This is a genomic window from Aeromonas sp. 25-248 (assembly GCF_053005425.1).
Genome location: NZ_JBRKTB010000004.1, coordinates 166,058 through 262,495, shown reverse-complemented (window position 1 = coordinate 262,495; position 96,438 = coordinate 166,058). Strand labels below are relative to the sequence as shown.

Here is a 96,438-nt window from a genome sequence, read left to right as displayed (position 1 = left end):
CCCGAGCGGCCAAAGGGATCAGACTGTAAATCTGACGGCTCTGCCTTCGAAGGTTCGAATCCTTCTCCCTCCACCATCTTTCAGAGAACCCGGCCTTGTGCCGGGTTTTCGCTTTTCTGCCTTCCACAAATCCCCTTCTTCTCTACAAAAAAACGGGAGGCCAGGCCTCCCGTCAATATATGCACGCTCTCACCCCGAACCTGCTGGCGACAGCTGTCATCGGCAGGTCGGGCAGAGGGGGATAAGCGTCCCCCCAGGTATCTGTCTTGTCATCCGCGCCCCTTACAGGGTGAAGCGATAGAAGATATCCACCGCCTGGGCCACCCCGCTCATGGCCTGCAGATAGAGCCTTGGCATCAGCTCGTAGCGCAGCTTGAATTCGGCGATGGGGCTGAACACCCCGACCCCGTACTGGAACTGCAAGCCGGGCAGCAAGTAGGCCGACAGGGTCACCTGGGTGTCATCACCACTGCCTGCGGTATCGAGGGCCACGTCGCTCATGCCGAGGGACTCCCCGATGCTGGAGACCACGCCGCTCGCCTGGCTCACGGCCCCCGCCACCAGCAGGCCGTTGAAGCCGCCATCCTCGCCGCTGGTCTGCAATCCCTTGCCCCGCAACAGATAGGAGAGCTGTTCGGACTGCGCCATCTGCGGCTCGGAATAGACGGTGATCTTCGGCTTGGTGGCCAGCCCCGTCACCCGCACCCCGACGGTCACGTTGTCCTCGATGGTATCCGGATCCCGATAGGTCTCGATGTTGAGATAGGGCTGATCGATGGGGCCGGAGAAGAGGATCCGCCCCTCCTTGATGATGAGGTTCTGGCCATAGGCCTTGAAGCGCCCGTCCCTGAGCTCCAGTTGCCCGTTGCCCGAGAGCGGCTTGGAGGGATCCTGGCGAATGTTGAGGGCCCCTCCCACCTTGGTCTTGAGTCCCATGGCTTCGAGGCGGACGTCGTCCCCGAGCCGGATGGCGAGCCTGATCTCCATGGGCAGCGGTGCCGCCTTGGGGACCGGCGGCAGATCGTCGTAGATGACGGTGACGTCATCGGAGACCGCTACCGCGCTGTCTGGCAGGCTCTTGACCAGGATGCGCGACCAGGGGATGTCCACCTGCCCGGTCACCCTGGTCTCCTCCCCGAGAGAGATGGCGATGTCAGGGGTCACCCTGACCCGGCCCATGCCCGGGTACTGGGCCTCCAGCTCCTTGCCCTGAATGGTGAGGCTGCCGGTCACCGGCTGCTGGGCCCAGCTCAGCCAGCCCCCCAGCACCAGGGGGCCTTTGCCCACCATCATGGAGCCGTCGAGTTCGGCCCGGTTGCCTTCTATCTTGAGGCGGGTCACCAGCTTGGAGAGGGTCACCATGTCGGAGTGGGTCTGAACCTCCCCCTCCTTCAGGTTCAGCTCGCCATACAGCAGGGGGGCAGCCAGGGTGCCGTCGAAGCGGGCATCCGCCGAGATGACCCCTTGCAGGGAGCGCACTTCGGGAATGAGGGGCGCAAAGGTCGCCAGCTTCAGATCGTCAAACCTGAGTTGACCGCCGAGGTTGCCGCGGCCGGCGGGATCCCGGATCAGCAGATCGGTGTCGATGTTGCCTATCTGCTCGGAGGCGAAATCGACCCGGATGGCGGCCTGCTGGCGCTCGAAGTCGATCCCGAGCTCGAGGCGCTGGTAGTCGGTCTTGAGTTCGTCGGCGACGAAGGTCCCAGGCGTGGTACGCACGGTGGCGTGCAGGGTCGGCTGGTTGCCGCGCCAGCTGGCGCGCCCGTCGGCCGACAGCACCGCCTGCCAGCGGAAATTGTCCGGCAACCAGGGGCGCAGCCGCTTGAGATCAAATTCGTTCAGGGCAAATTCCAGATTGCCCTGGGACTGGGCTATCCGGCTCCCCTTGACGCAGAGACTGGCCTTCTGGGACGCGAGGCAGAGATCCCCCATGGTCAACTGCTGTTTCGGCAGATCCAGGTCCAGAGACCAGGGGGCGGTCAGCGCCCAGCGCTTGAGGGGGGTCTTGAGCTTCAGCTCGGCAAGGGCGCCACGCCAGTGGTCACCGCGCAGGCTGCCATTCAGGCTGAGGTCTGCCGCCAGGGGATCCCCCTTCATGGTCAAGGTGAGCCCGTGGCGCTCGAGATCGCCGCTCAGGTTCAGGGCGATTTGCGAGAGCTTGGTCTCCCCCTGCGCCAGGCTCGCCACCGTCACCGCCACCTCACCGGCGGGCTTCTCCCCGACCAGGGCGTTGGCCTTGATGACGGTCTCTTTGAGGACGGTGCCCGCGTAGGCGAGTCGGCCCGACACCAGATCGGCATTCACGCGCGGCGCCTGCTGGTTGCCGGTGACGCGCACCTGGCCCTTGATGTCCCCTCCCAGACCCGGATAGATGCCCCCAAGCTTGGGCGCATCCAGATCCGCATCCAGCTTCCAGGCCTGGGTCGTGAGCGAGCCTTTGGCCTGCAGCCGGTTGGGGCCGCTTTGCAGCGCCAGGGCCGGGATGGTCCACTCCATCTTGTCGTTGCCGCTGAGCCTGCCCTGCAAGGCCAGGGGATACTGGTTGAGCTTGCCATCCACCTTGAGCTCGGGCAGGGCCAGCTGCCAGTGGCCCGCCTCATCCAGATCGAAGCGGCTGGTGATCTTGCCCGCCAGTGCCCCCTTGATCTCGGGCACCAGCTCCGCCGGGTTGATCCCCTTGAATTCGGTCGTCCCCTGCCACTGGACCCCCTTGCTCCAGGCCAGCTTGCCGTCGAGCTTGAGCTCCCCCTTGAGGGCCCCCAGCAGCAGCTCGATACGGCTCAGCTGGTTGAGATCCCCCTTGCCCGAGAGCGCCACCTTGAAGGGGGGCACATCGGTCCCCTTGCCGGCGGTGTTGAGCGCAAACTGGTAACCGGAGAGCTTGCCCTTGGCGCTCAGGGTGCCCTTGTCCAGCCGATAGCTGGGCTCATCCTTGGCGGGCTTGTGCAGGGGCCAGGAGAGGCTCTTCCAGTCCAGCGCCAGATCGAAGGGCAGATCCGGGTCGAGGGCCGCAAGGGATCCTTTGAGATTGGCGCCCACCGGCCCCTTGGCCTTGAGTGCCAGCCCAAGCTTGCCCACAGAACCGTCCAGGACGAGATTGACCTGCTCCCCCTTGAGCTCCCCGTCCAGCAGCCCTTGACGCGCTTTGGCATCCAGAGTCAGGGCGAGGGGGTAATCCTCGTGCAGGCGCACCTGACCACGCAAGGCCAGATCCGCCATGGCATGGCGCAAGGAGAGCTCCCGGATGTCGATGCGCTCCTCCTCGGCGGTGGCCGACAGCAACAGGTTGTCTAGCCCCTCCACCAGCTCACCTTGCTGATAACGGAACGCCGTGGCTTTCAGCCCCTCCAGCTGGATGGGGAAAGGCAGTCGCACCGCCGGCAGCACCATGGGCTCGGGCTTGCTTGCGGCCTGCGTCTTGTCACCGGGGGCAGCCTTGCCCTCGCCGGCCGCCAGGGTGGCGCTTTTCTTATCCACCGGTTTGGCGCCCTTGTCACTGGCCGCCTCCACCGGGGACGGTGCCACCACCACGTTCAGGCCATCGAGCACGGGGCCGCGCACGATGAGCCCGGCGCGATCCAGGGCGGCGCCAATGTCCAGATCCTTGAGGGTGATCGTCACGCCGGGCACCGCCACATCGAGATCGGCAACCTTGAGGCTGTCGACCTGGATTTTGAGCGGCAACGGATGCCAGACGAAGGGCTCCGACGGCTCTTCCGGCACCGGCTCGGACTCCGCCACCCGGACAACGGGGCGAGTCACCGCCAGAGACTTGATCCAGAGCTTGCCCTGCAGGAGCTTGCCCAGATCCCAGTCCAGCACGGCCCGCTCCACGGTGACATCCACCAGCTCGTCCCGCCAGCCAACCCCTTCGAAGGTCCAGCCATACCCGAGTTGCCCCGCCACCAGCTCCCCCTTGAGGGAGGGCAGCGCGGCTCTGGCCTGTTGCCACAACCACTTGTTGCCCTGATGGGTGAAGCCCAGCAGGCTGACGCCGATGAGCAGCAGGAAGAAGAGGCCCATGAGCCACAAGAAAATGCGTTTTACCCAGATCACGATGCAGACCCCTGCAAGGAAAGCAGCCGCAGCGGCCAGAAAAGAGAAAGAAGAGGATGTGCGCCTGGTTGCCGGGTCATAGTTCCGGCCCCAGCGCGAAGTGCAGCCGCAGCGGCTTGTCCTCCTCGGAGATGCCCACCGCCAGATCGAGCCTGACCTGACCGATGGGGGTGACCCAGCGCCCCCCGACCCCGGTGCCTATCTTCCAGGCCTCGCTGTAGTCGACGGTGGCGGTCCCGGCGTCCACGAACAGGGCGCCGAGCCACTTCTCGCTGAAGCGGTAGTTGTACTCCAGGCTGCCGACGCTGGCGTAGCGTCCGCCGGTCAGCTTGCCATCGTCCCCCCGTGGCGAAATGGTCTCGTAACCGTAGCCCCGGACCGTCTGATCGCCGCCGGTGAAGAAGCGCAGGGAGGGGGGGACCAGGGAGAAATCATCCCCGACGATGGCCCCCTGTTCGGCCCGCATCAGGAAACGGTGATCTTCGCCCAGGGTGCGCAGCCACTTGCTACGCCCCCACACCCGCATGAAGCTGATGTCGGACCCCCAATAGGGACTCGAGAACTCCATCGTCAGTTGCTGGCGATCCCCCCAATCCGGCACCAGACCGCCGCGCACCCGCAGCCGTGACCAGGAGACACCGGGGATCAGCAGCAGACTGTTCCCCTCGTCCTGACCCTGGACGTAGCGCTCGTTCTCCAGGCGCACAAAGACGTCTCTGTCCCAGCTCTCCGGTCGGCGTGTCCAACGGTGCACCCCGAAGGTGGCCAGATCGGAGCGGGTGTCGTTGTTGTCGGTGTATTGATAGCCCGCCTGCAGGGAGTAGTAATCCCGCAGCGGGTTGCCCACCGGGATCTGGTAGTCGAAGCTGAGCTCCGCTTCCGGCGCCGAGATCTTGGCGGTGCTGGAGAGGCGGTGACCATAGCGGTTCACCCAGGGTTTTTCCCAGGTGGCACTCAGGCGCGGCCCCACGTCCGTGGCATAACCGATACCGGTCTCAATCTCGTGATCGACCCGGTTGGAGAGGGTCACCTGCACCGGCACCCGGTTGCCCTCGGCCTGGCTGATCAGGGGTTTGATGTCCACCTGCTTGAACAGCTTGGTGGAGGAGACATCCTGGGACATCTCCGCCAGACGGATCGCCAGATAGGGGTCGCCGCTCTTGATGTTGATGAGCGGGCGGATCAGGTGCAGTGCCTCCGGCGTCGCGTCATAGCGGATCTCGCCGAAATGGTAACGCGGGCCAGAGCGAAACAGGATGTAGATCTCCGCCTTGCCCTGTTCCGGGAAAACCTTGACCTGGCTCTTGCTGATCTTGGCGTCAAAATAGCCGCGGGCCAGCCCCAGACTGCCGAGATCCGCCTTGATGGATTCATATTTGCCGTGGTTGAGGGGATCTCCCTCCTTGAGGGGCAGCTTGTCCAGCAGCTCGCTGTACACCTCGTCGCTCCCCGCATCCCCTTCCAGCAGGATGTCGAGGCGCGAGATGATCACGAGTTCCCCCCGCTCAATCTCGATCACCACCTTGGCGGGCGCCTTCTTGTCGCGGTTCAGGGTGATCTTGGGCTGGTAGTAGCCATAGACCTGCAGCGCCTTCTGTACGCTCTCGGTGATCTTGGCGCGGGCGGGGCGGTACTGGCGTTCCTGGTAGACGGGCAGGGCGTTGAGGTAGGCCTCGACGTTGTCTTTCTGCTCTCCCCTGACCCCCTTGATCTGGTAGGTCAACTTGGCCGCCATGGCGGGCATCGCCATCAGCCAGAGAGCGAGGGCGAGCAGCAAGAGACCGGGCCCGGGGCGACGGGATCGCCCGGATGAAGTGCTCCCGGTGAGAAAAGTAGGATAGCATCCTGTCAAACGTCAGTTTCCCCGAATAACATGATTTAAAGATTGTGTTATTTAGTACGATACCGAGACTCATCCCGGGCGAGTGCCGCTCATCCTAGCATAATCGCGACGGCGAAATCCCACGCTCGGGGCCCCTTTGCGTGCCGCTCTGCCACCCCCGGTGCGGGGATCGCTTCGGCCCTGCAAGGAGCCAGCCGGGTGTGAGGAGCCAAACTGCGCACAATCCGGGCAAGGGGCGAACAAAACGCCACCACCGACCCCGCCACGCCGGATCTCCCCTGGCGGCCTTGGGCTGGCAGCAGGGTCCGGCTCGTCGCGACAACCCTTGTCGGACACCCCGCATCCGGCGGGTTTCGTCAACCCGTCCCCCTCGACTTGCTCCGCGCCCTCTTCCCCATCCTGCCTGCTATTGAACAGGAAAATAAGTTTAAATCAATCACTTGAATAGATGGCACTAAAGCTTCGTTCAATTCAATCGATTTATCCCGCTGCCCCTGCGCTCCTGCCTGTCCCACACTGATCCCAATCATCGCAGGAGAGACCCCATGCACCTACGTAGCGAACAACTGGCTGACTACATCGCCGACCGACTCGAGTTCATCACCTTCCTGGCCTGCTGCAGCGCCCTGCTGGCCCTGCTGACCGGCATGAACGGCCAGCAGGCCCTCGCCTTCACCGCGCTCAATCTGCCCTTTGGCCTGGCCCTGCTGCTGGGCATGGCCCTGCTCGCTCCCCTGTCTGCCCACTGGCGCCTGCCCGGCATAGTTCTGCTGCTGGTGAGCGCAGCCCTGGCCACTCTGCAGATGGGGGGCAACTGGCTCAACCCCCTGGCCATCTGGAGCCTCTATGCCCTGCTGGGGCTGGAGATCCTCTGGCAATCCCGGGCCAGGGTCCCCCTGGCCGCCGGCCCCCGGAGCCGGGTCTCGCGCCCGAGGGGCTGACGCGGAGGCGCAATTGCAGTAATCTTGCGCCCCCTTTCCCCTCGCCGAGGAGCATTCCGATGAAAAAAGCCTGTGCCCAGCACATCCTGGTCAAGACCGAGAAACAGTGTCTGGAGATCAAGGAGAAGCTCGCCAAGGGCGCCGACTTCAGCCAGATGGCCAAGCGTTTCTCAACCTGCCCTTCCGGCAAGCGTGGCGGCGATCTGGGGGAGTTCTCCAAGGGGGACATGGTCAAGTCCTTCGACGATGCCGTGTTCAAGGGGGAGCTGCTGACCGTGCTGGGGCCGGTGCGCACCAAGTTCGGCTTCCACCTCATCAAGGTGCTCTATCGCAACTGATCCAGGGCGACGAGGTCATCGGCTCTCGGAGCCGCACGCCTGGGATTGATGATCATTTACTAACGTTATCAGGCAATTAAGTTTATCCTTCTGGGCATAGTTCCATCCTGACCCGTGGATCCCTCATATGCACAGCTCTTTGTGGTGGCCGCTGCTGACCTGGCTATTGCCCCTTTGCGGGGCCCTTGGCAGCCGCGCCCATCTCTGGCCCTGGTGGCTCGGCTTCATCCTCTGTCTCGCCAGCGCCCTCCTCAGCCTCGTGCTGCTGCTGCGCCTGCCCTGGCGTTATCGCCGCACCACCAACCTCTGGCCGGATATCTGGGGCATTGCTCCCCTGCTGCTGCCCCTGCTGTTTCTCGTCCAGGCGCTGCGCTCCCCCCTCACCAACGACGTCAGCACGGATCCCTACCATCCGCCACGGCTCCAGTGGGCCGAGCAGCTCAGAAGCCCGGAGGATCTCCCGATCTCCCCCCCGCCCCTGCAAGTATTTCCAGGCAACCCCGGTCCTCTCTATACCCGGGCATCCCCGGTCGAAGTGCTCGCGGAAGCCGAGGAACTGATGACGGAGCTGGGCTGGCAGGTTCATCCGGGCAGCGAGGGTATCGATGCCGTCGTCACCACCGGCTGGTTCGGGTTTCAGGATGACGTGGCCCTGCGGGTCTTTGCCGGGCCCAAAGAGACCCGTATCGACATGCGCTCCGCCTCACGCCAGGGGCGCAGCGATCTGGGGGTCAACCGGGCTCGGATCATCGATTTCCTGAATCGGTTGAACGAGCGTCTGGGCGGGGCCTACAAGCCCAAGATGGAGAAGCTCAAAGAGGAACAAGATGCGCATTGAGGTCAAACCGGACCGGGCCTACGCCTGGTTCATCCGCCCCTTCTTCTGGCTGCAAAAACGCAACTACGGTCAGGTGCTGATCCCGGGCAAGTGCTGGGGGCGCTCCCCCAGGCTGTTCGCCGCGGTCGCCACCCTCTACGGCGTCATCAACCGCAAGCGCTCCCCCATCGACCCCGTGCTGCGCTCCCTGGTGACGGTGCGGGTCTCCCAGCTCAACTGGTGTCGTTTCTGTGTCGACATCAACGCCATGACCCTCGTCAAGCGGGCAGGCTCCAGCGACAAGGTAGAGGCGCTGGCCCGGTGGCGCGACAGCCCCTTGTTCGACGAGCGGGAGCGGGCCGTGCTGGACTATGCCGAGGCCATGACCGGGCTGGATGGCGTGAGCGACGAGCAGGCCGCCCGCCTCAAGCCCTGGTTCGATGACGACGCCCTGGTGGAGCTCACCGGCCTCATCGCCTTCCAGAACATGTCCGCCAAGTTCAATGCTGCTCTCGACATCGCTCCCCAAGGGTTCTGCCAGTTGCCGGTGCAACCCGAGCGCCCCCTCGACAAGGGGCAGGGATGAACCGGGCACGCCTGCTGCTGTTGCTGGCGATGGGGGCCCTGGTCGGCACCTTCTTTGCCCTCGACCTTGACCACTATCTGAGCCTCACCCAGTTGCAGGCTCATCAGGAGCGCCTGGCCCTTTGGGTCGACCGCCATGTTGTCGCAGCCAGCCTGCTGTTTCTGGTGATCTATGTGCTCACCACCGCCCTCTCCCTGCCGGGGGCGGCCCTGCTCACCCTGGCGGGCAGCACCGTCTTCGGCATCCTGTGGGGGCTCTTGCTGGTCTCCTTTGCCAGCTCCCTTGGCGCCACCCTGGCCTTTCTCAGCGCCCGCTTCCTGCTGCGGGACTGGGTCGAGACGCGCTTTGGCGACAAGCTGGCGAGCGTTCAGGCCGGCATGCAAAAGGAGGGGGCCTTCTATTTGCTGAGCCTGCGCCTCATCCCCCTCTTCCCCTTCTTTCTGGTCAACCTGGTGATGGGGCTCACCCCCATCAGAGTCAGCACCTACTACTGGGTCAGCCAGCTCGGCATGCTGCCGGGCACCCTCGTCTACGTGCTGGCGGGAAGCGAGCTGGCTACCCTCACCAGCACAGGCAACCTCTTTTCCCCCGGCCTGCTGGCCGCCCTGACCCTGCTCGGCCTGATGCCCTGGCTGATGCGTGCCTTGCAGCGCCGTTTCGCCCTCTACCGGTTGCACGCCCCCTACCGCAAGCCGGCGCGCTTTGACTACAACCTGCTGGTGATAGGCGCCGGTGCCGGAGGCCTGGTCACCAGCTACATCGCCGCCGCGGTGAAAGCCAGAGTGGCCCTCATCGAGCAGCACAGGATGGGGGGGGATTGCCTCCATACCGGCTGCGTCCCCTCCAAGGCGCTGATCCGAAGCGCCCGCTTCGCTATTGAACAGCGCAAGGCCACAGAGCTTGGTTTTACCCCGAGCCAGAGCCGCGCCGACTTTGCCGCCGTGATGGCGCGGGTCGCCCGGGTCATCGAGGAGGTCGAACCCCACGACTCGGTGGCGCGCTATGAAGGACTCGGGGTGGAGTGCATCAAGGGGCGGGCGCGAGTCACCTCCCCCTGGGAGGTGGAGGTCAACGGCAAGCGCCTGACCAGCCGTCATATCGTGATCGCCACCGGCGCCCGACCCCGGGTGCCCGCACTGCCGGGGCTGGACGGGGTTCCCTACCTCACCTCCGACACCCTCTGGCAGCGACTGCGTGAGCCCCCCCGCCATCTGCTGGTGCTGGGAGGGGGCCCCATCGGCTGCGAGCTGGCCCAGAGCCTGGCCCTGCTCGGTATCCCCGTCACCCTGGTGGAGCAAGGCCCTCAGCTGCTGCCCCGGGAAGATAGGGACGTCGCCGGGGCCCTGGCCGCGCAGCTGGAGCACGACGGCGTCACCCTGCACCTCGGCTGGCAGGCTACCTCGGCCGGGTATATGGACGGTAAAGACACCAACCTGCCCATCCGGCTGCACCTGCGCCGAGGAGACGAGACGCTGGTGATTGAGGGGGACCAACTGCTGCTGGCCCTTGGCCGGGAGGCCAACGTGAGCGGTTTCGGGCTGGAGGCGCTGGGGGTTGAACTGGCCCCCGGCGGCACCCTGGCCATCGACGGCTTCCTCGCCACCAACTACCCCAGCATCCTGGCGGTAGGGGACGTTGCCGGCCCCTACCAGTTCACCCATTTTGCCGCCCATCAGGCCTGGTATGCCGCCATCAACGCCCTCTTTGGCCAGTTCAGGCGCTTTCGGGCAGACTACAGGGTCATGCCGGCGGCCACCTATACCAGTCCGGAGATAGCCAGGGTCGGCCTCAACCAGAAAGAGGCTCTGGCCCGAGGCATCCCCTTCGAGTCGACCCGCTTCGAGATGGCCGAGCTGGACAGAGCCATCGCCGACGGCGAGTCAGGGGGCTTTGTCGAGGTGCTGACGGTGCCGGGCCGTGACAGGATACTCGGGGCCACCATAGTGGGTGCTCACGCCGGCGAGCGGATCGCCGAGTTTGCACTCGCCATGCGCCACCGCCTGGGACTTGGCAAGATCCTCGCCACCGTTCACCCCTACCCCACCCTGATGGAGGGGAACAAGTACGTGGCTGGCGCCTGGCGCCGTGCCCGCCAGCCCGGGCGCCTGCTGGCGCTGCTGGCCCGTTATCACCGCTGGCGCCGCGGCGCCTGACTCTGACGAGGCAACCATCATGTTCACGACCCGACTTCGCGCCCTGCTCCGTCCCCTGATGGCCGCTGTCCCCCTGTTGCTGGCCTCCCCGCTCCACGCCAATGACGCATCGTGGCAGCAGACCCTGCTGGCCGCCAGGGGACAAACCGTCTACTTCAACGCCTGGGGGGGCAGCCCCGAGATCAACGCCTACCTGGTGTGGGCCAGGCAGGAGATCGCTCGCCAGTACCAGGTCGAGCTGGTGCAGGTGAAGGTGGATGACATCGCCCAGAGCGTGAGCCAGTTGCTGGCCGGCAAGCAGGCTGGCAAGACGTCGAACGGCCCCATCGACCTGCTCTGGGTCAACGGCGAGAACTTCAAGGCGCTCAAGGAACAGGGGCTGCTGGGGGCCCCCTTTACCGACGAGCTGCCCAACATGGCCCTGGTGGACACCGCCCTGCCGGTGAGTGAAGACTTCACCGTGCCGGTCGAGGGGCTCGAGGCCCCCTGGGGCATAGGCCAGCTCAATCTGATGGTGGATGGCGACCAGGTAGACGCACCTCCCACCTCGGCGGCCGCCCTGCTTGCCTGGACCAAGGCTCACCCCGGCCGCTTCACCTACCCCAAGCCTCCCCAGTTTCACGGCTCTAGCTTTCTCAAGCAGATCCTGCTGGAGCTGACACCAGATCCGGCGCCCCTCTATCGGGAGGCGACCGATGCCGACTTCCTCCGCGTCACCGCCCCTCTCTGGGCCTGGCTCGACCAGCTTCACCCCGCGCTCTGGCGAAAGGGCAGGCTCTTCCCCACCGGCGCCGCCGAGACCAGGCAGTTGCTCGATGACGGCGAGCTGGCCATGGCCATCAGCTTCAACCCGGGGGAAGCCCAGAGTTCGGTGCAAAACGGCACCCTGCCCCCCACCGTCCAGGCCATCGCCATGGAAAAAGGGGCGCTCACCAACAGCCATTTCCTCGCCATCCCCTTCAATGCCTCCGCCCGGGCCGGGGCCAAGGTGGTGATCAACTTCCTGCTGAGCCCCGCTGCCCAGGCGCGCAAGAGCGACCCTGCCTTCTGGGGGGATCCCAGCGTGCTGCGCCAGGAGGCGCTGCCAGGCCAGACCCGTCCGGCATTGCGCTTCAAGGGAGTGGCAGAGCCCCACCCCAGCTGGCAGACGCGGCTGGAAGCAGCCTGGGCCGAGCGCTACGGCCACTGATCCATCATGCAGGCGCGCGCCCCTCTTCTCCTCCTGCTGCCCTTTTTGATGCTGGGAGCCTTGCTGCTGGGGATCCCGCTCGCCGGGGGCCTGCTGTTGCTGGTCATCGAGGGGCTCACCCCCGCCAACCTCGCCCTCTTGCTCCCCCAGCCCGGACTCTGGCACTCCGCAGGATTGAGCCTCTGGGTAGCGGGCACCTCCACCCTGGGGGCCCTGGCCGTCACCGCCTTGCTGCTCGCCCAGGGGGACGGGCGTCCCTGGATGCGCTGGCTGCGCCGCCTGCTCTCCCCCCTGCTGGCGCTTCCCCACGTCGCCTTTGCCATCGGCATCGCCTTTTTGATCGTTCCTTCCGGCTGGCTGCTGCGCCTCGTCGCTCCCCTGCTTGACCTCACCCATCAGCCCCCGGACTGGCAAACCCTCAAAGATCCCTGGGGGCTTGGCCTCATCGTGGTGCTCATCCTCAAGGAGACTCCCTTCCTGCTGCTGATGGCGCTGGCGGCACTGGATCCCGCCAAGGTGGCGCGCCAGCAGTGGCTGGGGGCCAGCCTCGGCTTCAGTGCCCCCCGGATCTGGTGGCGCCTGCTGCTGCCCGCCCTCTGGCCCGCCCTGCGACTGCCCCTCTACGCGGTGGCCGCCTATGGTCTGGCGGTGGTGGATCTCGCCCTGCTGCTGGGGCCGGATGCCCCGCCGCCCCTGGCGGTGCGACTCTGGCTCTGGTATCAGGATGCCGACCCCGCCTGGCGCGGCGCCAGTGCCAGCGGCGCCCTCTTGCTGCTCGCCCTCAACCTGCTGCTGCTTGGCGCCCTCAGGCTGCTGGAGCGGACCCACCTCACCCTCGGCAAGGCACGCTGGCTGAATGGGCGACGCGCCCCCGCCTCGCCCTGGCCCGCACTCATTGCCCGCATCGGCGTGTGGGGGCTGCTCCTGACCAATCTGCTGGTGCTCGCCGCCCTGCTGCTCTGGTCCCTGACCCGGCGCTGGTCCTTTCCCGCCCTCTGGCCGAGTGAATGGAGCAGCCACCACTGGCTGGCTCTGCTGCCGAGCCTGGGCCCGCTGCTGTGGCAGAGTCTGTGGCTGGCCCTGCTCTGCGCCGCGCTCTCCCTGCTGCTGGCGGTGCTCTGCCTCGAGGCGTTGCCTGCGCGCCGCGCCACACGCACCCTCTGGCTTGTCTGCCTCCCTTTGCTGCTGCCCCAGGCCAGCCTGCTGTTTGGATTGCGCCTTCAGACCGACGGGCTGGGATTCACTGGCATAGGCCCAGGCTGGGTACTCTGGAGCCAGTTGATCTTCGTCTTTCCATACGTCTATCTCTGCCTGCACGGCCCCTATCGCCAGTTCGACGAGCGCCTCACCCGGGTGGCCCTCACGCTCGGGGCCAGCCCCTGGGGGGCCTGGTGGCGAGTCAAGGGTCCCCTGCTCGCCCGTCCCCTGCTGTTCGCCTTCGGTGTCGGGGCGGCGGTGAGCCTGGCTCAATACCTGCCGACCCTGCTGTTCGGGGGCGGGCGGGTCGTCACCATCACCACGGAGGCGGTGGCCATCGGCAGCGGCCTCAACCGGCGGCTGGCGGGGCTCTACGGCCTGCTGCAACTGCTGCTGCCCCTGTTCATCTATGCCCTGGCGCTCTGGCTGCCGCGGCGCATCAACCCCGCCCTGAGGCCCTGACCCGATGCTGCACACCTCCACACTCACCCTCTTCCTCGACGGTGCCCCCCTGCTGACGCTCCCCCCCCTCAGGGTGGCCCCGGGCGAGGTGCTCACCCTGATGGGACCGAGCGGCTGTGGCAAGAGCTCCCTGCTGGCGGCCCTGGCGGGAGTGCTGCCACCCGGGGGCCCCATCCGGCTGACCGGGGACATCCTGCTCGGCACACATCGCCTCACCCCGCTGCCCCCCCAGGAGAGGGGCGTCGGCATCCTGTTTCAGGATGACCTGCTGTTTGCCCACCTGACGGTGGCAGAAAATCTGATGTTCGGCATGCCGGCGCATCTCAAGGGGATGGCGGCAAGGCAGACCCGGGCCCACGAGGCGCTGGCCGAGGTCGGGCTGGAGGCTCAGGCGGACAAGCTGCCAGGGGCGCTCTCCGGCGGCCAGAAAGCCCGCGTCAGCCTGCTGCGAGCCCTGCTGGCCGAGCCCAGGGCATTGCTGCTGGACGAGCCCTTCTCCCGCCTCGACAAGCCGCTGCGGGCGGCATTCAGAACCCTGGTGTTCGAGCGCCTGCGCACGCAGGCCATCCCCGCCCTGCTGGTGACCCACGACGAAGAGGATGCGCCGGGCACCATCTTGCAACTGATCCCCCCAGCCATCCCAGAAGAGGAGCACCACCTTGTTTGATCGCCACCTGATCCCGGTTATCCGCCGCCCCCTCGCCGCGCTCGCCCGCCCCCTGTGCCGGGCCGGGGTGAGCGCCAACCAGGTGAGCCTCGCCGGCTTTCTCATCGGCATGCTGGCGCTGCCGCTGCTGGCCTTTGGCTGCTATCAGTGGGCGTTGGCGGCGATTCTGCTCAACCGGCTGCTGGACGGGCTGGATGGCGCCGTGGCGCGGGAAACGGGCATCACCGACTGCGGCGGGTTTCTCGACATCACGCTGGATTTCATCTTCTACGCCGCCGTGGTGCTGGGCTTTGCCCTCGCCGACCCGGCCAACTCCCTGGCCGCCGCCACCCTGCTGTTCGCCTTCATGGGCACGGGATCGAGCTTTCTGGCCTTTGCCATCATGGCCGGCAAACGGGGCATCGAGAGCCCCGTCTACCACCACAAATCCCTCTACTATCTGGGCGGGCTTACCGAGGGGAGCGAAACCATCGCCCTCTTCGTGCTCATGTGCCTCTGGCCCGCCGCCTTCGTGCCACTGGCCTACGGTTTCGCCCTGCTCTGTGCCATCACGACCCTGACCCGGATCTGGAGCGGCTACCACACCCTGCGCTGACGGGATCCCGGAGGGCGCGCCGGCACGGAGCACTTGCGCCTGCACGCCAATGTTTTACCATGACGGCACTCTTTTTCAGGCTCACGAGAACCCTATGCGTCGCCTTGTCTGTGTCCTCTCCCTGTTTCCCCTGATCTACGGCTGCAGCAGCACGCCGGCGCCCAAGCCCGTGGTCAAACCCCAACCCAACAGCGCCTTCATCAACCAGACGCCGCCGAGCAAACCCTTCTACGGGCAGGTGAGCCAGCCCGGGGTCAGCAAGGGGGACTTCGCCAATCGTTCCAACGTGGACAACTTCGTGCAGCGGATGGTGCAAAAGCACGGCTTCGACGGCGCCGAGCTGCACCGGGTACTGGCCCAGGCCGAGCGTTATGACTGGATCATCAAGCTGATGGACGCCCAGGCCCCCACCACCAGACCGCCCACCGGCCCGACCGGCGCCTGGAACCGCTACCGCGCCAAGTTCATCACCCCGGACAACGTACAGAACGGCGTCAACTTCTGGCGTGAATACGAGAGTGAACTCAACCGGGCGCAGCAGATCTACGGGGTGCCACCCGAGATCATCGTCGGCATCATCGGGGTGGAGACCCGCTGGGGTCGGGTGATGGGCAAGACCCGCATTCTCGACGCCCTGGCGACCCTGGCATTTGACTACCCGCGCCGCGCCGACTTCTTCACCGGCGAGCTGGAAGCCTTCCTGGTGATGACCCGGGATGAGGGGATGGACCCCACCGAACCCAAGGGCTCCTATGCCGGGGCCATGGGCTACGGCCAGTTCATGCCGTCGAGTTTTCGCAACTACGCGGTGGACTTCAACGGCAACGGCCACACCAACCTGTGGGATCCGGTGGATGCCATCGGCAGCGTGGCCAACTACTTCAAGGCCCACGGCTGGGAGAAAGGGCAGCCGGTGGCAGTACGCGGCCAGGGACAGCTGCCGGGCTATGAGCACGGCTTCCAGACCCGCTACCCGGTGGCCACCCTGCGCGGTGCCGGGCTGGCTCCCACCGGCTCCCTTGGCAATCACAAAGAGGCGAGCCTGCTGCGTCTGGATGTCGGCACCGGTTACCAGTACTGGTACGGCTTGCCGAACTTCTACGCCATCACCCGCTACAACCACAGCACCCACTACGCCATGGCGGTATGGCAGCTTGGCCTTGCCGTCAGGGATGCCAGAGGCGGCTACTGAGCCAGCCTCAATGCCAACGAAAACGGGCCCGATGGGCCCGTTTTGCTATTCGTTTTCCAGCAACCAGCGCTTGAGCAGGGCCGCCAGCTGCTCCTGTTCGGCCAGGCTCAATGGGGCCAGCAGGCGACGCTCGTTTGCCACGTGCTGCTCCACCGCATGGTCAACCAGCTCCCGCCCCGGCTCCGTCAGGCAGACCAGCAGGCTGCGCCTGTCATCGGGGGAGGCTTCACGTCTTATCAGGCCACGCTGCTCCAGCTTGTCGAGCCGGGCCGTCATGGCCCCTGAACTCAGCATGGCGGACTGGTAGAGCGCGGTCGGGGTCAGCGGCTCGCCGGCCCGACGCAGGGTCGCCAGGATATCGAAATCAGACCCCAGCAGACCGCACTCCTTGAGGGTCTCGCTCACTTCGCGCCCGGCGATCGCCGCCATGCGCGCCACCCGCCCCAGCACCCCCATGGGGGTGCAGTCGAGGTCCGGGCGCTGCCGGGCCCACTGGGCCAGCAGCTGATCTACATGATCACTCTCCATTGGGGCTCCATTATCTTTACATGAAGATACTTGATAATAAACCAACTCGCGACTAATGTATCTTTACTTGAAGATACTTTGTTGCGAGATAACCATGCCACTGCTGATCGCCCTGCTCGCCCCCCTGCTCTGGGGCAGCACCTATGCCGTCGTCAGTCTCTACCTGACCGACTACTCCCCCTACTGGGTGGCCGTGTGGCGCGCCCTCCCCGCCGGGGTGCTGCTGCTGTTGTTCCATCCCCGCAGGCCGCCTCTCGTCTGGAGCAGGCAGTTCCTGCTGGCGTTTTGCAACATCACCGCCTTCTTCGCCCTGCTGTTCGTGGCGGCGTTTCGCCTGCCCGGCGCCGTGGCGGGTACGTTGGGAGCGACGCTGCCCCTCATCCTGATGGGGCTGGCCTGGCTGCAAGACGGTGTCAGACCGACGATCAAGTGGCTGTTGCTGGGGGTGATGGGGCTCGTCGGGGTGCTCTTGCTGCTCAATCCCTCTGCCAATCTGGATCCCGTCGGCGTGGCGTGCGCCCTGCTCGCCACCCTGCTCATCGGCCAGTCGAGCCGCTGGATGCAACGCTGGCCGGTGGACGATCTGCTGGCCCTGACCGCCTGGCAGCTGCTGCTGGGCGGCCTGATGCTGATCCCGCTGGCCTGGTGGCTGGCCGGCCCCATGCCCCTGCCCCGGGCTGACGCCACTCCCGGGCTTATCTGGCTGGTGATCCTCAATACGGCTCTGGCCTACTGGGCCTGGCTCTGGGGACTCAAACGCCATGGCCCGGAGGTGATGGGGATGCTGGCCCTCACCAACCCCATGGTGGCGGTCTCCTGCGGTGTGCTGATGGTGGGAGAAACCCTGGATGGCCGTCAGTGGCTCGGCATCGGCATCATCCTGCTCTCTCTCTTCCTGATGAAGCTGCCGGCCCGCTCCTTCCTCAAGCGCTGGCAGAACCGCAAGGCCGCCACCGGCAGCGTCGACAACGGCTGATCCGCAGTCAACCCGACACAAAAAGAAGAGGAGCCACCAGGGCTCCTCTTTCACATGGGTTGTTGCCGTAAGGGTCAGACGCCGGCCTTGGCCAGGGCGGCGGAGACAATCTGCTGGGCTTCCTGCTGGATGAGGTCCAGGTGCGCCTCCCCCTTGAAACTCTCCATGTAGATCTTGTAGATGGACTCGGTACCGGAGGGGCGCGCCGCGAACCAGCCATTCTCGGTCACCACTTTCAGGCCGCCGATGGCGGCATCGTTGCCCGGTGCCTTGGTCAGCTTGGCGAGGATGGACTCGCCAGCCAGGGTGGAGGCTTCCACCAGGGCCGGATCCAGCTTGGAGAGCACCGCCTTCTGGGCGCTGTTGGCCGGGGCATCGATGCGGCGGTAGCTGGAGCGGCCGAATCTGGCTTCGAGCGCATCGTAGTGGGCCTGGGGATCCTTGCCGGTCACCGCCAGGATCTCGGCCGCCAACAGCGCCAGGATGAAGCCATCCTTGTCGGTGGTCCAGACAGTACCGTCCTTGCGCAGGAAGGAGGCACCAGCGCTCTCCTCGCCGCCAAAGCCGAACTCGCCGCTGTAGAGACCGTCCACGAACCACTTGAAGCCGACCGGCACCTCTTTGAGGGTGCGACCGATCTCGCCGGCTACCCGGTCGATCATGGAAGAGGAGACCAGCGTCTTGCCGACGGCCGCCCCCTTGGGCCAGCCGGTTCTGTGGGTGAACAGATACTGGATCGCCACCGCCAGATAGTGGTTCGGATTCATCAGGCCCGCCTTGGTGACGATGCCGTGACGGTCGTAGTCAGGGTCATTGCCAAGGGCGATGTCGAACTTGTCTTTCAGGGCAATCAGGCTCGCCATGGCGAACGGGCTGGAACAGTCCATCCGGATCTTGCCGTCTTTGTCCAGGGTCATGAAGGAGAAGGTCGGGTCGACCTTGTAGTTCACCACCTCGATGTCCAGACCGTAGCGCCTGGCGATGACGTCCCAGTAGGCGACGCCGGAGCCACCCAACGGATCCACGCCTATCTTGATGCCAGCCTGCTTGATGGCGGCCAGATCCAGCACGTTCTCGAGATCATCCACATAAGGGGTGACATAGTCGTGTTCCACCACGAACGGGCTCTTGAGAGCCTCGGCAAACGGCATCCGCTTCACACCGGCCAGGCCCGCTTCCAGGATCGCGTTGGCGCGGTCTTCCACCCACTTGGTGATCTCGCCTTCGGCAGGACCGCCGTGGGGCGGATTGTATTTGAAGCCACCATCTTCCGGCGGGTTGTGGGACGGGGTGATCACCACGCCGTCCGCCTGGGCCACGGGTTTGCCTGCGTTGTGGCGCAGGATGGCATGGGAGATGACCGGGGTCGGCGTGAAGCCGAGGCCGGCCTGAATGAGGGTCTCGACACCGTTGGCCGCCAGCACTTCCACCGCGCTGGCAAAGGCGGATTCAGACAGGGCATGGGTATCCATGCCGACGAACAGCGGCCCCGTGATACCGGCCTGCTGGCGGTACTCCACCAGCGCCTGGGTCACCGCCAGAATGTGGGATTCGGTGAAGGCGCTGTGCAGGGCGCTGCCGCGGTGACCGGAGGTGCCGAAGGCGACCCGCTGCTCAGGGCGGCTCATGTCCGGCTTGTTGAGGTAGTAGGCGCTGACCAGACGGGGAATGTTGGTCAGATCGCAAAGACGAGCCGGCTGACCGGCGTGGGAATGCTGTGCCATGGCGTTTTCCTTGAGCTGAGCCTTGCCCGGCAAGGCCTGAAGTCATTGATGGGTTAAACGGCGCCGCACACCCGAGCCGTCAGATCCTCGTCATAACCCATGCTGTTCATGAGCTGGGCCACCATGTTCTGCTTGCGGCTGGTATTGGTATTGGTGATCACCCAGAACGGGGTCTCCGGTACCGGCTTGGGCTTGGTGGTGCTGCCACTGGCACGCAGCGCTTCCGGGTCACGGGAGAAGTAGACGCGCTTGCGCCCTTTTATCTCGGTCGCCTGGGTGAAGCCTTCCGGGTTGTCCCGATAGAGGGTGCTCAATACCAGCATGAAGCGGTTGATGGACTTCTCTTCTTTCTGCAGCTCGCCGGAATCCAGCAACGCCTCCAGCCCCAGGGCATCAGCCACGGGCTGCGGTTGCGTCGCAGGCGTGGCCGCCACGGTTGCCGTGCCGGCCTGGGCGGGTTGCTCCAGCAGGCGACGCAGGATATCGGACGCACTCTCGCCGATGTGCCGGGTCTGGCTCGCGATAAAGAAGTAGAGATCGTCATCAAGCTCGATGGTTTTCATAGGGATGCGCTGGACTCGTCGAAATTCGGATGCGGCGATTATACATAGGCAGACCCGGCAGCCCAAGCAAGGGGCGGACAGATGTGCATGAATCTCCTTGAGAATACGGCATAATGACGGGCCAAGTGTGTGATCCCCCGCACTGATAGCCGATCCCGGGGAGATATTTTTGAAAAAAAACCACAAAAAAATCCCCCATCAGGAATGAAATCCTTTTCTTTCAGTGTGTTAAAAATTATGGCGATAGAGCCCACGACCGATAAGGTGTCATTTTGCAACAATACCCACGATTGAACTTCAAGGATCAGGGCGAAGGCCCGACTGTCGTGCTGATCCATGGCCTCTTTGGCAGCCTGGACAACCTCGGCCTGCTGGCGCGCCCCCTCAGCGAACAATACCGGGTCATCAGCGTCGATCTGCGCAATCACGGCGCCTCCTTTCACTCGGACGAGATGAGCTACCCGGCCCAGGCGGCGGACATCCTGGCCCTGCTGGACCATCTTGGACTTGAACAGGTGGCCCTGGTGGGTCACTCCATGGGGGGCAAGATCGCCATGCAGGTCGCCAAGCAGGCCCCTCAAATGGTCAGCAAGCTGGTAGTGGCGGACATCGCCCCGGTTGCCTATCCCCACGCCCGCCACAAGAACGTGTTTGCCGGGCTCAATGCCACGCTGGCCACGCCCCCCCAGAGCCGCAGCGAGGCGGAAGCCATGCTGGCCGAGCACATCGAGATCGCCGGGGTGCGCCAGTTCCTGCTCAAATCCTTCGCCAAAGGGGAGTCTGGATGGGGGTGGCGTTTCAACGTGCCGGCCCTTGAGCGCAACTACGCCAACATCATGGGCTGGCCTGACGATGAACGCCGCTTCGAAGGCGCGACACTCTTCATCAAGGGGGGCGACTCCGACTATATACTGCCCGAATACACCGGGGCCGCGATGGCCCAGTTCCCGGCCGCCAAGGCCCGCGTCATCGCCGGCACGGGTCACTGGCTGCACGCGGAAAAGCCGGTTTTGTTCAACAAACTGGTTGTGGATTTCCTGTCGACAGGCGGTTAACAGTTTCAAATCCTTTGTGATATAGTGCGCCCGTCTTAAGGAGTGCGCGCAATCCATGCTGAGTGAACACATCGATCTCATCGAGAGTCTGGGCCTGAAACTGTTCTTCGTGGCCATCTTCCTGCTGATTGGTCTGGCCATTCAGGACGTGCTCAAACGGGGCAATGTGCCCCGCTTCGGCCGCTTCATCGTCTGGCTGGTGCTGTTTCTGGGTTGCGCGGGTTTTGTCGCCAAGGGGCTGATCGAAATGGGCTGGGAAGGCTCAGGGATCGGCTAACTACTTTTCATCTGTGATGTATGGCCAAACAGCAAACTGATCGAACAACACTGGATCTGTTCGCAACTGAGAAGCGCCCCGGCAGGCCAAAGACCAATCCACTCCCCCGCGAGACCCAGCTCAAGATCAACAAGCGCAACCAGCTCAAGCGCGATCGTGAGAACGGGCTGAAACGGGTCGAGTTAAAGGTGGAAGCCGAGTTGCTGGAGCGCCTGAACCAACTTGCGCTGCAACAGAACGTCAGCCGAGCCGAGCTGATCCAATCTATCCTGAAGCAACAGATCGAGTCTGCTCATGCAGCAGGCATCGCAATCTGAACCGTCAAGCATCAACACCAGATACGGGTAACGAAACACTATGGCTAGTGTAGGTCTGTTTTTCGGCAGCGATACCGGTAATACCGAAGCTGTCGCCAAGATGATCCAGAAAGAACTGGGCAAACAACTGATTGAAGTCCGTGACATTGCCAAGAGCAGCAAGGCCGATATCGACAGCTTCGATCTGCTGATGTTCGGCATCCCGACTTGGTACTACGGCGAAGCCCAGGCCGATTGGGACGACTTCTTCCCCGAACTCGAAGAGATCGACTTCAACAACAAGCTGGTGGCCATCTTCGGATGCGGCGATCAGGAAGACTATGCCGAGTACTTCCTCGACGCCATGGGCACCCTGCGTGACATCGTCGAAGCCAAGGGCGCCATCATCATCGGCCACTGGCCGACCGCGAGCTACGAGTTCGAAGCCTCCAAGGCACTGGTGGATGACAAGCACTTCGTGGGCCTGGGCATCGACGAAGATCGCCAGCCGGAGCTGACCGCCGAGCGCGTCAAGGGCTGGTGCAAACAGCTGCACGAAGAGATGTGCCTGGGCGAGCTGGAGTGATCTGATCTCCCTCCCTCTTCATGCAACAAGGGCCCCGACGGGGCCCTTGTTGCATCTGCAGCAGGCATTCAGCCCCCCCTGTGCTGGGGCTTGGATCTGACATAGAGGGTGCGCTTCACCTGGGCCACCAGCTCGCCCTGGCCATCCTGCACCTGCACCTCGAACTCGGGAAAGTGCTTCTCTCCCCCCTCGGTCGCCGCCACGATCGATGCCAGCTTGGCGTCGCTCAGGGTGAACTCCGCCACCAGTTTGCCCTTGCCCGGCTTGATGAAATTGATGCTGCCCGCCTTGTCCCACACGTAGTAGCGGTTCTTGAAATAGCCCATCAGCATCAACGGGTAGATGGGATCCGTCATGGCGAACATGCTGCCGCCGAACTGGGTCCGGTTGGCATTCTTGTTCCACCAGCGGGACTTGAGAGTGACCCGGCAGAAGCGGAAATCGGGGCTCAGGGTTTCTATCTTGATGCCTGCGCCCCAGAAGGGGGGCCAGGCGTTGAGGGCGCAGCGCACCCAGGCGGCATTGCCGAAAAGCCAATCCATGGATCTCATCCGACCAGACTATAAAGAAGTCACATAGTATCAACATTCTCTGGTCGAGCAAGCGGACCTGAATATTCCCATGATGGGCTTGATGAGCTAAAGCCCTTGAATTGCTGGGTTTATTTTTAACTTGGCTACGACCTATAATGACAGGCCAAGCGAGTTCGTGGTTGCCATTACAGCGGCAGTCAATCAGAATAACCACACCTTCGAGAATGCGAATAAATAGAAATGGCAGACAACAACCAAGCGTTAAAAAAGGCCGGGCTCAAGATCACCTTGCCCCGTGTCAAGATCCTGGAAATCCTGCAACAGCCGGACTGCCAGCACACCAGTGCGGAAGATCTGTACAAACGGCTGATCGATCAGGGCGAGGAGATTGGTCTCGCTACCGTTTATCGCGTTCTCAACCAGTTTGATGATGCCGGTATCGTCACCCGTCACCATTTCGAAGGGGGCAAGTCGGTGTTCGAGCTCGCCACCCAGGAGCACCACGACCACCTGGTCTGCCTCGACTGCGGCAAGGTGATCGAGTTCTCCGACGAGGTGATCGAACAGCGCCAGCGCGACATCGCCAAGGCGCACAACATCCGCCTGACCAACCACAGCCTTTACCTGTATGGCCACTGCGCCAACGGTGACTGCAAGCACGACGATTGATTCGGCCGGGTCGGCGCAATAAAAAAGCCAGCATGATGCTGGCTTTTTTGTGTCCGCAATCCGGACCAGAAGCGGCAGGGTCTCCCCTGCCCTCTTCTATCAGGCCTCGGCCTTGCCCCAGACGTCACGCAGGGCCACGGTGCGGTTGAACACCAGGTGCTCGGCGCTGGAGAGCTTGTTGTCGGCGCAGAAGTAACCTTCACGCTCGAACTGGTAGGCAAACTCCGGCTTGGCATCCTTCAGGGAAGCCTCCACCCGGGCCCCTTCGATGATCACCAGGGATTCCGGATTCAGGGCCGCTTCGAAGTCATCCTCGGCGCCCGGGTTCGGCACCTTGAATAGACGGTCATAGAGACGCACTTCGGCTGGCAGGGAGTGAGTGGCGCTGACCCAGTGGATCACCCCTTTCACCTTGCGGCCGTCCGCCGGATCCTTGCCCAGGGTCTCGGGGTCGTAAGAGCAGTAGATGCAGGTGACCTTGCCGTCGGCATCCTTCTCGACCCGTTCGGCCTTGATGACGTAGGCGTTGCGCAGGCGCACTTCCTTGCCCAGCACCAGACGCTTGAACTGCTTGTTGGCTTCCTCTTTGAAGTCCGCCTCGTCGATGAAGATTTCGCGGGAGAAATGCAGCTCACGGGTCCCCATCTCCGGCTTGTTCGGGTGCGCAGGCGCCGTCAGCACCTCGTCCGCCGCCAGGTTCTCGATCACCACCTTCACCGGGTGCAGCACGGCCATGGCGCGCGGGGCGTTCTCGTTGAGATCGTCGCGGATGCAGGCTTCCAGCATGCTCATCTCGACGATGTTGTCCTGCTTGGTCACACCGATGCGCTTGCAGAACTCGCGGATGGAGGCCGGGGTGTAACCACGGCGGCGCAGACCGGAGACGGTCAGCATGCGCGGATCGTCCCAGCCGTTCACGTGCCCCTCGGTCACCAGCAGGTTCAGCTTGCGCTTGGACATGACGGTGTATTCGAGGTTCAGACGGGAGAACTCGTACTGACGGGGGTGACAGTCGATGCTGATGTTGTCCAGCACCCAGTCATACAGGCGACGGTTGTCCTGGAACTCCAGGGTACACAGGGAGTGGGTGATCCCCTCCAGGGCGTCCGAGATGCAATGGGTGAAGTCATACATCGGGTAGATGCACCACTCGTCACCGGTCTGGTGGTGGTGGGCAAACTTGATGCGATAGATGACGGGATCGCGCATCACCATGAAGGGGGATGCCATGTCGATCTTGGCGCGCAGGCAGGCGGAGCCTTCGGCCATCTCACCGTTTTTCATCTTGGCGAACAGGGCCAGGTTCTCTTCCACGCTGCGATCGCGGAACGGGCTGTTCTTGCCAGGGGCAGTCAGGGTGCCGCGGTATTCGCGCATCTGCTCCGGGGAGAGCTCGTCCACATAGGCCAGTCCCTTCTCGATGAGCTCGATGGCGTAGCCGTGCAGCTTGTGGAAATAGTCGGAGGAGTAGCAGATCTCGCCGCTCCACTGGAAGCCCAGCCACTGGACGTCCTGCTTGATGGACTCCACGAACTCGATGTCTTCCTTCGCCGGGTTGGTGTCATCGAAACGCAGGTTGCACTGACCCTGATAGTCGCGGGCGATGCCGAAGTTCAGGCAGATGGATTTGGCGTGGCCGATATGGAGATAACCGTTCGGCTCCGGCGGGAAACGGGTATGCACGCTGCTGTGCTTACCGCTGGCCAGATCTTCATCAATGATCTGACGAATAAAGTTAGTTGGGCTGTTCGCCTGACTCATGGCTCACCTCAAAAATGCGTCACTGGCGGACGTTGTGCCGGCTGGCACCCTCATACCCCCGCCGTCAAGCCGGGTATGATCCCTCATTACGCGCCCTGCCTCAACCTGAATTTGGCCAATTCGGGTCATTGGCGCACCAAAAACGGCGAAACGGGAGAAATTGCAGAGATCCTGGTCAAAAAAAGCCCCGCACGGGGCGGGGTCTCAAGTGATGAAAAACAGACAAAACACACACAACAAAGGTTCACACGCAGAGTCAACCTTTCCCAAACCCGATGGCCATCGACCTTGGGAAAGGCGGGTCTTGCGACCCACCTTGCGTTATGGATTGAAGGCTAGCTATCAGTTCAGCTCGGTGACGCGGCTGGTGCGCTTGCCATCGAAGCTGGTGGTACGCAGGTAGACCTTGCCATCCACGGTCGGCTTGGCGGCAGCGTCGTAGGCGCTCCAGCTCTTGCCATCCAGGCTGTACTGGATGGGCAGACCCGGCAGATCCACGTTCGCTTCCAGCACACCGTTCACCACCTTGGCACCCGGTACGGAGAGGCGATATTCCACCCCGGCCTGGTCCAGTTTGGGCAGCACTCGCTGACCCAGCACGTTGGCAAACTGGTTCCACTCCTTGTTCAGGGTGGCCTTGTTGACATGCTTGGTGGTGCCGGAGAACTCGCGACCCTTCACGTAATCGAGCTCGAAGCCGCCCTTGTGCCAGGCGCGCTCGGCCACGGAGAAGATGCGCGGATAGACCATGTATTCGTACTGGGCATCGGTGCGCACGGTTTCACTCCATTGCTGACCGGAGATCCCCTTGAACTTGACCGGATCCTGGTCACCCTTGGCCACGAAGGCGTTGCCATCGCGGTCAACCGAGGTCTCGGCGTTCTGCGGCAGGTTTTCCGGGGCGAAGGCGAACACCTTGCGGGTGTCGTTGAAGCGGGTTGCCCAGTAGTAGCCGCGCTCAGCCGGGTGTACCTCGTTCGGGAAGTCGAAGTAGAGGTAATCCGGGTTGGAGAGCACCACGTCATAGCCCTTGTGCGCCCACTTCATCGCCTCGTTGAAACCACCCCAGTAGAGGGTTTCCCAGAAGTTGACCCGTGTCTTGTCGGTGGCGAATACGCTGGCATCCGTGGCGTACTTCAGGCCATCTTCCCACGCCTGCAGGGTGGAGAAGCCGTGGCCCTTGACCATCTCGCTCACTTCCTTGGCAAAGTAGACCGGCAGCTCGGCCACGTCCTTGATCTTGCCATCGTCGATCATCTTCTGGCACATGGGGGACTTGCCGAACGGCTTGTCCTGCTTGCTGGAGTCGACGTTGCCCTTCCAGGCCACCAGGTCTTCTTTCTTGGTGACGGCCGGATCCTGGTAACCACCGCCCTGCATGATGTTCTTCGCCTCGTCACCACCGTAGTGCCAGGCGGTCAGCGGCTGGCCGGCGGCCTGGTGCATCTGGGCCACTTCGTCCATCACCTTGGCAACGAAGGTGGCGGCACCCGGCTGGCAGGGGTTGATGAAGGACATCTTGTCGTAGAACTGTACCGAGGTGACGTTGGAGGTATCGGCCGGGTCAGTCAGACGGAACTGGTTGGCCTCGGCTTCTTTGCCCTCGCTCATCAGACGCTTGTAGCGTGCCTCCATGGAGACCACGGCGGCACGGGCGTGGGCCGGCATGTTGATCTCGGGGATCACGGTCACACCGCGGGCCTTGGCATAGCGTACCAGGTCGATGTAGTCCGCCTTGCTGTAGAAACCGGAGCCCTGGTTGTCGCTGGTGGGGCCGGAGCCAAGCTGCGGCATCAGGCACTTGGTTTCGGACTCGTCATGGCAACGCTGGCTGCCGACGTCGGTCAGCTCCGGCAGGCCCGGGATCTCCAGACGCCAGCCTTCATCGTTGGTCAGCCCCAGGTGCAGCACGTTGAGCTTCATGGCGGACATCTGGTCAACCAGCTTCTTCATGGTCTCCGGGCTTCGGAAGTGACGGGCCACGTCGGTCTGCATGCCCCGGTATTCAAAGCGCGGCGCATCCTCGACGCTCATCTGGCTCACCAGCTTGTCGTCAACCCCCAGCAGAGAGATCAGAGACTGGGCGCCCCAGAAGGCGCCGTCAACGTCGTGCCCCTGAATGACGGTGCCCTTCTTGCCGATGGTCATGTCGTAGCCTTCGGCCTGCTTGAGCTTGCTGCCGAGCTTGATGGTGACCGGGTAGCCGGTGTCGGAGAGGGTAACACCCAGCTTGGTCAGTTGCGCCTTCAGGGCCTCGGCGCGATCGCTTGGCAGGTCAAGGGCATTGAGCTTGATGGTGGAGAAGTCGACTTGCGGGCCGGCCTTGACCACCTGCTTCATCGGGCTTGGCAGGATGCGGTCGTCAATCTTGCCGGCAGGCAGCAGGGTGCTGGTCTGGTTGGCGGCGAAACGGGTCTCGCTGTTCATCAGGATGTTGTTGTCATCCTTGGTGCGCTTCCAGCCATCTGCCGGCATCGGCTTCTCGTAGGTGCTGGCATCGTCGATGTTGCTCATGCTGGCCAGCACTTTCGGCTCGGCCCCTTCACTGGCGACATACCAGTTCGGCATGATGTCAGATTCGAACAATACCCAGTATTCCACCACCAGGGGCACCTCGACCGTGGCGTCCTTGGCAAAGCCCTGGAACTTCTCGGTCGGCGTCAAACGATAGAGGTCGCCGGTCAGGTGGGTGATGGTGAACTGGTCGTTGTCCACCCGCTGGATGCGGCGGATGGAGGAGACATAGATGCTCCAGTCCTTGGAGGTGACGTCGGCACCGGTGTTGGTCAGGTGCAGCTTGGCAACGCCGCAGCTCGCCCACTCGGAGCCCAGCGCCTGGCAGTCAAGACCGGCGCCGGCACCGTCATTGGTGACGACTTCGTACTTGACGACGAGGTTGCTGGCGAGGGCGTCGACCACCGCTTGCCTGGCAGCATCGGCTGCAAGTGCGGGACCGGCGAAAACGGTAGACATGGCAATGGCTAACAGAGAATGTTTCAAGTTCATAACTGCTGCTCTCATTTGAAGTAAAGGTTGGATTTTCTTGGCTTTTTTTATATGGGGCCCCGAGGCGGGGCCCTTAGTTATGTCAACAATGGACTTAGACTTGAGGTGAGCGAGTCGCTCGATTAACGCAGGGCTTTCATCTCACCGGCGATGATCTCGGCCAATGGGCCCAGAATCACCTGCAGGTTCTGCTCACCGAGCTTGACCACACCGGCCGCGCCCAGAGCTTTGAGCTTGCGCTCATCAACGATGCTGCGGTCTTTCAGGGTCAGACGCAGACGGGTGATGCAGGCATCGATGGTCACCAGGTTCTCCTGACCACCCAGCACTTCCAGATACTGCTTGGCCAGCTCGGTGCGGTCGGTGGTTTGAGCCTGTACCGGCACGGCTTCGTCATCTTCACGACCCGGGGTTTTCAGGTTGAACTTGGCGATCACGGCGCGGAAGACCACGTAGTAGAGGCCGAAGAAGACCAGACCCTGTACCAGCAGCATGTACCACTGGGTCGCCAGCGGGTTGCGGCTGGAGAGCACCATATCCACCAGACCGGCGCTGAAGCCGAAACCGGCGATCCAGTGCATGGAGGCTGCGATGAACACGGAGATACCGGTCAGCAGGGCGTGGATGACGTACAGTACCGGCGCCACGAACATGAAGGAGAACTCGAGCGGCTCGGTCACCCCGGTGAAGAAGGCGGCAAAGGCGGCAGCGATCATGATGGACGCAACCTTCTCTTTGTTCTCTTTCTTCGCGCTGTGGTAGATGGCCAGTGCGGCACCCGGCAGACCGAACATCATGATGGGGAAGAAGCCGGCCTGGTACATGCCTGTCACGCCCACGACAGCCTTGCCGGCGTCGATGGAGGACTGGCCACCCAGGAAGTTCGGGATGTCGTTGATGCCGGCCACGTCGAACCAGAACACGGAGTTCAGGGCGTGGTGCAGACCGACCGGGATCAGCAGACGGTTGAAGAAGGCATAGATGCCGGCACCGGTGGAGCCCATGCTGACGATGGATTCACCGAAGCTCACCAGGCCACCATAGATGACCGGCCAGACGGCCATCAGGATGAAAGAGACGACGATCATCACCACGGAGGTCACGATCGGCACCAGACGACGACCGGAGAAGAAGGCCAGCGCCTTGTGCAGCTCCACGCTGCTGAAGCGGTTGTAGAGCTCGGCGGCGATGACACCACACAGGATGCCGACGAACTGGTTGCTGATCTTGGCAAAGGCTGCCGGCACCTGGTCGGCCGGGATACCCTTGATCTGGGCCACGGCGCCCGGGCTCAGCAGAGTGGTGACCACCAGGAAGCCGACCAGACCGGCCAGCGCGGCGGAACCGTCTTTATCCTTGGACATGCCGTAAGCGACGCCGACGGCGAACAGAATGGGCATACTGTCGATGATGGCGGCGCCCGCCTTGATCAGAAACGCAGCCAGAGGGCTTCCGCCACCCCAACCGTTCGGGTCAATCCAGTAGCCAATCCCCATCAGGATCGCGGCGGCAGGCAATACCGCTACCGGCACCATCAGGGCACGGCCGATCTTTTGCAAATAACCGAGAATGTTCACGGTTCCTCTCCTTAGTTGGTGTTTTTCTAGAAATTAAGTGCTTATCACGTTCGACGCATAAGCCATCAAGGCTTGATTGGCAGTCTATGTGTTTTATTTCGCTGCGCAAATTAATAAACCAGCTTTCGTGATCATTATCACTCAACAGAGATAAAGGTAGCCGATAGATGTGGCTTAGTTCGCAATCTTTATTTACGCTATAAAACAACTTGAATCCGTGTCTGGTCCCTTGCCGTCACTCCCTGTGCGGCAACCGTACTGAGGTATATAGAATGCGCCTGATCCCGTTGAAGTCTGCCAGCCAGGTGGGTCTCTGGTCTGCCCGTTACATCGTTGACCGCATCAATGCGTTCAAACCCACTGCCGAGCGCCCCTTCGTGCTGGGTCTGCCCACTGGCGGCACCCCGCTCAACACCTACAAGCGCCTGATTGAGCTGCATAAAGCCGGCGAGGTGAGCTTCCAGAACGTGGTCACCTTCAACATGGACGAGTACGTGGGGCTGCCCAAGGAACACCCGGAGAGCTACCACAGCTTCATGCACAACAACTTCTTCAATCACGTGGACATTCGCCCGGAAAACATCAACATCCTCAATGGCAACGCCGAGGATCTGGTGGCCGAGTGCCAGCGTTACGAAGACAAGATCAAGTCCTACGGCAAGATCCACCTGTTCATGGGCGGCGTCGGCAATGACGGCCACATCGCCTTCAACGAACCGGCCTCTTCCCTGGCTTCCCGTACCCGGGTCAAGACCCTGACCGAAGACACCCGCATCGCCAACTCCCGCTTCTTTGGCGGCGACATGGAGCAGGTGCCCAAGCTGGCCCTGACCGTGGGTGTCGGCACCCTGATGGACGCCGAAGAGATCCTGATCCTGGTGGTCGGTCACGCCAAGGCCCAGGCCCTGCAGGCCACCGTGGAGGGCAGCGTCAACCACATGTGGACCATCTCCACCCTGCAACTGCATCCGAAAGGGATTGTGGTGTGCGACGAACCTTCCACCATGGAGTTGAAGGTCAAGACGGTGCGCTACTTCCAGCAACTGGAAGCCGACAACATCAAGCACCTCTGAGGAGCTCCCATGTACGCTCTGACTAATTGCACTCTCTACACCGGCAGCTGCGTGCTGACCGGTTATGGCGTGGTCATCGATGGCGACAAGATTGTCGCCATCTCCCGCCAGGCAGAACTGCCCGCTGGCATCGAGCAGATTGACCTCCAGGGCGCCAACCTCAGCGCCGGCTTCATCGACGTCCAGCTCAACGGCTGCGGTGGCGTCATGTTCAACGGTCACATCACCACGGACACCCTGGCCACCATGCAGGCGGCCAACCTGAAATCCGGGACAACCAGCTTCCTGCCGACCCTGATCACCAGCCCGGATGCGGACATGAAGCAGGCCGTCGCCGTCACCCGCGACTACATGGCCGCCCACCCCAACGAGGTGCTTGGCGTCCATCTGGAAGGGCCCTACACCAACCTCAAGCGCAAGGGGATCCACCCGGCCGAACAGATCCGCCAGCCCGCCGACGAGATGATCGACTTCTTCTGCGACAACGCGGACGCCATCGCCAAGATCACCCTGGCGCCGGAGCGCAACAAGCCCGAGCACATCCGCCGTCTGGTGGAGGCCGGCATCCTGGTCTCCGCCGGCCACACCGCCGCCAACTACGACCAGGCCATGGCGGGCTTTGACAACGGCATGCGCTTTGCCACCCACCTCTACAACGCTATGACCCCGACCCTGAATGGTCGCGAGCCCGGCGTGGTCGGTGCCATCTACGATCGCAAGGATGTCTATGCGGGCATCATCGTCGACGGCCACCACGTACACTGGGCCAACGTGCGCCTGGCGCACAGGATGCTGGGGGAGCGGCTGGTGCTGGTCACCGATGCCACCGCGGCGGCAGGCGCACCGGAAGGCTTTGAGAAATTTGATTTTTGCGGCGCAACCGTCTATTTCCGCGATGGTCAGTGCGTCGATGAGAATGGTACACTCGGCGGCTCCGCCCTCACCATGATCGAAGGGGTGGAAAATCTGGTCAAACAGGTCGGATTGCCGCTCGACGAAGCACTGAGAATGGCCACCCTTTACCCCGCTCGCGCCATTGGATGGGACTCGCGTCTCGGTAGTATCCAGGTCGGAAAAATTGCCAACCTCACCGTCTTTGATCAGGCCTTCGCGGTCTGCGGGACCGTGGTTAACGGACACTACACAACACAGTGACACTATGACTGGCGGACAAATAGCAAACGTAGATCTTATCAAGCAGGTAAACAGTGCGGTCGTCTATCGCCTCATTGACCTGCAGGGGCCCATCTCGCGGGTCAAAATTGCCGAGTTGAGTCAGCTGGCCCCGGCCAGCGTGACCAAGATAACCCGGCAACTGATCGAGCACGGCCTCATCAGGGAAACCTCGCCGCAAGCCTCCACTGGCGGGCGCCGCGCCATCTCCCTGACCACCATCAAGCATCGCTTCCAGTTTGTGTCCGCCAAGCTGGGTCGCGGCTACCTGCAGCTCTCCCTGTATGACCTCGACGGCAAGGAGCTCGATCAGCACATCACCCAGGTGACCGAGATCGAGCAGCAACCCGTGGTGGACATGCTGCTGCGGGAGATTGGCGCCTTCATCGACGCCAATCAGGATCGCAGCCGCAACCTCATCAGCATCGCGCTGACCATGCCGGGTCTGGTCAACCCGGAATCCGGCATGGTCATCTACACCCCCACCTACCAGATCCGCAACCTGGGGCTCGCCAAGCTCCTGGAGCACCACTTCAACCTCCCCTGCTACGTGGGCAACGACACCCGTTCGCTGGCGCTGGCCGAGCACTTCTTCGGCGAGTCCCGCGATTGCATGGACTCCATCCTGGTGAGTGTCCACCAGGGGACGGGCTCGGGCATCATCACCAAGGGCAAGGTGTTTCTTGGCCAGAACCGCAACGTCGGCGAAATAGGCCACATCCAGGTCGAACCCCTTGGCAAGCGCTGCCACTGCGGCAACTTCGGCTGCCTCGAGACCATCGCCTCCAACGAGGCCATCGTCGACAAGGTGAAGGAGCTCATCAGCCGCGGTCACCTGAGTTCGCTGCAAGAGAAGCACATCACCATTCAGGAGGTGTGCAAGGCGGCGGTGGCCGGTGACGAGCTGGCCCGCAGCGTGATCGAGAACGTGGGGGAGCACCTGGGGCGCGCCATCGCCATCACGGTCAACCTGTTCAACCCCCAGAAGGTGCTCATCGCCGGTGAAATCACCGCCGCCGAAGAGATCCTGATCCCGGCCATCCGCCGCTGTGTCGAGCACCAGTCTCTGCCAAGTTTCCATCGCGGCCTGCCCATCGTTAAGGCGCGTTTCCAGAACCAGCCCACCATCGGCGGCTTCGCCCTGGTCAAGCGCTCCCTGCTGGAAGGGGATCTGCTGCAGATCATCATGGAGCAAAAGTAAGGCCCACCCCTTCGGGCACGAAAACGGCAGCCAGTGGCTGCCGTTTTTTATGGTCTGTTTTCGCCGGTTCACCCCGCCCGGCACGGTTTGAACAGATCCAGCTTGCCGTCATAGACCTGGGTCTGCACGTCCATGATGCCAAGCATGGAGTGGAACAGGTTGTCGTGGGAGAAGCGCTTGCTGGCTGCCTCCTGTTGCAGGCAATCCAGATTGAGCTGACGGTCCGCCTGCAACTGGGGAGAAAACCAGGTCAGGAGCGGCACCCGGGTCTGATCGTCCGGTGCGAACTTGTAGGGGGTGCCGTGCAGATAGAGCCCCATGGCGCCGAGGGATTCGCCGTGATCCGACAGATAGACCAGCCCCACGTTGTACTGGCTCTCCAGGCTCTTGAGCTTGTCGATGAGCTGGGCAAGCACCTTGTCGGTGTAGCGGATGGTGTTGTCATAGGTGTTCACCAGCTCTTCGTTGCTGCAGTTCTCGATGTCGCTGCGCGGGCAGTCCGGCAGGAAGACGCGATCGGCGGCCGGGTAGCGGCGATAGTAGGTCGGACCGTGGCTGCCCATCAGGTGGAAGGCCACCAGCTTGCTGCCCTGCTTGCCCTGCATGTCGGCGATCTGCTGATCCAGCCCCTGCAACAGCACCTCGTCATGACAGGCATTGCCGGAGCAGTATGCGGGGAATGCCTTGGGCTCAATCTCGATGGTGGGGACGTTTTTGCACACCCCCTTGCAGCCGCCGTCGTTCTCCTTCCAGAGCACCGAGATCCCGGCATGTTGCAGCACGTCCAGCAAGCCATCCTGGGACTGGGCCCTCGCCTCGTCATAGCCGCGCCGGGTCATGTTCGAGAACATGCAGGGCACGGAGAGCGCCGTGGCGGTGCCGCAGGAGCGCACGTTCCTGAACGAGACCACATTGGCCTCCTTCTCGGTGAAGCCGTTGGTCTCCTTCTTGTAGCCGTTGAGGGAGTAGTTCTGGCTGCGGGCCGTCTCCCCCACCACCAGGAACATCAGGGTCGGCTTCTCATGCTGGCCGATCACCCTGGCATCGGTGCCGATCTGCTGGTAGGGAATGGGAGTGGCGAAGACCACATCCCGGGCGTACTTGTAGAGCCCGTGCACATAGTTGGCGGGCACTATCTCCTTGCCGAGGGACTTGTTGTTGCGCCCGACCGAGGCGTAATCCTGGTAATAAAGGGCGGCAGCCCCCACCAGAAACAGCAAGGAGAGGGCGATGGAGCCGAGGCGCAGACCCAGTCCCTTGTACCAGGGACGGGGATACTCAATCTTCACCCACAGCAGGACCAGCACCGGCAACAGGCCGGTCAGCAGGAACCAGAGCACCACGGAACCGTTGAGGTAGGAGCCCGCCTCCCCGCTGTTGGTCTCGATGATGTTCTGCATCATGCCCATGTCGAAGATCACCCCGTACTTGAGCATGGCGTAGCTGACGAGGGAGCCGGTCATGATGAGCAAGGCGAAGAAGGGCTTGAGCAGATAACGGAAGGTAAAGGGCAGGAACACCGCGTTGAGGGCCGCCACCAGCACCAGGGGTATGGAGAGGACAAACCCCGCCTTGACGTGTTCAAGGGCGGTGAGGATGCGATAAAAGTGCAGGAAAATGGGCCAGTTGAAGACCAGTGCAAACAGCAGCACCAGCAACAGATTGACCTTCATCACTCCCAGAGTGAGACGCATAGAGAGACTCCGACAAACCAGTGGAACTAACAACCTGCCAGCAGGCTTCGTGGTGACCACCCCGACACTCGGCCCTGAAAAACAGGACAAGAGCCAGGGAGGTCCAGATACGGGGTCATCCTAGGACGGCAAACTTAAGCGAACATTAAGAGAGGAAATCGAACCACAAGGGGAGGTGCGCGGTCTGGCACATAAAAAAACGGCAGCCCGGGCTGCCGTTTTTGCGAAGGTGAACAAGGTGTCGCACCTGTATGTTCGCGAACCTGAACAGGGTCGCGAGCGGCCGGCGATCTCGCCGGAGCCGGGGAAGAGGACCGTTGTGGTCGCCCTCCCCTTTGCCCTGAGGGATCACAGGGTCGCGGCGATCTCGTCGGAGATGGAGCCGTTGTGGTACACCTCCTGCACGTCGTCCAGATCTTCCAGCATGTCGATGAGGCGCATCAGCTTGGGCGCGGTCTCGGCATCCAGTTCCGCCTCGGTGGAGGGGATCATGGTCACTTCGGCGCTCTCGGGCTTGAAGCCGGCGGCTTCCAGACCGTCCAGCACGGTGCCGAAGTCGTTCGGGGTGGTGTAGACCTCGATGGTGCCATCTTCTTCGGTCACCACGTCGTCGGCACCGGCTTCCAGGGCGGCGTCCATCAGGGCGTCTTCATCGGCGCCCACGAAGGTCAGCACCCCCTTCTTGGTGAACAGATAGGCCACGGAGCCGTCGGTCCCCAGGTTGCCGCCGCACTTGCTGAAGGCGTGACGCACTTCGGCCACGGTACGGTTGCGGTTGTCGGTCAGGCACTCCACCATGACGGCGGAACCGGCCGGGCCGTACCCTTCGTAGACTATGGTCTCGAGCTGCTCGCCGTCACCGCCGCCGGCCCCACGGGCGATGGCGCGGTTGATGGTGTCGCGGGTCATGTTGCTGGTCAGGGCTGCCGCCACCGCCGCACGCAGGCGGGGGTTGTTGGCAGGATCGGCATCACCCAGACGCGCAGAGGTGGTGATTTCGCGGATCAGCTTGGTGAAGATCTTGCCGCGCTTGGCGTCTTGCGCCGCCTTGCGGTGTTTGATGTTGGCCCATTTACTGTGACCTGCCATAGGGACTCTCCGTTATAGTTGGAAATTTCAGTAACACTGGTTGCGCCCAGGGGGAAACGGGAAAGGCCGCATCGCTGCGGCCTTTGTTGCCGATAACGGCTTATTCGTCACCCTTGACGGTGGTCGCAATCGCCAGCTCGCCCAGTTGGGCCGGGTTGGCAAAGCTCGGGGCGTCTGTCATCAGACAGGCGGCCGCCGTGGTTTTCGGGAAGGCGATGACATCCCGGATGTTGTCGGTGCCAGTCAGCAGCATGCTGAGGCGGTCCAGACCGAAGGCCAGGCCGGCGTGGGGCGGGGTGCCGTATTTCAGGGCATCCAGCAGGAAGCCGAACTTCAGGCGCTGCTCGTCCGGGGTGATCCCCAGGATGTCGAACACGGTGGCCTGCATCTCGCTGTTGTGGATACGCACAGAGCCGCCACCCACTTCGTAGCCGTTGATCACCATGTCGTAGGCGTTCGCGTAAGCGCCCACCGGGTTCGCTTTCAGCTCGGCCGGGCCCAGGTTGCTCGGGGCGGTGAAGGGGTGGTGCATGGCCGCCAGGCCGCCTTCGCCATCTTCCTCGAACATGGGGAAGTCGATGACCCAGAGCGGCTTCCAGACGTTCTCCACCAGGCCCAGATCGCGGCCCACCTTCAGGCGCAGGGCGCCCATGGCGTCGCACACTACCTTCTTGCTGTCGGCGCCGAAGAAGATGATGTCGCCATCCATCGCGCCGGTGCGGGCCAGGATCTCGCGCACGATGGCGTCGGAGAGGAACTTGGCCACCGGGGACTGCACCCCTTCGAGGCCGCTCCCGGCGTCGTTGACCTTCATCCAGGCCAGGCCCTTGGCACCGTAGATGCCGACGAACTTGGTGTACTCGTCGATCTGCTTGCGAGACAGCTCCGCGCCGCCCGGTACCTTCAGGGCCGCCACACGGCCTTTCGGATCCTTGGCGGGGCCGGCGAACACGGCGAACTCCACCTCGGTCAAGAGATCTGCCACATCGACCAGCTCCATGGGCAGACGCAGGTCCGGCTTGTCGGAGCCGAAGCGGCGCATGGCTTCGTCGAAGGTCATGATGGGGAAGTCACCCAGGTCCACGTTCAGGATGTGCAGCCAGAGCTTGCGGATCATCTCTTCCATGATTTCACGCACCTGGGGCGCGGTCATGAAGGAGGTCTCCACGTCGATCTGGGTGAATTCCGGCTGGCGGTCGGCACGCAGGTCTTCGTCGCGGAAGCACTTGACGATCTGGTAGTAGCGATCGAAGCCGGACATCATCAGCAGCTGCTTGAACAGCTGGGGGGACTGCGGCAGGGCGTAGAACTTGCCCTTGTGCACGCGGCTCGGCACCAGGTAGTCACGGGCCCCTTCCGGGGTCGCCTTGGTCAGCATCGGGGTCTCGATGTCGAGGAAGCCGTGCTCGTCCATGAAGCGGCGCACGAAGGCACTGGCCTTGGCACGGGTCTTCAGGTACTTGGCCATCTCGGGACGACGCAGATCCAGGTAGCGGTACTTGAGGCTCACCTCTTCGCTGTTGACCTGGTTGAAGTCAAGGGGCAGCGGCTCGGCACGGTTGATGATGGTGAGCTCGTGGGCGAACACCTCGATGGCACCGGTGGCCATGTCGCTGTTGCGCTGGGAGTCGGGGCGGGTACGCACCACGCCAGTCACCTGGATGCAGAACTCGCCGCGCAGCTCGGAGGCCAGGGCAAAGGCGTCCGGCTTGTCCGGATCGAAGAACACCTGCACGATGCCCTCGCGGTCGCGCATGTCGATAAAGATGAGGCCGCCGAGATCACGACGACGATGGACCCAACCGCACAATGTAATGGTCTGCCCGGCATGGGCCTCATTGACCTGTCCGCAATAGATAGAGCGCATGGACTTCTTCCTTCGAAATGGTAGAGAGACGGTTCATCCTGGGTCGCCGGGCACGACTGGCAAGCACCGTCTGTCTCACAGCTGGCCAGATCCTGCTTCTTGCCCGGTTTGAAATCTGTCTCGGGTCATCCGGCTCCCCGAGCCGGATTCTTGCCGCCGCCCCAGGCATGCCCCCGCTCCCGACCGGGATGACGAGTGGGCGCCGGGGTATCGGCTGGCGTCGTTGTCTGGCCACTGCCGGGCCGCGATCATCGTCACCCGGGGGCTCGGTCGCGCGCATTACGACAATGTGGCAAACAAAAGGGTTGGCATTATAGAGGAAAACCTCCATTTGGGTAAAATGGCCCGCAGCCCCCTTTACCCTGTTTTTTGTTGTTCTGGCGCAAAAAGGAGGGCAAAAGTGCGCCAACCTGCCGACAGGAACCATCATGAGCCTCTATTTGGGCCTGCCCCAGTGGTCACACCCGGCCTGGCCCGGCCAGTTGCTGGGGATGAATGCCAGGCCCGCCGAGCACCTCGCCGACTATGCCCGGGTGTTCAACTCCGTGGAGGGCAACACCACCTTCTACGCCTCGCCGACCCCGGAGACGGTGCAGCGCTGGGCTGATGCGGTCCCCGACCACTTTCGCTTCAGCTTCAAGTTTCCCAAGGAGATCAGCCACCAGAGCGATCTGGTGAGCGCGGACAAACAGGTGACGGCCTTCATCCGCCTGCTGGCCCCCCTGCATGACAAGCTGGGGCTGCTCAAGCTGCAACTGCCCGCCCGCTTCGGGCCAGAGGGGCTGGCCCGTCTGGATGCCTTCTTCGCGCGGCTGCCCCAGGATTTCACCTATGCCCTCGAGGTGCGCCACCCCGATTTCTTCGCCAAGGGGGAGGCGGAACGGGCCCTCAACCGGATGCTGATGGCGCGGGGCATCAATCGCATCATGCTCGACAGCCGCCCGCTCTTCTCGGTGCCCGCCACCACGGCCGCCATGATCGATGCCCAGGGCAAGAAACCCAGGTTGCCGGTCCATCTGCTGGCCACGGGGGGTGCCCCGGTGGTGCGCCTGATTGGTTTGCCTCAAATCGAGGACAATCACCCTTTTTTGCCACCATGGTTGCCACATTGGAAACAATGGCTCCAGGAGGGCAAGGATCTCTACCTCTTTGTCCACACCGCAGACAATGCCCTGGCCCCCGAACTCGCACGGCAGATCAGCCGCCTGCTCGGCCAGGAGATGACCCCCTGGCCGGGAGAAAACGATCGCGCCCGCCAGGGGGTGCTGCCCTTTTGAGCGGCCCCCTCCCCGCCCCTTCTCCGTCCCCAAAAAAAGCCGCTTTTTTTGTGGTCCCACCGGGGTTGGCGTCAAGACAAACGCCCGCCTTTCCTCTACACTAGCGCCCCAAGTAAGGTCCCGGGCCTGGGTGCATGGCAATGCGTTGCCCACCCCAGCCCGGCACCCTGAGGGCCCGGACCATGGCCCGTTGCGAACAGGGGCAGCCCGAAAGATCCCGGAGCAAGCCACCCCGTTCGTCAACCGGTGACGACGCCATTTCGATGCCCGTCCACCCAAGATTCAATTGAATAAAACAGCCGCCCACCACACCGGCTGTCAGGTTGCGTCAGCATGCACGATCAGATTTTTGCCGCCCCCATCGCCCGTCTGGGAGACTTCTGCTTTGACGAGCAGGTCGTCGATGTCTTCCCCGACATGATCCAGCGCTCGGTGCCCGGTTACAGCAACATCATCTCCGCCATCGGCATGATGGCCGCCCGCTACGCCCAGCCCCAGAGCCGCCTCTACGATCTCGGCTGCTCCCTCGGCGCCGCGACCCAGGCCATGCGCCGCCACGTCACCCAGCCCGGCTGCCAGATCACGGCGGTGGATCTCTCCCACCCCATGATCGAGCGGGCCCGCGCCCACCTCTCGGGCTTCAAGTCCGAGGTACCGGTGGATCTGGTGGAGGCGGACATCTGCGACATCCCCATCGAGAACGCCTCCGTGGTGGTGCTCAACTTCACCCTGCAGTTCGTCGCCCCCGAGAAGCGGGCCGCCCTCATCGCGCGCATCTTTGACGGCCTGCGCCCCGGCGGCATCCTCATCCTGAGCGAGAAGTTCCGCTTCGATGACGAGCAGGTCAACGAGCTGCTCATCGACTTGCACCTCGACTTCAAGCGGGCCAACGGCTACAGCGAGCTGGAAATCAGCCAGAAGCGCACCGCCCTTGAGAACGTGATGCGCACCGACACCCTGGCGGTCCATCAGGCGCGCCTGCGGGACGCCGGCTTCACCCACCTGGACCTCTGGTTCCAGTGCTTCAACTTCGGCTCCATGATTGCCATCAAAGCCAGCGACACCAACTAAGCCATGATCGATTTCGCCCATTTTTATCAACTGATCGCCAAGAACCGGTTGAGCCACTGGCTGCACACCCTGCCCGCCCAGCTGCACGCCTGGCAGCACGACAACCTGCACGGGGATCTGCCGCGCTGGAACCGCGCCCTCGCCAAGCTGCCCGTCGTGGCCCCCGGCCGGATCGAGCTCAAAGAGCGGGTCGCTATCGGCGGCCCCGATAGCCTGGGAGAGGGTGAGCGCAAGAAGACCGAGAGCCTGCTGCGCCAGCTCATGCCCTGGCGCAAGGGCCCCTTCCATGTGCACGGCATCCACATCGACACCGAGTGGCGCTCCGACTGGAAGTGGGATCGGGTGCTGCCCCACATCAGCCCGCTCCAGGGCCGCTACGTGCTGGACGTGGGCTGCGGCAGCGGCTACCACCTCTGGCGCATGGTGGGGGAAGGGGCGAAACTGGCGGTCGGCATCGACCCGAGCCCGCTGTTCCTCTGCCAGTTCGAAGCCATTCGCCACTTCGCAGGCAACGACCAGCGCGCCCACCTGCTGCCCCTCGGTATCCAGGAGCTGCCGGCGCTGCGCGCCTTTGACACCGTCTTCTCCATGGGGGTGCTCTATCATCGCAAGTCCCCCATCGAGCACATCGAGCAGTTGCGCAACCAGCTCAAAGACGATGGGGAGCTGGTGCTCGAGACCCTGGTGGTGGACGGCGACGAAAACCAGGTGCTGATGCCCTCCGATCGCTACGGCAAGATGCGCAACGTCTGGTTCCTCCCCTCGAGCGCGGCCCTCACACGCTGGGTCGAGCGCTGCGGGTTCACCGAGGTGCGCATCGTCGACGAGAATATGACCAGCACCGACGAACAGCGTCGTACCGACTGGATGATTAACGAGTCCCTGAGTGACTATCTGGATCCACACAATCCTGCACTCACGGTCGAAGGATACCCGGCACCCAAACGTGCCGTACTGATCGCCAGAAAGGCCAAAGACTAGCCGATGGCGGCTGTGGAAGTTACACTGACCCAATTCCAGGAAGCACAGTTAAATGAATGACATGAAAAGCAAATTAAAAGGAATGACCCTGCTCTCCCTGCTCAGTCTCGGCGGGTGTGTCAGTATGGAAAAAGCCCCCCCGGCCCCGACCCTGACGCTGGCCGAGCTGCGCAACGAGATCTCGTTGAGCGAGCAACGTCTGCAAACATCCATGGAACAGCAACAGAAGCAGTATGTGCAGCAACAGCACCTGCTGGTTCAGCTCAACACCGATGTCACCAACATGAAAGAGTCCGTGAAGAAAGTCGACAGCAAGCTGGCTACCCTGCCTCCCGAGCCGCCCAAGGCCATGCCCATTCCCACCGAGAAGTGCCCGGCGCCGAGTCAGGGCCACACCGTCGATGGCAAGCTGCTGGTGGGTGAAGCGGAGTGGATCTGGGTTGACGCCGCCAACGACGCCTTCCAGGCCCGGGTCGACACCGGCGCCACCACCTCCTCCATCAGCGCCCAGGAGATCACCATCTTCGAGCGCAACGGCAAGAACTGGGTGCGCTTCTTCCTGAGCCACCAGGAGATGGACGACAAGATCCAGATTGAAGCGCCCCTGGTGCGTCACGTGCGGGTCCGTCAGGCTTCCGCCGACGATCTCGACCGTCGCCCCGTGGTCCGCCTTGCCGTGCGCATCGGCGACATGACCGAGAAGGCCGAATTTACCCTGAAGGACCGCAGCGACATGACCTTCCCCGTGCTGCTGGGCCGTGAATTCCTCAAAGACATCGCCGTGGTCGACGTGGCCCGCGAATATATCCAACCCAAACCCAAGCTCAAGGATGTGAAATAATCCATGGTTTCCCGTAAGCCGTTCTATCTGCTGGTCGCCCTGCTCTACATCGTCGGCCTGGGGATGACCTTCTATCATCACATCGCGCTGGACGTCCCGCTCACGCCGGGTGAAAAGCGCCAGATCTGGTCCATCGAAGCCAAGCTCGAATTCGAGGCCACCGGCGAGCCGGTGATCGCCTCCCTGGCCATTCCGGGCACCCAGCCCGGCTTCACCCTGATGAACGAGAACGCCGCGAGCCCGGGCTATGGCCTGTCGTTCGTGGAAAAAGACGGGGATGCCCGCGCCGAGTGGTCCATCCGCACCGCCTCCGGCCGTCAGGAGCTCTACTACCGGGTCGACATGATGGCCGATGCCCATGCCAAGCCCGCCGCCAACCCGCAGCCGCCCGCCATCGAGAAGCAGATCGAGAGCGAGCCCTACGCCACGGCCATGAAGCAGATCCTGGAGCGCGCCCAGGAGCGCTCCGCCGACGGCTACACCCTGACCCGCGAGATCATCAAGGAGATCGAGAAGCAGGAACAGAACGCCGAGCTGCTCAAGTCCCACAAGAGCCGCGCCAATCTGATTGCCGAGCTGCTCAACAACGCGGACGTCCCGGCCCGGGTGGTTCACGCCCTCAGCCTGGAAGACGGCCGTCGCCGTCAGGAGCTGGTGGATTACCTGCAGGTCTTCAACAGCCCGACCGACTACAAGCTGTTCAACCCGCAAAGCGGTGAACAGGGTCAACCGGCCAACCTGCTGCTGTGGGAGTACAACTCCGGCGCCCTCCTGGACGTCACCGGCGGTCACAACTCCCGCGTCACCTTCTCGATGATCGAGCAGGAGCAACCGGTCAACGTGGCCCTGGCCCAGAAGTTCGAAAAATCCGAGATGATGAACTTCTCCATCCACAGCCTGCCCCTGGAAGAACAAGCCCTGTTCAAGGGTCTGCTGCTCATCCCCATCGGCGTGCTGATGGTGGTGTTCCTGCGGGTCATCGTGGGGATCAAGACCTCCGGCACCTTCATGCCGGTGCTGATCGCGGTCGCCTTCATCCAGACCTCGCTGGTCACCGGCCTCATCGGCTTCCTGCTGATCGTCGGCACCGGCCTGGTGATCCGCTCCTACCTCTCGAGGCTGAACCTGCTGCTGGTCGCCCGAATATCGGCGATCATCATCATGGTGATCTCGATGATCGGCATCTTCTCGGCGTTCGCCTTCAAGCTGGGGCTGACCGATGGCATGAAGATCACCTTCTTCCCGATGATCATCCTCTCCTGGACCATCGAACGCATGTCCATCCTGTGGGAAGAAGAGGGTCCCAAAGAGGTGTTCCGCCAAGGCGGCGGCTCCCTGCTGGTGGCGGTCATCGCCTACCTGGCCATGGACAACGAGCTCATTCGTCACCTCACCTTCAACTTCCTCGGCCTGCAGCTGGTGCTGATGGCGACCGTGCTGTTGATGGGTAACTACACCGGCTACAAGCTGAGCGAGCTCAAGCGCTTCAAGCCGCTGGTGGACGAGATGAAGTCTGGTGCCACCCCGGGTAAGGACAAGTAACAGATGTGGTTCTGGCAGAAATACACCAGTCCGTGGAGCCTGTCCCAGGCAGGCATCCTCGGCATGAACAAGCGCAACCACTCCTACATCAGCCGCTACAACCCGCGCCGCCTCTATCCGCTGGTGGATGACAAGCTCAAGACCAAGCGCATCGCGCTGGATGCGGGGGTGACGGTGCCTGAACTCATCGGCACCATCCGCGAGCAGCACGACGTGACTCGCATCACCGAGCTGGTGAAGGACTGGCCGGGCTTCTGCATCAAGCCGGCCCGCGGCTCCGGCGGCAAGGGGATCCTGGTGATCCTGCGCCAGGAGGACGGCCTCTTCTACAAGCCCAACGGCAGCGCCGCCAACGGCCAGGATCTGGAGCGCCATGTCTCCAACATCCTGGCGGGGCTCTATTCCCTCGGCGGCAAACCCGACGTGGCGCTGGTCGAAGGCCTCATCAACTTCGACGACGTGTTCGACGGCTACTCCTTCGAAGGGGTCCCCGATGCCCGGGTGATCATCTTCAAGGGGTTCCCGGTGATGGCCATGATGCGCCTCTCGACCTCGGCTTCCGATGGCAAGGCGAACCTGCACCAGGGCGCCGTGGGGGTGGGCCTGTGCCTGCGCACCGGCCGCGCCCTGCGGGCGGTGCAGTTTGGCAACCCGCTGCGCCACCACCCGGACACCGGCCTGGATCTCTATGATCTGAAGGTGCCCCACTGGGACACCCTGCTCAACCTGGCGGCCTCCTGCTACGAGATGTCCGGTCTTGGCTACATCGGGACCGACATGGTGCTGGACAAGTTCCGCGGCCCCATGCTGCTGGAGCTCAACGCCCGTCCGGGCCTTGCCATCCAGATCGCCAACGGTCGCGGCCTGGTGCCCAACCTCAAGACCATCGAGAAGCTGGGTCAGGTCAAGATGAACGTGGAGCAGCGGGTCAACTTCGCCAAGGATCACTTCGGTATCTTCGACGAATAGTCCGCTCCCCTTCTGCAAAAACGCGCCCACCGGCGCGTTTTTTTATGGCCGCTCCTGCGCGCAGGGCGCCCCGCCCGAAGGCCGATCCCCGTCACATCCCATGGCGGCGCCCCTTCAATGGCGCGGCACAAGGGGATAAGCTCCCGACCAATGAGGGGTCGCCAGCCCATCGGCGCAGGCCACCCCATGTGCGTGAGGCAGTGCGCCTGCCAGGGGGCACCGATTTGTCGGCGACAACGGGGCTTCTCGATGGTAGATTAATCAAATCAAATAGATAGCATCGATCGGGTTTCTCCTATGCAACGTTGGCCCAGCCTGAAGCAGCTCCAGTATCTGGTCGCTCTGGACGAGCACAAGAATTTCAACCGCGCCGCCAAGGCCTGCCATGTCAGCCAGTCGACCCTGAGTACCGGGATCCAGACCCTGGAGGACATGATGAACCTGCAACTGGTGGAGCGGGATCACAAGAGCTTCATCATGACGCCGGTCGGCATGGAGATCGTGGCGCGGGCGCGCAACCTGCTCTCCGACGCCCGGGATCTGATGGAGCTGGGGCAGCAGCAGGGGGGCGTCATGCACGGCACGGTGCGCCTGGGCTGCATCCCCACCATCGCCCCCTTCCTGCTGAGCAAGCTGCTGCAGGTGTGCGGCAAGGCCTATCCGGATCTGGAGCTGCTGCTGCGGGAAGACACCACCACCAATCTGCTCAAGCAGCTGGAGCAGGGGCAGCTCGATCTGCTGATCCTGGCGCTGCCGGTGGAGATCGGCGGCTTCCACAGCAAGACCGTCGGCCAGGATCCCTTCCACATGGTGATGCCCTCCCACATGGCTGCGGGCCTGCACATGCCGTTCGACTACAAGGAGCTGCCCAACCAGAGCATCTTCCTGCTGGAGCGGGAGCACTGCCTGACGGAGCACGCGGTGAGCGCCTGCCGGCTGCGGGACAAGAGCAAGATCAACCCGTTCGCCGCCACCAGTCTGCACACCCTGGTGCAGATGGTGGGGGCCGGTCTTGGCACCACCTTCCTGCCCCAGATGGCCATAGATGCGGGCATCCTCGACAACACGGACCTGGTGGCCATTCCCCTGCCCGGGGAGAAACCCTATCGGGAGATAGGCCTGGTGTGGCGCCCCAGCACCACCCGGGTGCAGACCTTCTACAAGATTGCCGAGCTGCTGACGCCGCTCATTACCCCCAAACCGGCGGGGTGATCCAGTGGCTGCCCCCACAGGCGGCCACTCGTCAATGCCGTTGTCATTCAGGTTCCAGGCAGGATCATCGTCTATGATGAACCCCGTGCCCTATCAAGGAGTTGAGATGTTTCGCACCTTGCTGCTGCCCCTGCTGGCCCTGCTTCTCGCCGCCTGCTCCAGCACGCCGGAGCCTCCCCCTCCCGTGCGCCAGAGCGGCGCATTCGACAACTTCTATCAGCAGTGGCGCGGCGTGCCCTATCGCATGGGCGGTACCAGCCGCGCCGGTCTCGACTGCTCCGCCTTCACCCAGCTCGCCTACAGCCAGGTGCTGGGCTTCACCCTGCCCCGCACCACGGAATCCCAGGCGAGCCTCGGCCGCCCGGTGGACAGATACCGTCTCCAGCATGGGGACCTGGTCTTCTTCAAGACCGGCTGGCAGCAGTACCACGTCGGGGTCTACACCGGGGCTGGTGAGTTCATCCACGCCTCCACCAGCAAGGGCGTGATCCGCTCGCGCCTCGACAACGTCTACTGGAACAGCCGCTACTGGCAGGCCCGCAGGCTGGTCCAGTAGGTGCGACCCCAAACATGAAAAGGCCCCGAGGGGCCTTTTCATGTTGTTGTCGGGTCAGTGCTTGCGGTGCCAGCGGGGCGAGGTGGCACGCTCCCCCCAGGGGGTCATGCAGGGCAGCAGGGCCCCTTCGATGACGTCCTCATGGCTCGCCAGCGCCAGGGCAATCTTCTCGTGGAGCAGGCGCAGCAGGTTCTTCTCCTGGCCCGCCAGGGAGTGGCCCGCGGCGAAATACTCCTGCTGATGTTGCAGCGCCAGCTTCTGGGCAAACTCATAGGTGTTGAAACTGTCCGGCATGCGCGCGATCACGTCATCCAGCCGGGCCAGCAAGCTATGCAATTCCCTGGTCATGTGCGGTTCTCCCTCCGAGTTGGCAACTCACAATTACCCCTTATTGGATAGAAGACCAATCCGAATGCCTCAAAAATGGGAGCCCGGACACAGTTCCGGGCAACGCTGCCCACTGGCAGCCACCCTCTGCCCTCGCCCGGTTTACAAGTCGGCAACGAATCGCTAGATTTGGACCGACTAATCAGTCGGTCACTTTTCGTGCGGAGCATGCCATGGACACCACCGTCACCCCCGCCTCACCGGACAAGTTTTCCCTCCCCGAGCAGCTGCATCGGCTCAGGCAGGCCAGCCAGGCCACCCCCATGCCGGATCTGGCGTCCCGCCTCGCCAGACTTGACGCCCTCAAGCAGGGGCTGCTGCGCCACAAGCAGGCACTGTGTCAGGCCCTGGCCCGGGACTACGGCCAGCGCAGCGATTACGACAGCCTGATCGCCGATGTGCTCCCCTGCGTCATGCAGATCAACTACACCCTGAAACGGCTCAAGGGGTGGATGAAACCGGAGCGCCGTCATTCCGGCCTGCTGCTGGCCCCCGCCAGGGTCGAGGTGCACTATCAGCCCCTCGGCGTGGTCGGCATCATGGTGCCCTGGAATTTCCCGGTGATGCTGAGCCTCGGGCCCCTCATCGGCGCCCTCGCCGCCGGCAACCGCGCCATGATCAAGCTCTCCGAGTTCACCCCTCACACCAACGCCGTGCTGCGCTCCCTGCTCGATGAGGCCCTCGGCGGTGACGAGGTGGTGGTCATCGAGGGGGATGCGGGGATCGCGGCCGCCTTCAGCGCCCTCCCCTTCGACCATCTCATCTTCACCGGCTCCACAGCGGTGGGTCGGCTGGTGATGGCCGCGGCCGCCCCCCAGCTCACCCCCCTCACCCTGGAGCTCGGCGGCAAGAGCCCCTGTCTCATCGCCCCCGACATGCCCCTGGCCCTGGCGGTGGAGCGGATGATCTTCGGCAAGAGCCTCAACGCCGGCCAGATCTGCGTGGCCCCCGACTACGTGCTGCTGCCGAGGGGGCAGGAGCAGGCCTTCATCGAGGCCTATCAGGCCCATTTTCGCCGCCTCTACCCTCAGGGGCTCGAGAGCCCGGATTATGGCGCCATCATCAACGCTCCCCAGTACGAGCGGCTCACCGCCTGGCTGGAAGAGGCGAGGCAGGCCGGCGCCCAGACCCACCCCTGCGTCACGCCCGCCCGGGATGACGCCACCCGCAAGCTGGTGCCCCACCTGCTGACCGAGGTGCCCGGCCACTGCCAGGTGATGCAGCAGGAGATCTTCGGCCCCCTGCTGCCCCTGGTGCCCTATGACGACATCGAGGAGGCCCTGGCCTATGTGGCGGCCCGGCCCCGCCCCCTGGCGCTCTATCTGATGAGCCTGGACGAGACGCTGCAACGCCGCCTCATCCGGGAGACCCACGCCGGGGGCATGGCCATCAACGAGAGCCTGTTCCAGGTGGCGGCGGACGATGCCCCCTTCGGCGGCATCGGTCCCTCCGGCATGGGCCACTATCACGGCCGCGAGGGGTTTCTCACCTTCTCCAAGGCGAAAACCGTGCTGCGCCGCGGACGCTTCAGCACAGGCTCCCTCATTCACCCCCCCTATCGGCGCTGGTACCAGCGGCTGATGATGGCCCTGTTCCTGCGCTAGGAGGCGAGATGCGAGAAACCATGACCGACAAACGCCGCCAGATCCTGGATGCCGCCCTGGCCCTGTGCGCGGAGGATGGCCTGCAGGGCGCCGCCACCGCCCGCATCGCCAAGGCGGCCGGGGTGGCCAATGGCACCCTGTTTCATCACTTTCCCAGCAAGGAGGTGCTGATCCAGAGCCTCTACCAGGACATCAAGCTGCGCCTTGGCGCCGCCATCACCGAGGCCGATGCCGCCCTGCCGCTCCAGGAGCAGGCCCGCCACTACTGGCACCAGGCCATGGGCTGGATGCAGGCTCACCCCCGTGAGCTCAGGTTCGTGCTGGGCTTTTTCCACTCCCCCCTGCTGGCCCGCCCCCTGCGCAGCCAGATCCTGGCGGAGACCCTGCATTTTCTGCCGAGCCTGCTCGCCCGGGGCCAGACCAGCGGCGAGCTGATGTCGGCCCCGCCTGCCTTGATGCTGGAGGTGTGCCAGGGCCAGTTTCTGGCCTGCGCCTCCCTCTTTGTCGATCAGCCTGAACTGGGAGAAGACCCCCACTGGCAGGAGAGCGCCTTCACCCTCTTCTGGTCCGCCATCAGCGGAGGTTCTCATGCGCCCTGACGCCCTGCTTGCCACCGGCAGGCGCCTCTGGATTGGCAGCCTGCTCTGGATCATCGGCCGCACCCTGTGCCGCGCCGCCCGGGTCGACGAGGCGGTGCGCCGCGAGCTTGCCCCCCTGCCGGACGGCCTCACCATCAGGCTCGAGGTAAACGGCATGACCCGGGGGCTGAGTCTCTACAAGTTCGCGGGGCGCTGGCACTGCGGTGAGGAGGCTGGCAGGGCGCATTCGACCTGTGCCCATGACGGCCCCCACCCCCTGCGGGTGCGCTTCAAGCACCCCGCCGTCGCCTTTCGCGCCCTCAGTTTTCGCCTCGGCATCAACCAGGCCTTTTGCGAAAACCGGCTGCTGGTGGAGGGGGATCTCGACGCGGCCATGCACCTGGTGCGAGCGCTTGAGCAGTTGCAGAGCCTCATCCTGCCCGCCTTCATCGCGCGGCCCCTGCTTCGCCACTACCCGGACCCGCATCGCAAGCTCGCGCGGGCCTGCCACATCTATCTGGGTCTGCTGACCGGTTGAACACGAGGAGAACGGGATGAGCCGTTATTACGATTTTTTCTGCCCGGTCAAGCTGATGGCGGGGGAGCAGGCACTGGAACAGTTGCCGGATGCCTTGAGGGGATTGGGAGCTGGCCGCCCGCTGCTGCTCACCGACAAGGGGGTCAGCGGCAGCGGGCTCGCCACCCTGCTGGCCCATGTGATGGCCGAAGGGGCCTTGCCGGTCGCCGCCATCTGGGACGAGATCCCGGCGGACTCCTCCACCGCCGTGGTGGAGCGGATCGCACGCCACTACCGGGAGCTGGGCTGTGACAGCCTGCTGGCCCTTGGCGGCGGCTCCGTCATCGACACCGCCAAGGCGGTGAACATACTGGCGACCCTGGGGGGCGAGCGGCTGCTCGATTATGCAGGAGCGGATTGCCTGACCCGTCCCCTCAACCCCCTGGCGGTGGTCCCCACCACGGCGGGGACCGGCTCCGAAGTGACCCTGGTGGCGGTGATCAAGGATGAAGGGAGCGGGCGCAAGGTGCCCTTCACCTCCCCCTTCCTGCTGCCCCGGCTGGCGGTGCTGGATCCCCGCTTCACCCTGGGGCTGCCGCTGCCCATCACCGCCGCCACCGCCATGGATGCCATGACCCACGCCATCGAGGCCTTCATCGGCAACGGCAAGAACCCGGTCAGTGACGCCCTGGCCCTGATGGCGGTGGAGAAGATTGCCACCGCCCTGCCCAGGGTGCTGGCCCACCCGACGGACAAGGGCCTGCGGCTGCAACTGGCGGAGGGCTCCACCCTGGCGGGCATGGCGTTTTCCAACTCCATGGTGGGGCTGGTGCACGCCCTCGGCCACAGTCTGGGGGCGCGCTGCCACCTGCCCCATGGCCTCTGTATGAACCTCTTCCTGCCCACCGTGCTCGACTACAACCGGCCCGGCATCGACCCCGAGCTGGCCCGCCTGCTGCTGCCGCTGGTGGGGGCCGAGCGCTTTGCCGCAACCCCGGCCGCCGCGCGGGCCCAGGCCGCCATTGAGGCGCTGCAGGCGCTGCGCGATACCTTGTGGCAGGCGGTCAAGCTGCCCCGCACCCTGCGGGAGGCGGGCCTCACCGACAAGGCGCTGCTGCCCGGGATCCGGGATCTCGCCATCAACGACGGCGCCCTGCTCTACAACCGCAAGGATGCGGACAGGGAACAGTTGCTGGCCCTGCTGGAGCGGGCCTGGGAGTAGCAGGCCCCTTGCCCGTCAGACATCGGGGGTGAAGACCCCGGTGGAGAGATAGCGATCCCCCCGATCGCAGATGATCGCCACCACCACCCCCTGCCCGATCTCCGCCGCCACCCGCAAGGCCCCGGCCACGGCGCCACCCGAGCTGACACCACAGCAGATCCCCTCCTCCCGTGCCAGGCGGCGCATCATGACGAGGGACTCGTCGAGCGTCACATCCAGCACCCCATCGACCCGCGCAGGCTCGAAGATGGCGGGCCGGTAGGCCTCGGGCCAGCGGCGAATGCCGGGGATCTGGCTCCCCTCGGCCGGTTGCAGGCCGATCACAGCCACCGCCGGGTTCTGCTCCTTGAGGTAGCGGGAGACCCCCATGATGGTGCCCGTGGTGCCCATGGCCGAGACGAAGTGAGTGACCGCCCCGCCGCTCTGGCGCCAGATCTCGGGGCCGGTGGAGCGGTAGTGGGCATCCGGGTTGGCGGGGTTGTTGAACTGATCGAGCACCAGCCCCTCCCCCCGCGCCTGCATGGCCAGGGCGAGGTCTCGCGCCGCTTCCATGCCCTCTTCCACCAGCACCAGCTCGGCGCCGTAGGCCTGCATGGCGTCGCGCCGCTCCTGGCTCATGTTGCTCGGCATGATGAGTCGCATCCGGTAACCCCGGGACGCCGCCACCATGGCCAGCGCGATGCCGGTATTGCCGGAGGTGGCCTCGATGAGCCGGGCTCCTGGCGCTAAGTGACCACTCGCCTCTGCCTGCCTGATGAGGTTCAGCGCCGCCCTGTCCTTGACGGAGCCGGCGGGGTTGTTGCCCTCCAGCTTCGCCAGCAGGGTGACGCCGGGGTGCGGATTGATGCGGCGCAGCGCCAGCAGCGGGGTGTTGCCTATCAGATCGTCCAGGGTGGCGAAGGCCATGACGGATCCATCCTCTCTCAATGTTCTATACCTTGCCTTGCGACCATTCGCAGGCCGGCCAGTGTAAGCGAGCCCGCCATGGGCGCAAAGAATGGCGTTGGCAAACCCTGTCCGCCATGTTCTGATCTTCCCATTCACCCAGAGAGGACTCCCGATGAGCGACATCCTTCACCAGGCCGATCAGCAGCAGTTTGTCTGCACCGTGGACGGCAAGATCTCCCGCCTTGCCTATCGCCGGCTGGACGCCACCACGGTGGACGCCTACAGCACCCAGGTTCCCCCCGAGCTGCGCGGACAGGGAATCGCCGACAAGCTGGCCCGCCGCTTCTACGACTGGACCCTCTCTGAGGGGCTCACCATAGTGCCGAGCTGCAGCTACATCGACGTCTGGTTGCGCCGCAATGCCGGTTGAAGCCGGGCCGCTGCGGGAGGCGCACCTGCGGGCCTGCACCGAGGCCCTGCTGCGGGCTGATCACCCGCGCATGGATTGCCTCCGGGCTGCGCGGGAGCTGGCTCTGCCCGACTGGGCCCTGGGGGCGGGGTTTGTGCGCAACCTCATCTGGGATCACCTCCATCACAAGGCCGAGCCCACCCCGCTCAACGACATCGATCTTATCTATCTGGACAGCGCTGATCCGACTGGATTGAAGGAGGCCGATCACGAAGCCTGGCTCGCCGCCAGGATGCCGGGCCAGCAGTGGGAGGTGCGCAACCAGGCACGCATGCATCTGCGCCAGCAGGTGCCTCCTTTTGCCAGCTCGCTGTCGGCCCTCAGCCACTGGGTGGAGATACCCACCTGCATCGGGGTCCGCCTGTTGGCAGATGACGGGTTCGAGTGGCTGGCCCCCTACGGCTTTGCCCCCAACTGGTCCCTGGTGGTGAGCCCCAATCCGCGCTGCCGCCAGGAGAGCCGTATCTTTAGCGAACGGGTCAGGGCCAAGGAGTGGCAACGCATCTGGCCTGACCTTGTGGTGAACTGGCCATGAGCGGATTGCAAAGGGCCGACGACCTTGGGCACACTAAGAAAAAGATGTTTGTAACTCAATGGGTTAAATAATGCGCGACTTCTTCTCTCTCGAGCGCTGGCTGCCGGGGCTCGCCGCCTTGCTGCAATACCAGCGGGCCTGGCTGATGCCGGATCTTCGCGCTGGCCTCTCGGTCGCGGCCGTGGCCCTGCCCGTGGCCATCGCCTATTCGGAGCTCGCCGGGGTGGGCGCCATCGTCGGCCTCTACTCCTGCATCCTGCCCATGGTGGTGTATGCCCTCTTTGGCACCTCCCGTCAGCTCATCGTCGGTCCGGATGCCGCCACCTGCGCGGTGATCGCCGCCGTGGTAACGCCGCTCGCCGCCGGGGATCCCACCCGTCACTGGCAACTGGTGATGACCATGACCGCCATGACCGGCTTCTGGTGCCTCATCGCCAGCCGCTTCAAGCTGGGGGTGCTGGCAGACTTTCTCTCCCGCCCCATCCTGATGGGGCTGCTCAACGGGGTGGCCATCACCATCATGGTGGGCCAGCTCTCCAAGATCTTCGGCTTCACCTTCAGCGAGCGCTACCTGATAGAGCGGATCCTGAACGGCACCAGCTACATTACCCAGACCCATCTGCCCACCCTGGCCATGAGCCTGACGGCCCTGCTCACCCTGCTGCTGGCCAAGCGCTACAGACCGGCCTGGCCCTCCTCCATGGTGGCCATGGTGGTGACGGCGGCCCTGGTGTGGCTGTTCAATCTCGGCCGCGTCGACATCGCCACCCTGGGGACCATCGGCTCGGGGCTGCCCGCCTTCCAGATGCCGGACTTTCCCCCCGGGCTTATCCGTGAGCTGGTGCTGCCCGCCCTCAACCTCGCCATGGTGAGCTTCGTCTCCATGATGCTCACCGCCCGCAGCTTCGCCGCCAAGAATGGCTACGAGATTGATGCGGACAAGGAGTTTAGGGCGCTGGGCATGGCGAACCTGGCCGCCGCCGCCTCCCAGGGGTTTGCCATCAGCGGGGCGGATTCGCGCACCGCGGTGAACGACGCCAACGGCGGCAAGAGCCAGCTGGTCTCCATCATCGCCGCCGCCGTCATCGCCCTGGTCACCTTCTACCTGACGGCGCCGCTGCAATACATTCCCACCGCCGCCCTCGGCGTGGTGCTGGTGATGGCCTCCCTGTCGCTCACGGATTTTCGCGGCCTCTGGGCCCTGCGCGACTCGGATCGCGCCGCCTTCTGGCTCGCCCTGGTGACCTTTGTCAGCGTGCTCACCATGGGGGTCATTCCGGGCATCACCCTCGCTGTCCTGCTGGGGCTGTTCCAGTTCCTGCGCAACGTGATGCGCCCCACCGACCAGCTGCTCGGCATGGACGACGAGGGCGTGGTGCGCACCCTGGGGGACAACGAGCAGGCCAAGGCGATTCCCGGCATCCTGGTCTACCGCTTCAACTCCCCGCTCACCTACTTCAACGCCCCCTACTTCAAGCGGCGGGTACTGGCACTGCTGGTGCAGGATCCCCACAATCCCAGGTGTCTGGTGGTGGATGCGGTGGCCTGTTTCACCCATCAGGACATCAGCGTGATGAGCATGGTGGGAGAGCTGCACAAGGAGCTCAAGCGGCGCGGCATCCACATGGTGATGGCCGGTCGTCACGGCCAGATGAGCCAGTGGTTCAAGCAGGCGGGGATCCGGGTCGGCGAGGATGGCATCATCCTCTGCCCCGACATGTACCAGGCCCTGCGCATGACCCGCTGCTACCGGGAGCCGGTGTTCCGGGACGACGAGGGGGTGGAGAGCACCACGGATGCCCTGCTCACCCGCTGGCCGCACGATGACGACCTGCCCGACTCGGCGCGCCTCACCCGCCCCAGCGAGCAGGAGGCCGGCGCCACGCCGGTCTGAGACACATCCCCTGGTCACAGGCCCCCTCCTCCTGCGACCAGGATTGCACCCCGCCCCCGCTTGGTGTTAAATGCCCCTCCAGTTGGCCCTGACGAGGGCCATCGCCAGCACCTGGATATCCCATGCAGACTCAATCCCACGCGGGCCCGGGCTCCCTCTTCGCCCTGACCTGGCCACTGTTCATCGATCTGGCCCTTCACTTTCTGACCGGGGCCCTCAACACCTTCATGGTGGGCCACGTCTCCTATCAGGGGGTGGCGGCCCTCGCGGTGGGCAACCAGGTCTTCGATCTCGCCATCACCCTGTTCAGCTTCGTCAGCATCGGCACCAGCGTGGTGATCACCCAGTATCTGGGGGCGGGAGACAAGGAAAAAGCCCGCGTCGTCATCCACACCGCCATCGGCTTCAACCTGCTGGTGGGACTGGTGGCCGCGGTCGGCGTCATGGCGGGGGCCAGCACCATGCTGGCGCTGATGAACCTGCCTGCCCACCTGATGAGCGATGGCAGCCTCTACCTGCAGATCATCGGGCTTTGCCTGCTGCCGGAGGCGGCGGCCCTCTGTCTGGCCGCCACCCTGCGTGCCCACGGCCACACCCGCCAGGCCATGTACGTGACCCTCATCGTCAACCTCATCACCTTCGTCGGCAACCTGCTGCTGCTCTATGGCTGGTTCGGCCTGCCCCAGCTCGGGGTCGCCGGGGTCGCCATCAGCACGGTGGCCGGGCGCATCGTCGGGGTGGTGCTGCTGGTATGGCTGGTGGCGCGCAAGACCGGCATCCGGCTGCGTCTGCCCGAGATCGTCCGCCCAAGCCGCGCCATACTGGACAAGGTGCTGCACATCGGGCTGCCAGCGGCGGGGGAGAACCTCTCCTGGATGCTGCAGTTCATGGTGGTGACCGCCTTCGTCGGCCTGCTCGGCGACAAGGCGCTGGCGACCCAGTCCTACTTCTTCCAGATCTGCCTGTTCATCCTGCTGTTCGGCCTCTCCATCGGCCTTGGCAACGAGATCATCATCGGCCACCTGGCGGGGGCCCGACGCTTCGATCAAGCCTATCGCCAACTGATGAAGAGCCTGAAACTCGGCCTCATCGTCACCGCCGCCATCGCCATCGCCGCCGCCCTCAACGGCCGCGCCATCATCAGCCTGTTCACCGACGACGCCGACATCATCACCCAGGTGGCGCAGCTCTTCCTCATCAGCCTCATCCTCGAACCCGGTCGCACCTTCAATCTGGTGGTGATCAACGCCCTGCGCGCCACCGGGGATGCCCGTTTCCCGCTCTACATGGCGCTCGTCTCCATGTGGGGCATTGCCGTTCCCCTGGCCTATTTCCTTGGTATCATGCAGGGCTATGGCCTGGTAGGCATCTGGCTGGCCCTCGCCTGCGACGAGTGGGTGCGCGGTCTGGCCATGTTCTGGCGCTGGCGCAGTCGTCGCTGGCAAAACAAAATTCTTGTCGAAACATAAGCGGAATCACCATGAAGAAAATCGGACTCTTGTTGACGGCCATCCTGCTCAGCCCGCTCGCCATGGCGCAAACCGCCCCGGCGACCCCCAAGGCGCAGGCTCCCCAGACCTGGTATGTGGCCCCCATCGTCATCGACGAGACCAGCGAAGCCCAGAAGGCCCTGACCAAGGAGTTCACGGCCCAGATGATCAAGACCATCAAGATCAACGAGTACCAGACCGGCAAGGCGGTGGGCAAGACCAAATCGCCCAAGTGGCTGATCCGCACCAAGCTGATGCCCGCAAGCCAAGAGCCCCTGGTCGGCAAGAAGCACCCGCAGGGCCTCACCTACGGCAAGGGCATCCCCACCCAGGAGATCGTCGGCGAGCTCATCATGAACGGCACCCTGGTGGCCCACATCGGTCAGGGCTGGCGCGAACCCATCGTGCCGGGCACACCGGTGGCGGAGAAGATCTCCATCGCCAACTACCAGTACGCCATCGGCAACGAGGCCAAGGCGCCGGATCTGGAAGAGCTGGCGGCGCAGATCGGTTTCGAGGCAGGCAAGGTGATTGCCAGAGACGGCAAGCCCCTGCCCGAGAAGAAAAAGAAAAAAGAGTAAACGGCTCACCCGTTTCCAGTCAGGGGCCTCGCGCCCCTTTCTGTTGCCCGCCCCGTTGCAGACCCCCTCTCCCGAATGTGAAGCGGATCCCGCTTCTTTCCTCTGCTGCCCCAGGGTCAGCAGGCAATCATCTTGTAATTCAAACAGTTAAAAATCGCCCTTCCCATGCAGCAAATCCGTGGCCCCGAATTGGATCGGGATCACGTTTCTCCCCGGCAGTAAGGGGTACTTTGGTCTTGCAGGCACAATCAAACGACAACAAGGAGGCTTCATTACATGTTTCCGGAGTACAGAGATCTCATCTCGAAACTGAAGAGCAGTGATGTCCATTTCCAGAAGAAGTTTGACTTGCACAACGACCTGGATGCGGAGATCAGAAAGCTGGAGAAACACCACGCCAGCGACTACAGCTCCGAGGTGAAGGATCTGAAAAAACAGAAACTTAAACTGAAAGAGGAGATATACGACATCCTCAAACAACATCCACACTAGACGCCTCGACGAATACCTGGATAAGCAACTTATCCTGCCAGCCCGGCCCGACGCCGGGCTTTTTGTTGGCTGCTCACGAGGCGCGGCAACGGCCACTTCCCTTGGCACCGGAAAACGAAGCGGGCCAATGGCCCGCTTTGTCTTACCTGTTTCATCCCATGATCACACCGGCGGATGGAACTGGCTGGCTTCGCGGGTGGCCATCTCCTCGTAGGTGGCCCACTTCTGCCACGCCACTTGTTGCGCTACCTGCATCAGCCGCTGTGCCTCTTCCGGGTGGCTCTGGGCCAGCACCCGATAACGGGTCTCCTCCTGCCGATATTCGGCAAGGGGGATGGAGGGGCGCAGGCTGTCGAGGCTGAAGGGGTTCTGCCCGGCGCTGCGCAGTACCGGGTTGTAGCGCATCAGCGGCCAGTGGCCCGAATCGACCGCACGCTTCTGTTGGGCCAATCCCTGCTCCATGTCGATGCCGTGGGCGATGCAGTGGCTGTAGGCGATGATAAGGGACGGGCCCGGATAGGCTTCGGCCTCACGCAACGCTTGTAGCGCCTGCTGCGGGTTGGCACCAAAGGCGATGCGGGCCACATAGACGTTGCCGTAGGAGATGGCCTGCAGCGCCACATCCTTCTTGGCCAGCGTCTTGCCCCCCGCCGCGAACTTGGCGACGGCGCCGAGCGGCGTCGATTTCGACATCTGACCGCCGGTGTTGGAGTAGACCTCGGTATCCATCACCAGCACGTTCACGTCGCGCCCGGAGGCGAGCACATGGTCGAGCCCCGCCGAGCCGATGTCATAGGCCCAGCCATCGCCGCCCACTATCCAGACCGAGCGGCGCACCAGCTGATCAATCAAGGAGAGCAGCTCGCGGGCCTTGCCGGATTTCACCTCTTCCAGCCGCTCCCGCACTTGCGCGACCCGGGTACGCTGGGCGCGGATCTCCGATTCCAGCCGCTGGGGGGCGCTGATCAGCGACTCGACTAGCTCTGGGCCCAGCTCCCCCTTCATCGCCTGCAAAGCCGCCACCGCCTGACCGTGATGCTGATCGGCAGTGAGACGAAAACCAAAGCCAAACTCGGCGTTGTCCTCAAACAGGGAGTTCGACCAGGCCGGCCCCTTCCCTTCGCCGTTTTTGGCCCAGGGGGTGGTCGGCAGGTTGCCGCCGTAGATGGAGGAGCAGCCGGTGGCGTTGGCCACCAGCATGCGATCGCCAAACAACTGGGTCAGCAGCTTGAGGTAGGGGGTCTCGCCACAACCGGCGCAGGCGCCGGAGAACTCGAACAGGGGTTCGAGGAACTGGGTACCGCGCACGGTGGAAAAATCCACCCGCTCGCGAGCAGGCCAGGGCAGACTCTCGAACCAGCGCAGCGCCTGTTTCTGACCAGCCAGATGGGGGGCCTTGTCCATCATGGCGATGGCGCGCTCGCCCTCGTGTTCCTCATCAGCCCCGGCCCGCACCGGACAAGCCTGCACGCACTGGCCACAACCGGTGCAATCCTCCGGATAGAGTTGCAATGTGTAGCGGCTGTCGGGGAAACCCCTGGCGGTGACGGGCACCGACTGCGCTGCCTCGGGGGCCGTTGCCAGCCAGTCCTGATGGTAGAACTTGGCCCGCAGCGCCCCATGGGGGCAAACAAAGACGCAGTTGCCACACTGGATGCAGATATCGGAGTGCCAGATGGGGATCTCGCGGGCGATATCCCGCTTCTCGAAGCGGCTGGTGGCGGTGGGGTAAGTGCCATCCACCGGCAGCATGGAGACCGGGATGCGATCGCCGCGCCCCGCCAGCATCGGGCCTGTGACCCGCTGGACAAATTCGCTGCCACCCGGTGCCAGTGGCAGCGGATAGTCGCTGATCTGCTCCTCACCGGCCGGGATGGCCACCTGATGGAGATGAGCCAGAGTGTCGTCCACCGCCGCGAAGTTGCGCTCGACCACCTCGGGCCCCTTGCGGGCATAGCTCTTCTCAATGCTCTCCTTGATCAGCGCAATCGCCTCATCCCGCGGCAAGATGCCAGCCAGGGCGAAGAAGCAGGTCTGCATGATGGTGTTGATACGATTGCCCATGCCGTTGCGCTCGGCCACCCGATCGCCGTCGATGCAATAGAGCCGGATATCGAGGGCGCGGATGCGGGCGCGCAGCCGCTCGGGCAGCTCGCCCCAGACCCGCTCAGGCTCATAGGGAGCATTGAGCAGCAGGGTCGCCCCTTCGGCGGCATGCTCCAGCAGATCCACTGACTCGACAAAGTCCCACTGGTGGCAGCCGATAAAGCTCGCCTGCTCGACAAGCCAGGGGGCATCGATGGGCTCGGGGCCAAAGCGCAGGTGGGAGACGGTGCGCGAGCCCGACTTCTTGGAGTCGTAGACGAAGTAGCCCTGAGCGTGGAAGCCCTCCAGCTCGCCGATGATCTTGATGCTGTTCTTGTTGGCGCCCACAGTGCCATCGGCACCGAGGCCGAAGAAGAGCGCCCGCACCCGGCTAGGGGGTTCGAGATCGCCGATGGGGTGCCAGGCCAGACTGAGGCCCGACACATCATCCACAATCCCCACCGTAAAGCGGGGGCGCGGCGCATCGGAGGCCAGCTCCTCAAACACGGCCGCGCACATGGCGGGGGTGAACTCCTTGGAAGAGAGGCCGTAGCGACCGCCGCTCAGCCAGGGCAGCCGCTTGATAAGGCCGCGCTGCAAACCGTCGATGAGGGCGCTCTGCACATCCAGCAGCAGCGGCTCGCCGCCCGCCCCCGGCTCCTTGGTGCGATCCAGCACCGCCATGCGCCGCACGCTCGCGGGCAGCGCATCGAGCAGCGCCTGTACCGGGAAGGGGCGATAGAGGCGAATGACCAGCACCCCGGTTTTGCGATCCTGCTGGTTGAGCCAATCTACAGTGGTACGGGCAGTGGCCGCCCCCGAGCCCATCAGCACAATGACGTCGGTGGCATCGAGCGCGCCGTGGTACTCCACCAGCCGGTAGTGACGGCCGGTCAGCTCGCCGAGGCTGTCCATGCACTGCTGCACCCGCGCCGGCACCGCTTCGTAGAAGGGGTTGACGCTTTCGCGGGACTGGAAATAGGTATCCGGGTTCTGGGCGGTGCCGCGCATCACCGGATGATCCGGGTTGAGCGCCCGGGCACGGTGGGCCCGTACCCAGTCGTTGTTGATAAGGGCGCGAATTTCATCTCGATGCAGCGCGACTATCTTGTTCACCTCGTGGGAGGTACGGAATCCGTCGAAGAAGTGGATAAAGGGCACCCGGCATTGCAAGGTGACGCTGTGGGCGACCAAGGCCAGGTCCTGCGCCTCCTGCACCGAGCCGGAGGCGAGCATGGCAAAGCCGGTGCTGCGGGCCGCCATCACATCCTGATGGTCGCCAAAGATCGACAGCCCCTGCGCCGCCAAGGATCGGGCCGCCACATGGAATACCGCCGAGGTCAATTCGCCTGCGATCTTGTACATGTTGGGCAGCATCAGCATCAGCCCCTGACTGGCGGTGAAGGTGGTGGCCAGCGCCCCTGCCTGCAGGGCGCCGTGTACCGTGCCAGCCGCCCCCCCTTCGCTCTGCATCTCTACCACGGTGGGGATGTTACCCCACAGGTTGGTCTGCCCTTCTGCCGCCCAGGCATCGGCCAGTTCGGCCATGGTCGAGCTCGGGGTGATGGGGTAGATGGCACACACTTCGCTCAGCTGATACGCCACCCGGGCCGCGGCTTCGTTGCCGTCGACCATGATCAATTCATGTTTCATTGGGACTCCTCCGGTTGGCGAAGCTCGATGGCGTGACAAGGGCACTGGTCGTGGCAGGCACCGCAGCCGGTGCAGCGCTCGGCATCCACCTGATACCCCAGACCCGGCCCCAGCTTGGCGATGGCCTGCTCGGGGCAGCTGCCGTAGCAGCCGTCACACTCGAAGCAGTTGCCGCAGGAGTAGCAGCGCGCCGCCTCGTAGCGGGCTGCCGTCTCCTCCAGCCCGCCGATGATCTCGCCAAAGTCGTCCCGCGCCGAGGGCGGTTTGACCGGCTGGCTGCTGGCCGGCGCATGGGTCTGGAACCAGAGCTGCAACTGCTCGGGCCCCACCAATGAATAGGAGAGCGGTTTGTGGTAGAGGCGACCGCGCAGCCAGGCATCCATATGGCGCGCCGCCTTCTTGCCGTGGCCGGTGGCGATGGTGACGGTGCGCTCGGAGGGCACCATGTCGCCACCGGCAAAGAGGCCCGGCACATCCGTCATCAGGTTCTCGCCAACCTGTACTACTCCCTCCTTGTTGACCCGCACGCCGGGGATGCTCTCCAGCACAGAGAGGTCGACCTCCTGACCCAGCGCCAGAATGAGGGAGTCCGCTTCGAGGGTTTCAAACTTGCCGGTGGGCACCGGCTTGCCCTCAGCATCCAGCGCCATCACCTCCACCTCGATGTTGGTACTGTCGAGCTGGCGGATAGTGCGCAGCCAGTTGATCTTGATCCCCTCCTCCTCGGCCTCATCGGCTTCAAAAGCGTGGGCTGGCATATGGTCCCGGTCGCGGCGGTAGATGATCATCGCCTCCTCGACCCCGAGGCGACGAGCGGTACGGGCCGCATCCATGGCGGTGTTGCCGCCGCCGTAGATGGCCACCCGCCGTCCCAGTTTTGGCGGTGGCAGTCCTTTCTCTTCGGCCAGACTCGCCTGTTCTAGGAAGCTCACCGCATCGAGGATCTTGCCCGCCTCCCGGGCCGGAATATCGACCCGCTTTGCCAGATGGGCACCGATGGCCATGAAGACGGCGTCAAAGCCCCCCTCGTCACGCGCCTTGAGCACATCCTCCACCTTGTGGTTGAGGGTAAGGGTGACACCGGCCGCGACGATGCGGGCCACCTCCCGATCCAGCACATCGCGAGGCAGGCGGTAGGCGGGAATGCCGAAACGCAGCATGCCGCCCGCCAGCGGCCCTGCCTCGCGGATCTCCACCTGATGGCCGAGCCGATTGAGGTGCCAGGCGCAGGAGAGGCCGGAGGGACCGGCGCCAATGACCAGCACCTTCTTGCCGCTGGCGGGCGCGGGGGGCGCAGGCTGCCAGCCACGGGCCAGCGCCTCGTCGCCAAGGAAGCGCTCGATGGCGTGGATGGAGACGGCATCATCCACCTGGGCACGGTTGCAGGCCGTTTCGCAGGGGTGATAGCAGACCCGCCCGTGGACCGCAGGCAGGGGATTTTCTTCGATGAGAGTCTGCCAGGCCGCCTCAAAGCGGCCTGCTTCGGCCAGGGCGAGCCAGGCCTGGATGTTCTCGCCAGCCGGGCAGGCGTGGTTGCAAGGTGGCAGGGCCGGCCGCCAGACGGGCAGCCGGGTGCGGACCGGGCCTGTTCCCGTTTTCTGGGAGAGATCCGGCTGTGGGGTCATATCCAGTTGTTTGCTCATACATTGCTTTCTTCTTTTTGTGTGACAGGCCCCATCCGAATGCGCTTGATACCGTTTTGCCTGGGCAGACGGTGGCCGGAGAGGGAAGAAGCGAAAGCGTCAGAAACTGGAAGCTGGCCCGATGATGGGCCGTTTTTTGTACGACATGGTGGATCAGGATCAATAAATGTTGCGCTTTATGGGTCGCCCCCTTCACAACCGGATCCCCGTCACACCCCGCAGCCATTCGGGCCTGTCGCCCGAGCCCCCTCGCCGCCCTCGACATGGGCAGCAGGAGAAGATTGCCGCCCGGGGCAGGAATCGTTATCTTCCCCTCTTCACAGGAATCGCCACAGCACAAGGACCAGGACATGCCGACCCTCGCCAGCATACATCTCTACCCCATCAAATCGACGGCAGGCATGCCGCTGGAGCGCGCCCAGGTGACCCAGGAGGGACTTGCCGGGGATCGCCGCTACATGGTGGTCAAACCGGATGGCACCTTTATCACCGCCCGCACCCATCCCCAGTTGCAGCAGGTGGTGGCCACCCCCGTCCAGGGGGGGCTGCAACTGCGCTATCCGGGTCTGCCCCCCCTTGCCCTCATGGAGGCGGCATTCAGTCGCGCCCCTCAGCACACCGGTGTCTGGGGGGATCGCTTTACCGCCCTGCACACCGGGCCCGACGCCGATGAGTGGCTGAGCCGGGTGGCGAGGGAGCCGGTGCGCCTGCTCTGGCTCGGGGAGGCATCCGATCGTTTTCGGGAGAAGACCGGCACCCGGGTGAGCTTTGCGGACGGCTACCCCTTGCTGCTCATCAGCCAGGCTTCCCTTGAGGATCTCAACCTGAGATCCGATGCCTTGCACCAGATGAGCCAGTTTCGTACCAACCTGGTGGCGAGCGGCACCCGCCCCTTCGAAGAGGATGGCTGGAAGCGGATCCGCATCGGCGAGGTGGAGTTTCGGGTGGACAAGCCGTGCAGCCGCTGCATCATGACCACGGTGGAGGCAGGCACGGAGCGCTTCAATGCCCTGAAAGAGCCGCTGGCCACCCTCACCCGCTACCGCCGTGGCGAAGATGGTGAGGTCTATTTCGGCCAGAATCTGGTGGCCCTGAACGAGGGGTGGATTGAGGCGGGCAGCGAGATCGAGGTGCTGGAGCGGGCCCGGGCGCCGGTCTACCCCAACGCGGCCCCGAAAAAGCGGGAGCTGGTGTGCGTCGCCCGGGAACCCCTGGCCCGGGATCTGGAAACCTTCTGGTTCGAGGCCGCCGACGGCGAGCCCCTGCCCGACTACCTGCCTGGCCAGCACCTGCCCATCAGCCTCGATATCAAAAACACACGGGTTCAACGCCGCTACACCCTGAGCTCCACGCCGGAGCGGCCCGAGCGTTACAGCATCAGCGTCAAGAAGCTGGCCGATGGCCGCCTCTCCCCCTGGCTGCACCATGAGCTGCGCGTGGGCGATCACCTGCTGGCCGCCCCCCCGGCCGGCGAGTTTCACTTAGGGTCCGAGCGCAGGCTGCTGCTGCTCTCGGCGGGATCCGGTGTCACCCCCATGCTCTCCATTGCCCGCACTCTGGCACTACGGGGGGAGCTCGGTGACGTCCACTTCATGCACCTGTGTCGCAGCGAGGCGGATATTCCTGCCGCCAGCGAGCTGCACGCCATGGCGCAGCAGGGAATGACCCTCACCCTGATCCTGAGCCAGCCTGACAAACACTGGCAGGGACTCAGCGGCCGTCTGAATGACGATCATCTGGGCCGGATCCGGGATTTGCAGAAGCGGGAGGTGTTCATCTGCGGCCCCCACGGCTTCATGGCCGATGCAGCCAACCGGCTGACCGCCCTCGGCGTACCGGCCGGGCGCATCCGCCAGGAGAGCTTTGGCGGGGCCCTGCTCTCGGTGGCCCGCCCCCATCAGGCGGTGCAACTGCGTATCGGCGAGCGGGAGTTTGCGGGCAACAACCAGGGCACCGTGCTGGATCAGGCCAACAAGCAGGGGGTAGAGCTGCCCTGGAGCTGCCGTGCCGGCATCTGCGGCAGTTGCAAGCAGACCCTGGTCTCGGGCGAGGTGGATCACCCCGATGCCCCCGCCATCAGCGCCGCCGAGCGTGCCGAGGGCAAGATCCTCACCTGCTGCGCCGTGCCCCTGACGGATCTGGTGATCAAATAGGGTGATCGGGGGGCAAAACCCCGTCCCCGGAATGCAAAACGGCTGCCCGAGGGCAGCCGTTTTCTTTAGATGACTGGCTATCAGCCACGCAGGGCGGCGATGCGCTGCTCGATGGGCGGGTGGCTCATGAACAGCTCGCTCATGGAGCGCTTGCCGTTGATGCCGAACGCCATCATGGAACCCTCCATCTGCGGCTCGGCACCGCGGGCGAGACGCTGGAGCGCGGCAATCATCTTGTCGCGGCCGGCCAGCTTGGCAGCACCGGCGTCGGCACGGAACTCGCGCTGACGGCTGAACCACATGACGATGATGGAGGCGAGCACGCCGAACACCATCTCCAGCACGAACACGGTGATCATGTAGGCGAAACCGCCGGTGCTGCTGCTCTCTTCCTCGTTGTTGGAGCTGAAGAAGTTGCTGATAACGCCGGCCACGATGCGAGCGAAGAACATCACGAAGGTGTTCACCACCCCCTGGATCAGGGTCAGGGTCACCATGTCGCCGTTGGCCACGTGGCTCACCTCGTGGGCCAGCACGGCTTCCGCCTCGTCGCGGCTCATGCTGTAGAGCAGACCGGAGGAGACGGCGACGAGGGAGTCGTCACGGCGGGCACCGGTGGCAAAGGCGTTCATCTCGGGGGAGTCGTAGATCCCCACTTCCGGCATCTTGATGCCAGCCTCACGGGCCTGACGGGCAACAGTGCTCACCAGCCAGTGCTCGGTCTCGTTGCGGGGCTGCTCGATGACCTGGACGCCATAGCTGCGCTTGGCCATCCACTTGGACATCAGCAAGGAGATAAAGGAACCCCCAAAACCGAACACGGCACAGAACACCAACAGACCGGAAATGCTGGACTTGTTGATCCCCAGAACCGAGAACAGGATATTGAGTACCACCCCCAGCACCAGCATGACGGCCAGGTTGGTCACCAGGAATAGCATAATTCGCTTCATATTGACTCCTTGTGAGATATGGATGCATGGTTCGGGGCGCCCCAGGGGCGACCGATGCCACACTTGCCCCAGATAATAGACAGACTCGATGAATGTTTGCTGAATGTCTGGCCTCAGAGCAAGGGCGACACATCGAGACAGTGGTGCAAATCCACCTCATTCACCGCGTCCACGAAGGGGAGCTCCCCCAGAAATGGGGCCGGCAACATGGCTTTCAAGGTGTCCAGGTTCTCCTCGTAGCGGCTCATGTGCGGATCCACCCGGTTGATGACCCAGCCCGCCAGGGTCAACCCCTGCTGGCGAATGGCGCTGACGGTGAGCAGGGCATGGTTGAGGCAGCCCAGCCTGGCCCCCACCACCAGGATCACCGGCAGCCGCTCCTGGGCGACCCACTCCGAGAGCAGACGCTGATGATCCAGCGGCAGGAACCAGCCCCCCGCCCCCTCGACAATGACGAGATCGGCCCCAGCTCCCTCAATCTCCCGCAAGCCGGCGGAGAGATCCTCGAAGGGGATGCTCACCCCCCGCTCACGGGCGGCGATATGGGGGGCGATGGGCGGCTCGAAGGCATAGGGATTGACCTGCTCGTAGGGCAGCGCAACCGTGGCCGCCTGCTGCAACAGCAAGGCATCCAGATTGCGCAGCCCCTCCGGGGTGCGGGTGCAGCCCGCCGACACCGGTTTGTACCCGGCGCAGCGAATGCCTCTGGCGGCAAGCGCCAGCAACAGGGTGCGGGCCACCAGGGTCTTGCCCACGTCGGTGTCCGTGCCCGTGATGAAATAGGATGTCCCCATGATGATTCCTCGATGCAGTGCAGGGGCGCAGAGGCGCCCCGATATCCATGGTGAAAGGCAGGCGCGCGTCCTGCCGCTGAAGGGGTGGGTGCGCCGGGTCTTTTTGTGTCAGCGCCGCACCAGGCGCCCGAGGCAGACCTCGTAGCTGGCGGCCAGCAGGCCGTCCGGTTGACGGTGGCGCTCGTAGGCCTCCCCCAGTCGCACCAGGCGCTGGCGATGACCCAGGCCCGCAGACCGCTCGTCGTTGACCTGGCTCGCGCCTATCCCCTTGAGGTCGCGCAGCAGTCCGCTGAGCGCCGGGTAGGCGAGGGACCAGGTCAGCGGGCAGAGTGCCGGGGCCTCGAAGCCCCCGTCACGGGCCGCCTGCTGCAACTGAGGCAACGTCAGGAAGCGATTGACATGGTCACGACCATCCACGGCCCGCCAGGCCTCCCGCAATTGCCACAGTGACCCCGAAAGAAGGGTCGAGAAGAAGACCTGGCCACCGGGTTTGAGCACCCGGTTGAGCTCGGCAAAGGCCTGGGCCGGCCGCTCGCACCACTGCAGGGCCAGGCTGGAGAAGACCCAGTCCAGACTCTGGTCGGCAAAGGGCAGCCCCTCCGCATCGCCGCACACCAGGCGGGCTCCGCTGCCGCGAAGGGCCGCCTGGGCCAGCATGCCGGGAGCGAGATCCAGCCCGGTCAGCGTCTCGCAGCGAGGCGCCAGGGCAGGCAGGAAGAAACCGGTACCGCAGCCCAGATCCAGCCCGGCCCCTGAGCGCACCTCTTTCACGCCCCCCTCGTCCATGCGCGCCAGCAGCGACTGCCCCACCTCCTGCTGGAAGCGGGCGTGGGCGTCGTAGTGGCGGGCCGCCGCCCCGAAGCGGCGGGCGAGCTGTGCCTTGTCCACCGACTGGAAACGCTCATGCACCATGGGCGCCCCCTCTCTCGTCGGTGGATGGGCGGGGTCCCAGAGCCTCGAGCAGGCGATCCACGTCATCTTCGCCATGGGCGGCGCACAGGGTGATGCGAAGGCGCGCCGTGCCGAGCGGCACCGTGGGTGGGCGGATGGCGCCGGCCCAGACACCGCACTCCCGCAGGCGCTCGGCCAGTTGCAGGGCAGCGACGCTCTCCCCCACCAGCAGCGGCTGGATGGGGGTATCGCTTGCCCCAAGCCGCCAGCCGAGCGCCTGCGCCCCCTGCCGGAACCGGGCGACAAGGCGAGCCAGATGGGCACGGGCCTCGTCGGCTACGCGTACCAGCTCGATGCTCTGGCGCACGGCGCACGCCTGGGCGGGGGGCATATGGGTGCTGTAGACATAGTGGCGGGCAAAATTGACCAGGTACTCCACCAGCTCGCGACTGCCCCCCACAAAGGCGCCGGCCACCCCGAGCGCCTTGCCGAAGGTCCCCATCTGGATGTGCACGCTGGCAGGAGCAACCCCCTGGGCCGCCAGGGTGCCGCGCCCCTCGGCACCCAGCACGCCGAGGCCGTGGGCATCGTCAATCATCAGCCAGTTGCCGCTTCGGGATGCGAGTGTGGCCAGCTCAGCCCAGGGGGCCTGATCCCCGTCCATGCTGAAGACCCCTTCCGAGACGATCAGGCCCCGGTTTGGCTCAAGCAGCCGCTCAAGGGCCGCCATGTCGTTGTGGCAAAAGCGCTTCATCTTGCAGGGGAGCTGGCTCCCCATCTCCTGCAAGGAGGCGTGGTTGAGCTTGTCCTGCCACAGCAGGTGATCCTTGCCGAGCAGGGCCTTGAGCACCGCCTGATTGGCGGAGAAGCCGCAGTTGAACAGCAGTACCGCCTCCACCCCGAGCCAGTCGGCAAGCGTCTCTTCCAGCTGCTGGTGAGCGCGGCTGTAACCAGTCACCAGGGGCGAGGCACCTGCCCCTGCGCCATATTGCGCCACCCCCGCCGTGAAGGCGGCCTTGATGGCGGGGTGACCCGCAAGGCCCAGGTAGTCGTTGCCAGAGACGTTGAGGTAATCACGCCCCCCGACCCGGATCCGCCCGCCGCTCGCCACATCCACCGGGGTGCGTCGGCGCAGCAGGGTGGCCTGTTCACGCTCGGCCAGCGCCTCCCCCAGGGCAAAGGGGCCGGTAACAACGGGCGTCATCATGGACGGAGGACATCTGCGCGGGAACGGGTGGCATCGTAGAAGAGTTCGCTCGGCTCGCTCTGGCGGTTCACCTCGGCCAGCAGCTCCTCCTCTTGAACCTGATCCGGCTTCTGGGCCCGCTGGGCGGGGCGAATGCCAAGGCGCTTGAAGAGCTGCATGTCGCTGTTCTCGTCCGGATTGGGGGTGGTCAGCAGCTTGCAGCCGTAGAAGATGGAGTTGGCCCCGGCCATAAAACACATGGCCTGCATCTGCTCGTTCATCTTCTCCCGCCCGGCGGAGAGGCGCACGTGGGAGGCCGGCATCATGATGCGCGCCACGGCGATGGTGCGGATAAATTCGAACGGGTCCAGGTTCTCCTGGTTCTCCAGGGGCGTCCCCTTCACCTTGACCAGCATGTTGATGGGCACGCTCTCCGGGTGGCGCGGCAGATTGGCGAGCGCCATCAGGAGGCCCGCACGGTCTTTCGCCTGCTCCCCCATGCCGACGATGCCGCCGGAGCAGACCTTCATGCCGGCACCGCGCACATGCTCCAGGGTGTCGAGCCTGTCCTGATAGGTGCGGGTGGTGATGATGTCGCCGTAGAACTCCGGCGAGGTGTCGAGGTTGTGGTTGTAGTAATCGAGCCCCGCAGCCCCGAGACGCGCCGCCTGATCGGCGGTCAGCATCCCGAGCGTCATGCAGGTCTCCATGCCGAGCCCGCGCACCTCTTCAATCATGCGCAGGATGTAGGGCATGTCCTTCTCTTTCGGGTTGCGCCAGGCCGCCCCCATACAGAAGCGGGACGAGCCGTTGGCCTTGGCCTCCCGGGCCCGCTCCAGCACTTTTTCCACCTCCATCAGCCGCTCGGTCTCGAGCCCGGTGTGGTAGCGAGCGCTCTGGGGACAATATTTGCAATCTTCCGGGCAGGCCCCGGTCTTGATGGAGAGCAGGGTGCTTACCTGCACCTCGTTCGGGTCGAAATGGGCGCGGTGCACCGTCTGGGCCTGGAACAGCAGATCGTTGAATGGCAGGGCAAAGAGATCCTGAACCTCGGACAGGGTCCAGTCGTGACGAAGGGCGTGGGCACCCGTGGTGAGAGCATTCATACATGGCTTCCGGTTGTTATTGGTGGGATCCTGCGCCGCGCTCAAGAGAGCGTTCGCCGCAAGACCCGCCAGCTGGACAGCGCGACGCCAGGGCGTGTGCGAAGCCAAGTGGCTGAAATTGTTGGCTAGTGTAGAGAGCACGCGTAGACTGTCAACACCGACCAGATCAAATCAATTGACAACAGAACATAAAATGACCAATCAAGAATTCGACCTGCACCACGTCTGGCACCCCTATACCTCCCTCACCCATCCCCTGCCCTGCTATGAAGTGGCCAGCGCCAAAGGGGTGACCCTCACCCTGACGGACGGGCGCGAGCTGGTGGATGGCATGAGCTCCTGGTGGGCCTGCGTTCACGGCTATCAGGTGCCGGAACTGGACGCGGCCGCCACCGCCCAGCTCGGCAAGATGTCCCACGTGATGTTTGGCGGCCTGACCCATGCCCCGGCGGTCGAGCTCTGCCGCAAACTGGTGGAAATCACCCCGAAGGGGCTGGATCGGGTCTTTCTGGCGGATTCCGGCTCGGTGGCGGTGGAGGTGGCCCTCAAGATGGCCCAGCAGTACTGGCATGCCAAAGGGACGCCCCGCGCCAAATTCGTTGCCCTTCGGGGCGGCTATCACGGCGACACCTTCGGCGCCATGAGCGTGTGCGACCCGGATGGCGGCATGCACGAGCTCTACCAGGGCTTCCTGCCCGAACACCATTTCGTCGAAGCGCCAAGCTGCCGCTTCCACGCCCAGTGGGACGAGCAGAGCGTGGTGGAGCTGGCCACCCTGGTGGCGGATCATCACGAGGAAATTGCCGCCATCGTGCTCGAACCCATCGTCCAGGGGGCGGGCGGCATGCGCTTCTACCACCCCCGCTACCTGCAGTGGGTGCGCGCCCTGTGCGACGAGTTCGGCGTGCTGCTCATAGCAGATGAAATCGCCACCGGCTTTGGCCGCACAGGCCAGCTCTTTGCCTGCGACTGGGCGGGGATCAGCCCCGACATCATGTGTCTGGGCAAGGCGCTCACCGGTGGCTATCTGACGCTGTCGGCCACGCTCACGACCGAGCATGTGGCTCGTACTGTGTGTGACGGCAAGGCGGGCGTCTTCATGCACGGCCCTACCTTCATGGGCAACCCGCTCGCCTGCGCGGTGGCCAACGCCTCCATCGAGTTGCTGCTCGCCTCCCCGTGGCAGGCGCGGGTGCAAGCCATCGAACACCAACTCAAAACCGAACTGGTGGAGCTGACCCTGCACCCGGCGGTGGCGGATGTGCGGGTGCTCGGCGCCATCGGGGTGGTGGAGATGAAGGAGCGGGTGGACGTGGCGCGCATCCAGCGCAAGTTCGTGGAGCTGGGCGCCTGGATCCGTCCCTTTGGCAAGCTCATCTACCTGATGCCTCCCTTCGTCATCACCCCTGAAGAGCTGCGGGTATTGACCGGCGCCATCCACGAGGCCATCACCATCGGCGAATATTGAGTCCGGATGAACGGGCCCTGCATGAGAACGCAGGGCCTTTTGGCGCTTTTTCATCAGAATGTGAGCAAGACACCAAAACCCGTCCGGCGAGGAGAGTAGACTGCGCGGGTTTTACCCAACAGATGTACCAGTCCCATGCGCCTCTCCATTGCTGCCAAGATCAACTTCTTCCTGCTCTTCATCTTCTCCATGGTGTTGGTGTTTTCCGCGGCCTATCAGGCGGTGCGCGAGCGTGACCTCATCCTGACCCTCATCAAGGAACAGAGCCGCGAGCAGACCGAGGCCTACTTCGACGGCCTCAACATGCTGATGCTGACTGGCAAGATGGACGCCCGCGACACCCTGCGCGCCAAGTTTCTCGATCACGCCCACGTGGAAGATGCCCGCATCGTGCGCGGGGCGGCGGTCAACAAGCAGTACGGGCCGGGCCGTGACGACGAGGCCCCGAAGGACAGGTTTGATGCCCTGGCGCTGGCGGGCAAGGGGAGCCTGGAGGTAGAGCATGAGGGCATGCACAGCCGGCTGGTGGTGACCCGCCCGCTGCTGGCCAGAAAGGATTTTCGCGGTACCGACTGCACCAGCTGCCACCAGGTGCCGGAAAACACCGTGCTGGGGGCGGTGCGTTTTGACTACTCCCTCGACACCCTGTTTACCCGGGTGGAGCAGAACATCCTCACCTCGGCCCTGAGTCTCACCCTCATCTTCGGGCTGGGACTCCTGCTCACCCTCTGGGTCATCCGCACCTGGATAGTCCGCCCCCTCAACCAGCTGACCCGCTCCATGGAGGAGGCCACCGATCGCAACGACTTCGGCCACAGGCTGGAGGGGGATGAAGGGGACGAGATTGGCCGGGTGGCGCTCGCCTACAACCAGATGCTCGACAGCGTGGAGCGCCAGATAGGCAAACGCCCCGCCTCTCAGGGGAAGGATGACGGCGACGGCCCTCAGCCCCGGTAGTAAAGCAGCAGGCAGGCCACCAGGATCAGCAGCAGGATGAAGAGATTGACGTGGCGGGCATCTTCCTGCCGACGGCTGCGGCCACGGGCCAGCACCAGCACCACCAGGGTCAGCAGGCAGCAACCCCAGAGCCCGCGCTCCAGCCAGGGGGTGAGCAGGGGGTCCCAGCTCTGGCGCACCTTGACGCCCCCATAGACCAGAAAGCCGTAAGCCACCTCTGGCCGGGCGAAGTGATAGAGGGAGAGCAGGGCGACAAAGCCGCCCCAGCAGAGGATCACCAGCCCCTGCAACACCCGTATCCAGCCATCCGGCCCCCGCCTGCGCTCCTTCACCCTCACCCCCGTCCAGCCGCCATGATCCATGCACGATGCATGGGGAAATCCCCGCAAGGGTCCGACATTTTTGCTTGTTTATCAAACCTGCGCGGGTAAGATGAACGGCTTAGTCTGCCATGGTGGGCCAACTGCGCCCGGGCCAGACCCCTAGTGTTGCAAATAGCGCTGCAAGAACAAGCTGGAGACAATATTTCGATGACGCACGCATCCGTAGTTGATGTGCTGGCCGGTAAGTATTCGGTCGGCACCACCCTGACTGTGAAAGGGTGGATCCGGACCCGCCGCGATTCCAAGGCGGGGATCTCATTTTTGGCCGTTTCCGATGGCTCCTGCTTCCATCCGGTGCAGGCCGTCGCCCCCAATACCCTGGCCAATTACGAGAATGAAGTGCAACGTCTGACCACAGCTTGCTCCGTCGAAGTGACCGGCACCGTGGTCGAGTCCCAGGGCAGCGGCCAGGCGTTCGAACTGCAGGCCACCGAGGTCAAGGTGGTGGGCTGGGTCGAAGATCCGGACACCTACCCCATGTCTGCCAAGCGCCACAGCATCGAGTACCTGCGCGAGCAGGGCCACCTGCGTGCCCGCACCAACATCGTCGGTGCCGTGACCCGGGTGCGCAACTGCCTCTCCCAGGCCATTCACCGCTTCTTCCACGAACAGGGCTACCTCTGGATCGCGGCGCCCCTCATCACCGCCTCCGACACCGAAGGGGCCGGCGAGATGTTCCGCGTCTCCACCCTGGACATGGAAAACCTGCCGCGCACCCCCGAAGGCAAGGTGGACTACGACAAAGACTTCTTCGGCAAGGAGACCTTCCTGACCGTGTCCGGCCAGCTGAACGTCGAAACCTACGCCTGCGCCCTGTCCAAGGTCTACACCTTCGGCCCGACCTTCCGCGCCGAAAACTCCAACACCAGCCGCCACCTGGCCGAGTTCTGGATGGTGGAGCCGGAAGTGGCCTTCGCCGATCTGGAAGACAACGCCGCCCTGGCCGAAGCCATGCTGAAGTACGTCTTCAACGCCGTGCTGACCGAGCGCCGCGACGATCTGGAGTTCTTCGCCCAGCACGTGGACAAGGACGCCATCGGCCGTCTGGAGCGCTTCGTCGCCTCCGACTTCGCCCAGATTGACTACACCGACGCCATCGACGTGCTGCAAAACTGCGGCAAGAGCTTCGAGTTCCCGGTCTCCTGGGGCATCGATCTCTCCTCCGAGCACGAGCGCTACCTGGCCGAGGAGCATTTCAAGTCCCCGGTGGTGGTGAAGAACTACCCGAAGGACATCAAGGCCTTCTACATGCGCCTCAACGACGACGGCAAGACCGTTGCCGCCATGGACGTACTGGCCCCGGGGATCGGCGAGATCATCGGCGGCTCCCAGCGTGAAGAGCGTCTCGAGGTGCTGGATGCCCGTCTGGCCGAGATGGGTCTGAACAAGGAAGACTACTGGTGGTACCGCGATCTGCGTCGCTACGGCACCGTGCCCCACTCCGGCTTCGGTCTGGGCTTCGAGCGCCTGGTGGTCTACGTGACCGGCATGGGCAACGTGCGCGACGTGATCCCCTTCCCCCGTACTCCCCGCACTGCCGAGTTCTAAGGCGACCCGCCCACTCGCACCGTGCAAAAGCCGACCCCCGGGGTCGGCTTTTTTTATGCCTGCCTCGCTCTTCCCGCCCCCGTTATTCCCGCCTTTTGCATTCCCAACCCTGTGCGCTCCCCCACCTTTCCCGTCATTTATCTGGTGTGGGCCAGGACGCGGCCCCCTGTTCAAGGGCTGAGCCGTAGTTTTTATGCACTTAAATCGGAAAAAAGCCGGTTGTTGAAGCAACGCAATTTTTTACCCCTTTAGGGGTGACAAAATATCCATTAACCCTTCAGGGGTAATTGATGACAGCGGATCCCGGGCAGCTGGCCGATGGGGACATGGATAAAACACACGAGGTAATGGAATGATCTTGATGGAATTTTTGGTGGTACTCGGCTGCTTGCTGCTGGGTACCCGCTTCGGGGGCATGGGGCTGGGTCTTATCAGCGGTATCGGTCTGTTCCTGCTGACCTTCGTCTTCGGCCTGGTGCCGGGCGAGCCGCCGGTGCAAGTGATGCTGACCATACTGGCGGTCATTGGCTGCGCCGCCACCCTGCAGACCGCCGGCGGTCTCAACCTGATGATGCAGGTGGCCGAGCGTCTGCTGCGCCGCCACCCCCAGTACATCACCCTGCTGGCGCCGCTCACTACCTGGACCCTCACCTTCCTGTGCGGCACCGGCCACGTGGTCTACACCATGTTCCCCATCATCGCCGACATCGCGCTGCAGAAGAACATCCGCCCGGAGCGCCCCATGGCAGTGGCGTCCGTTGCCTCCCAGATGGCCATCTGCGCCTCGCCGGTCTCGGTGGCCGTGGTCTCCATGGTCTCCATCCTGGCGGCGGCTCACGGCGTGGGTCAGGCCTACGGTCTGCTCGACATCCTGATGGTCGCCATCCCCTCCTCTCTCATGGGTGTCATGATGGCGGCCCTGTGGAGCCTGCGCCGCGGCAAGGATCTGGACAAGGACGAGGAGTTCCAGGCCAAGATCAAGGACCCTGCCCAGCGGGACTTCATCTACGGCGGTGGTGAAACCCTGCTCAACACCAAGTTCCCGAAAGAGGCCTACTGGTCCACCTGGATCTTCTTCGCCGCCATCGCTGCCGTGGTGCTGCTGGGGGCCGATGAGGCGCTGCGCCCCGTCTTCACCATCAAGGAGAAGACGGGCCCTCTCTCCATGAACCTGGTGATCCAGATGATGATGCTGATCGCCGGCGCCATCATCCTGATGCGCTGCAAGGTCAAGCCGGGGGAGATCGCCAACGGCGCCGTCTTCAAGGCGGGCATGGTCGCCATCTTCTCAGTGTTCGGGGTCGCCTGGATGAGCGAAACCTTCTTCCAGGCCCACATGCCGCTGCTCAAGGAGACCCTGGCCCACGTGGTACAGGCCCAGCCCTGGACCTACGCCCTGGTGCTCTTCCTCATCTCCAAGCTGGTGAACAGCCAGGCCGCGGCGCTCACCGCCATCGCCCCCATGGGGCTGGCGCTGGGGGTCGAACCCAAACTGCTCATCGCCTTCCTGCCGGCGAGCTACGGCTACTTCGTGCTGCCGACCTACCCGAGCGATCTCGCCTGCATCGGCTTCGACCGCTCCGGCACCACCCGCATCGGCAAGTTCATCATCAACCACAGCTTCATCATTCCGGGCCTCATCGGGGTGGTGACCTCCTGTACCCTGGGCTTCATCCTGACCAGCATCCTGCTGTAACAGGCACCCAGTGCGAGCGGCTCCCCCGTGGGAGCCGCTTTTTTATCCCCGCATCTCCGACCCGCGCTTTGCCATCGCCCCCCACTCTGGGTAGCATGACCCCTCTTTTCTTTGCGGAAATCCCCCATGTCTCGCGTCATCCTGCTCTGGAGCGGCGGCAAGGATGCCATGCAGGCCCTCTGCCACGCCCGGGAAGCGGGCCATCAGGTGGTGGCCCTGATCACCTTTGCCCCGCCAGCGCCCCGCTTTCTCGCCCATCCCCTGTCACAGGTTCGCCGTCAGGCGGCGGCCCTCGCACTGCCCCATCGGCTGGTCACCATCGAAGCGCCCTTCGATCTCGGTTATGAGCGGGCCCTGGCGGCATTGAAACAGGAGTGGCAACTCGATGGGGTCGTCACCGGCGACATCGACAGCGTGGGGGGCGCGCCGAACTGGATCCGCGAGCGCTGTCGCCCCCTGGGGCTCACCGTTCACACCCCGCTCTGGCAACAACCCCGCGAGGCGTTGCTGGCGGACATGCTGGCCCGCGGCATCGTCGCCCACCTCTCCTGCGTCGATACCCGGGTACTGGCCCCCGAGTGGGTGGGGCGCAGGCTCGATGCTGGCACCCTCAGCGATCTGCAGCAACTGGCGGATCGGGATGGCTTCGATGCCTGCGGCGAGCAGGGGGAGTACCACACCATGGTGACCGACGGCCCCGGGTTTGCGGCGCCGCTGACGCTCGGCCACTGGCAGGTGGCGCGCCAGGAGCACCTTGCCTATCTGCTGGAGGACGAGGAATGACCTCTCACGAGGGCGACACATAAAAAACGGGAGGCGCTGGCCTCCCGTTTTGCTTGTCCTTAACGTTGACCTATTTGGCCAGCTTGCCCAGCACCCGCTTCAGCAGGCGGATGCGCGGCTCGATGCTCTCCAGCAGCAGGAACTCCGCCTCCGAGTGGAAGCCGCCCCCCATGGGGCCGAAGCCATCCAGCGACGGCACGCCCGCCGCCGCGGTGAAGTTGGCATCGGAGCCGCCACCGGCCTCCAGCCAGGTGAAGGGGACTCCCTCCTCCCTGCCTGCCGCCTCCACCAGTGCCATCAGGGCCTCGGTGTCGCCGCTCGGGCGCATCGCGGGCTTGAAGCTCTGGCGCGCCACCTCGACCCGGCAACCGGCGAGGAAGGGGTTGTTGGCCATGAAGGTGAGCCGGTCGTGCACCGCCTGCGCCTCTTCGTTGCGCCAGAAGCGCAAATCCACGATCGCCTCGGCAAAGTCGGGCACCACGTTGACGCCGGTGCCCCCCTGCACCACCCCCACGTTCATGGTGGTGCCGGTCTCCATGTTGACCTGTTCGTTGATGGCAAGCACCCAGTGGGCCAGCTCCGTGATGGCGGAGATCCCTTGTGCCAGGGCCGAGCCCGCATGGGAGGCCTTGCCGTGGAAGGTGATGCGGTACTTGGCATTGCCCTTGCGGGCGCTGATGAGATCCCCGCTCGGGCGGGCCGCCTCGGCCACCAGCACACAGCTGCTCTGTCTAGCCTTCTCCACCAGCCAGTCCTTGGACCAGGGAGAGCCTATCTCCTCGTCGCAGTTGCAGCAGACCAGCACCTTGAGCCTGGCCAGCACGGCCGGGTCCAGCTCTTTCAAGGCATACCAGGTGGAGAGCAGGCCGCTCTTCATGTCCGACACGCCGGGGCCAAAGGCCTGATTGCCTTCGACTTTCAGCGGGCGTTTGGCCGCCGTCCCCTCGGGGAAGACGGTGTCCATGTGGCCCACCAGCATGACATCGTAGTGATCCGCCCCCGGGGCATTGGTTGCCTCCAGGCAAGGGCCGCACTCGGCGGCGAACTGGTGGCGGGTCACCTGCCAGCCGATGGCCTCATATTTCTCCGTCATGATGTCGGCGACCCGGGCCACCCCGGCCGGGGTGCGGGTGCCGCAGTCGAGGTTGATGAGCGGGGCCAGATCCGCCAGATAGGTATCGAGGGAAAACGGGCGCTTGAGGTCGTTCATTGTCTTCTCCATGGAACAATCTGCGTAAAACACAGACTGTTTTTGCAACGATAAGAGTGGGCGGGCACTCGGCGCCGCCTCGTCAACGGCGGTCGGCCAGCGTGGATCAACTGGCCGCCACCTCTACACCAGAGCCTTTACATGAACAGCAGATAGTTGAGGAGCAGCGCCGTCACCAGGGCCCCCGCCATGGGCACGCTGGTGCGCTTGACCACCACGAAGGGAGAGACCTTGGCGATGCCCGCACAGGCGATGAGCACCGCCGCGATGGGGGAGACGGTGCGACCGATACTGGAAGCGAGCTGCATCGGCAGCAGCATGGTCACCGCCGGCACGCCAAACTTGGCCGCCACGGCGGGGGCCAGGGAGGAGAAACTGAGGAAGGCCGCGTTGCCCGAGCCCATGATGACCGCCGCCACCATGATGAGCCCCACCATCACCAGGGTCATCAGACCGCTGCCGATGCCGGCATTGCTGGCAGAGTGCAGCAGGGTGTCGATGGCGCCGATGGCCTTGAGGGATTCGGCGAAGAGCTCGGCACAGACGATCAGCGCCACCACGGGGCCGAACACCTTGCCCATGCCGTCGAGGAAGCTGGACAGCCCCGCGAAGGCGGTGCGCACCGAGCGGGTGCGCAGCAGCTCGCACAGCATGCCGATAAAGACCGACAGCAGCATGGCCACCTCCACGCTGACGCTGATGCTGGTCACCAGGAGCTTGGAGAAGGTCATCATCAGCACGAAGGGGATGATGGGCAGCAGGCCGTACCAGGTTGGCGCGGCCACCTCATCTGCCCCTTTTTCGTCAAGCTCCGCGTGTTCGCCGCGATGCAGGGCCGGATCCCAGCCCTCCTGGCGGTCACAGTGCCGCTGCCAGAAGAAGTGCAGCACCATGGTCACCAGCAACATGGGAGCCACCAGCCAGATCTGGTAGTCAACGAAATAGCTGGTGGGATCCATGCCGGATTGACCGGCGGAGAAGATGGCGTTGGTCTGGGTCGGGCCGATTTCGAACGCCTGGGAGGTGGCGATGACGCCGCAGGCGGAAGCCGGGCTGATGCCGAGGTTGCGCATCACAGGGTACATGGTGACCATCAACAGCAGGCCGAGGCCGGTGGCAGAGGTGACGAACAGGGAGACGAAGACCGCCACCAGGTAGCAGATGGCCAGCATCAGGTAGCTGGACTGGATGCCCGCCACCGGCTTGACCGCCACCCGCACCAGGGCCTGGGAGGCGCCGATGTGGGACATGTAGGTGGCAAAGCCGGCCACCGCCATGATGGTGAGGCCGAGCCCGGCCGCCCGGTAGGAGAAGATCCCCTTGAACACCTCGAACAGGTCGAACAGGGCGAAGCCGGTGCTCTTGTCGGCGGGCAGAATGGGGTGCAATCCCAGCCAGTAGGCCACCGCAAAGAGGGCCATGCCCGCCAGCGCCAGCACCGCCTGCGGGTTGTAATCCTTGATGATGCCGTAGACCACGGCGATCAGCACGAGCAAGACGAAGACGAGTTCCAAGGTGCACTCCTGACAAGATTATCGAGAAGCGCAATCTAGTGGGGGATCTCCCCTTTCCTCTTGATCACCATCAATAAAGATGGAAAAAGCAAACGGTTGCAGATTTTTACTCCAAAAATAAAACTAAAAACGACATTTAACATCACGAAACTGGATCTAGAATGCTCCCCAGGGTATCCCTGACCGACAACCGCCACTTTGTTTGCGTTGGATCAACATCCCGCCGGGGTGAACTGGCCAAGATGCCCGTCGACACAGAGCGACCATTTCGCACCGGAGAGAGTTATGACAAACCAAGCCACCGCAGGCACCCCGACCTGCGACTGCAAGCTGTGGGACATCCTCGTCGAGTCTGCAAAGGAACGCACCACCATTCGTTACTCCAAACTGGCCAGGCAGGCCGGGCTGGAGCAGTGCCAGGATGAACTGCGCACCCTGCTGCAACGCATCCGCATGTATTGCACCGAAAATCACCTGCCCATTCTCTCCGCCATCGTGATGGATGACGTGGGCAAATACGCCGGCCTCTCCTCCAGCCTGCCGGATGCCCCCTGGGAGCGGGCACGGGTCTTCGATCACGAGTGGACCACCCTGCACTGAGTGCCGCCCCCTGAATCCGGAACGCGCCCATACCAGCAGGCGCGTTCTGGTTTTTGGCCCCCACCGTTTCTTCCCCGGCCCCAGGCCAGGTGTGTGTCCCTGTGAGGCGCCCTGCCCCCTGTCGTCCTATCCGGCCAGGCGTGCAGCATAAGGGCCTCCTGCCCCCGGTCTCCCCCTTTGATACCGCAGCGCATCCCGTCACAGACCAGCGTGTGCTGGCGCGCGGCTCCCTCCCTTCTCCATTCGGCCTGACTGGTAAAACCAGCCCATCCGGCCATGAGCGTTGCCATGGGGGGGCCACAATGCCAGAATCGGGCCCTTGCACGATTTCAGGGCCGCCGGCCCGCAGACAAAGGATCCCCCATGGCCACCACCCTCTATGGCATCAAGAACTGCGACACCATCAAGAAGGCCCGCAAGTGGCTGGAGGAGGCGGGTATCGATTACCGCTTTCACGATCACCGCGCCGACGGTCTGAGCCCGGAGCAGCTCGATCTCTGGCTCGCCAAGCTGGGCTGGGAAGCCCTGCTCAACACCCGTGGCACCACCTTCCGCGCCCTGCCGGAAGCAGAAAAACAGGGGCTCGACACCGCCAAGGCCCGTGACCTGCTGCTGGCCCACCCGGCCATGATCAAGCGCCCGCTGCTGGACCAGGACGGTACCCTGACCCTGGGCTTCAAGGCAGATCTCTATCAATCCCTCTTCTCCCGTTAACTTTTTCTGTTAAGGAACACCGATGTCGGACGTCATCACACTGGCCAAGGATCTGATCAGCCGCCCCTCCGTGACCCCCCTGGATGAAGGGTGCCAGACCCTGATGGCGGAGCGCCTCGCGCGCCTGGGGTTCGTCATCGAACCCATGGTCTTTGAGGACACCACCAACCTCTGGGCACGCCGTGGCAACGAGGGTCCCCTCTTCTGCTTCGCCGGCCACACCGACGTGGTACCCGCCGGCCCCCTGGAGAAGTGGGACACCCCGCCATTCGAGCCGACCATCAAGGACGGCATGCTCCATGGCCGGGGCGCCGCCGACATGAAGGGGTCTCTGGCCGCCATGGTGGTGGCGACCGAGCGCTTCGTGGCCGAGCACCCGGACCACAAGGGCTCCATCGCGTTTCTCATCACCTCGGATGAAGAGGGGCCCTTCATCAACGGCACGGTGCGCGTCATCGACACCCTGGAGGCACGCAACGAGAAGATCCGCTGGTGCATCGTCGGCGAACCCTCCTCCACCGCCCAGGTCGGGGACGTGGTGAAGAACGGCCGTCGCGGCTCCATCACCGGCGATCTGCTGGTGCGCGGGGTGCAGGGCCACGTCGCCTACCCCCATCTGGCGGACAACCCCATCCACAAGGCGGCCCCGGCGCTGGCGGAGCTCGCCGCCATCGAGTGGGACAAGGGCAACGCCTACTTCCCCCCCACCAGCTTCCAGATCGCCAACATCCAGGGCGGCACCGGCGCCTCCAACGTCATTCCGGGGGAGTTGCAGGTCCAGTTCAACTTCCGCTTCAGCACCGAGCTCACCGATGCGGCTATCCGCGAGCGGGTCGAGGCGCTGCTGACCCGTCACGGCCTGGACTTCGAGCTGAAGTGGACCCTCTCCGGCCAGCCCTTCCTGACGGACACCGGCGCCCTGCTGGACGCCACCGTCGCCGCCGTGGCGGCAGTGAACGGCCAGCAGCCGGCCCTGCTCACCACGGGGGGCACGTCCGATGGGCGCTTCATCGCTCCCACCGGGGCGGAAGTCATCGAGCTCGGCCCGGTCAACGCCACCATCCACAAGGTGAACGAGTGCGTGAAGGCGGACGATCTGGATCTGCTGGCGGACATGTACCAAGGGGTGCTGGCACGACTGCTGGCATGAGCAGCGCTCCGGACAAGAGAGACCAGACCATGAATCAGGATCAACTGCTTGGGCTGGATGAGAGCCACCTCATCCTGGTGGGGCGCGGCCCCCATCGTCTGACCGCCGCCACCGCGGCGGCCTTCAACGACATGCAGGTGGCTGCCGCCCATGCCGGTTTCAACCTGCAGGCGGCCTCCAGCTGGCGCGGCTTCGAGCGCCAGCTCGCCATCTGGAACGGCAAATGGCGCGGGGAGCGCCCTCTGCTGGATGCGCACAACCAGCCCCTCGATGCCCTGCAACTGGGCGAGACCGAGCGACTGCACGCCATCCTGCACTGGAGCGCCCTGCCCGGCACCAGCCGCCATCACTGGGGCACGGATCTCGACATCTACGATCCGGACTGCCTCCCCGCCGGCACCCGGCTCGCGCTGGAACCCTGGGAGTACGAGGCGGGCGGCTGGTTTGCCGATTTGCGCGAATGGCTGGACGATCACATGAACGACTTCGGCTTCTTCCTGCCCTATGCAAAAGGGGAGCAACCGGATCAGGGGGTGGCCTACGAGCCCTGGCACCTGAGCTTCGCGCCCGAATCCGACGGGCTGGCACTGGATCCGGCGGCGCTGGCGCTTTGTCTGGAACGGGCGGATATTGAAGGCAAGGAGTGCATCCTGGCTCATCTCGACGAGATCCTGGCCCGCTATGTCACCCCGGCACACCACGAAAGGAGATTCTGATGAGCTTGTGGTTATGGATAGGCTTGCCGCTGCTGTTTCTGCTCGGCCTGTTTCTCAACGCCATCAAGGACATGAAGCAGCTCGAGAAACAGCTGCCCAAGTACAAGGACAAGATCCGGGAGGTCAAGGACGACGAGGACGACTGACCCTCCTCGCAGGAGCCCGTCGGCGCTCCTGCCCCCTTCCCGTCCACGGCATTTTTCCGCCCTCTGCCGCCCCCTGAGCCGGCCCTGAAAGCCCCATCCATTGCCCCCTTTCCCTTCGCTTTCCCGCGCGGTCACTTCGCCCTCGCCCTGATTGAAAACTGCGCAACAAACGTAAAAAACTGCAAAACAATGCACAATTAAGCCACACAAAGGGGGTCAATCTGCATATAATGTGCCTGTTTTGCAGCCCGCCATAAGGAGTTCGCCATTGGATGCCACCACCGTCAACAGTTTCTTCTTCATCGGTGCCCTGTTGGTGGGCGCCAGTGTCCTGTTGAGCGCACTCTCCTCCAGAGTCGGCATCCCCATCCTGGTCATCTTCCTCGCCGTTGGCATGCTGGCGGGTGAGGATGGTCCCGGCGGCATCCACTTCGCCGACTACTCGGTCGCCTACCTGGTGGGCAACCTGGCACTGGCCATCATTCTGCTGGACGGCGGCATGCGCACCCGGGTCTCCTCCTTTCGGGTCGCACTCTGGCCCGCGCTCTCGCTGGCCACGGTCGGGGTGGCCATCACCACCGGCCTCACGGGCCTCGCCGCCGCCTGGCTGTTCGACCTCAACCTGATGCAGGGGATGCTCATCGGTGCCATCGTCGGCTCCACCGATGCGGCGGCGGTCTTCTCCCTGCTCGGCGGGCGCAGCCTCAACGAGCGGGTCAGCGCCACCCTGGAGATTGAATCGGGCAGCAACGATCCCATGGCGGTCTTTCTCACCGTCACCCTGATCGAAGTGCTGGCTACCGCCCAGCAGGGGCTGGATGCCGGCTTCCTGCTGCTGCAACTCGTCAAGCAGTTTGGTCTGGGCGCTGGCATCGGCCTTGCGGGGGGCTGGCTGCTGTGGAAGCTCATCAACAGTGCCAAGCTCGCCCCCGGTCTCTACCCCCTGCTCACGGTGAGCGGCGGCCTGCTCATCTTCGCCCTCACCACGGCGGTGGGGGGCAGCGGCATCCTGGCCATCTACCTCACCGGCCTGCTGCTTGGCAACCTCTCCCTGCGCAGCCGCAGTACCACCCTCTCCGTGCTGGATGGCCTGACCTGGCTCAGCCAAATCGGCATGTTCCTGGTGCTGGGGCTGCTCGCCTCGCCCCACAAGCTGCTGCCCATCGCCCTGCCAGCGCTGGCTCTGGCCATGTGGATGATCCTGTTTGCCCGTCCGGTGTCGGTCTGGATTGGACTGCTACCGTTCAAGAACTTCGCGCCCCGCGAGCGCTGGTTCATCTCCTGGGTGGGGCTGCGCGGCGCCGTGCCCATCATCCTGGCGGTCTTCCCCATGATGGCGGGGCTGCCCAATGCCCAGCTCTACTTCAATGTCGCCTTCTTCGTGGTGCTGGTTTCGCTGATCCTGCAGGGCAGCTCGCTGCCGCTGGCATCAAAGCTGGCGCGAGTGGAGGTGCCCGCACCGCCCTCTCCCATCAACCGCTCTGGGCTGGAAATCGATCTCGACAGCCAGTGGGAGACCTTCGTCTATCGCCTGAGCGCCGAGAAGTGGTGCATCGGCTCTCCCTTGCGGGAGCTGCGCATGCCCCAGGGCACCCGCATCTGCGCCCTGTTCCGCGGCCAGGAGCTGCTCCACCCCTCGGGCAGTACCTGCCTGCAATCCGATGACATCCTGTGCGTCATCGGCCACGAGCACGACCTGCCCGCCCTCGGTCAGCTCTTCAGCCAGGCGCCGGAGCAGGATCTGGGCCCGCGCTTCTTCGGTGACTTCCTGCTGGAGGCCAACGCCAGGCTGGTGGATCTCGCCCCGCTCTACGGGCTGGATGTGAGCGAGATGGCGGATCAGAGCCTCGGCGATTTTATTGCCCACCAGTTGGGCGATAATCTGGTGGTCGGTGACCATGTCGCCTGGCAGGGACTGCTCTGGACGGTGGCGGAAATGGAAGAGGGTGAACCCCGCAAGATAGGGGTGCGCTTCCTGGAAGAAGACCCCGTCTAGGCGCCGGCCATCGTAGCCCGCATTTGTGTGAGAAGGGAGTGAACCATGCCTTATCAAACCCTGTTGTCCGGTCTGTATCCTCCCTCGCCCAAGCTGGGCCTCATCGAGGGTTTCTTTGGCAAGGGCTGGAGCTGGGAAGCCCGTGCCCGCTACGCCCAGTGGCTGCCCCGCCACGGCTATGGCTTCTACCTCTACGCCCCCAAGGAAGACGGCTACCTACGCAAGCACTGGGCCACGCACTGGCCCGCCGACCAGCTTGAAGCCCTGTGCCAGCTCGCCCGCCAGTGCCGGGAGAACGGTCTGGCCTTCGGGGTGGGCCTGAGCCCCATGGGGGCCCATCACGACTATGCCCGCCAGCGACCCGCCCTGCTGGAGAAGGTGAGGCTCATCGAGGAGGCGCTCAAGCCCGATATCCTGGCGATCCTGTTTGACGACATGAAGGGGGACACCCCGGACCTCGCCCACTGGCAGCTCACCATCGCCCACGACATCGCGGCCCACACCGACGCAGGCCGCCTGCTGTTCTGCCCCAGCTACTACAGCACGGATCCGGTGCTGGAGAAGGTGTTCGGTGCCATGCCCCCCCACTATCTGCAGGATCTGGGTCAGGGGCTCGACAGGCGCATCGATGTCTTCTGGACCGGCCCCAAAGTCTGCTCCACCGAGTATCCGGCTGCCCACCTCAAACAGGCCGCCGACTGGCTCCATCGCAAGCCCTTCCTGTGGGACAACTATCCGGTCAACGACGGCAGCAAGGCGAGCAGCTTCCTGCACCTGCGCGCCTTCGAAAACCGTCCGGCAGAGCTGGCGGATCTCGTGAGCGGCCATGCGGTCAATCCCATGAAGCAGGCGGCCCTCTCGGCCCTGCCGCTCGCCACCCTGCCCATGAGCTACAAGCTCGGCAAGCAGTACGATCCTGACAAGGCGCTGCACGCCTCCCTCAACGCCACCTGCGGGCCGCAGATCTCTGCCATGATCCAGGCCGACCTGCCGCTCTTCCAGGACATCGGTCTGGCCCAGCTCACCCCCGAGCAGGTCATCCACCTCAAGAGCCGCTACCTGCCGTTCCAGGATCAGGCCTGCGTGAACGAGATCCTGCGCTGGCTGGCCGGGGAATACGTGTTCGATCCGGACTGCCTGACCGACTGACCCCATGAGTCCATGAAAAACGGGCCCATGTAAAAGGCCACCTCCCGGGCAGGGAGGTGGCCTTTTTGCATGATCTCTCTTCAGGTGCCCCATGGCGTCACATAGGGCGGCAGATTGAGCGGGTGTTTAGCCGAATGCCAGCCAGACCCCGACAAACAGCATGAGAGAGCCCGCTATCCGGTTCATCAGGGTGACATTGCCGCTCTTGGCGAGGAAATGGCGCAAGGTGCGGCCACCGCTGGCATAGAGCATCAGGCAGGAGAACTCGATGACCAGGATGAGCGCGACCAGGGCCCCTATCTGGGGTGCCATCGGCTTGGCCGCATTGATGAAGGGGGGCAGCAGGGAGACCATGAAGGCCCACCCCTTGGGGTTGGCGATGGCGGTCACGAAACCCTGCACGGCCAGTCCCATTGGGCTGGTCTGCTGACCCGCCGAGAGATCCGCTGGGATGGCCATCTTGCCCTTGGCCTGCCACATCTGGATGCCGAGCCAGACCAGGTAGGCGCCACCTACATATTTGAATGCGGAGAACAGGGCCGGGTAGTTGAGCATGACTGCCGCCACCCCGACCACCGACAGCACGGAGACCAGGCCGACGCCGACAAGCTCCCCCCACATCATGTGCAGGGTACGGCGCACCCCCAGACTCATGCCCAGGGTCATCGCCAGGGTCATGCACATACCGGGGGTTACTGAGACAAAAAAGAACGTGGGAATAAAGAGCGCCAAGATGGCGGGATCAATCCAGTCGGACACACTACACCTCCAGGGTAACAAGCAGACGATCTTGCCTATCACACTCTTTTAACACAAGAAAAACCTTTTCATTCAGCAAGAATTCAGCATTAAAAACCCTGTGACAAGGATTGTCGCGCCTGTGTAAGATGCCGCCTCACTCCTCTTTCGGGTTAGGATCTTTCATGTCATTGAATAATCTGTCCATTCGTCTTCAAGTGCTTATCCCTCTCCTGCTCGCCAGCCTGTTGATGCTGCTGATGGCCGTGATCAGCAAACAGGAAATCGACGGTGCCATTCAGGACATGAATGAAACCACCGCCAGCGTCACCCGCCACAAGGACGACATCGCGGCCCTGATCCACGCCACCTACCGACTGCGCACCAACGCCATCTACGGCCTGTACGATGAGGCCCTCTTCGCCCAGTTGCCGGCTCAGCTCTCCGCCGCCGAACAGGAGATTGGCGCCATCCTGACCAGACTGGTTGTCACCGGTGCCGAGCAGGACAACCGTCAGGTCGCGGCCGCCCTGCAGGCCTACCTCGGCCATACCCGCAGCAGCATGCTGCCCCTGCTGACCGCCAAGTACCAAGGCAGTGGCGATCCCGCCGCCTATGAGCAGGCCCGCCTGCACTTTCGCGATCTGGGGGAGGCGCTCATCAAGCAGATCGATGCCATGTCCGTCCACATCAATCAGCTGACCCAGACTGAGATTGCCGAGGAGCAGGCCCACTACCGCGCGACCCTGCTGCACACCCTGCTGCTGATGGGGGGCACCCTGATCGCGGCCCTGCTGGGTGGCTGGTGGATCTCCGGGCGCATCGTGCAGCCCATCGGCCAGTTGCAGGAGGTGATGCACGCCGTCGCCCTCGGCCGCTTCAACGTGCGTGCCAATGCCGAAGGCAACAACGAACTGGGCCAGCTCGCCAGGGATATCAACCGGACCCTGAGCCAGCTTGCCAACACCATCCAGACCCTGACCGGCATCAGCGGCAATGTGGCCTCCGCCGCCACCGAGCTTGCCGCTGTGATGACCCAGGCAGAGGTCAACGCCCAGCAGCAGCGCGGTGAGACCGAACAGGTGGCCTCCGCCGTCACCGAGCTGGCCAGCACCGCCGACAACGTCAACCACAACGCCGCCCTGGCCGACGAGCTGGCCCGGGATGCCAACAGTCGGGTCGAGCAGGGGCTGGCCCTGTTTGCCGAAAGCATCGAGGCCAACGGCCGCATGGCGGGCAGTCTGGAGAACGCCGCGACTGTGGTGGCCAGGCTCAAGTCCCAGTCCGAGCAGATCGGCAAGGTGATCGAAGTCATTCAGAGCATTTCGGAGCAGACCAACCTGCTGGCCCTCAACGCCGCCATCGAGGCGGCCCGCGCCGGTGAAAGCGGCCGCGGCTTTGCGGTGGTGGCCGACGAAGTGCGCCTGCTGGCTGCCCGTACCCAGGACTCCACCAAGGAGATCCAGGCCATCATCGAGCAGTTGCAGAGCCAGTCCCTCTCCGCCAACAGCGGCGTGCAGCAGACCCTGGAGATCCTCGGCCACAACCAGCAGCTCTCCGCCGAGGTACAGGCCTTGCTGGGGGGCATCACGGACGCGGTCAACCAGATCAACGGTGCCAACGCCCAGGTGGCGACCGCGGCAGAACAACAATCCTGCGTCACCGCCGACATCAGCCGCAACCTCACCAACATCCACGAGATCGTGAACCAGAACGCCGCCGGCATCAGCCAGAGTGCCGCCGCCAGTCACGAACTGTCACAGCTCGCCGAGCAGCAGCGCAGGCAGCTCGCCCAGTTCCAGCTCTGATCCCGAGAGGGTCTCTTCGATACCGCGGGGCCCGGCGCAGGCCCCGCACTTGCCCCTCCCCCTTCACGCCTCCTGTTTAAAACGGGTTTTTGCCATCAAGGTGTCATTGGGGGCTGGGCTGCATTCGCAAATGTGGGTATGGTAGAGGCACGTCACTCCCCCTCATCGAGAGATCATCATGAGCCTGAAGTTCAAGAAACCCGCTTTTATCACGCTCGGCCTCATCGCCCTGCTCTCCGCACTCTGGCTCGATTTCTATCTGCCGGAACACACCATCGCCACCATCACCGGGGTGGAGGTGAAGCGCACCGACAAGGATGGCCCCATCAGCCAGAAGAACCCGGCTGACGGCCCCACCACCGACGTCTATTACATCTACACCGAGCGCCCCGGTGAGAAGATCCGGGTGTTTCGCAATGAAGACACCGAATGGGGCTGGCCCTTCTACTTCAAGTTCAACGCCGCCGACGTCCAGGCCAAGGCCAAGTCCATGGAGTTCGAAAAACGCCTGGCCATCATCACCTCCTACGGCTGGCGCGTGAACATGTTCTCCATGTTCCCCAACGTCACCAAGATCGCGAGCACCGAGCCCGATGCCTCCACCTGGAGCTTCTTCCGCTGGTTCTGGTTCGGTGTCTGGGCCCTGGTGATGGGCAAGGTGGCCATCGCCACCTGGCGCTACTTCGATCGCCTCGAGGACGAGATATGAGCGAGCCGAGCAAGACCCGCACCAGCTTCTATCGCCGGCTCTACGTGGCTCACCTCATCAGTCAGGGCACGGACACCGTGCCCGCCATCATGGAGGCAACCGGCATGCCGCGCCGCACCGCCCAGGACACCCTCAGCGCCCTGGCTGAGCTCGACATCCAGTGCGCCTTCGAGCAGACCGAGGGGGCTCGCCATCTGCAGGGGCACTACCGCATCAGTGACTGGGGGCCCATCAATCCGGCCTGGATTGCCGCGCAGCTTCCCGTTATCAGGCAGACCCTGGGGTATCCCTGACACCCCGGGCCCTGCTCTGCCTCCCATAGAGAAGGGGCCAGCCTTGCGGCTGTCCCCTTTCTTGTCTGGCCTGATATCCCGTTGCCCTCCCCCGGACTCACTCCCCTTCGTCGAAAGACGCTTCCGGCAGCGGCTCCGCCGACTCACCCCGGGTACAGTCGATGATGGAGCGCTTGGGATTGTTGGGGTCGCGCAGCAACAGGGGGGCCATCCCCTCGTCATGCAGCCTCTCGTCGGAAAATTCGCTGCCATAGGCGTTGTGGGTCAGCCTGCGGGCATTGGCGATGGGGGTATCCACGAAGAGGGCATGTACCTCGAAGGTGGAGGCCGGCACCAGGAAGCCGACGATGGGCAGGCCGTGCAACTCCTGATGGACCTTGTACCAGGCAAAGCCCTCGCTCACCTTGTCAGGGGTATACATGGCGAGCTGCGGATTGGCCGGGCGCCCGGTCTCGATGTCGAGATGAAGGGTGTCCAGCTCGCAGGTCGCCAGCCCCTGCCACATCTTCTCGAACGGGGTCGCGCAACCCGTCAGTTGCATGCATGTCAGCAGCGCCAACGTCCCTTTCCACATTCCCAACCCCTTATCCGATGTCCAGGATGTCAACCAAATGAGCGCAGTCGCTGCACCAGCAACTCGATGAAACCGACCCTGTCGAGCCCCAGCAGCACCAGGGCATTGGCCGGTTTGCCGGTCAGGTCGTAGCGATCCACCACCGTCATGCCCAGGGTATGGGTCCCGCCGGTTTCGATATCGACCCGGCACTCCACCCCGTGAAACAGGGAGGGCGCCAGCAGCCAGGCGATGGTACAGGGGTCATGGAGCGGCGCGCCAGCAAATCCCCACTTGGGATCCCGATGATAGATCATGAAAAAGTCGAGCAGCTGTGCCACGCACTGCGCCACCGGGTTGGGAATGGCGCGTACCCGCTCGATATCCTCGTCCATCACCTGGGCCTCGTGGGTCACGTCCAGCCCGCACATGGTGATGGGCAGCCCCGACTTGAAGACCATATCGGCCGCTTCGGGATCCACATAAATATTGAATTCCGCCGCGGGGGTCCAGTTGCCTGCACCGGCGGCGCCCCCCATCAGCACAATGCGGGCGATCTTCTGCTTGAGCTCGGGGTGGGCCGCCAGCAAGAGGGCAATGTTGGTGAGCGGCCCGGTCGGCACCAGGGTGACCGGCTCCGGGCTCTCGCGCAGACACCTTGCCATCAGTTCAAGGGCGCTCATCGCCCGGGGAGCAAAGGCGGGATCCGGCAGCTCTGGGCCGTCCAGCCCCGATTCGCCGTGGACGTTGTCGGCGATGATGAGCTCACGGGCCAGGGGCTTGGCAGCCCCCGCCGCCACCGGGATGTCGTCGCGGCCGAGCAGGGTCAGGATGCGCAGGGCATTGTTGAGGGTCTTGTCCGGGGTCTGGTTGCCCGCGCTGGTGGTGACCGCCAGCACCTTCAGCTCGGGGCTCGCCAGCGCCAGAATGAGGGCGATGGCATCATCGTGGCCGGGATCGCAATCGAGAATAACGGGCAACGCCATGGACAGACTCCTTACAACATGACAGGGAGCCATACCTTAGCAAGAGATGGCCAGATGAACTCAGGAGGGAGTCACAAAACGCCTCAACCAACGAGATCAAGTACTTGGCGACAGGCCTTGGGAGCGGACACCCAGATTCGCCGCGCCGCCATCGTTCGGGTATGATCCCTCCCCCTTCATCGTCCGGTTGCCCCATGTCCGCCATCATCGACACCTTTGTTGCTCCGCCCTGCGCCGCCACCATCGAGATCCTGTTTGAGGATGCGCATCTGCTGCTCATCAACAAGCCGAGCGGCCTGCTGAGCCTCTCGGGCAAGAACCCGCAGAACCTCGATTCGGTCCATTACCGACTGGTACAGGATTACCCCGGCTGCACCCTGGTGCACCGCCTCGACTTTGGCACCTCGGGCGTCATGGTGGTGGCCAGAAACAAGAGCATCAACGCCCTGCTCTGCCACCAGTTCAGCCAGCGCACCGTGAGCAAGGCTTACGAGGCACTGCTCTGCGGCCATCTGGCGGCGGATGAGGGCGTCATCGACGCATCCATCGCCAAGGATCCGGCGCTGTTCCCGCTGATGAGCATCTGCGCCGCCAGCGGCAAACCCGCCCGCTCACGCTATCGGGTAATGGAGCGGCTCACCCTGGAGGGGGCAGGCCAGCCGGTGCCATTGACCCGGGTCAGGCTGGTACCGGAAACCGGGCGCACCCACCAGCTGCGCATCCACAGCCAGTGGCTGGGCCATCCCATCCTGGGATGCGATCTCTATGGCGGCCAGCTCCCGCCCGGCTGCGAACGGGCCCCCAGACTGATGCTGCACGCCAGTGAACTCGGTTTTGTGCACCCGGTGAGCGGCGAAGCGGTACAGATCCGCTGTGAAGCGCCCTTTGCGCAGGCACTGGCGGCCATGATGGGGCAACAGGGGTAACGAAGAAGGGGGAAAGCAGGGCCAGGAAGGTAAAAGGGGCAAACGGCGAATAAAGATAGGGGCCGCGCTTTCGCAACGGCCCCCACCCCCCACTCGGTGTGGTGCTATCAGATCAGCTTGCGGGCGGCGCCCAGCACGATCTTGATAGCATCAGATTCGGTTTTCGCCATGGTTTCGGCGTTCGGGATTTCCTGCTGGGTACGGTTCACGATGACACCGGCCACCATGCCCGCACGCAGGCCCTGGCTGGTACACATGGTCAGCAGGGTAGCGGACTCCATCTCGTAGTTCAGCACGCCCATGGCTTGCCACTCTTTCATGGAACCCTGGAAACGTTGTACCACGCGGCCGGATACGGTGTCGTAACGCTCCTGACCCGGGTAGAAGGTGTCGGAAGAAGCAGTGACGCCCACATGCAGCTTGGAGCCCAGCTCCTTGGCGGTGTTCACCAGGGCGGTGGTGCAGTCGAAGTCGGCCACGGCCGGGAACTCCATCGGCGCGAAGTGCAGGCTGGCACCGTCGAGGCGCACGGAGCCGGTGGTGACGATCACGTCGCCCACGTTCAGGTGCGGCTGGATGGCGCCGGTGGTGCCGATGCGCAGGAAGGTACGGATACCCAGCTGGGCCAGCTCTTCCACCGCGATGGAGGTGGACGGGCCACCGATACCGGTGGAGCAGATGATCACGGCCTTGCCGTCCATCTCGCCGCGCCAGGTGGTGAATTCACGATGGCTGGCCAGGTGCACCGGGTTGTCCAACAGCTCTGCGATGCGCTTCACGCGCTCGGGGTCACCGGGGACGATCGCCAGGGTGGCGCCTTGCAGATCCGCTTTTTTCAAACCCAAGTGAAATACATCAGACATAGTGGACTCCTGGTTGCGCCCCGCCGCATGGCAGCCGAGTGCAGTTAAGGTGATTCTTTACGGTACTTTCAAGCCGGTGTCCCCTCATCCGGGGAGGCGCCAACTATGGTCGAAAGCGCTTTCCAATTCCTTGATGCGCCTCACACTTCTGCGCTTCAAAGCTGACAAAAATGGCGCAAAACGTTTGCTAAGATGATGAATTTCTTGAAAAACGTTTTTACGTTCCTTTTGCACTCCCATCCCTTGTCAAGCCTTGATCGACCGTCCATTTAAAGAGCGCGATCGAGTCCACAAAGTTGCAAACGAGATACCATTGACCCCTTCTCATCCCCTCCGACGCTGTTATGTTGGCGCCCGCATACCACTTAATGGCTAATCATACGGAGTCCATCATGGCGACATTCAAGTTCTACATTCCCGCAATCAACCTGATGGGGGCGGGCTGCCTGCAGGAAGCGGCAGCAGATATCCAGGGACATGGCTATCGCAAGGCGCTCATCGTCATGTAGCCCGCCGCGAAAAATGAGAAATTCTTACGGGGAAAATGACTATCGACTGGAGCATGGTATTTATCATTCTCGGCGATGCAGATTCCGCCGAGAATGAAAGATGCTATTGGCAGATGAATGCTTGAGTTTCTTGACGGGTTCGGCCACTTGGCAGCGTCACAAGATTGACCTGTGCATTACCTGAGATACAGAGGCTGATGACATGTTCATCTTCATCATCGATATCCCGAGTACCATCCGGGCTGAAAGTGCTAGAGGTGATGCTGTTAGTTGCTGTCAGTGAGCTGGGGAAATCTGCACTTCTTACCAAAACCTGCTCTCCATTGTTCAGGACGTCATTTGCATTGTCGTCAATGAACACCAAGAAATGCGAGGGGTCTGCCGTTACGCAATTGTCGTTGGCATCAGCCAAACACGCAGTCACTACCGTCTGATTGTCAATTGCTTGGCTACGAGCGAATCTCATGTTTTTCAGTATGTTACGGGACTCGAAATGCAGAGCGTTTCCGCTGAGCAAGCTGGATAAAGCCGGGGCCCCAATACCGAGTAAAATGAGGCCCAAACTGACCGCTATCATCAGTTCAAGCAATGTGAATCCTTTCACATTCTTCATAGCGATATCCTCCTTGAACAAATAAAGCCTAACCACTGATTGCCATATCGCCAGAAAAAGCCAACGTTTAACAGGGGTTTAAACCTCGATTTCATATGTTGGTAAATCAGGCGCGGGCCCAATGATGGCGCCTCCCTGGTAAAACGCCTTCTGGCCGATGGCCACCCCTCCCCCACGCACGATCACCACGCCCCCGCCCGGGGTCTCCAGCGTGGTGCCAGTGCCCGTCGTTGCGGTGACGGTACCGACCAGTAACGGGTCGGCACCGGGTATCAGCTCCCTGAACTGCTTGAACAGGTTCATACAAATCGCTCCACACTCAGTTGCTGGCGCACCGTCATGGCCTTGTTCTGTAGCTCAGCAGAGACCCTGACGCCCCGGTTGTATCCCTTCCAGCCATCCACCGCGAGCAACGCCCCGGGCAGAATAAGCCCCGTATCGGCAGACAACGGCAGCTGGATGGTCTGGGTGCGCTTCGGCATGGTCTTGGCCAAGCCCACCACACCCTGGGCGCGGGCCGCCACCACATCACACACCAGCGGGTGGGTGATGGCCAAAGCCTGCCGCTCCCCTGCTGTGCCTTGACGCAGCACCCGCGCGTTGATGCCCTGATGGCCACCGCTGACATAGATGCCGTTCGCCGGCTGCCCCGGCTGGAAGTCGCTGCCCAGCGTCGTGATGATGGCGCGGGGGATGGCCACGTCGGCCAGCGCTCCATCGATCTGCCAGGGCACGGTCGGATAGCGCGGCTTGATGACCAGGTGCCGATCGCGCTGGTGCGGCAACACGAACCCACCTGCCGCCTCGGCCAGGTACTTGATCGCCTCGATGGGTGTCTGACTGTCCAGGCTGAAAAATCCGCCTGGTACCAGCCAATCCGGCGCCTGCCAGTCCAGGGTCCACCCGAACGGTAGCAGCGCCTCTGCGAGCTGGGCCATGGTCGCTGCACCGATCTCGCTCACTGCCTGGGGTAAGACATGGGTCGGTGACAAATAGGCGGTGCGAGATCGCCCGGTGAGGGTCGCCGACTCACGGGCAAAGCTCTGACTTGACTGCCAACCATCGCACACGCAATCCCACTGCTGGCCGTTGACGAAGATGCTTACCTCCTCCTCGTCCGTCATCTCGGCTGCCGCGATGCGGGGGATCTGGGCCGTGAACTGCCAGGCCCAGGAGTCGGTGTCGAGCTCGATGCTCAGCGAGGTGGCAGGAATGTCGAGCCCGTCCCTGACCCGCACAATGCTTGCTGCGTTGCTCACCAGGTAAACCCTCCGGGTTGGAATAACGATGTGGGCTTGCCCGAACCAGACAAACTCAAGAGAGGCATCCCCCCGGGGGCGGCCGAACGCCAGCTTGCGGCTGCGCTTGTCCGGGCGCTCCGGGGTGATGGGGGGCTTGGGGGGCGGCGTGATGCCCCAGGGGGGCTGTATCGCCTCGTCCCACCCATCCCGCCAGCTTTTGCGAAGGGGCAGACCCCACTGCCAGCGCTGGCCGGTCAGGGTGAACCCCAGCCCGATACCCTGGGACCAGCCGCCCTGCCACTCGTTGTCCAGGCGCGGCAGGTCACGATAACCGCTCACCTGCCAGCACCCCGCCCTGGTGGCCTCACGCCACAGCGAGCGCGGAGTGACATCGCAGCGCGGCAGGCTGGTAAAGCCGGTGCCGTGGGTCGTGCCCAGTGCCGGGCCTTCTTCAAAGCGATCCTGCACCAGGTTATCGCAGCGCGGCATCTGGGCCGCGACACCTACCAGAGTGCTCTCCAGCGCCGTGCCCTCTTGCCAGGACTGCTGATGGTGCGCCTGGGCCACCCCGGGGCGCTCCCAGTGGCTGGTGACGCTGGCCACTACATCCTGGGCTTGCTGCCATTGCCCCTGGCTGGTGTGGCTCGGCCCCCGAAACACGTTGATGTCATAGCCCGCCTCAATCTGGTAGAGCGCGGCCCGCGCCGTCACGGCCAACGTCGCATCGATCACCACGCTGGCGGTGATGTCCGTGACCGTGGCAGGGGCCGTGCTGGCCAGGGTAGCCGGATGGATGGGCGTGATCGTGACATCTGTCAGCGGTGCCTGCCCCTGCCCCTGCAAGACAGCAGGCAGCACCAGCCCGGGGGAGCTGGCGAAGGTGGGCGGCAGACAGGTGCCCTGCAGCACGGCCACATAGCGCACCACCATGGCCGGGTTCAGCTCCAGGGCAGCGGACGACTTGCGGGCCTTCTGCAGCTCTAGGCGGGCGTCGGTTCTGGCCATGCTGACCTCTTGGCTCACGCAGAGCGGTTAGGGTTCGGTGAAGGTGGCATTGTTGATGCGCACCATGGCGCCCGCATACAGCTCGTTCGCCGGGATCTCAATGTCGGCCCCGCTGCCCGGTGGCCCCACATCCAGATCTGCGATAAAGACCCCATCGCGGTTGGCCAACCGCCCCCACGCCTGGACCCCGTTGCCGGTGACCATCTTCTCGGCAAGCGGCTTGAGGGTCAGCACCCCGCCCGTCACGCTCTGGGCGCAGGGGTGGGTAAACTGCATGGCGACCAGCAGCACCTGACTGGTGACGGCGGCCCCCGGGGCGGGCCGTGGCCCGGTGTAAATGGTGAGGGTCGCCGGCCCCGCACTGCCTGAGTCGATGGCCGTGGCCAGCAGATCGGCGCGAGCGGTGCGCAACGTATCGGAGTAGGTGAACATATCAACCTCCTGACAGGCCGACCCCCTCCCCGGGGGCGTAGGGGGTGGGGAGCTGGTAGTCGGCCGCCACGGCGTTGTAATCGGCCGGGCCGAACGCCGGATCGTCCTGGGCGACCAGCATGTAACGTTGGGCCAGCCAAAGACTGTCGAACCGATATTTGCCATCTCCTTCCCGGCTCATGGTTTCGGCGATCAGAACCCCCGACTGGGTGAAGCAGAGCACACGGCGAGCGACCCCCTCACCGTTGATGGTGACGGTGCTCTCGATGTAGCCCATGGCGCGGGATCGGCCTTCTGGCGTCACCATCATCAAGCCATCGTAGGCCCCCAGACCGGGTTGGCACGCCAGCGGGCGAGGCCGGGTTTCAAGCAGAGGGAGTACGGCTTCGGCTGGAGTCTCCTGATTTCCCCACACCAGCCCAGAACCGATGACGGCAAACGGGTAAAGCGGATCCATCGCTACCTCCAGGGGCCGGTG

At 63.8% G+C, this 96,438-nt stretch carries 88 protein-coding genes (1 of these 88 running past the window's edge); 54 read left to right on the top strand and 34 right to left on the bottom strand.

Going from position 1 to position 96,438, the window contains the following annotated elements:
- Positions 1–282: 282 nt before the first annotated feature.
- A complete protein-coding gene (gene tamB, locus ACVDHI_RS09270; protein ID WP_447212013.1) occupies positions 283–4,056 on the bottom strand; it encodes an autotransporter assembly complex protein TamB in 3,774 nt (1,257 codons plus the stop codon).
- 76 nt (positions 4,057–4,132) lie between these two features.
- Positions 4,133–5,908 carry an autotransporter assembly complex protein TamA gene (tamA, locus tag ACVDHI_RS09265; RefSeq protein WP_447212012.1) on the bottom strand — a complete coding sequence of 592 codons (1,776 nt, stop codon included), beginning with the start codon at positions 5,906–5,908 and terminating at the stop codon, positions 4,133–4,135.
- A 536-nt stretch (positions 5,909–6,444) separates the two neighbouring features.
- Here tamA and ACVDHI_RS09260 point away from each other — a divergent pair.
- The 10 genes from ACVDHI_RS09260 (at position 6,445) to mltB (ending at position 16,036) form a co-directional block, all read left to right on the top strand.
- Positions 6,445–6,840: a hypothetical protein gene (locus ACVDHI_RS09260; RefSeq protein ID WP_043154193.1), complete on the top strand. Its 396-nt coding sequence runs from the start codon at positions 6,445–6,447 to the stop codon at positions 6,838–6,840.
- Between the two features lie 59 nt (positions 6,841–6,899).
- Positions 6,900–7,178: a peptidylprolyl isomerase gene (locus ACVDHI_RS09255; RefSeq protein ID WP_039039827.1), complete on the top strand. Its 279-nt coding sequence runs from the start codon at positions 6,900–6,902 to the stop codon at positions 7,176–7,178.
- Positions 7,179–7,305: 127 nt separating this feature from the next.
- The gene (locus ACVDHI_RS09250; RefSeq protein WP_039039828.1) at positions 7,306–8,016 is read left to right on the top strand and encodes a DUF1499 domain-containing protein; all 711 of its coding nucleotides are present in this window, start codon (positions 7,306–7,308) and stop codon (positions 8,014–8,016) included.
- Positions 8,006–8,581, top strand: coding sequence for a carboxymuconolactone decarboxylase family protein (locus ACVDHI_RS09245; protein ID WP_039039829.1), 576 nt, complete (start codon positions 8,006–8,008; stop codon positions 8,579–8,581). The genes ACVDHI_RS09250 and ACVDHI_RS09245 overlap by 11 nt, the downstream gene beginning before the upstream one ends.
- A complete protein-coding gene (locus tag ACVDHI_RS09240; RefSeq protein WP_447212011.1) occupies positions 8,578–10,734 on the top strand; it encodes an FAD-dependent oxidoreductase in 2,157 nt (718 codons plus the stop codon). The genes ACVDHI_RS09245 and ACVDHI_RS09240 overlap by 4 nt, the downstream gene beginning before the upstream one ends.
- 19 nt (positions 10,735–10,753) lie before the next feature.
- Complete coding sequence (locus ACVDHI_RS09235; RefSeq protein WP_447212010.1) at positions 10,754–11,923, top strand: ABC transporter substrate-binding protein; 1,170 nt, start codon at positions 10,754–10,756, stop codon at positions 11,921–11,923.
- A 6-nt stretch (positions 11,924–11,929) separates the two neighbouring features.
- Positions 11,930–13,582 (top strand): ABC transporter permease, encoded by a 1,653-nt coding sequence (locus ACVDHI_RS09230; protein ID WP_447212009.1) that lies wholly within the window; start codon positions 11,930–11,932, stop codon positions 13,580–13,582.
- Positions 13,583–13,586: 4 nt separating this feature from the next.
- Positions 13,587–14,249 carry an ATP-binding cassette domain-containing protein gene (locus ACVDHI_RS09225; RefSeq protein WP_323942775.1) on the top strand — a complete coding sequence of 221 codons (663 nt, stop codon included), beginning with the start codon at positions 13,587–13,589 and terminating at the stop codon, positions 14,247–14,249.
- Positions 14,242–14,844 carry a CDP-alcohol phosphatidyltransferase family protein gene (locus tag ACVDHI_RS09220; RefSeq protein WP_104452683.1) on the top strand — a complete coding sequence of 201 codons (603 nt, stop codon included), beginning with the start codon at positions 14,242–14,244 and terminating at the stop codon, positions 14,842–14,844. Before ACVDHI_RS09225 ends, ACVDHI_RS09220 begins: the two co-directional genes overlap by 8 nt.
- A 94-nt stretch (positions 14,845–14,938) precedes the next feature.
- Positions 14,939–16,036, top strand: coding sequence for a lytic murein transglycosylase B (mltB, locus tag ACVDHI_RS09215; RefSeq protein ID WP_045525304.1), 1,098 nt, complete (start codon positions 14,939–14,941; stop codon positions 16,034–16,036).
- A 45-nt stretch (positions 16,037–16,081) separates the two neighbouring features.
- On the opposite strand, the gene ACVDHI_RS09210 is transcribed toward mltB, so the two are convergent.
- A complete protein-coding gene (locus tag ACVDHI_RS09210) occupies positions 16,082–16,564 on the bottom strand; it encodes a MarR family winged helix-turn-helix transcriptional regulator (RefSeq protein WP_042017340.1) in 483 nt (160 codons plus the stop codon).
- A gap of 94 nt (positions 16,565–16,658) precedes the next feature.
- On the opposite strand from ACVDHI_RS09210, the gene ACVDHI_RS09205 reads away from it, so the two are divergent.
- Positions 16,659–17,540: a DMT family transporter gene (locus tag ACVDHI_RS09205; RefSeq protein ID WP_447212008.1), complete on the top strand. Its 882-nt coding sequence runs from the start codon at positions 16,659–16,661 to the stop codon at positions 17,538–17,540.
- Between the two features lie 74 nt (positions 17,541–17,614).
- On the opposite strand, the gene pgm is transcribed toward ACVDHI_RS09205, so the two are convergent.
- The gene (gene pgm / locus ACVDHI_RS09200; protein ID WP_447212007.1) at positions 17,615–19,264 is read right to left on the bottom strand and encodes a phosphoglucomutase (alpha-D-glucose-1,6-bisphosphate-dependent); all 1,650 of its coding nucleotides are present in this window, start codon (positions 19,262–19,264) and stop codon (positions 17,615–17,617) included.
- A gap of 53 nt (positions 19,265–19,317) precedes the next feature.
- On the bottom strand, positions 19,318–19,827 hold the full coding sequence (gene seqA / locus ACVDHI_RS09195) for a replication initiation negative regulator SeqA (protein ID WP_039039836.1): 510 nt from the start codon (positions 19,825–19,827) through the stop codon (positions 19,318–19,320).
- Between the two features lie 290 nt (positions 19,828–20,117).
- Here seqA and ACVDHI_RS09190 point away from each other — a divergent pair, with 290 nt between their 5' ends.
- From ACVDHI_RS09190 to fldA, 4 genes are read left to right on the top strand one after another with little or no spacing between them, the layout of a single operon-like run.
- Positions 20,118–20,882, top strand: coding sequence for an alpha/beta fold hydrolase (locus ACVDHI_RS09190; RefSeq protein ID WP_447212017.1), 765 nt, complete (start codon positions 20,118–20,120; stop codon positions 20,880–20,882).
- 55 nt (positions 20,883–20,937) lie between these two features.
- Entirely contained in the window at positions 20,938–21,159 is a 222-nt protein-coding gene (locus tag ACVDHI_RS09185; RefSeq protein ID WP_010674106.1) for a DUF2788 domain-containing protein, read from the top strand.
- Between the two features lie 20 nt (positions 21,160–21,179).
- Entirely contained in the window at positions 21,180–21,476 is a 297-nt protein-coding gene (gene ybfE, locus ACVDHI_RS09180) for a LexA regulated protein (protein ID WP_005325670.1), read from the top strand.
- Positions 21,477–21,516: 40 nt separating this feature from the next.
- The gene (gene fldA / locus ACVDHI_RS09175) at positions 21,517–22,041 is read left to right on the top strand and encodes a flavodoxin FldA (protein ID WP_010674104.1); all 525 of its coding nucleotides are present in this window, start codon (positions 21,517–21,519) and stop codon (positions 22,039–22,041) included.
- 68 nt (positions 22,042–22,109) lie between these two features.
- Here fldA and ACVDHI_RS09170 read toward each other — a convergent pair whose 3' ends face one another.
- Positions 22,110–22,583: a DUF4442 domain-containing protein gene (locus ACVDHI_RS09170; RefSeq protein ID WP_010674103.1), complete on the bottom strand. Its 474-nt coding sequence runs from the start codon at positions 22,581–22,583 to the stop codon at positions 22,110–22,112.
- Between the two features lie 231 nt (positions 22,584–22,814).
- Between ACVDHI_RS09170 and fur the strand changes: the two genes are divergently transcribed.
- Complete coding sequence (gene fur / locus ACVDHI_RS09165; RefSeq protein WP_010674102.1) at positions 22,815–23,243, top strand: ferric iron uptake transcriptional regulator; 429 nt, start codon at positions 22,815–22,817, stop codon at positions 23,241–23,243.
- Positions 23,244–23,342: 99 nt separating this feature from the next.
- On the opposite strand, the gene glnS is transcribed toward fur, so the two are convergent.
- The 3 genes from glnS to nagE all read right to left on the bottom strand — a co-directional run bounded on the left by glnS (position 23,343) and on the right by nagE (position 29,587).
- Positions 23,343–25,004, bottom strand: a complete 1,662-nt coding sequence (gene glnS / locus ACVDHI_RS09160) for a glutamine--tRNA ligase (protein ID WP_041215537.1) — start codon at positions 25,002–25,004, stop codon at positions 23,343–23,345.
- A 342-nt stretch (positions 25,005–25,346) separates the two neighbouring features.
- Positions 25,347–28,010 (bottom strand): beta-N-acetylhexosaminidase, encoded by a 2,664-nt coding sequence (locus ACVDHI_RS09155; protein WP_113070479.1) that lies wholly within the window; start codon positions 28,008–28,010, stop codon positions 25,347–25,349.
- Positions 28,011–28,132: 122 nt separating this feature from the next.
- Positions 28,133–29,587: an N-acetylglucosamine-specific PTS transporter subunit IIBC gene (gene nagE, locus ACVDHI_RS09150; RefSeq protein WP_039039841.1), complete on the bottom strand. Its 1,455-nt coding sequence runs from the start codon at positions 29,585–29,587 to the stop codon at positions 28,133–28,135.
- 272 nt (positions 29,588–29,859) lie between these two features.
- On the opposite strand from nagE, the gene nagB reads away from it, so the two are divergent.
- From nagB to nagC, 3 genes are read left to right on the top strand one after another with little or no spacing between them, the layout of a single operon-like run.
- Positions 29,860–30,660: a glucosamine-6-phosphate deaminase gene (gene nagB / locus ACVDHI_RS09145; RefSeq protein WP_010674098.1), complete on the top strand. Its 801-nt coding sequence runs from the start codon at positions 29,860–29,862 to the stop codon at positions 30,658–30,660.
- Between the two features lie 9 nt (positions 30,661–30,669).
- Complete coding sequence (gene nagA, locus ACVDHI_RS09140; protein WP_039039842.1) at positions 30,670–31,815, top strand: N-acetylglucosamine-6-phosphate deacetylase; 1,146 nt, start codon at positions 30,670–30,672, stop codon at positions 31,813–31,815.
- 4 nt (positions 31,816–31,819) lie between these two features.
- Entirely contained in the window at positions 31,820–33,034 is a 1,215-nt protein-coding gene (gene nagC / locus ACVDHI_RS09135; RefSeq protein WP_010674096.1) for a DNA-binding transcriptional regulator NagC, read from the top strand.
- A gap of 68 nt (positions 33,035–33,102) precedes the next feature.
- Here the strand turns inward: nagC and ACVDHI_RS09130 are convergent, their stop codons facing one another.
- The 3 genes from ACVDHI_RS09130 to aspS all read right to left on the bottom strand — a co-directional run bounded on the left by ACVDHI_RS09130 (position 33,103) and on the right by aspS (position 37,684).
- Positions 33,103–34,728, bottom strand: a complete 1,626-nt coding sequence (locus ACVDHI_RS09130; protein WP_201894894.1) for a phosphoethanolamine transferase — start codon at positions 34,726–34,728, stop codon at positions 33,103–33,105.
- A gap of 348 nt (positions 34,729–35,076) precedes the next feature.
- Positions 35,077–35,817, bottom strand: coding sequence for a YebC/PmpR family DNA-binding transcriptional regulator (locus tag ACVDHI_RS09125; protein WP_010674094.1), 741 nt, complete (start codon positions 35,815–35,817; stop codon positions 35,077–35,079).
- 100 nt (positions 35,818–35,917) lie between these two features.
- Positions 35,918–37,684, bottom strand: coding sequence for an aspartate--tRNA ligase (gene aspS, locus ACVDHI_RS09120; protein ID WP_182935492.1), 1,767 nt, complete (start codon positions 37,682–37,684; stop codon positions 35,918–35,920).
- A 428-nt stretch (positions 37,685–38,112) separates the two neighbouring features.
- Between aspS and ACVDHI_RS09115 the strand changes: the two genes are divergently transcribed.
- The 8 genes from ACVDHI_RS09115 (at position 38,113) to ACVDHI_RS09080 (ending at position 46,133) form a co-directional block, all read left to right on the top strand.
- On the top strand, positions 38,113–38,961 hold the full coding sequence (locus ACVDHI_RS09115; protein ID WP_447212006.1) for a DUF72 domain-containing protein: 849 nt from the start codon (positions 38,113–38,115) through the stop codon (positions 38,959–38,961).
- A gap of 333 nt (positions 38,962–39,294) precedes the next feature.
- Entirely contained in the window at positions 39,295–40,032 is a 738-nt protein-coding gene (gene cmoA, locus ACVDHI_RS09110) for a carboxy-S-adenosyl-L-methionine synthase CmoA (RefSeq protein ID WP_042882621.1), read from the top strand.
- 3 nt (positions 40,033–40,035) lie between these two features.
- Positions 40,036–41,013 carry a tRNA 5-methoxyuridine(34)/uridine 5-oxyacetic acid(34) synthase CmoB gene (gene cmoB, locus ACVDHI_RS09105; RefSeq protein WP_119196820.1) on the top strand — a complete coding sequence of 326 codons (978 nt, stop codon included), beginning with the start codon at positions 40,036–40,038 and terminating at the stop codon, positions 41,011–41,013.
- Between the two features lie 52 nt (positions 41,014–41,065).
- Complete coding sequence (locus ACVDHI_RS09100; protein ID WP_039039848.1) at positions 41,066–41,854, top strand: ATP-dependent zinc protease family protein; 789 nt, start codon at positions 41,066–41,068, stop codon at positions 41,852–41,854.
- Positions 41,855–41,857: 3 nt separating this feature from the next.
- On the top strand, positions 41,858–43,396 hold the full coding sequence (locus ACVDHI_RS09095) for an inactive transglutaminase family protein (RefSeq protein ID WP_010674088.1): 1,539 nt from the start codon (positions 41,858–41,860) through the stop codon (positions 43,394–43,396).
- A gap of 3 nt (positions 43,397–43,399) precedes the next feature.
- Positions 43,400–44,365 carry an alpha-L-glutamate ligase-like protein gene (locus ACVDHI_RS09090; RefSeq protein ID WP_039039849.1) on the top strand — a complete coding sequence of 322 codons (966 nt, stop codon included), beginning with the start codon at positions 43,400–43,402 and terminating at the stop codon, positions 44,363–44,365.
- 297 nt (positions 44,366–44,662) lie between these two features.
- Positions 44,663–45,577, top strand: coding sequence for a hydrogen peroxide-inducible genes activator (locus tag ACVDHI_RS09085; protein WP_010674086.1), 915 nt, complete (start codon positions 44,663–44,665; stop codon positions 45,575–45,577).
- A 106-nt stretch (positions 45,578–45,683) separates the two neighbouring features.
- Positions 45,684–46,133, top strand: a complete 450-nt coding sequence (locus tag ACVDHI_RS09080; protein WP_029314241.1) for a C40 family peptidase — start codon at positions 45,684–45,686, stop codon at positions 46,131–46,133.
- A 54-nt stretch (positions 46,134–46,187) separates the two neighbouring features.
- Here the strand turns inward: ACVDHI_RS09080 and ACVDHI_RS09075 are convergent, their stop codons facing one another.
- The gene (locus tag ACVDHI_RS09075; RefSeq protein ID WP_041212706.1) at positions 46,188–46,481 is read right to left on the bottom strand and encodes a hypothetical protein; all 294 of its coding nucleotides are present in this window, start codon (positions 46,479–46,481) and stop codon (positions 46,188–46,190) included.
- A gap of 212 nt (positions 46,482–46,693) precedes the next feature.
- On the opposite strand from ACVDHI_RS09075, the gene ACVDHI_RS09070 reads away from it, so the two are divergent.
- The 4 genes from ACVDHI_RS09070 to ACVDHI_RS09055 are packed head-to-tail and all read left to right on the top strand — an operon-like array spanning position 46,694 to position 50,441.
- Complete coding sequence (locus ACVDHI_RS09070) at positions 46,694–48,124, top strand: coniferyl aldehyde dehydrogenase (protein WP_447212005.1); 1,431 nt, start codon at positions 46,694–46,696, stop codon at positions 48,122–48,124.
- Positions 48,125–48,132: 8 nt separating this feature from the next.
- Positions 48,133–48,723 (top strand): TetR/AcrR family transcriptional regulator, encoded by a 591-nt coding sequence (locus ACVDHI_RS09065; RefSeq protein ID WP_202040869.1) that lies wholly within the window; start codon positions 48,133–48,135, stop codon positions 48,721–48,723.
- Positions 48,713–49,240, top strand: coding sequence for a hypothetical protein (locus tag ACVDHI_RS09060; protein WP_041212703.1), 528 nt, complete (start codon positions 48,713–48,715; stop codon positions 49,238–49,240). Before ACVDHI_RS09065 ends, ACVDHI_RS09060 begins: the two co-directional genes overlap by 11 nt.
- A gap of 16 nt (positions 49,241–49,256) precedes the next feature.
- Positions 49,257–50,441 (top strand): iron-containing alcohol dehydrogenase, encoded by a 1,185-nt coding sequence (locus ACVDHI_RS09055; RefSeq protein WP_324045048.1) that lies wholly within the window; start codon positions 49,257–49,259, stop codon positions 50,439–50,441.
- A 15-nt stretch (positions 50,442–50,456) separates the two neighbouring features.
- Here ACVDHI_RS09055 and cysM read toward each other — a convergent pair whose 3' ends face one another.
- Positions 50,457–51,347 (bottom strand): cysteine synthase CysM, encoded by an 891-nt coding sequence (gene cysM / locus ACVDHI_RS09050; protein ID WP_053288625.1) that lies wholly within the window; start codon positions 51,345–51,347, stop codon positions 50,457–50,459.
- Between the two features lie 154 nt (positions 51,348–51,501).
- Here cysM and ACVDHI_RS09045 point away from each other — a divergent pair, with 154 nt between their 5' ends.
- The 6 genes from ACVDHI_RS09045 (at position 51,502) to ACVDHI_RS09020 (ending at position 56,790) form a co-directional block, all read left to right on the top strand.
- Entirely contained in the window at positions 51,502–51,759 is a 258-nt protein-coding gene (locus ACVDHI_RS09045) for a GNAT family N-acetyltransferase (protein WP_041215550.1), read from the top strand.
- Positions 51,749–52,333, top strand: coding sequence for a nucleotidyltransferase family protein (locus tag ACVDHI_RS09040; protein ID WP_219596756.1), 585 nt, complete (start codon positions 51,749–51,751; stop codon positions 52,331–52,333). The genes ACVDHI_RS09045 and ACVDHI_RS09040 overlap by 11 nt, the downstream gene beginning before the upstream one ends.
- A 70-nt stretch (positions 52,334–52,403) precedes the next feature.
- Positions 52,404–54,227, top strand: coding sequence for a SulP family inorganic anion transporter (locus ACVDHI_RS09035; RefSeq protein WP_039039857.1), 1,824 nt, complete (start codon positions 52,404–52,406; stop codon positions 54,225–54,227).
- Between the two features lie 122 nt (positions 54,228–54,349).
- Positions 54,350–55,696 (top strand): MATE family efflux transporter, encoded by a 1,347-nt coding sequence (locus tag ACVDHI_RS09030; protein ID WP_447212004.1) that lies wholly within the window; start codon positions 54,350–54,352, stop codon positions 55,694–55,696.
- Between the two features lie 11 nt (positions 55,697–55,707).
- Positions 55,708–56,298, top strand: a complete 591-nt coding sequence (locus ACVDHI_RS09025) for a hypothetical protein (RefSeq protein WP_039039859.1) — start codon at positions 55,708–55,710, stop codon at positions 56,296–56,298.
- A gap of 276 nt (positions 56,299–56,574) precedes the next feature.
- On the top strand, positions 56,575–56,790 hold the full coding sequence (locus tag ACVDHI_RS09020) for a YdcH family protein (protein WP_005313020.1): 216 nt from the start codon (positions 56,575–56,577) through the stop codon (positions 56,788–56,790).
- Between the two features lie 162 nt (positions 56,791–56,952).
- Here ACVDHI_RS09020 and nifJ read toward each other — a convergent pair whose 3' ends face one another.
- Positions 56,953–60,528, bottom strand: coding sequence for a pyruvate:ferredoxin (flavodoxin) oxidoreductase (gene nifJ / locus ACVDHI_RS09015; protein ID WP_447212003.1), 3,576 nt, complete (start codon positions 60,526–60,528; stop codon positions 56,953–56,955).
- Positions 60,525–62,171: an NAD(P)-binding protein gene (locus tag ACVDHI_RS09010; protein ID WP_447212002.1), complete on the bottom strand. Its 1,647-nt coding sequence runs from the start codon at positions 62,169–62,171 to the stop codon at positions 60,525–60,527. Before ACVDHI_RS09010 ends, nifJ begins: the two co-directional genes overlap by 4 nt.
- 350 nt (positions 62,172–62,521) lie before the next feature.
- Here ACVDHI_RS09010 and ACVDHI_RS09005 point away from each other — a divergent pair, with 350 nt between their 5' ends.
- Positions 62,522–64,324 (top strand): MOSC N-terminal beta barrel domain-containing protein, encoded by a 1,803-nt coding sequence (locus ACVDHI_RS09005; RefSeq protein ID WP_447212001.1) that lies wholly within the window; start codon positions 62,522–62,524, stop codon positions 64,322–64,324.
- An 80-nt stretch (positions 64,325–64,404) separates the two neighbouring features.
- Here the strand turns inward: ACVDHI_RS09005 and htpX are convergent, their stop codons facing one another.
- The 5 genes from htpX to bioB all read right to left on the bottom strand — a co-directional run bounded on the left by htpX (position 64,405) and on the right by bioB (position 69,254).
- Positions 64,405–65,277, bottom strand: a complete 873-nt coding sequence (htpX, locus tag ACVDHI_RS09000; RefSeq protein ID WP_010674070.1) for a protease HtpX — start codon at positions 65,275–65,277, stop codon at positions 64,405–64,407.
- A 113-nt stretch (positions 65,278–65,390) separates the two neighbouring features.
- Positions 65,391–66,071, bottom strand: coding sequence for a dethiobiotin synthase (gene bioD / locus ACVDHI_RS08995; RefSeq protein WP_048207283.1), 681 nt, complete (start codon positions 66,069–66,071; stop codon positions 65,391–65,393).
- Between the two features lie 108 nt (positions 66,072–66,179).
- Positions 66,180–66,983 (bottom strand): malonyl-ACP O-methyltransferase BioC, encoded by an 804-nt coding sequence (gene bioC / locus ACVDHI_RS08990; RefSeq protein ID WP_041212694.1) that lies wholly within the window; start codon positions 66,981–66,983, stop codon positions 66,180–66,182.
- Positions 66,973–68,169 (bottom strand): 8-amino-7-oxononanoate synthase, encoded by a 1,197-nt coding sequence (gene bioF, locus ACVDHI_RS08985; RefSeq protein ID WP_201925016.1) that lies wholly within the window; start codon positions 68,167–68,169, stop codon positions 66,973–66,975. The genes bioC and bioF overlap by 11 nt, the downstream gene beginning before the upstream one ends.
- Positions 68,166–69,254 (bottom strand): biotin synthase BioB, encoded by a 1,089-nt coding sequence (bioB, locus tag ACVDHI_RS08980; protein ID WP_362777805.1) that lies wholly within the window; start codon positions 69,252–69,254, stop codon positions 68,166–68,168. Before bioB ends, bioF begins: the two co-directional genes overlap by 4 nt.
- 193 nt (positions 69,255–69,447) lie before the next feature.
- On the opposite strand from bioB, the gene bioA reads away from it, so the two are divergent.
- Positions 69,448–70,722: an adenosylmethionine--8-amino-7-oxononanoate transaminase gene (gene bioA, locus ACVDHI_RS08975; protein WP_010674065.1), complete on the top strand. Its 1,275-nt coding sequence runs from the start codon at positions 69,448–69,450 to the stop codon at positions 70,720–70,722.
- 135 nt (positions 70,723–70,857) lie between these two features.
- Positions 70,858–71,679 (top strand): HAMP domain-containing protein, encoded by an 822-nt coding sequence (locus ACVDHI_RS08970; RefSeq protein ID WP_439831875.1) that lies wholly within the window; start codon positions 70,858–70,860, stop codon positions 71,677–71,679.
- Here the strand turns inward: ACVDHI_RS08970 and ACVDHI_RS08965 are convergent.
- Positions 71,667–71,969, bottom strand: coding sequence for a hypothetical protein (locus ACVDHI_RS08965; protein ID WP_010674063.1), 303 nt, complete (start codon positions 71,967–71,969; stop codon positions 71,667–71,669). The genes ACVDHI_RS08970 and ACVDHI_RS08965 overlap by 13 nt on opposite strands.
- A 240-nt stretch (positions 71,970–72,209) precedes the next feature.
- On the opposite strand from ACVDHI_RS08965, the gene asnS reads away from it, so the two are divergent.
- The 3 genes from asnS (at position 72,210) to ACVDHI_RS08950 (ending at position 76,089) form a co-directional block, all read left to right on the top strand.
- Positions 72,210–73,610, top strand: a complete 1,401-nt coding sequence (gene asnS, locus ACVDHI_RS08960) for an asparagine--tRNA ligase (protein WP_039039869.1) — start codon at positions 72,210–72,212, stop codon at positions 73,608–73,610.
- A 352-nt stretch (positions 73,611–73,962) separates the two neighbouring features.
- Positions 73,963–75,306, top strand: coding sequence for an anaerobic C4-dicarboxylate transporter (locus ACVDHI_RS08955; RefSeq protein ID WP_041215561.1), 1,344 nt, complete (start codon positions 73,963–73,965; stop codon positions 75,304–75,306).
- Between the two features lie 126 nt (positions 75,307–75,432).
- Positions 75,433–76,089, top strand: coding sequence for a Dph6-related ATP pyrophosphatase (locus ACVDHI_RS08950; RefSeq protein WP_447212000.1), 657 nt, complete (start codon positions 75,433–75,435; stop codon positions 76,087–76,089).
- A 70-nt stretch (positions 76,090–76,159) separates the two neighbouring features.
- Here the strand turns inward: ACVDHI_RS08950 and ACVDHI_RS08945 are convergent, their stop codons facing one another.
- Together ACVDHI_RS08945 and dcuC are read right to left on the bottom strand one after the other, a co-directional pair.
- Entirely contained in the window at positions 76,160–77,299 is a 1,140-nt protein-coding gene (locus ACVDHI_RS08945; protein ID WP_447211999.1) for a M20 family metallopeptidase, read from the bottom strand.
- 137 nt (positions 77,300–77,436) lie between these two features.
- Positions 77,437–78,813: a C4-dicarboxylate transporter DcuC gene (gene dcuC / locus ACVDHI_RS08940; RefSeq protein WP_069652810.1), complete on the bottom strand. Its 1,377-nt coding sequence runs from the start codon at positions 78,811–78,813 to the stop codon at positions 77,437–77,439.
- A gap of 285 nt (positions 78,814–79,098) precedes the next feature.
- Between dcuC and ACVDHI_RS08935 the strand changes: the two genes are divergently transcribed.
- From ACVDHI_RS08935 to ACVDHI_RS08905, 7 genes are all read left to right on the top strand, one after another.
- Positions 79,099–79,413 (top strand): hypothetical protein, encoded by a 315-nt coding sequence (locus ACVDHI_RS08935; protein WP_010674057.1) that lies wholly within the window; start codon positions 79,099–79,101, stop codon positions 79,411–79,413.
- 363 nt (positions 79,414–79,776) lie between these two features.
- Positions 79,777–80,127: an ArsC family reductase gene (locus ACVDHI_RS08930; RefSeq protein ID WP_039039874.1), complete on the top strand. Its 351-nt coding sequence runs from the start codon at positions 79,777–79,779 to the stop codon at positions 80,125–80,127.
- A gap of 22 nt (positions 80,128–80,149) precedes the next feature.
- Complete coding sequence (gene dapE / locus ACVDHI_RS08925; protein ID WP_447211998.1) at positions 80,150–81,277, top strand: succinyl-diaminopimelate desuccinylase; 1,128 nt, start codon at positions 80,150–80,152, stop codon at positions 81,275–81,277.
- 29 nt (positions 81,278–81,306) lie between these two features.
- A complete protein-coding gene (locus ACVDHI_RS08920; protein WP_029314223.1) occupies positions 81,307–81,993 on the top strand; it encodes a M15 family metallopeptidase in 687 nt (228 codons plus the stop codon).
- A complete protein-coding gene (locus ACVDHI_RS08915; RefSeq protein ID WP_010674048.1) occupies positions 81,993–82,139 on the top strand; it encodes a hypothetical protein in 147 nt (48 codons plus the stop codon). Before ACVDHI_RS08920 ends, ACVDHI_RS08915 begins: the two co-directional genes overlap by 1 nt.
- Before the next feature lie 268 nt (positions 82,140–82,407).
- Positions 82,408–84,135 (top strand): potassium/proton antiporter, encoded by a 1,728-nt coding sequence (locus tag ACVDHI_RS08910; protein WP_201894913.1) that lies wholly within the window; start codon positions 82,408–82,410, stop codon positions 84,133–84,135.
- A gap of 45 nt (positions 84,136–84,180) precedes the next feature.
- Complete coding sequence (locus ACVDHI_RS08905) at positions 84,181–85,284, top strand: beta-N-acetylglucosaminidase domain-containing protein (protein WP_447211997.1); 1,104 nt, start codon at positions 84,181–84,183, stop codon at positions 85,282–85,284.
- Between the two features lie 126 nt (positions 85,285–85,410).
- Here ACVDHI_RS08905 and ACVDHI_RS08900 read toward each other — a convergent pair whose 3' ends face one another.
- A complete protein-coding gene (locus ACVDHI_RS08900; protein WP_039039878.1) occupies positions 85,411–86,043 on the bottom strand; it encodes a LysE family translocator in 633 nt (210 codons plus the stop codon).
- A gap of 164 nt (positions 86,044–86,207) precedes the next feature.
- Here ACVDHI_RS08900 and ACVDHI_RS08895 point away from each other — a divergent pair, with 164 nt between their 5' ends.
- The 3 genes from ACVDHI_RS08895 (at position 86,208) to ACVDHI_RS08885 (ending at position 88,832) form a co-directional block, all read left to right on the top strand.
- Positions 86,208–87,830, top strand: a complete 1,623-nt coding sequence (locus ACVDHI_RS08895) for a methyl-accepting chemotaxis protein (RefSeq protein WP_447211996.1) — start codon at positions 86,208–86,210, stop codon at positions 87,828–87,830.
- A 178-nt stretch (positions 87,831–88,008) separates the two neighbouring features.
- The gene (locus tag ACVDHI_RS08890) at positions 88,009–88,539 is read left to right on the top strand and encodes a DUF1523 family protein (protein ID WP_447211995.1); all 531 of its coding nucleotides are present in this window, start codon (positions 88,009–88,011) and stop codon (positions 88,537–88,539) included.
- Positions 88,536–88,832, top strand: a complete 297-nt coding sequence (locus ACVDHI_RS08885; RefSeq protein WP_039039881.1) for a winged helix-turn-helix domain-containing protein — start codon at positions 88,536–88,538, stop codon at positions 88,830–88,832. Before ACVDHI_RS08890 ends, ACVDHI_RS08885 begins: the two co-directional genes overlap by 4 nt.
- A 97-nt stretch (positions 88,833–88,929) precedes the next feature.
- Here ACVDHI_RS08885 and ACVDHI_RS08880 read toward each other — a convergent pair whose 3' ends face one another.
- On the bottom strand, positions 88,930–89,406 hold the full coding sequence (locus tag ACVDHI_RS08880) for a hypothetical protein (protein WP_167824847.1): 477 nt from the start codon (positions 89,404–89,406) through the stop codon (positions 88,930–88,932).
- 29 nt (positions 89,407–89,435) lie between these two features.
- A complete protein-coding gene (gene rihA, locus ACVDHI_RS08875) occupies positions 89,436–90,371 on the bottom strand; it encodes a pyrimidine-specific ribonucleoside hydrolase RihA (protein WP_010674039.1) in 936 nt (311 codons plus the stop codon).
- A gap of 194 nt (positions 90,372–90,565) precedes the next feature.
- Here rihA and ACVDHI_RS08870 point away from each other — a divergent pair, with 194 nt between their 5' ends.
- Positions 90,566–91,297 (top strand): RluA family pseudouridine synthase, encoded by a 732-nt coding sequence (locus tag ACVDHI_RS08870; protein WP_447211994.1) that lies wholly within the window; start codon positions 90,566–90,568, stop codon positions 91,295–91,297.
- A 107-nt stretch (positions 91,298–91,404) separates the two neighbouring features.
- Here the strand turns inward: ACVDHI_RS08870 and udp are convergent, their stop codons facing one another.
- From udp to ACVDHI_RS08835, 7 genes are all read right to left on the bottom strand, one after another.
- Positions 91,405–92,160, bottom strand: a complete 756-nt coding sequence (udp, locus tag ACVDHI_RS08865) for a uridine phosphorylase (protein ID WP_010674037.1) — start codon at positions 92,158–92,160, stop codon at positions 91,405–91,407.
- Positions 92,161–92,772: 612 nt separating this feature from the next.
- Positions 92,773–93,282, bottom strand: a complete 510-nt coding sequence (locus ACVDHI_RS08860) for a GspH/FimT family pseudopilin (protein ID WP_447211993.1) — start codon at positions 93,280–93,282, stop codon at positions 92,773–92,775.
- Between the two features lie 78 nt (positions 93,283–93,360).
- Entirely contained in the window at positions 93,361–93,585 is a 225-nt protein-coding gene (locus ACVDHI_RS08855; RefSeq protein ID WP_202014209.1) for a hypothetical protein, read from the bottom strand.
- Positions 93,582–95,528, bottom strand: coding sequence for a hypothetical protein (locus ACVDHI_RS08850; RefSeq protein WP_447211992.1), 1,947 nt, complete (start codon positions 95,526–95,528; stop codon positions 93,582–93,584). Before ACVDHI_RS08850 ends, ACVDHI_RS08855 begins: the two co-directional genes overlap by 4 nt.
- Positions 95,529–95,555: 27 nt before the next feature.
- Positions 95,556–95,960, bottom strand: coding sequence for a hypothetical protein (locus ACVDHI_RS08845; RefSeq protein ID WP_216945354.1), 405 nt, complete (start codon positions 95,958–95,960; stop codon positions 95,556–95,558).
- A gap of 1 nt (position 95,961) precedes the next feature.
- On the bottom strand, positions 95,962–96,417 hold the full coding sequence (locus tag ACVDHI_RS08840; RefSeq protein ID WP_323925826.1) for a hypothetical protein: 456 nt from the start codon (positions 96,415–96,417) through the stop codon (positions 95,962–95,964).
- A 2-nt stretch (positions 96,418–96,419) separates the two neighbouring features.
- A protein-coding gene (locus ACVDHI_RS08835) for a hypothetical protein (protein ID WP_447211991.1) crosses the window boundary here: on the bottom strand, positions 96,420–96,438 show its 3' portion. Its footprint extends 1,178 nt past the window's final position; only the last 19 of its 1,197 coding nucleotides appear in the window; its start codon lies off the right edge, out of view; its stop codon occupies positions 96,420–96,422.

Bases quoted from the DNA above. Each gene is read 5' to 3' on its own strand.
- ACVDHI_RS09260 (WP_043154193.1), top strand. From the start codon at position 6,445: ATGCACCTACGTAGCGAACAACTGGCTGACTACATCGCCGACCGACTC.
- ACVDHI_RS09255 (WP_039039827.1), top strand. From the start codon at position 6,900: ATGAAAAAAGCCTGTGCCCAGCACATCCTGGTCAAGACCGAGAAACAG.
- ACVDHI_RS09250 (WP_039039828.1), top strand. From the start codon at position 7,306: ATGCACAGCTCTTTGTGGTGGCCGCTGCTGACCTGGCTATTGCCCCTT.
- ACVDHI_RS09245 (WP_039039829.1), top strand. From the start codon at position 8,006: ATGCGCATTGAGGTCAAACCGGACCGGGCCTACGCCTGGTTCATCCGC.
- ACVDHI_RS09240 (WP_447212011.1), top strand. From the start codon at position 8,578: ATGAACCGGGCACGCCTGCTGCTGTTGCTGGCGATGGGGGCCCTGGTC.
- ACVDHI_RS09235 (WP_447212010.1), top strand. From the start codon at position 10,754: ATGTTCACGACCCGACTTCGCGCCCTGCTCCGTCCCCTGATGGCCGCT.
- ACVDHI_RS09230 (WP_447212009.1), top strand. From the start codon at position 11,930: ATGCAGGCGCGCGCCCCTCTTCTCCTCCTGCTGCCCTTTTTGATGCTG.
- ACVDHI_RS09225 (WP_323942775.1), top strand. From the start codon at position 13,587: ATGCTGCACACCTCCACACTCACCCTCTTCCTCGACGGTGCCCCCCTG.
- mltB (WP_045525304.1), top strand. From the start codon at position 14,939: ATGCGTCGCCTTGTCTGTGTCCTCTCCCTGTTTCCCCTGATCTACGGC.
- ACVDHI_RS09210 (WP_042017340.1), bottom strand. From the start codon at position 16,564: ATGGAGAGTGATCATGTAGATCAGCTGCTGGCCCAGTGGGCCCGGCAG.
- ACVDHI_RS09205 (WP_447212008.1), top strand. From the start codon at position 16,659: ATGCCACTGCTGATCGCCCTGCTCGCCCCCCTGCTCTGGGGCAGCACC.
- pgm (WP_447212007.1), bottom strand. From the start codon at position 19,264: ATGGCACAGCATTCCCACGCCGGTCAGCCGGCTCGTCTTTGCGATCTG.
- seqA (WP_039039836.1), bottom strand. From the start codon at position 19,827: ATGAAAACCATCGAGCTTGATGACGATCTCTACTTCTTTATCGCGAGC.
- ACVDHI_RS09185 (WP_010674106.1), top strand. From the start codon at position 20,938: ATGCTGAGTGAACACATCGATCTCATCGAGAGTCTGGGCCTGAAACTG.
- ybfE (WP_005325670.1), top strand. From the start codon at position 21,180: ATGGCCAAACAGCAAACTGATCGAACAACACTGGATCTGTTCGCAACT.
- fldA (WP_010674104.1), top strand. From the start codon at position 21,517: ATGGCTAGTGTAGGTCTGTTTTTCGGCAGCGATACCGGTAATACCGAA.
- ACVDHI_RS09170 (WP_010674103.1), bottom strand. From the start codon at position 22,583: ATGGATTGGCTTTTCGGCAATGCCGCCTGGGTGCGCTGCGCCCTCAAC.
- fur (WP_010674102.1), top strand. From the start codon at position 22,815: ATGGCAGACAACAACCAAGCGTTAAAAAAGGCCGGGCTCAAGATCACC.
- glnS (WP_041215537.1), bottom strand. From the start codon at position 25,004: ATGAGTCAGGCGAACAGCCCAACTAACTTTATTCGTCAGATCATTGAT.
- ACVDHI_RS09155 (WP_113070479.1), bottom strand. From the start codon at position 28,010: ATGAACTTGAAACATTCTCTGTTAGCCATTGCCATGTCTACCGTTTTC.
- nagB (WP_010674098.1), top strand. From the start codon at position 29,860: ATGCGCCTGATCCCGTTGAAGTCTGCCAGCCAGGTGGGTCTCTGGTCT.
- nagA (WP_039039842.1), top strand. From the start codon at position 30,670: ATGTACGCTCTGACTAATTGCACTCTCTACACCGGCAGCTGCGTGCTG.
- nagC (WP_010674096.1), top strand. From the start codon at position 31,820: ATGACTGGCGGACAAATAGCAAACGTAGATCTTATCAAGCAGGTAAAC.
- ACVDHI_RS09130 (WP_201894894.1), bottom strand. From the start codon at position 34,728: ATGCGTCTCACTCTGGGAGTGATGAAGGTCAATCTGTTGCTGGTGCTG.
- ACVDHI_RS09125 (WP_010674094.1), bottom strand. From the start codon at position 35,817: ATGGCAGGTCACAGTAAATGGGCCAACATCAAACACCGCAAGGCGGCG.
- aspS (WP_182935492.1), bottom strand. From the start codon at position 37,684: ATGCGCTCTATCTATTGCGGACAGGTCAATGAGGCCCATGCCGGGCAG.
- ACVDHI_RS09115 (WP_447212006.1), top strand. From the start codon at position 38,113: ATGAGCCTCTATTTGGGCCTGCCCCAGTGGTCACACCCGGCCTGGCCC.
- cmoA (WP_042882621.1), top strand. From the start codon at position 39,295: ATGCACGATCAGATTTTTGCCGCCCCCATCGCCCGTCTGGGAGACTTC.
- cmoB (WP_119196820.1), top strand. From the start codon at position 40,036: ATGATCGATTTCGCCCATTTTTATCAACTGATCGCCAAGAACCGGTTG.
- ACVDHI_RS09100 (WP_039039848.1), top strand. From the start codon at position 41,066: ATGAATGACATGAAAAGCAAATTAAAAGGAATGACCCTGCTCTCCCTG.
- ACVDHI_RS09095 (WP_010674088.1), top strand. From the start codon at position 41,858: ATGGTTTCCCGTAAGCCGTTCTATCTGCTGGTCGCCCTGCTCTACATC.
- ACVDHI_RS09090 (WP_039039849.1), top strand. From the start codon at position 43,400: ATGTGGTTCTGGCAGAAATACACCAGTCCGTGGAGCCTGTCCCAGGCA.
- ACVDHI_RS09085 (WP_010674086.1), top strand. From the start codon at position 44,663: ATGCAACGTTGGCCCAGCCTGAAGCAGCTCCAGTATCTGGTCGCTCTG.
- ACVDHI_RS09080 (WP_029314241.1), top strand. From the start codon at position 45,684: ATGTTTCGCACCTTGCTGCTGCCCCTGCTGGCCCTGCTTCTCGCCGCC.
- ACVDHI_RS09075 (WP_041212706.1), bottom strand. From the start codon at position 46,481: ATGACCAGGGAATTGCATAGCTTGCTGGCCCGGCTGGATGACGTGATC.
- ACVDHI_RS09070 (WP_447212005.1), top strand. From the start codon at position 46,694: ATGGACACCACCGTCACCCCCGCCTCACCGGACAAGTTTTCCCTCCCC.
- ACVDHI_RS09065 (WP_202040869.1), top strand. From the start codon at position 48,133: ATGCGAGAAACCATGACCGACAAACGCCGCCAGATCCTGGATGCCGCC.
- ACVDHI_RS09060 (WP_041212703.1), top strand. From the start codon at position 48,713: ATGCGCCCTGACGCCCTGCTTGCCACCGGCAGGCGCCTCTGGATTGGC.
- ACVDHI_RS09055 (WP_324045048.1), top strand. From the start codon at position 49,257: ATGAGCCGTTATTACGATTTTTTCTGCCCGGTCAAGCTGATGGCGGGG.
- cysM (WP_053288625.1), bottom strand. From the start codon at position 51,347: ATGGCCTTCGCCACCCTGGACGATCTGATAGGCAACACCCCGCTGCTG.
- ACVDHI_RS09045 (WP_041215550.1), top strand. From the start codon at position 51,502: ATGAGCGACATCCTTCACCAGGCCGATCAGCAGCAGTTTGTCTGCACC.
- ACVDHI_RS09040 (WP_219596756.1), top strand. From the start codon at position 51,749: ATGCCGGTTGAAGCCGGGCCGCTGCGGGAGGCGCACCTGCGGGCCTGC.
- ACVDHI_RS09035 (WP_039039857.1), top strand. From the start codon at position 52,404: ATGCGCGACTTCTTCTCTCTCGAGCGCTGGCTGCCGGGGCTCGCCGCC.
- ACVDHI_RS09030 (WP_447212004.1), top strand. From the start codon at position 54,350: ATGCAGACTCAATCCCACGCGGGCCCGGGCTCCCTCTTCGCCCTGACC.
- ACVDHI_RS09025 (WP_039039859.1), top strand. From the start codon at position 55,708: ATGAAGAAAATCGGACTCTTGTTGACGGCCATCCTGCTCAGCCCGCTC.
- ACVDHI_RS09020 (WP_005313020.1), top strand. From the start codon at position 56,575: ATGTTTCCGGAGTACAGAGATCTCATCTCGAAACTGAAGAGCAGTGAT.
- nifJ (WP_447212003.1), bottom strand. From the start codon at position 60,528: ATGAAACATGAATTGATCATGGTCGACGGCAACGAAGCCGCGGCCCGG.
- ACVDHI_RS09010 (WP_447212002.1), bottom strand. From the start codon at position 62,171: ATGAGCAAACAACTGGATATGACCCCACAGCCGGATCTCTCCCAGAAA.
- ACVDHI_RS09005 (WP_447212001.1), top strand. From the start codon at position 62,522: ATGCCGACCCTCGCCAGCATACATCTCTACCCCATCAAATCGACGGCA.
- htpX (WP_010674070.1), bottom strand. From the start codon at position 65,277: ATGAAGCGAATTATGCTATTCCTGGTGACCAACCTGGCCGTCATGCTG.
- bioD (WP_048207283.1), bottom strand. From the start codon at position 66,071: ATGGGGACATCCTATTTCATCACGGGCACGGACACCGACGTGGGCAAG.
- bioC (WP_041212694.1), bottom strand. From the start codon at position 66,983: ATGGTGCATGAGCGTTTCCAGTCGGTGGACAAGGCACAGCTCGCCCGC.
- bioF (WP_201925016.1), bottom strand. From the start codon at position 68,169: ATGATGACGCCCGTTGTTACCGGCCCCTTTGCCCTGGGGGAGGCGCTG.
- bioB (WP_362777805.1), bottom strand. From the start codon at position 69,254: ATGAATGCTCTCACCACGGGTGCCCACGCCCTTCGTCACGACTGGACC.
- bioA (WP_010674065.1), top strand. From the start codon at position 69,448: ATGACCAATCAAGAATTCGACCTGCACCACGTCTGGCACCCCTATACC.
- ACVDHI_RS08970 (WP_439831875.1), top strand. From the start codon at position 70,858: ATGCGCCTCTCCATTGCTGCCAAGATCAACTTCTTCCTGCTCTTCATC.
- asnS (WP_039039869.1), top strand. From the start codon at position 72,210: ATGACGCACGCATCCGTAGTTGATGTGCTGGCCGGTAAGTATTCGGTC.
- ACVDHI_RS08955 (WP_041215561.1), top strand. From the start codon at position 73,963: ATGATCTTGATGGAATTTTTGGTGGTACTCGGCTGCTTGCTGCTGGGT.
- ACVDHI_RS08950 (WP_447212000.1), top strand. From the start codon at position 75,433: ATGTCTCGCGTCATCCTGCTCTGGAGCGGCGGCAAGGATGCCATGCAG.
- ACVDHI_RS08945 (WP_447211999.1), bottom strand. From the start codon at position 77,299: ATGAACGACCTCAAGCGCCCGTTTTCCCTCGATACCTATCTGGCGGAT.
- ACVDHI_RS08935 (WP_010674057.1), top strand. From the start codon at position 79,099: ATGACAAACCAAGCCACCGCAGGCACCCCGACCTGCGACTGCAAGCTG.
- ACVDHI_RS08930 (WP_039039874.1), top strand. From the start codon at position 79,777: ATGGCCACCACCCTCTATGGCATCAAGAACTGCGACACCATCAAGAAG.
- dapE (WP_447211998.1), top strand. From the start codon at position 80,150: ATGTCGGACGTCATCACACTGGCCAAGGATCTGATCAGCCGCCCCTCC.
- ACVDHI_RS08920 (WP_029314223.1), top strand. From the start codon at position 81,307: ATGAATCAGGATCAACTGCTTGGGCTGGATGAGAGCCACCTCATCCTG.
- ACVDHI_RS08915 (WP_010674048.1), top strand. From the start codon at position 81,993: ATGAGCTTGTGGTTATGGATAGGCTTGCCGCTGCTGTTTCTGCTCGGC.
- ACVDHI_RS08905 (WP_447211997.1), top strand. From the start codon at position 84,181: ATGCCTTATCAAACCCTGTTGTCCGGTCTGTATCCTCCCTCGCCCAAG.
- ACVDHI_RS08895 (WP_447211996.1), top strand. From the start codon at position 86,208: ATGTCATTGAATAATCTGTCCATTCGTCTTCAAGTGCTTATCCCTCTC.
- ACVDHI_RS08890 (WP_447211995.1), top strand. From the start codon at position 88,009: ATGAGCCTGAAGTTCAAGAAACCCGCTTTTATCACGCTCGGCCTCATC.
- ACVDHI_RS08885 (WP_039039881.1), top strand. From the start codon at position 88,536: ATGAGCGAGCCGAGCAAGACCCGCACCAGCTTCTATCGCCGGCTCTAC.
- ACVDHI_RS08880 (WP_167824847.1), bottom strand. From the start codon at position 89,406: ATGTGGAAAGGGACGTTGGCGCTGCTGACATGCATGCAACTGACGGGT.
- rihA (WP_010674039.1), bottom strand. From the start codon at position 90,371: ATGGCGTTGCCCGTTATTCTCGATTGCGATCCCGGCCACGATGATGCC.
- ACVDHI_RS08870 (WP_447211994.1), top strand. From the start codon at position 90,566: ATGTCCGCCATCATCGACACCTTTGTTGCTCCGCCCTGCGCCGCCACC.
- udp (WP_010674037.1), bottom strand. From the start codon at position 92,160: ATGTCTGATGTATTTCACTTGGGTTTGAAAAAAGCGGATCTGCAAGGC.
- ACVDHI_RS08860 (WP_447211993.1), bottom strand. From the start codon at position 93,282: ATGAAGAATGTGAAAGGATTCACATTGCTTGAACTGATGATAGCGGTC.
- ACVDHI_RS08855 (WP_202014209.1), bottom strand. From the start codon at position 93,585: ATGAACCTGTTCAAGCAGTTCAGGGAGCTGATACCCGGTGCCGACCCG.
- ACVDHI_RS08850 (WP_447211992.1), bottom strand. From the start codon at position 95,528: ATGGCCAGAACCGACGCCCGCCTAGAGCTGCAGAAGGCCCGCAAGTCG.
- ACVDHI_RS08845 (WP_216945354.1), bottom strand. From the start codon at position 95,960: ATGTTCACCTACTCCGATACGTTGCGCACCGCTCGCGCCGATCTGCTG.
- ACVDHI_RS08840 (WP_323925826.1), bottom strand. From the start codon at position 96,417: ATGGATCCGCTTTACCCGTTTGCCGTCATCGGTTCTGGGCTGGTGTGG.